General features: G+C 40.4%; 95 protein-coding genes, 2 tRNA genes and 1 CRISPR repeat array. Of the genes, 58 read left to right on the top strand and 39 right to left on the bottom strand.

Annotated features, from left to right (window positions below; all coding sequences use genetic code 11):
* The first annotated feature begins 276 nt into the window (after positions 1-276).
* Positions 277-996, top strand: a complete 720-nt coding sequence (locus AACS98_RS08220; RefSeq protein WP_066378070.1) for a Uma2 family endonuclease — start codon at positions 277-279, stop codon at positions 994-996.
* Between the two features lie 298 nt (positions 997-1,294).
* Here AACS98_RS08220 and AACS98_RS08215 read toward each other — a convergent pair whose 3' ends face one another.
* The gene (locus tag AACS98_RS08215; protein ID WP_066378069.1) at positions 1,295-1,936 is read right to left on the bottom strand and encodes a Uma2 family endonuclease; all 642 of its coding nucleotides are present in this window, start codon (positions 1,934-1,936) and stop codon (positions 1,295-1,297) included.
* 216 nt (positions 1,937-2,152) lie between these two features.
* On the opposite strand from AACS98_RS08215, the gene AACS98_RS08210 reads away from it, so the two are divergent.
* From AACS98_RS08210 to AACS98_RS08200, 3 genes are all read left to right on the top strand, one after another.
* A complete protein-coding gene (locus AACS98_RS08210; protein WP_066378065.1) occupies positions 2,153-2,386 on the top strand; it encodes a DUF433 domain-containing protein in 234 nt (77 codons plus the stop codon).
* 115 nt (positions 2,387-2,501) lie between these two features.
* Complete coding sequence (locus AACS98_RS08205; protein ID WP_231866968.1) at positions 2,502-2,702, top strand: DUF5615 family PIN-like protein; 201 nt, start codon at positions 2,502-2,504, stop codon at positions 2,700-2,702.
* A 341-nt stretch (positions 2,703-3,043) separates the two neighbouring features.
* A complete protein-coding gene (locus AACS98_RS08200) occupies positions 3,044-3,526 on the top strand; it encodes a restriction endonuclease (protein ID WP_066378063.1) in 483 nt (160 codons plus the stop codon).
* On the opposite strand, the gene AACS98_RS08195 is transcribed toward AACS98_RS08200, so the two are convergent.
* The 4 genes from AACS98_RS08195 to AACS98_RS08180 form a co-directional block, all read right to left on the bottom strand.
* Positions 3,513-3,653, bottom strand: a complete 141-nt coding sequence (locus AACS98_RS08195) for a hypothetical protein (protein ID WP_157087502.1) — start codon at positions 3,651-3,653, stop codon at positions 3,513-3,515. The genes AACS98_RS08200 and AACS98_RS08195 overlap by 14 nt on opposite strands.
* A 41-nt stretch (positions 3,654-3,694) precedes the next feature.
* Positions 3,695-3,904: a BrnA antitoxin family protein gene (locus tag AACS98_RS08190; RefSeq protein ID WP_066378061.1), complete on the bottom strand. Its 210-nt coding sequence runs from the start codon at positions 3,902-3,904 to the stop codon at positions 3,695-3,697.
* Positions 3,905-3,906: 2 nt separating this feature from the next.
* A complete protein-coding gene (locus AACS98_RS08185) occupies positions 3,907-4,179 on the bottom strand; it encodes a LapA family protein (protein ID WP_066378058.1) in 273 nt (90 codons plus the stop codon).
* Between the two features lie 80 nt (positions 4,180-4,259).
* The gene (locus AACS98_RS08180; protein WP_066378056.1) at positions 4,260-5,684 is read right to left on the bottom strand and encodes a phosphoglucomutase/phosphomannomutase family protein; all 1,425 of its coding nucleotides are present in this window, start codon (positions 5,682-5,684) and stop codon (positions 4,260-4,262) included.
* Between the two features lie 107 nt (positions 5,685-5,791).
* Between AACS98_RS08180 and AACS98_RS08175 the strand changes: the two genes are divergently transcribed.
* Complete coding sequence (locus AACS98_RS08175) at positions 5,792-6,655, top strand: PD-(D/E)XK nuclease family protein (RefSeq protein ID WP_066378054.1); 864 nt, start codon at positions 5,792-5,794, stop codon at positions 6,653-6,655.
* A 304-nt stretch (positions 6,656-6,959) separates the two neighbouring features.
* Here AACS98_RS08175 and AACS98_RS08170 read toward each other — a convergent pair whose 3' ends face one another.
* Positions 6,960-7,199 carry a hypothetical protein gene (locus AACS98_RS08170; protein ID WP_066378052.1) on the bottom strand — a complete coding sequence of 80 codons (240 nt, stop codon included), beginning with the start codon at positions 7,197-7,199 and terminating at the stop codon, positions 6,960-6,962.
* Positions 7,200-7,318: 119 nt separating this feature from the next.
* The gene (locus tag AACS98_RS08165; RefSeq protein ID WP_084386887.1) at positions 7,319-7,981 is read right to left on the bottom strand and encodes a PAP/fibrillin family protein; all 663 of its coding nucleotides are present in this window, start codon (positions 7,979-7,981) and stop codon (positions 7,319-7,321) included.
* 126 nt (positions 7,982-8,107) lie between these two features.
* On the opposite strand from AACS98_RS08165, the gene AACS98_RS08160 reads away from it, so the two are divergent.
* The 5 genes from AACS98_RS08160 to minE all read left to right on the top strand — a co-directional run bounded on the left by AACS98_RS08160 (position 8,108) and on the right by minE (position 12,627).
* On the top strand, positions 8,108-8,773 hold the full coding sequence (locus AACS98_RS08160; protein ID WP_066378050.1) for a hypothetical protein: 666 nt from the start codon (positions 8,108-8,110) through the stop codon (positions 8,771-8,773).
* A 5-nt stretch (positions 8,774-8,778) separates the two neighbouring features.
* Entirely contained in the window at positions 8,779-10,104 is a 1,326-nt protein-coding gene (locus AACS98_RS08155; protein ID WP_066378047.1) for a four-carbon acid sugar kinase family protein, read from the top strand.
* A gap of 286 nt (positions 10,105-10,390) precedes the next feature.
* On the top strand, positions 10,391-11,443 hold the full coding sequence (minC, locus tag AACS98_RS08150) for a septum site-determining protein MinC (protein ID WP_066378045.1): 1,053 nt from the start codon (positions 10,391-10,393) through the stop codon (positions 11,441-11,443).
* A gap of 46 nt (positions 11,444-11,489) precedes the next feature.
* Positions 11,490-12,296, top strand: coding sequence for a septum site-determining protein MinD (gene minD, locus AACS98_RS08145; protein ID WP_066378042.1), 807 nt, complete (start codon positions 11,490-11,492; stop codon positions 12,294-12,296).
* Between the two features lie 31 nt (positions 12,297-12,327).
* The gene (gene minE / locus AACS98_RS08140) at positions 12,328-12,627 is read left to right on the top strand and encodes a cell division topological specificity factor MinE (protein ID WP_066378040.1); all 300 of its coding nucleotides are present in this window, start codon (positions 12,328-12,330) and stop codon (positions 12,625-12,627) included.
* A 119-nt stretch (positions 12,628-12,746) separates the two neighbouring features.
* Here minE and AACS98_RS08135 read toward each other — a convergent pair whose 3' ends face one another.
* Positions 12,747-14,036, bottom strand: a complete 1,290-nt coding sequence (locus AACS98_RS08135) for a hypothetical protein (protein WP_066378039.1) — start codon at positions 14,034-14,036, stop codon at positions 12,747-12,749.
* A 978-nt stretch (positions 14,037-15,014) separates the two neighbouring features.
* On the opposite strand from AACS98_RS08135, the gene fmt reads away from it, so the two are divergent.
* Positions 15,015-16,019, top strand: coding sequence for a methionyl-tRNA formyltransferase (gene fmt, locus AACS98_RS08130; RefSeq protein ID WP_066378038.1), 1,005 nt, complete (start codon positions 15,015-15,017; stop codon positions 16,017-16,019).
* A gap of 44 nt (positions 16,020-16,063) precedes the next feature.
* On the opposite strand, the gene AACS98_RS08125 is transcribed toward fmt, so the two are convergent.
* Positions 16,064-16,432 carry a DUF6464 family protein gene (locus tag AACS98_RS08125; RefSeq protein WP_066378037.1) on the bottom strand — a complete coding sequence of 123 codons (369 nt, stop codon included), beginning with the start codon at positions 16,430-16,432 and terminating at the stop codon, positions 16,064-16,066.
* A 595-nt stretch (positions 16,433-17,027) separates the two neighbouring features.
* On the opposite strand from AACS98_RS08125, the gene psaC reads away from it, so the two are divergent.
* From psaC to cas5, 10 genes are all read left to right on the top strand, one after another.
* Complete coding sequence (gene psaC, locus AACS98_RS08120; protein ID WP_010997613.1) at positions 17,028-17,273, top strand: photosystem I iron-sulfur center protein PsaC; 246 nt, start codon at positions 17,028-17,030, stop codon at positions 17,271-17,273.
* A 224-nt stretch (positions 17,274-17,497) separates the two neighbouring features.
* A complete protein-coding gene (glmS, locus tag AACS98_RS08115; protein ID WP_066378033.1) occupies positions 17,498-19,372 on the top strand; it encodes a glutamine--fructose-6-phosphate transaminase (isomerizing) in 1,875 nt (624 codons plus the stop codon).
* 132 nt (positions 19,373-19,504) lie between these two features.
* Positions 19,505-20,323: a heteromeric transposase endonuclease subunit TnsA gene (locus AACS98_RS08110; RefSeq protein ID WP_066378219.1), complete on the top strand. Its 819-nt coding sequence runs from the start codon at positions 19,505-19,507 to the stop codon at positions 20,321-20,323.
* Positions 20,324-20,343: 20 nt separating this feature from the next.
* Complete coding sequence (locus tag AACS98_RS08105) at positions 20,344-22,575, top strand: Mu transposase C-terminal domain-containing protein (RefSeq protein ID WP_066378030.1); 2,232 nt, start codon at positions 20,344-20,346, stop codon at positions 22,573-22,575.
* The gene (locus tag AACS98_RS08100) at positions 22,565-24,238 is read left to right on the top strand and encodes an ATP-binding protein (RefSeq protein WP_066378028.1); all 1,674 of its coding nucleotides are present in this window, start codon (positions 22,565-22,567) and stop codon (positions 24,236-24,238) included. The genes AACS98_RS08105 and AACS98_RS08100 overlap by 11 nt, the downstream gene beginning before the upstream one ends.
* Before the next feature lie 7 nt (positions 24,239-24,245).
* Entirely contained in the window at positions 24,246-25,193 is a 948-nt protein-coding gene (locus AACS98_RS08095) for a TnsD family Tn7-like transposition protein (RefSeq protein WP_066378026.1), read from the top strand.
* A gap of 241 nt (positions 25,194-25,434) precedes the next feature.
* Positions 25,435-26,049, top strand: coding sequence for a type I-MYXAN CRISPR-associated protein Cas6/Cmx6 (cas6, locus tag AACS98_RS08090; protein ID WP_157087501.1), 615 nt, complete (start codon positions 25,435-25,437; stop codon positions 26,047-26,049).
* 20 nt (positions 26,050-26,069) lie between these two features.
* Positions 26,070-27,566: a type I-MYXAN CRISPR-associated Cas8a1/Cmx1 gene (gene cas8a1, locus AACS98_RS08085; protein ID WP_066378021.1), complete on the top strand. Its 1,497-nt coding sequence runs from the start codon at positions 26,070-26,072 to the stop codon at positions 27,564-27,566.
* Positions 27,567-27,663: 97 nt separating this feature from the next.
* The gene (locus AACS98_RS08080; RefSeq protein WP_066378014.1) at positions 27,664-28,638 is read left to right on the top strand and encodes a type I-B CRISPR-associated protein Cas7/Cst2/DevR; all 975 of its coding nucleotides are present in this window, start codon (positions 27,664-27,666) and stop codon (positions 28,636-28,638) included.
* A 1-nt stretch (position 28,639) separates the two neighbouring features.
* Positions 28,640-29,272: a type I-MYXAN CRISPR-associated protein Cas5/Cmx5/DevS gene (gene cas5, locus AACS98_RS08075; RefSeq protein WP_066378012.1), complete on the top strand. Its 633-nt coding sequence runs from the start codon at positions 28,640-28,642 to the stop codon at positions 29,270-29,272.
* Between the two features lie 276 nt (positions 29,273-29,548).
* Positions 29,549-29,869: a CRISPR direct-repeat array (repeat unit 36 nt; unit sequence GTGCTTTAACATTAGATGTCGTTAGGCGTTGAGCAG).
* Between the two features lie 198 nt (positions 29,870-30,067).
* Here the strand turns inward: cas5 and AACS98_RS08070 are convergent.
* On the bottom strand, positions 30,068-30,298 hold the full coding sequence (locus AACS98_RS08070; RefSeq protein ID WP_066378009.1) for a hypothetical protein: 231 nt from the start codon (positions 30,296-30,298) through the stop codon (positions 30,068-30,070).
* 293 nt (positions 30,299-30,591) lie between these two features.
* Here AACS98_RS08070 and AACS98_RS08065 point away from each other — a divergent pair, with 293 nt between their 5' ends.
* Positions 30,592-32,502, top strand: a complete 1,911-nt coding sequence (locus tag AACS98_RS08065) for a TnsD family Tn7-like transposition protein (RefSeq protein ID WP_066378006.1) — start codon at positions 30,592-30,594, stop codon at positions 32,500-32,502.
* A 42-nt stretch (positions 32,503-32,544) separates the two neighbouring features.
* On the opposite strand, the gene AACS98_RS08060 is transcribed toward AACS98_RS08065, so the two are convergent.
* The 3 genes from AACS98_RS08060 to AACS98_RS08050 are packed head-to-tail and all read right to left on the bottom strand — an operon-like array spanning position 32,545 to position 33,271.
* Positions 32,545-32,850 (bottom strand): hypothetical protein, encoded by a 306-nt coding sequence (locus AACS98_RS08060; protein ID WP_339373692.1) that lies wholly within the window; start codon positions 32,848-32,850, stop codon positions 32,545-32,547.
* A gap of 11 nt (positions 32,851-32,861) precedes the next feature.
* Positions 32,862-32,990 (bottom strand): hypothetical protein, encoded by a 129-nt coding sequence (locus AACS98_RS08055; RefSeq protein WP_255362875.1) that lies wholly within the window; start codon positions 32,988-32,990, stop codon positions 32,862-32,864.
* 17 nt (positions 32,991-33,007) lie between these two features.
* Positions 33,008-33,271 carry a helix-turn-helix domain-containing protein gene (locus AACS98_RS08050; RefSeq protein ID WP_232317129.1) on the bottom strand — a complete coding sequence of 88 codons (264 nt, stop codon included), beginning with the start codon at positions 33,269-33,271 and terminating at the stop codon, positions 33,008-33,010.
* A 235-nt stretch (positions 33,272-33,506) separates the two neighbouring features.
* On the opposite strand from AACS98_RS08050, the gene AACS98_RS08045 reads away from it, so the two are divergent.
* The 9 genes from AACS98_RS08045 to AACS98_RS08005 all read left to right on the top strand — a co-directional run bounded on the left by AACS98_RS08045 (position 33,507) and on the right by AACS98_RS08005 (position 56,714).
* A complete protein-coding gene (locus AACS98_RS08045; RefSeq protein ID WP_066377999.1) occupies positions 33,507-35,600 on the top strand; it encodes a type I restriction-modification system subunit M in 2,094 nt (697 codons plus the stop codon).
* Positions 35,597-36,787: a restriction endonuclease subunit S gene (locus AACS98_RS08040; RefSeq protein WP_066377996.1), complete on the top strand. Its 1,191-nt coding sequence runs from the start codon at positions 35,597-35,599 to the stop codon at positions 36,785-36,787. Before AACS98_RS08045 ends, AACS98_RS08040 begins: the two co-directional genes overlap by 4 nt.
* Before the next feature lie 133 nt (positions 36,788-36,920).
* Positions 36,921-40,154: a type I restriction endonuclease subunit R gene (locus AACS98_RS08035; protein ID WP_066377992.1), complete on the top strand. Its 3,234-nt coding sequence runs from the start codon at positions 36,921-36,923 to the stop codon at positions 40,152-40,154.
* Between the two features lie 161 nt (positions 40,155-40,315).
* Entirely contained in the window at positions 40,316-44,254 is a 3,939-nt protein-coding gene (locus AACS98_RS08030; RefSeq protein WP_084386886.1) for a caspase family protein, read from the top strand.
* Positions 44,244-45,212 carry an esterase/lipase family protein gene (locus tag AACS98_RS08025; protein WP_066377989.1) on the top strand — a complete coding sequence of 323 codons (969 nt, stop codon included), beginning with the start codon at positions 44,244-44,246 and terminating at the stop codon, positions 45,210-45,212. Before AACS98_RS08030 ends, AACS98_RS08025 begins: the two co-directional genes overlap by 11 nt.
* A gap of 51 nt (positions 45,213-45,263) precedes the next feature.
* Positions 45,264-49,736, top strand: coding sequence for an nSTAND1 domain-containing NTPase (locus tag AACS98_RS08020; RefSeq protein WP_066377988.1), 4,473 nt, complete (start codon positions 45,264-45,266; stop codon positions 49,734-49,736).
* Between the two features lie 29 nt (positions 49,737-49,765).
* Positions 49,766-54,142, top strand: a complete 4,377-nt coding sequence (locus tag AACS98_RS08015; protein WP_066377986.1) for an nSTAND1 domain-containing NTPase — start codon at positions 49,766-49,768, stop codon at positions 54,140-54,142.
* 108 nt (positions 54,143-54,250) lie between these two features.
* Positions 54,251-54,451: a hypothetical protein gene (locus AACS98_RS08010; protein ID WP_157087500.1), complete on the top strand. Its 201-nt coding sequence runs from the start codon at positions 54,251-54,253 to the stop codon at positions 54,449-54,451.
* Between the two features lie 316 nt (positions 54,452-54,767).
* A complete protein-coding gene (locus tag AACS98_RS08005) occupies positions 54,768-56,714 on the top strand; it encodes a DUF262 domain-containing protein (RefSeq protein ID WP_232317128.1) in 1,947 nt (648 codons plus the stop codon).
* Positions 56,715-56,817: 103 nt separating this feature from the next.
* Here AACS98_RS08005 and AACS98_RS08000 read toward each other — a convergent pair whose 3' ends face one another.
* From AACS98_RS08000 to AACS98_RS07985, 4 genes are all read right to left on the bottom strand, one after another.
* On the bottom strand, positions 56,818-57,222 hold the full coding sequence (locus AACS98_RS08000) for a type II toxin-antitoxin system VapC family toxin (RefSeq protein WP_066377984.1): 405 nt from the start codon (positions 57,220-57,222) through the stop codon (positions 56,818-56,820).
* Positions 57,223-57,228: 6 nt separating this feature from the next.
* Entirely contained in the window at positions 57,229-57,444 is a 216-nt protein-coding gene (locus AACS98_RS07995; protein ID WP_066377982.1) for a hypothetical protein, read from the bottom strand.
* Between the two features lie 32 nt (positions 57,445-57,476).
* Positions 57,477-57,626, bottom strand: coding sequence for a hypothetical protein (locus AACS98_RS07990; RefSeq protein WP_198161123.1), 150 nt, complete (start codon positions 57,624-57,626; stop codon positions 57,477-57,479).
* A gap of 109 nt (positions 57,627-57,735) precedes the next feature.
* Positions 57,736-58,602, bottom strand: coding sequence for a polysaccharide deacetylase family protein (locus AACS98_RS07985; RefSeq protein ID WP_066377979.1), 867 nt, complete (start codon positions 58,600-58,602; stop codon positions 57,736-57,738).
* 319 nt (positions 58,603-58,921) lie between these two features.
* On the opposite strand from AACS98_RS07985, the gene AACS98_RS07980 reads away from it, so the two are divergent.
* The 3 genes from AACS98_RS07980 (at position 58,922) to AACS98_RS07970 (ending at position 61,205) form a co-directional block, all read left to right on the top strand.
* Complete coding sequence (locus AACS98_RS07980; RefSeq protein WP_066377975.1) at positions 58,922-59,380, top strand: orange carotenoid protein N-terminal domain-containing protein; 459 nt, start codon at positions 58,922-58,924, stop codon at positions 59,378-59,380.
* A gap of 428 nt (positions 59,381-59,808) precedes the next feature.
* Positions 59,809-60,747, top strand: coding sequence for a phosphoribulokinase (locus AACS98_RS07975; protein WP_066377971.1), 939 nt, complete (start codon positions 59,809-59,811; stop codon positions 60,745-60,747).
* Positions 60,748-60,764: 17 nt separating this feature from the next.
* Entirely contained in the window at positions 60,765-61,205 is a 441-nt protein-coding gene (locus AACS98_RS07970) for an MAPEG family protein (protein WP_066377968.1), read from the top strand.
* A 71-nt stretch (positions 61,206-61,276) separates the two neighbouring features.
* Here the strand turns inward: AACS98_RS07970 and AACS98_RS07965 are convergent, their stop codons facing one another.
* Both AACS98_RS07965 and AACS98_RS23590 read right to left on the bottom strand, forming a co-directional pair.
* Positions 61,277-62,734, bottom strand: a complete 1,458-nt coding sequence (locus AACS98_RS07965) for a glycoside hydrolase family 13 protein (protein WP_066377967.1) — start codon at positions 62,732-62,734, stop codon at positions 61,277-61,279.
* Complete coding sequence (locus AACS98_RS23590; protein WP_156481575.1) at positions 62,707-63,024, bottom strand: hypothetical protein; 318 nt, start codon at positions 63,022-63,024, stop codon at positions 62,707-62,709. The genes AACS98_RS07965 and AACS98_RS23590 overlap by 28 nt, the downstream gene beginning before the upstream one ends.
* Before the next feature lie 117 nt (positions 63,025-63,141).
* On the opposite strand from AACS98_RS23590, the gene AACS98_RS07960 reads away from it, so the two are divergent.
* From AACS98_RS07960 to AACS98_RS07950, 3 genes are all read left to right on the top strand, one after another.
* Positions 63,142-64,431: a glucose-1-phosphate adenylyltransferase gene (locus AACS98_RS07960; protein ID WP_066377964.1), complete on the top strand. Its 1,290-nt coding sequence runs from the start codon at positions 63,142-63,144 to the stop codon at positions 64,429-64,431.
* A 72-nt stretch (positions 64,432-64,503) separates the two neighbouring features.
* Entirely contained in the window at positions 64,504-65,025 is a 522-nt protein-coding gene (locus AACS98_RS07955) for an AAA family ATPase (RefSeq protein WP_066377962.1), read from the top strand.
* A gap of 121 nt (positions 65,026-65,146) precedes the next feature.
* On the top strand, positions 65,147-66,154 hold the full coding sequence (locus tag AACS98_RS07950; RefSeq protein WP_066377961.1) for a DnaJ C-terminal domain-containing protein: 1,008 nt from the start codon (positions 65,147-65,149) through the stop codon (positions 66,152-66,154).
* 109 nt (positions 66,155-66,263) lie between these two features.
* Here the strand turns inward: AACS98_RS07950 and AACS98_RS07945 are convergent, their stop codons facing one another.
* Positions 66,264-66,800, bottom strand: a complete 537-nt coding sequence (locus AACS98_RS07945) for a peroxiredoxin family protein (protein WP_066378217.1) — start codon at positions 66,798-66,800, stop codon at positions 66,264-66,266.
* A 259-nt stretch (positions 66,801-67,059) separates the two neighbouring features.
* Complete coding sequence (locus AACS98_RS07940; protein WP_066377959.1) at positions 67,060-67,671, bottom strand: peroxiredoxin; 612 nt, start codon at positions 67,669-67,671, stop codon at positions 67,060-67,062.
* Positions 67,672-67,811: 140 nt separating this feature from the next.
* On the opposite strand from AACS98_RS07940, the gene AACS98_RS07935 reads away from it, so the two are divergent.
* Positions 67,812-69,941 (top strand): amylo-alpha-1,6-glucosidase, encoded by a 2,130-nt coding sequence (locus tag AACS98_RS07935; protein WP_066377958.1) that lies wholly within the window; start codon positions 67,812-67,814, stop codon positions 69,939-69,941.
* 847 nt (positions 69,942-70,788) lie between these two features.
* Positions 70,789-72,075 (top strand): hypothetical protein, encoded by a 1,287-nt coding sequence (locus AACS98_RS07930; RefSeq protein ID WP_066377956.1) that lies wholly within the window; start codon positions 70,789-70,791, stop codon positions 72,073-72,075.
* Positions 72,076-72,490: 415 nt separating this feature from the next.
* Here the strand turns inward: AACS98_RS07930 and AACS98_RS07925 are convergent, their stop codons facing one another.
* The 4 genes from AACS98_RS07925 to AACS98_RS07910 all read right to left on the bottom strand — a co-directional run bounded on the left by AACS98_RS07925 (position 72,491) and on the right by AACS98_RS07910 (position 74,224).
* Positions 72,491-72,904, bottom strand: a complete 414-nt coding sequence (locus tag AACS98_RS07925; protein ID WP_066377954.1) for a putative toxin-antitoxin system toxin component, PIN family — start codon at positions 72,902-72,904, stop codon at positions 72,491-72,493.
* Entirely contained in the window at positions 72,901-73,140 is a 240-nt protein-coding gene (locus tag AACS98_RS07920; protein ID WP_066377952.1) for a hypothetical protein, read from the bottom strand. Before AACS98_RS07920 ends, AACS98_RS07925 begins: the two co-directional genes overlap by 4 nt.
* 380 nt (positions 73,141-73,520) lie before the next feature.
* Positions 73,521-73,594, bottom strand: a tRNA-Met gene (locus tag AACS98_RS07915).
* A 210-nt stretch (positions 73,595-73,804) separates the two neighbouring features.
* Entirely contained in the window at positions 73,805-74,224 is a 420-nt protein-coding gene (locus AACS98_RS07910) for a fasciclin domain-containing protein (RefSeq protein ID WP_066377951.1), read from the bottom strand.
* Positions 74,225-74,379: 155 nt separating this feature from the next.
* On the opposite strand from AACS98_RS07910, the gene AACS98_RS07905 reads away from it, so the two are divergent.
* From AACS98_RS07905 to mdh, 8 genes are all read left to right on the top strand, one after another.
* Positions 74,380-74,616, top strand: a complete 237-nt coding sequence (locus AACS98_RS07905; RefSeq protein WP_066377950.1) for a DNA-directed RNA polymerase subunit omega — start codon at positions 74,380-74,382, stop codon at positions 74,614-74,616.
* A gap of 21 nt (positions 74,617-74,637) precedes the next feature.
* The gene (locus AACS98_RS07900; RefSeq protein WP_066377948.1) at positions 74,638-75,174 is read left to right on the top strand and encodes a hypothetical protein; all 537 of its coding nucleotides are present in this window, start codon (positions 74,638-74,640) and stop codon (positions 75,172-75,174) included.
* Positions 75,158-75,523 carry a DUF1818 family protein gene (locus tag AACS98_RS07895; protein ID WP_066377947.1) on the top strand — a complete coding sequence of 122 codons (366 nt, stop codon included), beginning with the start codon at positions 75,158-75,160 and terminating at the stop codon, positions 75,521-75,523. Before AACS98_RS07900 ends, AACS98_RS07895 begins: the two co-directional genes overlap by 17 nt.
* A 51-nt stretch (positions 75,524-75,574) precedes the next feature.
* Positions 75,575-75,648, top strand: a tRNA-Pro gene (locus tag AACS98_RS07890).
* A 387-nt stretch (positions 75,649-76,035) separates the two neighbouring features.
* Positions 76,036-76,362: a DUF6883 domain-containing protein gene (locus AACS98_RS07885; RefSeq protein WP_066377945.1), complete on the top strand. Its 327-nt coding sequence runs from the start codon at positions 76,036-76,038 to the stop codon at positions 76,360-76,362.
* A 5-nt stretch (positions 76,363-76,367) separates the two neighbouring features.
* On the top strand, positions 76,368-76,616 hold the full coding sequence (locus AACS98_RS07880) for a DUF4926 domain-containing protein (protein WP_066377944.1): 249 nt from the start codon (positions 76,368-76,370) through the stop codon (positions 76,614-76,616).
* Between the two features lie 216 nt (positions 76,617-76,832).
* Positions 76,833-77,048 carry an NAD(P)H-quinone oxidoreductase subunit O gene (locus AACS98_RS07875; RefSeq protein WP_066377943.1) on the top strand — a complete coding sequence of 72 codons (216 nt, stop codon included), beginning with the start codon at positions 76,833-76,835 and terminating at the stop codon, positions 77,046-77,048.
* A gap of 175 nt (positions 77,049-77,223) precedes the next feature.
* Complete coding sequence (gene mdh, locus AACS98_RS07870; RefSeq protein ID WP_066377941.1) at positions 77,224-78,207, top strand: malate dehydrogenase; 984 nt, start codon at positions 77,224-77,226, stop codon at positions 78,205-78,207.
* A gap of 65 nt (positions 78,208-78,272) precedes the next feature.
* Here the strand turns inward: mdh and AACS98_RS07865 are convergent, their stop codons facing one another.
* Entirely contained in the window at positions 78,273-78,542 is a 270-nt protein-coding gene (locus AACS98_RS07865) for a hypothetical protein (protein ID WP_066377940.1), read from the bottom strand.
* A gap of 489 nt (positions 78,543-79,031) precedes the next feature.
* Here AACS98_RS07865 and AACS98_RS07860 point away from each other — a divergent pair, with 489 nt between their 5' ends.
* Complete coding sequence (locus tag AACS98_RS07860; RefSeq protein ID WP_066377939.1) at positions 79,032-79,691, top strand: Nif11-like leader peptide family natural product precursor; 660 nt, start codon at positions 79,032-79,034, stop codon at positions 79,689-79,691.
* Between the two features lie 206 nt (positions 79,692-79,897).
* Here the strand turns inward: AACS98_RS07860 and AACS98_RS07855 are convergent, their stop codons facing one another.
* From AACS98_RS07855 to AACS98_RS07845, 3 genes are all read right to left on the bottom strand, one after another.
* On the bottom strand, positions 79,898-81,484 hold the full coding sequence (locus AACS98_RS07855) for a glucose-6-phosphate isomerase (protein WP_066377937.1): 1,587 nt from the start codon (positions 81,482-81,484) through the stop codon (positions 79,898-79,900).
* Between the two features lie 104 nt (positions 81,485-81,588).
* Positions 81,589-81,846 carry a cytotoxic translational repressor of toxin-antitoxin stability system gene (locus tag AACS98_RS07850; RefSeq protein ID WP_066378216.1) on the bottom strand — a complete coding sequence of 86 codons (258 nt, stop codon included), beginning with the start codon at positions 81,844-81,846 and terminating at the stop codon, positions 81,589-81,591.
* 151 nt (positions 81,847-81,997) lie between these two features.
* Positions 81,998-82,195 carry a hypothetical protein gene (locus tag AACS98_RS07845; RefSeq protein ID WP_066377936.1) on the bottom strand — a complete coding sequence of 66 codons (198 nt, stop codon included), beginning with the start codon at positions 82,193-82,195 and terminating at the stop codon, positions 81,998-82,000.
* 259 nt (positions 82,196-82,454) lie between these two features.
* Here AACS98_RS07845 and AACS98_RS07840 point away from each other — a divergent pair, with 259 nt between their 5' ends.
* Together AACS98_RS07840 and AACS98_RS07835 are read left to right on the top strand one after the other, a co-directional pair.
* On the top strand, positions 82,455-83,588 hold the full coding sequence (locus AACS98_RS07840; RefSeq protein ID WP_066377933.1) for a branched-chain amino acid ABC transporter permease: 1,134 nt from the start codon (positions 82,455-82,457) through the stop codon (positions 83,586-83,588).
* A complete protein-coding gene (locus AACS98_RS07835) occupies positions 83,578-84,360 on the top strand; it encodes an ABC transporter ATP-binding protein (protein ID WP_066377932.1) in 783 nt (260 codons plus the stop codon). The genes AACS98_RS07840 and AACS98_RS07835 overlap by 11 nt, the downstream gene beginning before the upstream one ends.
* 84 nt (positions 84,361-84,444) lie before the next feature.
* Here AACS98_RS07835 and AACS98_RS07830 read toward each other — a convergent pair whose 3' ends face one another.
* Together AACS98_RS07830 and glpX are read right to left on the bottom strand one after the other, a co-directional pair.
* Positions 84,445-85,731 carry a glutamyl-tRNA reductase gene (locus AACS98_RS07830; protein ID WP_066377931.1) on the bottom strand — a complete coding sequence of 429 codons (1,287 nt, stop codon included), beginning with the start codon at positions 85,729-85,731 and terminating at the stop codon, positions 84,445-84,447.
* Between the two features lie 185 nt (positions 85,732-85,916).
* Entirely contained in the window at positions 85,917-86,954 is a 1,038-nt protein-coding gene (gene glpX, locus AACS98_RS07825) for a class II fructose-bisphosphatase (RefSeq protein WP_066377930.1), read from the bottom strand.
* 263 nt (positions 86,955-87,217) lie between these two features.
* On the opposite strand from glpX, the gene grxC reads away from it, so the two are divergent.
* The 3 genes from grxC to AACS98_RS07810 all read left to right on the top strand — a co-directional run bounded on the left by grxC (position 87,218) and on the right by AACS98_RS07810 (position 89,054).
* A complete protein-coding gene (gene grxC / locus AACS98_RS07820; protein ID WP_066377929.1) occupies positions 87,218-87,529 on the top strand; it encodes a glutaredoxin 3 in 312 nt (103 codons plus the stop codon).
* A 199-nt stretch (positions 87,530-87,728) separates the two neighbouring features.
* Positions 87,729-88,184, top strand: a complete 456-nt coding sequence (tadA, locus tag AACS98_RS07815) for a tRNA adenosine(34) deaminase TadA (RefSeq protein ID WP_066378211.1) — start codon at positions 87,729-87,731, stop codon at positions 88,182-88,184.
* Positions 88,185-88,283: 99 nt separating this feature from the next.
* Positions 88,284-89,054 carry a lysophospholipid acyltransferase family protein gene (locus AACS98_RS07810; RefSeq protein WP_066377927.1) on the top strand — a complete coding sequence of 257 codons (771 nt, stop codon included), beginning with the start codon at positions 88,284-88,286 and terminating at the stop codon, positions 89,052-89,054.
* Between the two features lie 104 nt (positions 89,055-89,158).
* Here AACS98_RS07810 and AACS98_RS07805 read toward each other — a convergent pair whose 3' ends face one another.
* Positions 89,159-91,264, bottom strand: coding sequence for a S8 family serine peptidase (locus AACS98_RS07805; RefSeq protein WP_066377926.1), 2,106 nt, complete (start codon positions 91,262-91,264; stop codon positions 89,159-89,161).
* A 172-nt stretch (positions 91,265-91,436) separates the two neighbouring features.
* On the opposite strand from AACS98_RS07805, the gene AACS98_RS07800 reads away from it, so the two are divergent.
* Complete coding sequence (locus AACS98_RS07800; protein WP_066377924.1) at positions 91,437-92,015, top strand: hypothetical protein; 579 nt, start codon at positions 91,437-91,439, stop codon at positions 92,013-92,015.
* A gap of 134 nt (positions 92,016-92,149) precedes the next feature.
* On the opposite strand, the gene AACS98_RS07795 is transcribed toward AACS98_RS07800, so the two are convergent.
* Complete coding sequence (locus tag AACS98_RS07795; protein WP_232317127.1) at positions 92,150-92,548, bottom strand: transposase; 399 nt, start codon at positions 92,546-92,548, stop codon at positions 92,150-92,152.
* A gap of 124 nt (positions 92,549-92,672) precedes the next feature.
* Between AACS98_RS07795 and AACS98_RS07790 the strand changes: the two genes are divergently transcribed.
* Together AACS98_RS07790 and grxD are read left to right on the top strand one after the other, a co-directional pair.
* On the top strand, positions 92,673-92,930 hold the full coding sequence (locus AACS98_RS07790) for a BolA family protein (RefSeq protein ID WP_066377922.1): 258 nt from the start codon (positions 92,673-92,675) through the stop codon (positions 92,928-92,930).
* 102 nt (positions 92,931-93,032) lie between these two features.
* Positions 93,033-93,356 carry a Grx4 family monothiol glutaredoxin gene (gene grxD / locus AACS98_RS07785; protein ID WP_066377921.1) on the top strand — a complete coding sequence of 108 codons (324 nt, stop codon included), beginning with the start codon at positions 93,033-93,035 and terminating at the stop codon, positions 93,354-93,356.
* A 353-nt stretch (positions 93,357-93,709) separates the two neighbouring features.
* Here grxD and AACS98_RS07780 read toward each other — a convergent pair whose 3' ends face one another.
* Positions 93,710-93,958 carry a DUF6761 family protein gene (locus tag AACS98_RS07780; protein WP_066377919.1) on the bottom strand — a complete coding sequence of 83 codons (249 nt, stop codon included), beginning with the start codon at positions 93,956-93,958 and terminating at the stop codon, positions 93,710-93,712.
* Between the two features lie 536 nt (positions 93,959-94,494).
* Between AACS98_RS07780 and AACS98_RS07775 the strand changes: the two genes are divergently transcribed.
* Positions 94,495-95,265 (top strand): response regulator transcription factor, encoded by a 771-nt coding sequence (locus tag AACS98_RS07775; protein ID WP_066377918.1) that lies wholly within the window; start codon positions 94,495-94,497, stop codon positions 95,263-95,265.
* 166 nt (positions 95,266-95,431) lie between these two features.
* Here the strand turns inward: AACS98_RS07775 and AACS98_RS07770 are convergent, their stop codons facing one another.
* From AACS98_RS07770 to AACS98_RS07750, 5 genes are all read right to left on the bottom strand, one after another.
* Entirely contained in the window at positions 95,432-96,187 is a 756-nt protein-coding gene (locus tag AACS98_RS07770; RefSeq protein WP_066377917.1) for an ABC transporter ATP-binding protein, read from the bottom strand.
* 166 nt (positions 96,188-96,353) lie between these two features.
* On the bottom strand, positions 96,354-99,146 hold the full coding sequence (locus tag AACS98_RS07765; protein WP_066377915.1) for an ATP-binding protein: 2,793 nt from the start codon (positions 99,144-99,146) through the stop codon (positions 96,354-96,356).
* A 216-nt stretch (positions 99,147-99,362) separates the two neighbouring features.
* A complete protein-coding gene (locus AACS98_RS07760) occupies positions 99,363-99,917 on the bottom strand; it encodes a hypothetical protein (RefSeq protein WP_066377913.1) in 555 nt (184 codons plus the stop codon).
* Positions 99,918-100,040: 123 nt separating this feature from the next.
* Positions 100,041-100,541 (bottom strand): DUF4079 domain-containing protein, encoded by a 501-nt coding sequence (locus AACS98_RS07755; protein WP_066377911.1) that lies wholly within the window; start codon positions 100,539-100,541, stop codon positions 100,041-100,043.
* Positions 100,542-100,699: 158 nt separating this feature from the next.
* Positions 100,700-101,092, bottom strand: coding sequence for a DUF1830 domain-containing protein (locus tag AACS98_RS07750; RefSeq protein WP_066377910.1), 393 nt, complete (start codon positions 101,090-101,092; stop codon positions 100,700-100,702).
* Between the two features lie 500 nt (positions 101,093-101,592).
* Between AACS98_RS07750 and AACS98_RS07745 the strand changes: the two genes are divergently transcribed.
* Positions 101,593-103,172 (top strand): photosystem II high light acclimation radical SAM protein (locus AACS98_RS07745; RefSeq protein ID WP_066378205.1); only part of this gene is annotated, 1,580 nt, incomplete at its 3' end.

Raw genomic sequence — 103,172 nt, 5'->3', positions numbered from 1 at the left:
CCAGATAATCTGTAGAGCCATGATAATTCTCTCTAAACCCGCCCGTACATTAGTCATTAGTCATTAGTTATTAGTTTCTCTCCTCCGCTCCCCTGCTCCCCTGCTCCCCTGCCTCCCCTGCTCCTCTGCCTCCCCTGCTCCCTTAGCTACCATACCGCGTTATAGTTTAGATGCAGTGTTGATCAAAGCTATGCGCTAGCGACCAGAATGCACACATTAGATTATTTAATCTGGGCAAATTTCTCTATCTAAGACTAGAACCAGAGAAAACCTCTCATGTTAAACTACAACTCGTTACTCTGTTTACCATCTTCCGAAGAGCTGCCGAACTCTGAGGATACACCCGTGGATAATGAAATACAATATTTAATTCCGAGTTTACTAAAAGCTTCTTTGGCTTTAGTTTGGTTAGAGCGATGGGATTGGTATTTTGGTGTAAATATGGGTATTTATTATGACCCAAAAAAGCCAGCGATCGTCCCTGATGGATTTTTGAGTGTAGGTGTCAAACGTTTTATCGATGGCGATTTGCGTCTCAGTTATGTACTCTGGGAAGAAGAAAATCCGCCAATTCTAGCTCTAGAGGTAACTTCTCACAAACCTCTGGGCGAATACAGTCACAAAAAAGATATCTACGCTGAATTAGGAGTTTTGTATTATGTTGTGTACAATCCTTTCCGGCGCAAAAAGTCGCCTTTGGAAGTCTATCGTCTAGAAGATGGCGAATATTACCTGATGTCAGGAAATCCGATTTGGCTACCAGAACTTGGTTTAGGAATTGGTAGAGAACGAGGACTTTACCAAGGAGTAGCCAGAGAATGGCTTTACTGGTATGACGAGCAAAAACGCCGATTCCTGACACCGGAAGAACGGATAATGGAAGCAGAAGAACAGGCTAATATGGCGCAACAGCGTCGTTTAGAAGCTGAACATAGAGTACAAAGGCTGGAAGACAGGTTAAAGGCGTTAGGTTATGAACCTGAAACTATAGTTTGAGATTAGGCGCAATACGGTGTCAAATCTTCAAGTTTTGACTGATATTTAACCTCACGTTAAGTTTTATTTTTCTTTGCGTGAGGTTTAATTTATATATGTTAATTAGTTTGATAGTTTGGGAATTATATCTATATTTTAATTTTAAGTCGATTGCGATCGCGCTATCATCTGTCTGATACAGAAATGTTAAATTTTATCGATTACCTCAAGCTACAACTCACCCATAGTTATCAAACTTAGCCGTTATCTATCAGCTGCGTAGCTGAGACACTCTAAAATTTCGTATCACGTAGAAGTATCACAAACTAGCATTAAAAATCTGTTGTGCAGTTAAATTTAAATCAGGGAAAGTTGCAGATTGAATACGGCTGTCACCTCTAAATTTACTCACACTATACTCCCCTTCTTCTAAACAGCAAACCAAAATAGTAGGCTGTTTAGGATTACCTATAAACTCCCTAACTCCTAATCCTGCATAATCCACAATCCAGTATTCAGGAATTGCCATCTGTACCCTTCGGGAAGGGCTTCGCCCAACATAATCAGCATATTTTTTCAGATAATCATCACGCCAATTTGTACTTACGACTTCAACAATTAACGGGATTGATATTCCTTGAGTAACAGTAGATTCCTTTTTCCACAAAGGTTCATTTATTAAATTGGGGCGATTCAACAACAGTATATCTGGCGAGTAAGCTGATTCATATTCAGGTGGTTTGACTAATGCTGTTTTGGGTATGAAGTAGGGGAGATTTAAACGGATACACTCTCTAGTAATTTCAAAGGCTAAAAATCCAATTACTTCTTCATGATCTCCTGTTGGTTGTGGCATTTCGACAACTACCCCATCATGGAGTTCATAACGTTTCCCTGTTTCATCTGGATATATGGCAACAAATTCATCAAATTTAATCAGCTTGCGTAGGGCTTGAGTCATGGCTTATAGCAATTTGTAATTCGTAATTAAGAAAGTCAGATTCAATCTAGTTTTTCAGGTTAAAATCTTTGCCAAGCATTTTTACAAGACTGCGCTTTATAATTTTAGCTTTCATGGGAGTGCGATGAGCTTAGTCCGCCCGTAAGCACTCGCGAAACCCATAGTTGATTCTGTATGATCAGGTCATAGAAATTTATATTGTGGTAACAACACTACATGAACTCAAAGACTGATTTATTAACACGTATTACCCAAACTTCTGGTCAATGTGGAGGTCGTCCCTGTATTCGTGGTATGAGAATTCGGGTGAGCGACATTTTAGAAATGTTAGCGGAGAATGTCAGCATTTCTGAGATTTTAGAAGATTTTCCCGACCTCGAACCAGAAGATATTCAAGCCTGTTTATTGTTTGCTGCACGCCGAACTGATTTCCCCCGACTGACAGCATGAACATTTGGATTGATGCTCAGTTACCTCCTACATTAGCAAGCTGGCTCAATGAAACCTTTGAGGTAGAGCTACTGCACTACGAGAGCTTGGATTACGAGATGCTAAAGATGTTGAGATTTTTGATGCAGCACGAGCTAGTGATGCGGTCATTATGACCAAAGATAGCGACTTTGTGGACTTGGTTTGTCGCTTGGGAACACCACCGCAAATTATCTGGCTTACTTGTGGTAATGTAACAAATCGTAACTTGCGGCGAATAATGGCGATCGCTTTTCCTGATTTCTACAACAGCTACGCCAAGGAGAAGCCATTGTAGAAATCAGCAGTCGTTGATGATTGTAGTGCAGGAGTAATGAGTGCGATCGCTCATCTACTGTACTGTATTGAAGATGCGATAGCCGTTCACTTAGCGTCTCGCTCCAGAAGGCTTAAGCGAAGCTTATCGCCTACGGCGGAGCGTAAGCCCATTGCACTAAACATTTTGAGATTGCATCACTCACTAAATACTTAGCTTTATCAAAGTTTTACACATTTCTCCTTAATAAATGTTTATTTACCTGTTTTACGGGGAACAATTACATATAAGGATATCCCTGTTTAGTCAGGACAAGTTGTAATTAGGTATTTATATAAGCAAATCAGATTTGGGAGTATTTCATGATTCCAATCATTTTGGGTGCTGCTGCTTTAGCTAGTGCTGCGATTTATGGTTTTAGTGAATTAATTAAGGATAATGAGAGACAACATCAAGAAGAAGAAAGAACCATCCTTGCTAGTGGTATTCACGAAGTCGATGAGATGAGTGGAAAGGATTTTGAGAAACTTTTATTCCTTTGTTTTACAAAGATTGGTTACAATGTAATCCTGACTCCAGACACCCAAGATTACGGTGCTGACCTAATTCTATACAAGAATAATGTAAAAACTATTATTCAAGCAAAAAGATCGAAAAAGCCTATCGGCATAAAAGCAGTACAAGAAGTAGCAAGTGCAGTCAAACATTACCAAGCAAATAAAGCAATAGTTATTACAAATAACAAATTTACAGAGAATGCTTATAATCTTGCACGTTCTAACGAAGTAGAATTATGGGATAGAGGACAGCTTATTCAACTTATGCTTCGGGCTAAAAATTATTAGAAAAAATTGTATCTGGATGAGGTAATCTTTTTTTTCCAGGTGATTGACAAATTCGCAATTTCGCCATAGCAAAAAATTCATCTTTCAAGGGTGGAATATCCGAGATATCGATGTCTTCATTACTCATGGCATCGATTCTACTCCCTTATGTTTTTGATGTCTCAAATTTCATTGTCTCAATTCATGACGCTGCTGAATATACTCACGCAACGCATCGTTAATCAAAGTTTGGTAATTTCCTCCACCTGCTAGGTGAACTTGCTCACGAAACCATGCCAATATTTCATCATCTAGACGAATTGTAATTCGAGTTTTCCCCGGTGTTGTTGGCTCAATCGCTCCTCGCTTTCCTTGGCTAAAATCATACTCAGTTTCCATAACTAAAAATCTTCATCATCAACGAAAAATTCCGCGTCTTCTTCCAAGCGAGAATTACTAGAATTTCCCAGACCCCAAAGAGGTTGTAAAATAGCGACACCAATCAACCCTACACCAGCACTGAACGCCAGCACTAAACCCACTGGTATTTGAATTGATTGGAATGTTAAGAATTTTAACGATACTGGTGTGGCATTCTGCACGGAAATAACCGCGATCGCCACTACCCAAACCGCTACAATCAAGGATATCAACAAATTAGCCAAGCTTTTCATAAAAAAATCAAACCACAGATAGATGCAGATGTACACAGATAGTCTCAGTATTCATCTGCCTACATCTGCGGTCTAAACTTCTATGCTAACTTAGAAATCGCACTTTCCATTTCTTGGGCAAGTTGGCTAAGTTTCTCAGGTGAATTGGTTTCTAAGTAAACGCGCACCAATGGCTCAGTACCAGATGGACGCAACAATACCCAGCTACCTTCTTCTAAATACAGCTTAATTCCGTCCTTACGTCCAACTTCCTTAACTTTAATCCCTGCTACCTCTGAAGGCGGATTTTTGGTATAGGAATCAATCACAGCATTTTTATGTGATTCTGTCAAGTGTAAGTCCAAACGCTTGTTATAAAGCGGGCCGTCAGCTTCTGCGATCGCTTCTTTGACTAATTGACTCAAAGGTTTGCCTTCGTAGGCGATCGCCTCCGCTATGAGCATATCAGCTAAAACGCCGTCTTTTTCGGGAATATGTCCAATTACACTTAAACCGCCTGATTCTTCACCCCCAATCAGCACGGCAGTTTCCCGCATTTTTTCACCAATGTATTTAAAGCCGACTGGTGTCTCATAAATTGGCAAGCCGTATTTAGCGGCAAAGTTATCCAGTAGGTGAGTTGTCGCCACTGTGCGGACTATCGCGCCGCTTTTACCTTTGTTTTTGATTAAATGTCTAGCTAACACTAACAGCACAGTGTTAGGGGTGAGAACATTGCCTAATTCATCCACGATCCCAAAGCGATCGCTATCGCCATCAGTCGCCAAGCCCAAATCTGCATGATCTCGGCGCACAGCTTCCACTAATTCTACAAGCTGTTCTCCCTTGGGTTCTGGCATTCCACCACCAAACAGCACATCGCGCCAAGTGTGAAATGTTTCTAATTGTGTACCACTTTGTTCCAACACTTCATCTAAATAGCCACGGGATGTAGAATATAACGCATCATACTTGACTTTTAGCTGTGCGCTCTTAATTCGTTCCACATCCAGCAATGTATAGATAAATTGGAGATAGTCTGGTTTGGGATCGAAAATAGAAATTGAACCGGATGGTTTGCCACTGGGCAACTCATCTGATGCAGTTTCTATATTTGCCACAATAGTATCAGTAATTTCTGGAGTGGCAGGCCCGGCATAGTCAGGGATATATTTAATCCCACAGTAAGGTGCTGGATTATGACTAGCAGTAAACATCAAAGCCCCAGCCGAATTCAGGTGACGGGCGTTATAAGCGATTACTGGTGTAGGGCAATCCCGATCAGTAACTTTAACATTCCAACCTAAATCAGCTAACACCTGGGCGGCTGTCTGGGCAAACTGATCAGCTAAAAACCGCGTATCGTAAGCAATCAGAACTGGTCTATCTTTACTGTAGGCTGTTTCCAAGTAACTTGCGATCGCTCTTGTGACTTTCCGCACGTTGGGAAAAGTAAAGTCATCGGCGATAATTCCTCGCCATCCATCAGTCCCAAATTTTATCTTGCTGGAATTGCTACCGCTCATGTTTGCCACTCTCTCCCATATTTTGTGAACTCTATTAGGAAGCTTCCCGCAAAGCGTGCGTAGCTGCAAGCATCCTCCACCGTATTTTTTCTCACTGCTATTGAGCAATGTCAACCCCCGAAAGACTTTTTGTTAGTTATCACCTCTGGTCTTTAGTAGCCCCAGCTAAAGGACAAGAACGCTGGCACTGTCAAATGAGGCGGGGGTTTATCAAAGCACGTCAACACGAACCACAAGTCAAAGCATTATTGAATCAGGCTACCGCACCTCAGCGAATCGGGATACTCGCCCAAAAAGGCATTTATGAATTTCATCATAATGGACATTTGTTAACTAGATCCGACGGAGTAGAACAAGTTGCCAAATTACTCAAATTGAGTCACACGGCTTTACAAGTGCAACAGCGAGTGTTACAAATTTTGAAAAAATATTATGAAGCTCCCTTACTTTTAGGTAAACGGATTCTGCAATTAACTCGTGGTGATGAAGGTTTTCCTAAACCGATTTTGATTGAAAAAGATAATTATCGCTTCCGGTTATATGCCGCAATGGACTGCGTTTTTATAGATTCAGATGCTCAAACTTTACATATTGTAGATTTTAAAACAGGTAAATCTAATTTCGATATCAGACAAGCATTAGTTTATTTATTAGCTGCTAGTTATCTTTACCCTGGTAGGCAAGCTGTCGCCTCATTTTATAATCTAGAATTTTGTCACGAATCAGAATTAATTCGGTTGAAAAATAGCGAATTAGAAGCTTTGAAATTTGAGTTAGTTAATATTGCCAAAAAACACCAACAAGATTTACAAGATTACCAAGAATCAATTAAGAGTTTTCCGGAAATATTTCCGCCTAACCCTGGTTATCACTGTCGTTATTGTCCATTTAAATCTATATGTGAGTTTTCTGCTTATTCATCTCAACCACATCACCATACAGGAGAAATAAAAGCTAAAAACTCTAAGTAAGTTCGTAGTCAGGACTTTAGTCCTTCTTTTAGGACTAAAGTAGGGGCGGGTTCACCGATATCCTTGTTAATAATTGATGATATCTGTCAACCCGCCCCTACTACAAACCTTACCTATTAACTTTTTTCCTAGATGTAGAGACGTTATACATAACATCTCTACATTATTTACAGCAAATCTCCGCTAAATAAACCCCAGTGTAGAGACGTTGCATGCAACGTCTCTACAAGGTTTTGAAATTTACTTTTGTGGTTCATGTACCTGAAAATTGCTGTATTTGATGCAGCCTTACATAAAATTGGGATTACATCTTACCGCGCTGCATCACTTCTTGTAGGTGATGACGAATTTCTTGAGCTTGCTCAATTTCCGACTGGCGTAATTTTTGGAATAACTCTACACAAGGTTGGGAATTAACAGCTTTTGCATCTTCTATGTAAGTCTCATAAGCTCTCACCGCTTCCGCCTTATTCTGTAGCACTGTGAGAAAGTCATATTCTAAGTTGCTGATAGGTTCTTGAGAATGTCCGTTACCTTTAGTCATTATTTTACCCTCCTGTTAGGCTTGTAATTAATTTCTACTCATGTTTACGGAGTTATTCATCCACCTAAAAGGGTAGGAAAAAGTACAAACATTGCTGAGGCGATAAGCGTAGCTTGCTTTTAGCAAGCAGGTATATCAGGAGATTTAGTCAGAATAAATAAACTATCATCTCCACCGCGTCCAATTCTCAAGGTTTCGTCTAAATAAGTAATATCAAGAGTAGCAATTCTCCCTTGAGGATTATTAGCTGGTACAACCTTAAATGGGTTGAGTTTGGGTGTATCAATACCAAGAATCTTTTCTATTGATAGGTAGCGTTTGTCAAAATAGACATTAATTCGTTTATCAGGTACAGGTGATGACTCGTCTGTGGCTGGTTCAAAAGTAGCTGTCACTCTCACGTATCCCGATACTAACCCCAAAGGATGTTTGACAAAAGCTAAATTGAAAAATTTTTTATTAGTGACATCAATCACTTGGTAAACTTTACCTACTTGCAATCCCAAGGGTAAAGAATCTAAAGCTCGAATTTCTCTAGCGGTGGAGTATTGCAGTAACCAAGCTCCATCCAGTAAAGATGTAGCAGATAAAAGAGGATGAGGATTAGGATTGTAGTTTTCTAATTCTGTGGTTAGTTGTTCAATTTCTGCGGCTATAGTTTTATCTAGTTGTAAGTTGGTGACAGGAGAGCCATTTTTATGCTTGAGGATTTTCTCAAGTTGCGTTTGTAATTTTTCTTTTAGTATCAGTCGATTATTCAAGGTTTGAATATCTCCCTTCATATAGCCTATTAATTTTATCTGTTAGGATGATCGCGATCGCCACTCCTTTCTCTCTAGATGTACCACAACCGCAAAACCGCACTAAAATAAAATACGCACCTTGCATTTTCCCAGGAGTATCCAGTTGTGCAAGCGGACTTGATAGGGTTGGAAATTAGCAAGGGTGAACTACGACGCTTAACTGGGGTGTCTCCCGATCAAGTTTTGCGCCCCGCAACGATCGCCAACCGCCAACAGCGATTAAAATTTTGGCAAAGTGAGATTTCGCTATCACTGCTGATTGCTACCGTGATTGTTGGCTTAGTTTATGGCTTAATTATTTTGCCATTCATCGGTTCAGCAATTCCATTGGGAATTCTACTGTTAATCATAGTATTTATTCTAGTCTTATTGGGGCGATCGCTCTGGCGAAGTGTCCACAGTCCCAAATCCCTGAAACAGCTTTTAGATGCACTTGATCAATATCACGCCTTGATTGTAGCTGTCGATGTGAATGACCAGTTAGCCGTGTCTGGCGAACTCGATGATAGTCTCAATAATAGAGATCAAGTCCTGACAGCCTTGCAACTACTACGAGAAGATTTAGTCCGCGCTTTCAAAACAGAGCGACTTTTGCGGGATAATAAAAAACTGCTTACCCATGACCAAGATTTATCTGTCAATAATTTAACCAGTATCCAAACTTTACAAGCCAACTCTCAGGCTAGTGAATATAGTCTACTGTTAAATCAAGTATTGCAGATTGCTTTGGATGTGCAAGCACAAGTCAGAAAACTACAATCTTCCCGTTAACTTCCATGAGCAACAAACCAAAAATAATCGTCTTAGATGATGATCCTACCGGTTCTCAAACAGTCCATAGCTGTTTGCTGCTAATGCGTTGGGATGTGGATACTTTACGCTTGGGGTTACGGGATGATTCGCCGATTTTCTTCGTACTCACAAATACCAGATCCCTACCGCCAGAGTCAGCCGCAGCTGTCACCAAAGAAGTTTGTCAAAATTTAAAGGTAGCTTTAGCGGCTGAAGGTGTGACTGATTTTTTAGTTGTCAGCCGTTCTGATTCTACCTTACGGGGACATTATCCGATTGAAACCGATGCGATCGCTGACGAACTCGGTGCATTCGATGCTCATTTCCTCGTACCAGCTTTTTTTGAAGGCGGACGCATCACCCGCGATAGTGTACATTACCTAATTATTGACGGTGTACCTACCCCAGTTCATGAAACTGAATTTGCGCGTGATTCAGTCTTCGGCTACCATCACAGCTACTTACCCAAGTATGTAGAAGAAAAAACCCAAGCACGCATTCCAGAGTCAGCAGTAGAAAGATTCTTACTGGCTGATATTCGTCAGGGAAGTTTAGCGCGCTTACTGCAACTCACAGGTAATCAGTGTTGTGTTGTCGATGGCGAAACGCAAGCGGATCTCAATCGCTTTGCTGTAGACTTATTAACCGCCGCCAGTCAAGGGAAACGCTTTTTATTTCGCAGTGCAGCCAGTATCTTAACAGCTTTAGCCGCCTTACCTCCCCAACCAATTGCGGCGGAAAATATGGCTGAGTATGTACGTCAAGGTAAACCAGGTGCAGTCATCGTTGGTTCCCATGTGAAAAAGACGACGCAGCAACTTCAAGCTTTGTTACAAGTGGAGGGAACAGAGGGAATTGAAGTGGAGGTAGCCAGATTACTTGACGCACAGCCGGATACACCTGCTAAACTGCTCACCGAGATTGTAGAAAAAGTTCATGCTGTACACAACGCTGGTAAAACTCCAGTAGTATACACTAGCCGTCAAGAACTAACATTTACTGATGTCAAAACTCGTTTACAGTTTGGTATTCAAGTTTCCGCTTTATTAATGGATATTGTGCGCGGTTTACCTGCTGATATCGGATTTCTCATCAGTAAGGGTGGGATTACTTCCAATGATGTGTTAAGCACTGGTTTAACATTAACTTCAGCCCGTTTACTCGGTCAAATTTTAGCCGGTTGTTCGATGGTAATCACACCGTCAGATCATCCCCAATTCCCTGACTTGCCAGTGGTGCTGTTTCCCGGTAACGTGGGTGATGCTAATGCCTTGGCGACAATTTACCAAAGATTAACTAAAAATACTTAGGTGAAAAGGTTGTGGAATTTTGCATCTAGTTTAAGATTGATTAAACCAATTTTCCCCAAAACAGCTACAGATGGTGATACCGTTTCTTGATGAAGTTGCGCTTGAGTCTTAACTGTAGAGATGTTACATATAACTTCTCTTAGGTATAGATTTGACGCAACCTCACATAAAATTGGTATGACCTTGAAAACTCAGGGACAATCTCACAAGTCTGGAGCTTGTTTACCGTCAGGTGGGAAAAGTTGGCAAGTACCAGGTGTATACCTTTGATTTTGGCTAAAGCTGCATGAGTTCTGATTCTGCTATCCCCAATTTAGAGTCAAATGCTGCATTGCCTGATGCAGATGTTGATTTAGATATTAATGATCAAAAGTCAAATTCTGTTCATGAAGAAGAATCTAACTCGATCATTCCCGATACCGAGTTAAATTCTGTGTTGAATTTTCTCAAGTCTAATTCTGACAGCTTAAAAGAACAGTCAGCCGCTACTGATGTAGAACCAGCCGCCACCAGCCAAGATTTCAATACAATTTCTCTGTTGTCAGATATAGATGCTGAATCTGGTTTATTGACTGTTGATGCCAGTGACTCAGCAGCGAAAAATAACGTCCAAGTGCAATTGAAACACCAGGATGGGCGTATACTGATAGTTTTACCTACAGAATTACAATTACCCGCCTCAGAATTTGCTTGGTCTGAGATTTGGCAACAGTTACAATTTCGATTGATGGCGGGCGATCGCCTACGTGTACCAAATACACCAGTGCATCTGATCGCACATGACCGGCTGTTGGATGTCAGACAACTACAAGAACTGGCGGAAAGCTTGAACCAGATGCAACTGCATTTGCAATCTGTGGCCAGCAGTCGCCGACAAACAGCGATCGCGGCTGTCACCTGCGGCTATTCTGTAGAACAACTACAACCAGCAACTACCCTGTCTTCTGAACCCAAAGGAACGCCGACAGCCCAAGCCGATGCTTTATATCTAGAAATGACGGTACGTTCTGGCGTAGAAATTCGTCATCCTGGTACGGTAATTTTATTAGGAGATATCAATCCAGGTGGTATTGTAGTGGCAGATGGCGACATCTTAGTTTGGGGTCGTCTGCGTGGTGTGGCTCATGCAGGTGCGGCGGGTAATCGTGAGTGTTTAATTATGGCACTGCAAATGGAACCCACCCAACTGCGAATCGCTGACGCTGTAGCTAGGTCTCCAGAAACATTACCGACGCAATTTTTACCCGAAGTGGCACATATTACGCCCCAAGGAATTCGCATCGTCAGAACTACTGAAATGTCTAGAAACTTTTTAAGTAGGATCAATCAAGCCCCATAAATACATTTAATATATTTCTTTCACCCTAATCCAGCACACTCTGATCATGACTCGCATTATTGTAATTACCTCCGGTAAAGGAGGTGTGGGTAAAACTACAGTTTCGGCAAATCTGGGCATGGCTATAGCTAAAATGGGTCGTCAAGTTGCCCTAGTAGATGCGGATTTTGGTTTGCGGAATTTGGATTTGCTACTAGGGTTAGAAAACCGCATTGTGTATACGGCGGTGGAAGTGTTAGCTAGAGAATGCCGATTAGAACAAGCTTTAGTTAAAGATAAGCGTCAACCCAACCTAGTATTATTACCAGCCGCTCAAAACCGCACTAAAGATGCTGTCACACCAGAACAGATGAAGTTATTGGTGAATGCACTGGCGCAAAAGTATCAATATGTGATTTTGGATAGCCCGGCGGGGATTGAAAATGGCTTTAAAAATGCGATCGCTCCCGCGAAAGAAGCCCTCATTGTCACCACTCCCGAAATATCCGCCGTGCGCGATGCTGACCGAGTAGTGGGGTTATTAGAAGCACAAGGCATTAAACGGGTACATTTAATCATTAACCGCATCAGACCAGCAATGGTACGGGCTAATGATATGATGTCTGTTCAAGATGTACAGGAACTTTTAGCCATCCCTTTGATTGGGGTAATCCCCGATGATGAGCGTGTCATTGTTTCTACCAATCGCGGCGAACCTTTAGTTTTAGGTGACAATCCCTGTCTAGCTTCCATAGCCTTTGAGAATATTGCTCGGAGACTGGAAGGAGAAAGCGTCGATTTTCTCGATCTGGACGCACCCCATGAAAACATCTTTACTCGCCTGCGCCGATTATTACGCAGTAAAATTGTTTAATTAATTTTCCAGTCTCCGCACCCTACCTGCAATGTTGCTCGAACTCATAGACAAGCTGTTTTCCCGGACTCCTGATAGTAGTCGTTCTCAAGTCAAACGTCGTCTGCAATTGGTAATTGCTCACGATCGCGCTGACTTAGATCCTCAAACTTTAGAAAAAATGCGGCAAGAAATTTTAGAAATAGTCTGCCGCTATGTAGAAGTGGAAACCGACGGACTCGAATTTTCTCTAGAAAGCAATCAACGCACCACAGCTTTAATTGCTAACTTACCCATCCGTCGGGTGAAAGAAGCTATCGCTGAATTAGAAAACAATGAAACCTCTCAGTAGATTTTCGAGTGCAGAATTTTGCTCAACTATTAATGACTGAGTTGGCTAAAAAATCATCTCTAGTAACTGTCAGGGTTTAGCAATGCTAAACCCCTACTACCAACGGCAACGCCCTATAACTAACGATATGCCACTTGTGGGCCTGACCAAATTTCTGTCAACTTGTTACCATAAGTAACAGGCTGATCCGCTTCTGTTGTGGCTCCCGTCTTACCATCCTCAGCTACTTTTACCAAAGGCCAGTCTTCTGCCCCGATTTCCCCGGCACGGAACAGGACATGATCGGGTTCGTTTTTACTCCAACCTAACAAGACGGCAATTTTTTCATGCTCATCTTCGGTTTGTGCCGGTGCAACTGTGCTAGTTTGGTTTTTCTGGCTATCCCAAATCACTGCATGATCTGTAGAATCACCGGTGTTAAATACCCCTTGAAACTTGCGTGCTAGGAAGCGATCGCTCTTTTGAGACCAACTCACAGGTACTAATACCCCAATTTTGCCATCGTTAGGAGATTCTGCGGCTACTGTTTCCTGCTGATGTAATAGCGGATCTTTCACAATAGTTGTGGAAGCCAATATCCGTAATTTCTTGGTTGCCCTCTCTTCTACAAACAGAACACTATTCACTCTGCTATTGTGCATTTCCGGTTTCACTTCCAGTTCTACCCGGCTATAAACCGCATACTTCCCATCAGGAGACACTACTGGTACACTCCGGTAATAACGCACACCCGAAACACCTTTAGAAGTCAGGGTTTCTTGTGTAGATACAATCCATTTCCAAGGAATGGGATGAGGACTACCTATAGGATCTTCTGGTTCTGCTGTGACTGGTAACGATTGTTCAACTCTCGGAACCTCTTGAGTTGCATCCGGTTCTGATAGTTGAAGACTTGGCATAGTTGGGGCTGCTGCCAATAAATTATTATCTGGTTTTCCCCTCTCGTTCTCTTTTAGTGAATCGAGAACAACCGCATCGTTTTTAGCATCAAAACGTAATTGAGTAGGTGGTATCTTTGTCAGTGGTGCTAGTTCCACTGCGGCTAATTGATCAACATTATCCTCACTGCTGGAAAGAGGTGATTTTTTAGCTAACAAAGACTCAAAATTCTCTGTTGGTAATGCCACCTGTGTTTGCGGCAGTACAGTTTCCTGTTCTCTACTGCTGGAATTGTTTTGCTCTGTAATGATGAATTCAAATAAATCTGATTCACTAACAGTAGCTATCTCCTGTGATGCACCATCAGATTCTTCTGTCTCAGTAGTCATCTTGGCTATGACTTTTGATTGCTTGGCTGAACTAGAATTACCTGATGCTGCCACTAACGGAGCAATGAGCATGAAAACAACAAAATAATTGAGAAATGGTTGGACGCGGAACCATCCTGACAGCAAGAGGGGTTTAAGCATGGGCGGACTCTCCAGAGGGGCGGTTGCTGTGTGAGGAGCAATATTTATTTCAGAAGAAAACAGGTGTTGATTACAGGTATAACAACAAACTCAAACTTTTAACGAGATCAAGACGAAAATTTTTTAAAATTTGGGCAATTTTACAGAAATCGAGTATCTCCTTTACATCTTGTTATCAAAGTTAAGGGTTTTTACAGAAAAATCCGCTACCAGAAAAAACAGCATATTCACTATTAAATGACTAGCTGAAATGATATGTTGCTGCTTTTGTCACTTAACCACCAACAAACAGTGGCCTTGCTCAAAGAACACCAAATCTATATAGTTGGCTCAAGAAACAGATAGCCCAAGGTAGAGCATCATTACTGAACTGTTAAGAGTAAGTCAGCTACAAACAATCTCTTGTTGCTACTTATGACAGCAGTGCAGACCCTGATAAGGCTTTCGTGAGGCGTTCGTGGAACAGTTGGAAAAGCTGACGCACAACATATAATACTAGAAAAACGCCTTGAGCATCTACCATAAGGTAGAAATTGCTATGGGAGTTTTTACAATTGCGCCTTCTTACTGTATGGCCTAGCCATTGACGCACCGCTTCGCGAACACGATTCAGGTTTCTGCTTCTGCCTCTTACGAGTATTTTGCAACTGCCCTATGATTAGGTATATGTGGATCTAGTTCCCCTGGCAATGGAAATAATTTGTTCAATATTTTAGCTAGGGACTATGTACAAATTCAATAACCTACAGCTTGACACTCCCCCTACTCCGCTTCTCTACGAGACGCTTGCGCGAACGCTAAAGTAGGGGGATTCTTGGTTCATCCAGTCGGCTTATTTACACTTGTTTCCAAGTCTAAACAGAGGTCGTTCTGTCCCCAATTTTTGGGATTTTCAGGGTGTTACTGGTGGGCTTTCAAACTTCCCACTATTTTATGTAATATTAACTCTTGATGAAATATTTAATTACATAAATATTAATGAAAGTCGTATTTTTTGGCACACCTCAGTTTGCTGCTCCCACTCTAGAGAAATTACTGAATCATCCAGAATTTGAGGTTTTGGCGGTTGTCACTCAACCAGATAAACGTCGAGGACGTGGTAACAAACTGACACCTTCACCCGTGAAAGTTGTCGCCACTAATCACAATATCCCAGTGTGGCAACCCCAGCGAGTGAAAAAAAATGCTCAAACTCTCACACAACTCCAGCAGCTAGATGCGGACGTATTTGTTGTAGTTGCCTATGGGCAAATTTTGTCACAAAAAATTTTGGAGATGCCCAAGTTAGGCTGTGTGAACGTGCATGGCTCGATTTTACCTCAGTATCGGGGGGCTGCGCCGATTCAATGGTGTTTGTATAACGGTGAACAGGAAACCGGGATTACGACAATGCTGATGGATGCGGGGATGGATACAGGAGCGATGTTACTCAAGGCTACTACACCGATTAGCTTATTAGATAATGCTCAGGATGTAGCTGCAAGGTTGTCAGAAATTGGTGGAGATTTATTAATTGAAACATTACTCAAGCTACAACGCCAGGAAATTACACCAATTCCTCAAGATGATGATGCAGCTACTTACGCATCTTTAATTACTAAAGAAGACTATGCTTTAGATTGGTCAAAGAGTGCCATACAATTGCACAATCAAATTAGAGGTTTTTACCCCAATTGCACAGCTACCTTTCGGGAGCAAACTATAAAAATCACTGCTACCCTTCCCCTGGGTGTTGCTGACATTGACAGTCTACCCCCAGAATTACAAGGAATATATCAAAAATTACCTGATTTATCAAATCTATCTGGTAGTCCAGGGGAAGTAGTCAGCATTGCCAAGGGAATAGGCGCGATCGCTCAAACTGGTGCCGGACTGCTGCTATTGCGAGAGGTGCAGCTAGCCGGGAAACGTCCCCAGTCTGGATGGGATTTTGTCAATGGTACACGTCTCACTGTTGGAGAAGTGCTAGGTAATGGTAGTTAGTCTTAGATGCTAGTATTTCTACTTCCCTACTCCCCATTTCTCACTTAAAACTCAGAATGGTCTGAGATTTCATAAAAATGACAAGATTCACAAGGGCCATGGGGGTTGACTGCACAGCGAAGAATTTCCGAATGGGCGTTATATTTACAGCTAGCATCCCCAATTACCCAACGCCCAGCGACTAAAGTTTTTTCTGCTGGTCTTTGAGCAGATTGTACATAAAGGGCGATATTGTGCAACCGATAACGCCCTGATTTAAATTGATATCTGTGGCGACGTTCTAAAACTGCGTAGGTTTTACCTTCAAAATCAAGGTAGTTTCCGGGTTGGGGTGTCCAATCAAGTTGTAGTTTACCAAGGGTACGACGGGGATGGGTCTGAATCACCTCGGTTGGTAAAGAGTCTGGCTCCATAGGTTTGTGTGATGTGGTTTACATTATAAAAATGGTATCGTAGCAGCCTACCCTAGCTAGCTGGAAATCGGGAGGAGAAAATCGGGAGTAGGGAGTCAGGTATATTCGTTTTGCATCGTTGCTTGTGGGTTTTGCCTGTGATGGAGGTGTAACTGTAGTGAATTTTCCTCTCATACCTACTATCTTCATCGAGAGTTAAAAAACTCAAATTTTCTACTGCTACACTATATTGTAAATAATTTGTTAATTGTTAATATAACGTTACAACTTTGGCAAAATTGCTCATCGATAGATGAGTCTCAATCAGTAGCATAGAGAACTACTAAGTTGAGGTTTTGAATTCAAGTAACGCTTCATATATGTTTACAAATCGGCTAAATCTCTGATTGGGTGATGAGGAGAAATACGAGGCGGAAATGTGGCTATTTTATAGGAACAGAGAGAGATTGCCGAAAAGTGAATTTTGAGAAGTGCCTATTAAATTGTTTAAAGTTATGTAGCCTTTTACTTACGCCGTATAAGCCACTGCGGTAAACTATGCGTTGATTATGATTCTTTCACAGATAAAGAACACTGGAAAGGAGCCGTTTTTTCAATGTCTCATACCGTAAAAATCTACGATACCTGCATTGGCTGCACCCAATGTGTCCGCGCTTGCCCGACTGACGTTCTGGAGATGGTTCCTTGGGATGGCTGCAAAGCTGCTCAAGTTGCTTCTTCCCCCCGTACAGAAGACTGTGTAGGCTGCAAACGTTGTGAAACTGCTTGCCCCACCGACTTTTTGAGCATCCGGGTTTACCTGGGCGCAGAAACGACTCGCAGTATGGGTCTAGCTTACTAAGGAATTAACTGCTAATTCCTGATTTAGTTGACCATTCAGTGCCTCGATAGCAAACAACTTTAGCATTGTAGGGTGGGCGGCGATCGCTCATCCTACAATGTCAAACTGGAAAAATATGAATATACTTCTTGACACAGGGGCTAACAGCTCCTTTTTTTGTGGAACTCGATATTTAGATCAGCATCTATACTTGATGTAATTATCCTGAACAGGTGGTGTGAGTAATGTGTGGCATCGTTGGGTATATAGGCACTCAAACAGCGACAGAAATTTTATTAGCAGGGTTAGAAAAACTAGAGTATCGGGGATATGACTCCGCCGGAATTGCCACGGTTTGGGAAGGAGAGGTTAATTGTGTCCGCGCTAAAGGGAAACTCTACAATCTTCGTTCTAAGCTGGAACAGTCAGCAACACCAGCCCAAATAGGCATCGGACACACACGCTGGGCAACTCATGGTAAACCAGAGGAACATAACGCCCATCCGCATTTAGACACAGCTATGCGGGTTGCTGTTGTTCAAAATGGAATTATTGAAAACTACCGCGAGTTACGCGAGGAACTGAAACAGAAGGGGCATCAGTTCCGTTCGCAAACCGATACAGAAGTGATTCCCCATCTAATTGCAGAATATTTACAGCATCTTCCCTCACCTTCTCACCCCCTCACCCCCTCTGACTTTTTAGAGGCAGTGCGCCAAGCTGCCAATCATTTAGAAGGGGCATTTGCGATCGCCGTCATTTCGGCTGACTACCCCGACGAGTTGGTTGTGGTGCGTCAGCAAGCCCCCTTAGTGATAGGATTTGGTCAAGGTGAGTTTTTCTGTGCTTCTGATACCCCGGCAATTGTCGCCTATACCCGCGCCGTACTCCCCCTAGAGAATGGCGAAATAGCCCGCCTCACACCTTTGGGAGTGGAAATTTACAACTTTGCTGGCGACAGGTTGAAAAGACAACCCCGAATGCTCAACTTGAATCCCACGATGGTAGAAAAGCAGGGATTCAAACACTTCATGCTCAAAGAAATTTATGAGCAACCGGGAGTAGTCAGAGCTAGTTTAGAAGCATATTTTGATCATGATACCGTTAACCTAGACTTACCACAGGATTTTTACGCAGATTTAGAGCAAATTCACATCGTCGCCTGTGGTACAAGTTGGCACGCTGCCTTAGTGGGTAAACACTTACTCGAACAACTAGCGGGAATTTCTACCCAGGTACATTACGCTTCTGAGTATCGCTATGCCCCATCACCCCTGACAGCCAATACCTTAATTATTGGTGTCACTCAGTCAGGGGAAACGGCTGATACCCTAGCGGCGTTAGCAATGGAAAAAGAACGCCGCCAAGGAAAAGAAGCGAAATATCAGGCGCGACTTTTGGGGATTACCAACCGCCCAGAAAGTAGCCTCGGTTTGATGGTTCCCCATATTATTAATACCCTAGCCGGAATTGAGATTGGGGTAGCGGCGACAAAAACCTTTATTGCCCAGTTGATGGCGTTTTATGCCTTAGCATTGGATTTAGCGGCTCGTCGCCAGACACTACCACCGGAAAAACTCACAGAAATTATTCAAGGCTTGCGCCAGATTCCCAAGGAAATTGAGGCGACATTAGAACGTCAGGAAGAAATCACCGAACACTTAGCCCATGAATTTGCGGAAACCAAAGATTTTATCTTTTTGGGTAGAGGGATTAACTTCCCGATAGCATTAGAAGGGGCGTTGAAATTAAAAGAAATCAGTTATATTCACGCTGAAGGTTATCCGGCTGGGGAAATGAAACACGGCCCGATAGCTTTGTTAGATGCTAAAGTTCCGGTAGTAGCGATCGCAGTTCCTGGTACTGTGTATGAAAAGGTGATTTCTAACGCTCAAGAAGCCAAAGCCAGAGATTCCCGGTTAATTGGGGTGACTCCTGTGACAGATGGCGAAGCCGCAGAAATCTTTAACGATTTACTCCCAGTGTCATCAGTGGATGAATTATTATCTCCCATCCTGACAGTCGTACCTTTGCAACTTTTGGCTTATCATATTGCAGCAAGAAGGGGTTTAGACGTTGACCAGCCTCGGAATTTGGCGAAGTCGGTAACTGTGGAGTAAAATAATACTTTAAATAAGTATAATTGTACAACAATAAAAAAGTCGTATAACAAATAAAAAAGTTGTACAATATATAAAAAAGTTGTACAATATATCCTGTGGGTGCATATGCAAGCATCTACAGGAGTTTTTATGGCTAGAAGTAAGCAAGATTGGACGCAAGCCAAGTTTGAGCGTTACTGTAAGGAAGGTCGTGGTCAGGGCAGTGGGAAAAACTATCAGCCCTGGATCAAGATTCAGGACTTTCCCTCCAAGGGTCGTGTTTCCAGACCACCAGGTTGGAAAACAAACCGAGAACATCATCTCTTTTCTGATAACGAGAAGCGACTGTTTTACGTATTTGAGTGGTCAGATGCGATCGTTGATATTAGAGAGCAGTTTCCTCTACTTGATCTGGACTTAGCAATTAATATTGCGGATGAAATGGGTATTAACTATCCCAAAGATCCGCAAAGCAATACGCCATATGTTTTAGCCACGGATTTTATGCTTTCTGTCCAGCAAGGTAAGAATATAGTTCAGAAAGCACGAACATTTAAACTAACCAAGGATTTGGGAAGTAAGTCGGTAGCTGAAAAATTTGAGTTAGAAAAACGTTACTTTGCTGCCAAAGGTATTGATTGGGGAATAATCACAGAAAAAGAAGTCCCTAAACAATTAGCTGAGAATGTTGAATGGATTCATACTGCTTATAAATTAGAAGAAAATGCAGATATAAATCTTGAAGAATTACGTAACATCGCAAATATTTTAAAGTTTAGACTTCAGGAAAGTGATGCAAGTATCAATAAAATAACAACGGTTTTAGATAAGGAGATGAACATAGAGTCTGGCACATCTCTCTATCTTTTTAGACACCTTATTGCTCGGAAAGAAATCATTATGGATATGCTGGTAAATAAAATATCTAGTTGTCCATCTTCTAAAGAAATTCAAAAAATAATTTTTTAAGCTAGGACGAGGTACTTTATATGATTAATGATTTGTTTGTAAATGACCTGATTGAATGGATTGATGAATCCGGTAATAACTTTATAGAACGAGTTCTCTGGATTGATGAAGGATATATTATTGCCTTTGTTTATGATATAAATGCTAAAACAGGATTTCCAGAGGCTAAAAAAGTTTCAGAGATTAGAGAAGCTATTTCTGATGGTCGTGCATTGAAGCTTAAATCAGACCCGTGGGCAAGAATCGTAAGAGATGAAGATTTGTCAGAGAAAGAAAAAGAACTTAGAGATAGGGCTTGGCAAATAATTTCATTTATCGTTACTCAAGAACCCTCAATATACTATCGGGATTATAGAGGTACTTTAGTTCAGCAGGTTATTGAAAAATATAATGCAGGTAGAACTGAAGGTGAATTAGTACCAATAACTGTTTATAAATATTTAAGAAGATTTTGGCAGAGGGGTAAAAACAAGAATGCTCTCTTGCCTGATTATGCAAATTCTGGTGGTAAAGGAAAGCCTAAATCTTCTGGAGACAAGAAGAGAGGAAGACCTAGAAAATACGCACAAGTTCCAGAAATTGGTGTTGGAAGAAATGTTACAGAAGAAGATAAAAGAATATTTAGATTTGCAACTGCTAAATTCTATAATAATTCCAAAGAAAATTTCTTAACGACTGCTTATGATTTAATGATTAAAGAATATTACGCTGAAGATTTTTATTACGATGATAATGGAGTTAAGAAAAGTATTTTAATTCCTCCAGATAAACGACCTACATTTACCCAATTTAAATACTGGTACGAAGTAGAACAAACTGATATCAGAAAAACTATGATATCTCGTAAGGGTTCGAGAAAATATGCCTTAGAAAATCGAGCCATTACCGGAACTTCCCAAATGGAAACTATTGGGCCAGGGTCTAGATATCAAATTGATGCTACGATTGCAGATGTATACTTAGTATCCCTTTACAACCGCAACTGGATTATTGGTAGACCTGTTATATATGTGGTGATTGATGTTTTTAGTCGCATGATAACAGGGGTTTACATTGGATTGGAAGGGCCATCTTGGACAGGAGCAATGATGGCTTTAGCCAATGCAGCTACGGAGAAGGTCAAGTTTTGTCGGGAGTATGGTATTGAGATTTCTGAAGATGAGTGGCCATGCAAGCATATTCCTGATACCATTTTAGGCGACAGAGGTGAATTAGCAGGGATGACAGTAGAAACATTAATCCCTAATTTAAATGTTCGTATTGAAAATACTGCTCCTTATCGAGCAGATTGGAAAGGATTAGTGGAAAGACAATTTCGCATTATTCATGGGTATGTCAAACCATTTGTTCCTGGTTATATAGATACTGACTTTAGACAGAGAGGAGGACATGATTATCGCCTTGATGGTAGGCTTAACATAGATGAATTTACTAAAATAGTTATATTTTTGATTCTCCAGCATAACAATCATGATTATCTAATTGATTATGCTAGAGATGAAATGATGATTACCGATGATGTTAATCCTATACCTAGAGAATTATGGCAATGGGGAATTGCCAATCGTTCTGGTAGACTGAGAACTTTTCCAGAAGATATTGTCAAGCTAAATTTAATGCCCACAGAAAAAGCAACAATTACTGCTCGTGGTATCAAATTTAAAGGAATGTACTACACTTGCGAGAAAGCAAGGAAGGAATTTTGGTTTGAAAAATCTAGAAGTAGTTTATTATCTAAGTCAGAGAAATCATTGAATATATCATATGATATTCGACAGCCAAACTTTATTTATTTACGTTCCCCAAACGGTAGAGAATTTGAAAAAGGTTGGCTTTTAGAATCGCAACAAAGATATTTAGATAAAAACTTTTATGACATTGATTATTTATTAGCATATGAAAAATTGCAAAATCAAAAACATCAAGGTACTCGGTTACAGGCAAAAGCTGATCTGATAGCCAATATAGAAAGTATTGTTAGTCAGGCTAAAGAAGAGACTGAGGCAGTTTTAGATGATACTATAAGTAATAGACAAAAAGTTAGTGGCATTCGACAGAATAGAGCAGACGAAAAAAATGCTCGACGTAAAAATGAAGCATTTGAACTAGCAAAAGCAGAAACTCCCAATACTGATAATACTAAGAATCTAATAAACACTCAATCTGAAGATTCCGAGGATTCAAAACTATTACAGCCTGACCATATGGATTTACTCAAACGGAAAAGACAGGAGCGAAAACGTGGAAAGTAATGAGGAAGAAGTTGTTAGTATTCCTAATGGAAAGTCAGCAGTTATTGCCAGATACATAGACCAAAAACTTCCAGAATATAACGCTAATCCATTGATTCAGGCACTACCTCCTATCCTCTCAGCAGAAGAATTTATCGATAAAGTAACGAGAACACCAGATTTTGATGAACAAGAGAGGGAGCTAGAAGCGCACTACAGGTTTCATTGCATTGAGAGGCTATCTAGATATTTTGATCCTCAAAATAAAACTGTTGAACTACAGAAGGTCATTTGTGCGCTAATTATGACGGGCTATTTAGCTCGGAATATTCTGAAACCTGAATATGCAAGTCGCTCTAGGCAAATTTATAATGCAATTAAAGATGGAGGAGGGAAAAACTTAGAAAACTATGTTAATCTTCCTACATCTGCTTCCGGCCTAACCCTAATTGGCCCATCAGGGATGGGAAAGTCTACGAATTTCCAAAATATTCTTAATCTTTATACTCAAGTAATTCTTCATCCTGAGTATAGTGTTTACCAAATAGTTTGGTTGAAGGTTGACTGCCCTCATGCTGGTTCTTTAAAGGGTCTGTGTACGGATATTTTTCTTGCTGTTGACAGGCTATTAGGTACTAACTACTTTAAAAAGTTTGGTTCCTCACGCAACTCTGAAGATTATATGCTGGCTCAAGTTGCCCAAATTGCCCATACTCATCATTTAGGGGTTTTAGTTATAGATGAGATGCAGAATCTGGTTACAGCAAGAAGACGTAGCTCAGATATGTTGAATTTTTTAGTAAAAATGGACAATACTGTAGGAATTCCAGTAATTCGAGTAGGTACTAATGAGGCTTTTCCTATTCTTCAAGGAAATTTTAGAAATGCCAGGAGAGGGACAGGAGAAGGCAGTGTAATTTGGGACAGAATGGTAAATGATGATGAATGGTATTTCTTCATGGAAGGAATGTGGGAATACCAGTGGACAAAAACTCCTGTTCCTTTCTCGGATGAAATAAACGAGGTTTTTTATGACGAAAGCCAGGGAATTATTGATATTGCTGTCAAACTTTACAAAATGGTTCAATGGAGAGCGATTTCAATAGGTGGTAAAGAAATTATTACTATTGAGTTAATTCGTCAAGCTGCTAAAGACGGACTATATTTAGTCAAGCCAATGCTTGATGCAATTAGGTCAGGGGACAAGGAGTGGATGATTAAGTATAAAGATATTGCGCCCCTAGATACTACAGAATATCAAAATAAATGTCTATCTGAGCTTGATTCCAAGGATTTGAAAGAAATTCGCAGATTGGCAAGAAAGCAACAGAATCAGCAGAAAGTATCGCCGAAGCTAAATTATGTAATTCTTGAGCTTTTGAACTTGGAAGTAGAACCTGCTAAAGCAAAGGAATGTGCAGAACAAGTAATTGTTTCTAGTGATGAAGATGCCGAAATTCCATCTTTAGTCAAAAAGGCATATGCTCTTGCTTTGCAAGGAGGGCAAGTAAATGAGAGCCTGACTAAGACAAATACTAAGAAAGCTAAGTTAAAGCCCAATTATCAAGAAAATGATATTCGACGAATTGTTGAAAATGCCAATAAGGAGAAAAAATCTGCATACGAGGATTTGAAATTGGCAGGCATAATCAAAAATCCAGTTGAAGATTTTATAAATATTTAGCTTCTCAATGCTTAGTTTCTTCCCAACTCTGTATCCCGATGAACTGTTATATAGCACTTTAGCTAGATACCACATTCGGAGTGGAAATAAAAGTTTCAAGCAAACTGACTTAGAGCTATTCGGTTACAGTTCTCAACAAGTATGCAAAATTACTTTAACTAATAATTTAAATTATTTAGTGAAAAACTTACCTTTACGCTCCCAGCAAAAAGTTGAGAATTTGCTACAAAATCATACGTTATATCCCTTTTACGCAACTTTTTTAATGCCACAGGAGGCTTGGTTACTAAAAAACTCAATTAGTAAAAAACTCAGTGGCTCCATACTAGATGTTGCTAAGGTGGCTACTAATTCTATTGGTGATTCAAAAAAATTTTTAAAATTTTGTCCTGAATGTTTAGAAAAAGATACCCAAAAATATGGCGAACCTTACTGGCATAGAATACATCAAGTACCTGGCATTTTAGTTTGTCCAACTCATGGTATCGTTTTACAGGATAGTTGTGTAAAAGTTGAATCGAAAGGCGTACATTATCATGCTGCGAGCGTAGATAATTGTTTAGTAGCCTGCAAGGTCAAAAATTTGACAAATAACACAGTAAAAACACTCTTCACACTGGTGAATGATATTAATTGGCTAATTCATAGCAATTTTGCCTTTCAAGGTTTGGCTTGGCTTCGCGCTCAGTACCAGCGTTACTTAGTGGATAAAGGTCTGCTACAAACCTTTCCTGGTGGCAAGTTTAAGTTTGATGAGTATGGTTTTGCCCAGCTTATATTTGAGTTTTATGGTCAAGAATCCTTAGAAGCCATCAATCCCAAGTTGACTCAACATCAAGGTAAATACTTTTCTCACTGCTTGTTTGGATGCGACTTAAGCCCAGCAATTGACCGGATAACTCATATCTTATTGATAAAATTTTTAGCAAATTCTATAGAAGAGTTTTTTCAGTAATAATCTGCATATAAAAACTGTTAAATACATTAATATAAAGTAATAAATAATTAAGAAAATTATCTTTATAGGTTGGTATTTCAAGTATTCTCAGATTCGTGAGTAAGGTAAAGTAAGTAATATCATATTTATTTCACACCACGTTGCATCTACTGAAATTTGGCATCTAAAAATGATTGTTGATGGCAACTTACTTAGGCAGATTCCCTCAGAATCACCACCAAAGCCAAGAGAGCTTTTAATGTCTCAGTTACCATATATGGATTTAACTTTTAACCTTATTGGTGAGACATTACCTTTCGACCACGGCTATGAGCTATTTTCTGCGATCGCCCACTTTGAACCCAAACTTCATACATTAGACACGCTGGGAATTCACACCATTGCAGGTATTCCCAAGGATGGTGTAATTAATCTGACCCAAAATTCTAGGCTTCGTGTTCGGATACCAGTAAATCAGGTACATTTAGTTTACCCATTGGCGGGTAAGTCCTTGAGAATTGGTAAGCATACAATTCGTTTGGGTATTCCCGACATATGTTTGCTTCAACCTGCCGAGCAATTGCGATCGCGCATTGTGGTAATAAGAGGTCATGAAGAACCTGAAACTTTTTTAGTCGTAGCGCAGCGTCAGCTAGAACAGCTGGGTATCCAAGCAACCGCTAGCATTCCCACCAAAGCCAATGGCAAACCAATACGTAAAACTATCAAAATTAAGCGATTTACAGTCGTGGGTTTTGGATTAGAAGTTACAAATTTAAGCAATGAAGACTCACTGACGTTGCAAATACATGGTGTAGGAGGAAAGCAAAAGATGGGTTGTGGACTCTTCATGCCCATTCAAGAAAGGCAATAGCAATTACTCGAAAGCAGATAATGAAGACAGCAGCTAACCCCAAAATTCAGCTTAATCTCGGCGATCCTAGTATGACCTTATTGCATCGTGCTGGGGTGGCAGGACTTTGGATGACGCTCAAAAAACTGGAAAAAATCTATCCAACTGCTGCTCAACGTATTGGTAATTTTACTTGGTTGCTAACCCCTAGTAATATCAGTCTTTATTGGGAAGGACAGGATTTCACAGTTTTAGACTGGTTGCTGAAGCATTCATTTCAGATCAGTGATGAGGGTTTAATTTCCCTAACAGGGTTAGATTCTCAAAACATGGATATTCAAACGCAAATAATTATCCACCAAGGTATCACAGCAACTTTTATACAACATAATAAATTTTTTAAGTCTGCGGGTCAACAATCTAAGCAACTAATTATTGATGGTATTCAACTCAGGGTTGATTATAAGAAAGCTGCTTCCTATGCTCATCAACATTTTGCTAAACATTTATGTGACCAGTACGGACAATTGCTACAAGAGCCAATTGGTATAAGGGGGTGGCTTTATCCAGGAGCAGTAGTTCGCCATTATGCTTTTAAAGAACAAACCGCATTTGAAGAAAAAGCAGAATATGCTCTAGCGTTGTTGTTCGCTCCTGTGGCTTGTCAATATTTTGTGCTGCGATCGCACACCGAACCATCACATACAAACTATGTTCTGGTTGTTCCTGAAGTAATTGATTTAGAACTTTATGCCCAGTATTTGTGGTATTTGAGTAAATTAGATTATAAACATTTTCACGTATCTAGCTTAGGAGATGCTGGATTAAAATTTATTACTTATGAAGCAAAACAACTAGATAATTTCAATTTTATCAAACGATGTCAAGTAATCTCCTTTAGTACAAAAGCTTGGTCAGAGCGGCAAAAAACTCGTGCAGAAATAGCAATCATAGAATTAAATTCTTCAGTTAGTTATCTCTATAAACTTAGTTGTATTTGTTTTCCTAATTGCCAAGTTGTTATATATAAAAATCAACATTTTTTGCTTCCAAGTTTAATGAAAGGAATAATTGCCAATAATCTAGCAATGGGTTGGCCTTGGTGGGCTAATTGGATCTCAGTTATTAAAAATAATAAATCATTTAAACAATTTACTGATGAGTATATAGGAATTAATAAAATGATTCAGGACTCAGAATGGGACATAGAAGCTCAAAAATTATTTATTCAAGCTTGTCATGAAGCATTAAGGAAAATATACGCCAAGATTTATAGCAGAATGAAAGAAGGTGGATATGCTCAAATAGAACGAGAAAATACACGCATTTTATCTCAGCTAAAACGCTGCACCAATGCTGACAATTTCAGAAAATTTATTGCAGAGTTTTGGGGGAGGGCAGGGCAAATGACAATTCTGGAGGAACATTGGGTGGAATTACTACCATTGACTACAGGGATAGGCAATTGGAAAGTAGCCAGGGACTTAACTTTTATTGCAATGGCTAGCTATCCAAAGAATAAAATAACAGAGGTATAGGTAAAATCATCACAACTATTTGAGCTAAATCGTGAGTAAACGTTAGATTTTTTGATTTGATTAAGCACAAAATATTAATTGTTTAGGTAATTGTTGAATGTTTCATCTGTTCGGTAACATTTTGACTACTTATGGAACCGCCGCTAATAATCGTGGTGAAAATGAAGGTAACACAACTACTTTACAAAAATTAATTTGGAAAGGTGAAGTTCACTCTACCGTTTCATCTGAGGCAATTCGTTGGGCATTGCGATATCATTGGCAAAATGCTGGCTATCCTGTGAATAGACGTTGGGATGAGAATGCTCAACCAGTAGCGGATCACATCTGGGAAGATCCTAATTTTGATGATATTCGCTTCATTGATGATGATGTGTTGGGATTTATGCAAGCGGAAGCGGCAAAAGTTGAAGCAGCAGATGAATCCGAAGTTGAAATCCAGAACTCAACTCAAGATGAGAACCAAACAACCTCTCAAGGTGAGGAGAAAAAAACCTCACAACGTAAGCGCAAGCAAAGACCTAAAGGGAGAATAAGTGCTAGACGAGGTGTATTAGAAGTCACTCGTGCAGTATCAACAATTCCTTATGCTGGTGATATTACTTTCAATTCTATGAGTGGAAAGAAAGGACGAACATCTCTTTATGCTACAGAAGTTCACGCTACTCGGTATCAATATGGCTTTGCATTAACACCCAATAGACTCAAAGATAAATCTCGCATTCATGCTGTCTTAGATGGCTTAATTTCGATTGGAGACGTGGCAGGAAATCACGCTCGTTTCTTTTATGATTTTTCTCCCGATAGCATAATATTACGGTGGACACATGATTTCTCACCTCGCTTACTTTACTGCTTTGAAGAAGATGAACTTAGAAATATATCAACACCCGATTTAGTGCGACGGGTAGAAGCTGGAGATATAGACCCTAAAGAATTATGGATAGGAGGGGCAATTGCTAGCACTCTAGAAAATTTAGGGGCCAATCTTTTTCCCGGAGTGAAGGCAACAGTTGAAGCATTAAAACAGGTGATTATTGAAGATTTGCAGTTGTCGTTAAGGAGTTCATGATATGACGACAATTGTTGTAAAAGTAGAAGTTCCCATAGCTTGTTTTCGCCAGTCTCATGCTAGGGAATACGCTGAAACCTACCCTGTACCACCGCCATCGACAGTATATGGAATGTTACTATCTCTGGTTGGAGAAGTTGATAGATACAAACACTGCGGCGTTAAGCTGGCGATCGCACTTCTATCTAAACCAGAAAAGTCAACTGTTATTCGTACCTGCCACCGATTTAAAACGAAGAATATCCATGAATCTAAAAATAATAAACCTGATTACCAGGATTTACTAACTAATATTGAGTTTGTAGTTTGGGTAGATGCTGGGGCAGATAAAGCCAAACCAAATTTAGCGCAACGTTTAGAAGAGGCATTTACTAACCCAGCTTCTATTAATAGGTTTGGTGGATTATGTTTAGGTGAAAGTCGGGATTTAGTGAATGATGTTAGCCTGTTACCTGAAAATTACTATGCAGAATCAATGCGATGGTTAATTCGAGATGATTATGGGTTACTAACCTTACCTTATTGGGTAGATCATGTAGGTTCACGGGGAACGCGATGGCTGTGTTACGAAATTCAGGAATTTCAAGTATTTCAACCACCCGAATTATCTTGGACTTCAATTCAAAGTGATTAGAGGGCATTATTTACTTTTGCAAGCATCTTTGCTTGGGCAATTTAAATACCACAATAAATAATCTTGTCTTCTTGTTTCACAAGCATTTTAGGGATTTCATATACTTTCAATGTGCTTGCAATTTCCTGGAACACCTTCAAAACAAGGGTTAGAGCTTTAGCAACTTTGCTTTTGCTATGAATAGCTATTAATTTTTGCAACTTGACTAATCCTAATTGGAAGGTGCTTGTAAAATTAGTACAGAGCTTTGGCTAGTCAACAGGTTTGATGATCGCCGTGCTTTAACATTAGATGTCGTTAGGCGTTGAGCAGTGATTAACCTGAAGGCTTGCTCCGGGATGTTGTAGGTGCTTTAACATTAGATGTCGTTAGGCGTTGAGCAGCACCGGTACCGCGAGTAGTCGCACCAATATTCATATGTGCTTTAACATTAGATGTCGTTAGGCGTTGAGCAGTTGAATGCGAAGTTATCGGCAGATGTTTTGTTGTTGTGCTTTAACATTAGATGTCGTTAGACGTTGAGCAGTGACCATTGGTGTATCCATCAATCCTGACTGCTGCGTGCTTTAACATTAGATGTCGTTAGGCGTTATCTACTTTTGATACAAATACTTTTGAAATACATACAAAACTAGCTCTGCCAAATATCTCCTTTTCAAGACATTTTTGCGATTATTTTTTCCCACTGCTCAATCTGGTTCTGTAGTTGTAATTGCCGATCGCCCAAATCTTGACTATCATCAACAGACAAATCCTGACCGCTCAATCGCTCACGATAGAGAGCAATCAGTTCGGTTAGGGCTTTTTTATTGCTTGCTGATCCTCCTGGGTCAGAGAACTAACATTGACTGGAATCAACTTTCTGCCAATTCTCTCTACAAACTCAGACCGACTTAAATCCATACTGTCGGCGATCGCATCTAATCCATCAATCCCGGTAGGAGTTAGGGCTAGGTTAACTCGTTTCTTCACCTCATCGTACAGTTCTGGTACGTCTTTTTGACCTTTTTGCCCTTTCTTACCCATTGCCGTCTAGTTTTTGCTTTCCTCCCAATCATAGTAAACACATTTAGCACTTAAGTTAAACATTAAAATTTTTTCCAATACTTTAGGTATTGTGTAATCCCTAATTTAGTTAGATAATACAGGCATTGTGTAATGCCTAAGCAGGCATCTCGTAAGGATATGAGTAACTAATTGCACCGTTTGATTCCTCAACATCTCAACGGCTTAATTTTCATGGGCAAGCATTAATTGCTTCGTGGCCAATTCAGATTAATCAAAATCTGCCAGATGATTTAGGCATTTTTCAAAACTATATGGTTAGTTTCTTCCCTAAACCTTATCCAGATGAAATTTTATATAGCGTCATTGCTCGTTATCACATTAGAAGTGGCAATACGAGTCCCAAAATTACACTTCAAGAGTTATTCAATTCACAAACTACTGTCGCAACAGTAGATTTACCATCGAACCTGAATAATTTAATTCAAAACCTACAATTTATCTCAAATTACCAAGTTGAAGATTTGATATATAAACATACTCTCTATCCTTTATATAGCCCTTTTTTACCTGCAAACAGGTCTAGTCAGGTACTGGAATCTATGAAAGGAGATTATGGGGGAGATATTCATACAAGAGCCGGAATTATGGCAAGCTCAATTACTATGCCAAAATATTTTCGGTTTTGTCCAACTTGCTGGGAAGAAGACTTAAAAAATTATGGCGAACCTTACTGGCATCGCATCCATCAAATACCAGGGGTTTTAGTTTGTCCATTTCATGATGAAGTTTTGCAAGATAGCCTAGCTCCTTTACACGGTTTTAATAAGCATGAATATTATGCAGCTAGTACAGACAAATGTTCTATTACTAAAGAACCAAGTATTTTTAGCCCTGACACGTTGAAAAAATTACTGGTATTAGCTAAAGATTTTTGGTGGTTACTCAATAGTGAAATACCTTGCCAAGAACCACAGTGGTTTCGCAAACAGTACACCAATCTGATGATTGAGCAGGGTCTTGCAACTGCAACTGGACGAATTTACCAGAAAAAACTACTAGATAATTTTTTGTTTTTTTATGGTCGAGAAATGCTCAGTGCCGTTAATTCAATAGTCACTCATAATGATTCAAGCAACTGGGTTACTAGCATTGTCAGGAAACATAGGAAATCTTTCCATCCTCTTAGACATCTGCTGATGATGCGTTTTTTGAAAACATCAGTAGAGGAATTTTTCAAGCAAGATAATAAATACAAGCCTTTTGGTGAACCCCCGTGGTTGTGTCTCAATGCTGCCGCAGAGCATTACCTACAACCAGTCATTACCAATTTAGTCATTACTTTATGCTGCGATACAAAAAAGCCTGTTGGTACTTTTTCTTGTACTTGTGGAATGGTTTATTGCCGGACTGGGCCTGATGAAACGGATGATGACAAACTTCGCATTGGTAAAGTAAAGGCATTCGGTCAACTATGGGAACAAAAGCTGAAAGAATTTGTTGAAGTTGAAAAGTTGGGTTTGCGGGAGACAGCTAGAAGATTAAATGTTGATCCCGGAACTATCAAACGCTATGTATCTCTGCTAAAACTGACCACTTATTGGCAGACTAGAAAGGAAAATGGCTCTGTAGACTTACAGGAAGTAGCAGAAATACACCCCAATTCTGCAACTGAACTCAAATTGAAACACAGGCAAGATTGGATGGCTTTACAAGCACAGAATCCTGACGCTTCAAAGACAACTCTGAGAAAACTAGCACCAGCCACCTATATTTGGCTATACAGAAATGATAGAGAATGGCTCAATCAAAACTCACCTGCATTACAAGTTGCTGTTCCTTCCGTTGTGAGAGTTGATTGGCAGGAACGAGATCGGCAAATTCTCGCCCAGGCTCAAGACGCAGTGCGATCGCTAATTAACGCCGATACGCCAGAAAGAATTTCTATTAGTAGGGTAGGAAAAACTATCGGCTTACTCGCCTTACTCGAAAAACACCTCGACCAAATGCCTTTAACAAAGGCTTACTTAGAATCAGTAGTTGAAACTGTAGAAGATTTTCAGATGCGCCGGATCAAGTGGGCAATCAAGTTGCTTGATGAATGTGGAGAAGAAATTATGCGCTGGAAGGTAGTCAGAGTTGCTGCTTTGCGGGAGGATTGCTCTGAAAGAGTCAACGCATTTCTGGAAAATGAACTTGACAAAGCGTACAAGAAAGAGAGGTGATTCCATTCACCTCTCCAAGTGATGAGATAAATGCTTTGTGTGTTATGCTGCGTCGGCTACCAGTAAGCCATTCACAGCGACGATGATGATTTGCGCTGCCAAAGGAGTGTCACAACGTAGCTTATCGTCACTATTACAGGGTTGTGCTATCCATTGACCCTCCAGATTTTGGTAGAAAGTGCCGAGAAGTTGGGAACCATTCCAAACACGGTAAAGTTCACCAAATACCTCTGATACCGAATCAATCTCAATTTCCGGTGCTATTTCCTCACCTAGCTGCTCAATGTACTCCTCAAACTCTAATTGAGCCAAGGCTTGGTTATCAAATTCATCCTGTACAATCATCATGAGTCACCTCGTTAACGGGGTTGAACAAAAGGCGATGGCGTAAAACGCCCGCCTAAAAGGCGATCGCATTTCTCTTGCCGGAGGGCGATCGCCTTTTTGATTTCAGATTTTATTTTAGCTACTATAGTGGCTATATACAATATATGTATGGAAAACTTTATTCAGTCACTTCCACTGTGCTAAGAAAATCCTTTAAAGAAATGCCTAAAGCCAAGCAAATAGCCTCTAACACCTTGATAGAGACACTTTCAGACTCGCCGTACTCTAGTTTTTTCAGGTTTTGGTGAGAGCATTCCCCACCCTTAGCAGAAATTTCCTCTGCCAATTTCTGCCGGGATTTTTTACCACGCATACGCTTTAAAACTGCTGCTCTATCTTTATTCCAGCTAACGGCCACAACGTCTGAAACATAAATATACATTTTAGTTTCTCTATTCCTCTCATTGTTCATATAATAGCTACAGCAGTAAACAAAAGTTATTAATTTCGGCTACTACAGTTTACAAATTATGGGTTAGAGGTAAGCGATCGCAGTTAATCAAGTTTTCCTGTCAGTCAAAAGAGAGTAACTGTTTTTGCTATGAATACCACTTGTGCATATAATTTCAAAGGTTCTCCCAGAACAAATACATTAGCCATCTACAGCATCTAGAGCCTTGACACCCGAAGAACTAAAACAGCTTGAAGACACCCTATGGCAGAGTGCAGATACCCTGCGGGCTAACTCTGACCTCACATCGAATGAATATTCGACCCCTGTAATGGGTTTAATATTTCTCAAGTTTGCTGATAATAAATATCGTCAGTATGAAGCGGAGATTTTACAGGCTTATGAAGCATTAAAAGGGACTCGTAGAGAGAAGAATATAGAAGAAATAGCTATTGAGAAATGTGGTTTTTATTTACCAAATCACGCGCGTTATGACTATTTATTAAACTTACCAGAAGAGGAAGATATAGCTAAAAAAATTAAAGAGGCGATGGAGTCCATAGAAAATTATAAGCCAGAACTCAAAGACACATTGCCTAAAGATGAATATTTCCGCCTCACTCGTACAGACAAAGGTATTCCTAAACAACTATTAAAAAATTTTTCTAATATTCCTCAAAACGCCACTGGGGATATATTTGGACGAATTTATGAGTATTTTTTAGGTAATTTTGCACTTTCAGAAGGACAAGGTGGAGGTGAGTTTTTTACACCCCGTTCTGTGGTGCGGCTAATGGTAGAAATTATTGAACCATTAAAAGGTAGAGTATTTGATCCTGCTTGTGGTTCTGGGGGAATGTTTGTACAGACAGGACAATTTATTCAAGAACAGCAAGAAAATCAAAATCAGGGTGTAATTAATGATTTATATGTTTGTGGGCAAGAAAAGAGACTGGAAACTGTAAAACTAGCAAAAATGAACATTACAGTTAATGGGTTAAGGGGAGAAATCAAACAAGCAAATACGTATTATGAAGACTTGTTTAATAGTCTTGGCGATTTTGATTATGTTCTGGCTAACCCACCCTTTAATGTGGATGATGTAAATCTGACACAGGTGGAGAAAGACCCGCGATTTAATACCTATGGTATCCCCCGCAATAAAACAAAAGTTAAAAAGCAGGATGAGGGTAAACAAACAGTACCTAATGCTAATTATCTGTGGATTAATTTGTTTGCTACATCCCTAAAACCTAAAGCTAGAGCAGCGTTAGTAATGGCTAACTCGGCTTCTGATGCGCGTCACGCGGAAGCAGATATTCGCCAAAAGCTGATTGAAGAGAATTTAATTTATGGGATGCTTGCTCTGCCCTCAAATATGTTTTACACGGTGACGCTACCTGCGACATTGTGGTTTTTTGATAAGGGCAAGACCGATGATAAGATTTTGTTTATTGATGCCCGAAATATTTTTACCCAGGTTGACAGGTCACATCGAGAATTTTCAGCAGAACAAATCAGTAATCTGGCGGTTATTAGTTATTTGCGTCAGGGTAAGCGACATCGGTTTATTAAGTTGATTAATCGCTATTTTCAGCAAGGAATGGCGAAGTTAAAAGAAAATCAATCACAGGTAAAGCCTGTTTCTCAGCAATTAATGGCTGTGTTGAATGATGGTGCAGATGATGTCAAAGCTAGGGAAGTTGCTGTTAATTTCCTCAATTTGTGGGATGAGGTAACAGATTTAGAAATTCAGTATCAAGGTTATTTAGATAAATATAATTATCCTGGAATAAATATTGATACCCAAAATGAGGCACAGCAAAAACTAAGTGCCGCATTTAAACCGTTTTTTGATAATTTCCATGTTGAGCTAAAACAGCTTGATAAGACTGTGCGCGCTCGTGAAGCAGAGCTAAAGGAGAAAGCAAAGGAAGCAGAGGCGAAGAAACGGGGGCAGATTGATAAACAAATTAAGGAACTGAAAAGCACTTTGGAAACGCTGCATGAGGAGGTAAAATCAGCAGAATTATTTTTTACTCATATTCGCTGGTTACAGGAACGTTTTCCTAATGCAAAATATGAGGATGTGACAGGGTTGTGTAAGTTGGCAACTTTGGAGGAAGTGAAAGAACAGGATTATTCGTTAAATCCTGGGCGGTATGTGGGGGTAGTGATTGAGGAAGATGGGAAAACGGAAGAGGAGTTTATTGAGGAGATTTTAGGTTTAAATGAAGAGTTGGAAAAATTAAATCAAGATGTGCATTTGTTAGAGGGGATTATTGCTCATAATTTACGTGAGATAGCGGGGGATTTATGAGTGATTATTTAAATCAATTTCAGAAATTAGATGAAGTGGGGACTATTGCAAGAGGTAAATCAAAACATCGCCCAAGAAATGAGCCATCGTTATATGGTGGAAAATATCCATTTATTCAAACTGGAGATGTAAAACATAGCAATCTTTACATAACTGAGTATTCCCAAACATATAATGAAAAAGGGCTATCTCAAAGTAAATTATGGCAAGCAGGTACATTATGTATAACAATTGCAGCTAATATAGCTGATACTGCGATATTAAAATTTCCTGCGTGCTTTCCTGATAGTATTATCGGATTTATACCCTACAAAAATAAAGCTGATGTTCGATTTATCAAATATTGTTTAGATACATATAAAATTCAAATTCAGGCAATTTCTCAAGGCACAACACAAGACAATTTGAGCGTAGAAAAACTTTTATCGCTTAAATTTAGAATTCCATTAATTTCCATTCAGAAAAAGATTGGGGCGATACTTTCAGCTTATGATGATTTGATTGAAAAAAATAATCGCCGTATTGCCATATTAGAAAAAATGGCTGAGGAAATCTACCGTGAGTGGTTTGTCCGTCTGCGCTTTCCGGGACATGAACAGGTTAAGTTTAATAAAGGCATCCCGGAGGGGTGGGAGAGAAAAAGATTCGATGAATTTTGTCTACTCCAGCGTGGGTATGATCTACCAGATGCTAAAGTAATTCCTGGCCAATATCCTGTTATCGCTTCAACTTCAATTAAAACGTACCATAATCAATTTAAAGTTAACCCTCCAGTAATTACAACTGGTCGCTCAGGCTCTCTTGGCACAGTTTTATTCATCAATAGTCAAGCCTGGCCTTTAAACACGACATTATTTTTAAAAAACTTTTATGGTAATTCACCATACTTAATTTACTACACACTAAAATTCTTAAAACTGGAAAATTTTAATTCTGGTGCTGGTGTACCCACACTAAACAGAAATCATTTGGGTGGATTGTATATGTCTGTTCCTCCTAAAAACTTGCAAAATAATTTTACTGACAAAATAGCAATTATTTTTAAACAGAAAGAGCTTTTAGTTAGGTTAAATAATAAACTTGTTGAAACACGCGATCGCCTTCTCCCCCGCCTCATCTCAGGTAAACTTTCCGTCGAAAACTTAGACATCCAATTCCCACCGAGTATGGCTGACACACCACCATAAAAGTAATACTCAGTGTTTATCCTATAAAGTCAGGGCAGATATTGACAAATTTAAGCAGCAATGGGCTAAAATTTGTACATTGATGGACTAATAATATCAAAAACAGCCTATAGCCGTGTAGTTTGCCTAAACTATGCCTAACTTTATCTCTGAAGATGACATCGAACAAGCGGTACTCCGCAAATTAGAGCAGCAGCACGGTTTTAAATTACTCAACTGCTACACCCCAAACCCTGACGACCTCAACGACAGTTCAAACCGCACAGATAAACGAGATGTCATTTTTAGCGATCGCCTGAAAGCTGCGGCTATACGCCTCAACCCCACCTTACCAGAAACAGCCATAGATGAAGCTTTAAAAATCCTCACCAGTCAACGTCAGTCTATGTCTCCCATCGCTGCAAATCGGGAAATAGACGGGCTGATTCGTGACGGTATCCCCATACAATATGAAAATGCCCAAGGTAGAACCGAACCCATCAAAGTACGAGTAATAGATTTTAACGATTTCAGGACAGATTTCAATAATGAATATTTAGCCGTTTCCCAACTGTGGATTAAAGGAGAAAGAAATTATCGCCGTCCTGACATCATCCTCTACATCAACGGTTTACCCCTGGTTTTCATTGAACTGAAAAATTCCAACGTCAAATTACAAACAGCCTTTGACGATAACCTCACCAACTACAAAAAAGATATTCCTCAACTCTTCCTTGCCAATGCTTTCTGCATTCTTTCCAATGCACTAGAAACCAAAATTGGCAGTTTTACCGCAGACTGGGAAAACTTCTTTAACTGGTTACGGGTAGAAGATGAAAAGGAAAAAATAAATCGTCAGCAGATTCAGGAATCTGGTACTAGCCTAGAACGAGCCATAGATGGTCTTTGTCACCCTGCCAAACTCCTAGACTACATCGAGAATTTTATTATTTACAGAAGTGGAACTCAGAAAATTGTCGCCCAAAATCACCAATTCATTGGTGTGAATCGCGCAATTGATGCCTTTATCCATCGGGAAGAAAAACAGGGGAAATTAGGCGTTTTCTGGCACACTCAAGGCTCAGGAAAGAGCTTTTCTATGATTTTTTATGTCCGAAAGATTTCGCGCAAGCTCAAAGGCGATTTTACCTTTGTGGTGGTAACAGACCGGGACGATTTAGACGGGCAGATTTACCGCAATTTCTTAAACACCGAAACCGTCCAAGAGAAAGAAGCTGCTCAACCCAAAAACAGTAAACAACTGCGGGATTTTCTTTCTTTCAACAAGCGGATAGTTTTTACCTTGATTCAAAAATTCCGCTACAAAAAGGGCAAGAAGTATCCAATATTGAGTGAACGTAACGATATCATCGTCATTGTTGATGAAGCACACCGCACACAGTATAAATCCTTAGCGGAAAATATGCGGGCAGGTTTACCCAATGCCAACTACCTCGCGTTTACAGGTACACCTCTGTTAGGTAAAGAACGCAAAACTAATGAATGGTTTGGGGATTATGTCAGCGAATACAACTTTTCTCAGTCAATAGATGATGGTGCTACTGTCCCCCTGTTTTACCAGAAGCGAGTACCAGAGGTACTGATTCAAAACGAGAATTTAAGCGAGGAATTTTACCAAATACTCGAAGATGAAAACCTTGATGATACGCAACAAGCCAAGCTAGAAAGGAAATTTGCCCGTGAAATTGAGGTCATTAAACGTGACGATCGCTTAGAAACAGTAGCCAAAGATATAGTTTACCACTTTCCCCGTCGTGGTTATCTAGGTAAAGGTTTGGTAGTTTCCGTAGATAAATTCACTGCTGTGAAGATGTACGACAAAGTACAGTATCACTGGAAAGCAGAAATTAAAAATTTAGTGGGACGAATTAGGAAATCTAATAATGAAATCGAGAAAGTGCGCCTCAAAAAGATTCTCGATTTTATGCGCGAAACAGAAATGGCTGTAGTGATTAGTTTAGAAGGAAGCGAGAGCGAAGAGAAAAAATTTGCTCAACAAGGACTCGATATCAAACCCCACCGAAAAAGAATGAATACCCTTGATGCTCAAGGTCATGATATCGAGTATCAATTCAAAGATTCAGAAAATCCCCTGCGCTTGGTGTTTGTCTGTGCCATGTGGTTGACAGGTTTTGACCTACCTACCTTGTCTACTCTCTACCTAGACAAGCCCATGAAAGACCACACGCTGATGCAAACTATAGCCCGTGCAAATCGCGTTAGTAGTTATCAGATTAATAATGTCACTAAAACCAACGGCGAGATTATTGATTACTACAATGTCTTCCGTGATATGAAAAAAGCCCTAGCAGCTTACGCTTTGGGCAATGATGAAAACTCCCTAGTTCCAGAAAAATCTGACCTGTTTAAATTACTTGATGATGCGATCGCGCAAGGACTAAACTTTTGTCATGAACGAGGCATTAATCTAGAAACTATCCTTGCCAGTCAAGATACCTTCAAGAACTTAGAGCAGTTTAACCAGTTTGCCGACACCCTACTGCAAAAAGATGAATGGCGTAAAGCCTTTGTGGTTTATGACAATACCATTACCTCACTCTACGAAGCCTGTAAGCCAGAGATATTAAACCAACCACGCCCCCTGGTGTCAGTTTTTCAATACTTACGAGGAGTCATTGATAGTATTATCGAGCGCAAAGATATTGGTAACGTCAGTTTAAAAATTGCCGAGTTATTAGATGAAAGTATAGTCACAGATGATCAAGGAGTGACCACACAAGAGTATAGTGCGAAATACCAAATTATCCAGAAAGGTGAAGTTTGGGATTTAAGTAAAATCAACTGTGAGCAGCTAAAAGCCGAATTTAAACACAAACCCTATAAAAATATTGCAATTACCGATTTAAGGAGCTTCATCGAAGACAAGCTCAACCGCATGATTCAGCAAAATACTACTCGTACAGACTTTGCCCAAAGACTACAAGCAATCATTGACAAATATAACGCTGGTGGTTCATCAACTGAGAACTACTACGAAGCCCTGGTAAACTTTGCCGAAAACCTGAAACAAGAAGCAGAACGGCATATTCGGGAAGGCTTGACAGAAGACGAACTGGAACTATTTGATTTACTCAAGAAAGACAAAATGACTGCGGATGAAACCCAGAAAGTCAAATTAGCTGCCAAGTCCCTTTTACAGCGACTCACAGCAGAGCAGCCAAAAGTTTTAGTGCAAGATTGGTATAAAGATATGCAGAGTCAACGCAGGGTGAAATCCGTAGTGGAAGCAGTCTTAGATCAAAATCTGCCTGAAAGCTATGATCGAGCGTTATTTAAGTTTAAATGCGACACAGTATTTGATTTGATCTATGACCAGGCCAGTAAAGGTGCAAAGTGGGCAGTCTGAGTAATGGAAACTATGTCTATCTATGAACGCGATCGCATGAAGACGAAAATCAGATTTATGAGATTTGTACGGCTGGCATAATTTATCACTGCTTTCGACTTTTCAAGTAGCTCTACTTAAGCGATAATTAGAACTTGAAGACACATGATGACTATAACAAAATGGGCCAGCATTTATACGCTTTACTTGTTGGTATCGACAACTATCCTGACCCCAATCATCGCCTTCAAGGGTGTGTGAACGACATAACAGTAATACAAGAGTATCTTAACGAACGGGTCGATCAGCAGCAGTATGAACTGCATTCATTGATACTTAAAAATAGTGAAGCCACTCGTCAGGCGGTTATTAATGGCTTCCGCAACCATCTTTGTCAAGCTCAACAAAATGATATAGTTCTGTTTTACTACAGCGGTCATGGTTCTCAGGAGTTAGCACCGAAAGAATTTTGGTATTTAGAACCAGACCATCTGGATGAAACTTTAGTATGTTATGACAGTCGTACTGAGAACGGCTGGGATTTGGCTGATAAAGAATTGGCACTACTGATTGGGGAAGTCGCAGAAAACAACCCCCATATCACAATTATTTTAGATTGCTGTCACTCTGGTTCTGGTACTAAAGATCCCATGCAGACAGCTAAGGAACGTCGCTTCCCCACAGACAAGCGATCACGTCCATTAGATAGCTTTATCTTTTCCCTCGACGATTTAGAGAGACTTTCAGATACCCACAACCCCGAAAAACACCCGACTGGGTGGAAAATCCCCAGAGGTCGTCATGTACTTTTAGCAGCTTGTCGAGACCACGAAACGGCAAAGGAATACTATGGTGGTGGCCAACACCGGGGTAGTTTCTCCTATTTCTTACTGGATACCCTTTCTAAAACTAACGGAAAACTAACTTATCGAGATTTATTTGCACGCACCAACGCTATTGTCCGCAGTGAAATTACAGACCAGTCTCCTCAGTTGGAAGTAAATGATCCTGAAGATGACAATAAATTTTTTCTCGATCGCGTGATCGCTGAACATGACCCCTATTTTATCGTTCAGAATCACAGAACCTACGGATGGGTAATTGATGGTGGTGCAGTTCACGGAGTTCAAGCACCTGAACATGGAGAAACTACTTTACTAGCATTGTTTCCCTTTGATGCCAATATTGATGATCTACGTGACCCATCGAAATCTGTGGGTATAGCAAAAGTTACTCAGGTACTACCAGGTAAGAGCAAAATAGATATTGAAGGTATACAAAACTTAGCTGCTGATAACACTTTTAAAGCAGTTGTGACGAGTCTACCTCTACCACCTTTAGGAGTGTACTTTGAGGGAGATGAGGATGGTGTCACCATAGCAAGGGAAAAGCTGAGAACAGTGGGTAATGGTAAGTCTCCATCACCATATCTCCGCGAAGAGAAAGAAGCTAGTCAAGCTGAGTTTCGTCTGTTGTGTCACAACAACCAATATGTAATAGCCAAACCAACAGATAGCCGACCTCTTGTAGAACAGATTGATGGTTACACACCAAAAAATGCAGAAATAGCAATTAAACGCCTAGAACATATTGCCCGTTGGACAACAATTGCTAAACTTTCAAATACTGCGGCAACTCGGATTAAAGCTGGTGATGTGAAGATGGAACTTATCTTTGCTGATGAGGATTTACCACAATCAAACCAGATGCGTTTGCCATACAAATATAATAATGGAACATGGCAACGACCAGAATTTAGACTTAAACTCACCAATACGACGAAAAAGCCACTTTTCTGTGCTTTAGTTAACCTGTCAGATAGTTTCTCCATTAGTACCCCGTTTTTTGAAGCAGGTAGCATTAGACTGGAAGCAGAACAGGAAGCTTATGCTTTAGATGGAGAAGAATTGCAACTAGAAGTCCCAGACGAGTATTGGGAACAGGGTATCACGGAGTACAAAGACATTATTAAATTGATTGTTAGTAATGATGAGTTTGATCCAAGATTGTTAAATCAAAGCAAACTTGATGCTCCTCGGCTTAAAGCAATAGATAGGAATTATGCAAATCAAAGTAGTCTTGATCGGTTGATGGATCGTACTCAAAATCGAGAAATTAGAGCGAAAAGTGACGCTGTTAGATTTGATGATTGGTACGCTGAAGAAATCACAATTACTACAGTCCGTCCCCTGCAATCTACACCAGTTTCTCAGCAACAAGAACAACAATTAGGCGCAGGGGTAAGATTACAACCACATCCTAATTTAGTGGCAAATGTTAGCCTCACAACTATACCAGAAGTGAGCCGAGATTTGGGTAACAACATTGTACCTCCTATCTTGAGAGAAAATTCCGAAGTTATTCAACCGTTCCAATTTACTGCCAGTCGTGCTACTGACCCTGGATTAAGTGTATTGGAATTAAACGATATTCAAGATTACAAAGTTGTTACTCCTAATGCACCTCTAAAATTATTTGTTGATGCACCACTAGCAGATAATGAGTATATTCTTCCTATCGGCTATGACGGAGAATTTTTCTTGCCGTTAGGTCGTGGTCATAAAACTTTACATGGTCAAACAGAAATTGAGATAGAACAATTACCAGCCCCAGTTAGTCAAGGAGAGAAAAGCCTACAAGGTTCTATTCGCATCTTTTTTCAAAAAATTATCAACCAAAAATTAGGAAAAAAATATAACTATCCTCTACTCAGAGTAGTAGAAGTTAATGATAATCAACAAGTTAATTATCTACCAGATGAGGTAACTATTAACCGAGTTAAGGAAGCAAAAAGAATTGCTGTTTATATTCATGGAATTATTGGCGATACTGAAAGTTTAGTGGCAACCATCAAACAGCCTATATTACAACCAGACAGACAAACAGTTTCTATCAGCGAACTTTATGATCTAATTCTTACCTTTGACTATGAAAATCTCAACACTTCCATTGAAAATAATGCTCAATATTTAAAAAAGCGATTGAGAGATGTAGGTCTGGGAGAAAATCACGGCAAAGAATTACATATTATTGCTCATTCAATGGGGGGATTGGTATCTCGTTGGTTCATTGAAAGAGAAGGAGGAAATAAAGTTGTCCAACACTTGATTATGTTGGGTACACCGAATGCAGGTTCTCCTTGGCCAGTTGTAGAAGATTGGGTAAAACTCACTTTAGGTATTGCACTTAATGGTCTTGCTATCATTGCTTGGACTGCAACTGTGGTAGCTGGACTAATGGGTGCTTTAGAAAGAAATATTCGGGTAGCATTAGCCCAAATGAACCCAGCTTCTGATTTTCTCAATTCTCTAGCAGCCAGTGATGACCCTGGTATTCCTTACTCAATTATTGCTGGTAATACTTCTATGATTACATCTGTTGTTCCAGCAGCATTAGAGCAACAACCAGAGAAAAATTCTAGTGTGCTAGAACGACTCAAGCAAAGTTTATTTAATAGAGTTGTAGCTTTACCTTTTGGTGGTGAACCGAATGATATTGCTGTGACGGTGGAAAGTATTAATAGCATTCCTCAAGGGCGATCGCATCCTCCCCATATTCAAGAAGTACCTTGCGATCACTTGAGTTACTTCCTGAATCAACCTGATGAAGTTGGGTTACAAGCTTTGATTGCAGCTATTACGAATCAAGAATATTCTTATGGAGAGTTACAAAAACCTTATAAAGATCAAGAATTACAGGGACTTTATGAAGGATTACAAGATTTATGGGAAAAACAAGAAATTCATACTTGTTCTATTTGCTCGAATTTTATCACAGTTAATCAAAAATTTGAAGGTGCTAGTAATGTTGAGTCTTTCATTGCGAAAAACAGAAAAAAAGTGGAAAATATAATTGTTGAAATTAATAGCACATATTCGGCAAAAGAAATAAAAGATAACTTACATCAAATTGCAATTATAGGGTTCTACAGAAGTAACAGTTTCCGTTCGTTACCTGCAATTATTTCCCAAAAAGATAATTTTTTACAAATCGAGCTTGAAGACATTTTTAGCTTTTTAGATCCTAAAGAAAATCAACAAACTGAAAATATTCCATCTTTTTCAACAGAGATAATTTTGTTTGCCGTTTACTATCAGAAGGAGAATAAACATGGATACTAAGAAAGTAGAAGAGGTAAGGAAGACAGGATGTACTCTTATTGCTTTTAAAGATGGTAAGTATGAAAGAGCAGCATCTGAAGATTTTAAAACAGAAGCTGACATAGTTATTTTAATTCATGGCTTTACGAGTCATGGAGAATACATGGGTCAGGAATTAGTACCTTATCTTTATAGTGAAAATTATCAAATCTTCTTGTTTAATTATGATTCTTACAAAGGAATATTATCTGCTGTAAGGAGTTTACAAGAATTACTGGAAACGTATGATAATCTAACTAATCAAAAAATACGCTCCAAGAAAATATTCCTTATTGGGCATAGTATGGGTGGTCTTGTAGCTCGTCAATTTACTATAGATGATGCAAAGAAGGACAATTCAGATAGGTTTATAAAAGGAGTGATCATGTTGGCTACTCCTAATAATGGTGTATTACAAAATAAATTAAGTAACGAAAATTGGAGAAATTTTGTTAAGTATTTAATATCTGTTTCAGAAGAAATAGGCGGAGTATTCCCACAAGCCAGAACATTGGAGTGCGTCGCGGTAAAAGAACTTGCTAAAATTGATGAGTATAATATTATTGATAAATTGAATTACGAATGGGAAAAGATGAGTTGCAATTTGCCACCAAGTTTATCTATATCTGGTGGACAAAATTATCTTGAATTCACTAATAAATTAATTGAAGGAATAATTAATCGTGGAATTCAGCAATTAATATCTGATTCTAATACCCGCTGCCCTAATGATGGAATTGTGCTTGAATGCAGTGTTGATATGAACTCATGTATTAGCTATCCCCAACAAAATCAACAATATATACACCTGAATAATTATCATGAATATTCAAATACCAATCACAATACAATTCATATCCAACAAATAGTATCAATTAAAATTGTAGAATGGTTACAAACAATCAGCAAAAAAAATACGAGTTTACTAAATAACGCATAATAATAAAATTGATTGTAGTGCTTTTGAATTTTTAGAGTTAACATAACAATTATGTCTAAACATAAATTTAACCTTAATTTTGCTATTATTATCGGTATTAATAATTATCAAAGCGGGATCAAAGAGCTAGAAACGGCAGTTCCAGATGCTATTAAACTTGCTGAAATTCTACAAAAGCAGCATGATGCTCTAAAACCACAATATCAAGCACAAAATAAATATGAAGTGCAATTATTTTTAAATCAACGCGCTGGTCTTAAACAACTGAATCAATTAATTGCAGATTTTAAACAAGGTCAAATACCATTAGACAGAGGTAAAGTTACAGTTACAGAAAATGATCGCCTCCTTTTTTACTTTGCTGGGCATGGAATTGCTTTAGATGCTCTAGAAAATCAAGAAGGCCCAGTGGGTTACTTAATTCCTCAAGATGCTATATCAGGGGATAGCAGTACCTACTTGCCAATGCAGGAATTGCATGATGCTTTAAACTCACTTCCTTGTAGGCATATGTTAGCAATTCTTGATTGCTGCTTTGCAGGAGTATTTCGTTGGGCAAGTCTAAAAAGAGAAATTGTGCCTAAAGTAAAAGTATATAAGGAACGCTACGACCGATTCATTAGCGATCGCGCTTGGCAAGTAATTACTTCTGCTGCTGATGACCAAACAGCTTTAGATTCTTTAGGTTCACGGGGTATGGTCACAGAGGGGAACGAAGTTCATTCTCCCTTTGCCAAAGCTTTGTTTGATGGTTTATTTGGGAAGGGTGCAGACCTAAATAAAGATGGTATCATCACCGCAACTGAGCTTTACTTGTATTTAAGAGATCAAGTCGAAATCCTTACAGAAAATAACTACAAGCGGCAAACCCCTGGTTTGTGTCCACTGAAAAAACACGATAAAGGGGAATTTATCTTTTTGTCGTCTGAATTTGACCGAAATAATTTGGAGGATGCACCGCCACTAAATTTAGAAAATAATCCCTATCGAGGATTAGAATCCTATGATGAAAAACACAGTCATTTGTTCTTTGGTAGAGAAGAACAGATTAAAAAGCTTTACCAGAAAGTAGTTGCTAACAACCAGAAGTTAACATTAGTTTTGGGTGCTTCAGGTACTGGCAAATCCAGTTTGGTGAAAGCCGGACTTATTCCTAAACTCAGGAAAGATAAAACTTGGTTTATCCTACCCCCTTTTCGACCAGGGGAGTCTCCTTTCAAATCATTGAATAACGCACTAGAATCGGTTAAGCAGCCTTTGATTGCTGCTTCCTCAACGACGACACCTTCTCGTTTGCTTACCCCAGCCGAAGAAAGCCTTGCAAATTGGTTTAATAATCATCCTCAAGCAAAGCTACTGGTGGTTATTGATCAGTTTGAAGAACTGATAACTCTGTGTAAAAGTGACAAAGAGCGAGAGCAATTTGAGCAACTGATTAAAAATGCAATTACCAAATATGCCGACAAAATCCATGTAGTTATCACCTTGCGGCTTGACTTTGAAGCACAGCTTCAAAACTCTGTACTTGAAAAGTTCTGGAATGATGAGACTCGGTTTGTTGTCCCACCAATGAGCCAGAATGAATTTCGGGAAGTGATTGAGAAACCTGCACTAGAAAAAGTTATATATTTTGACCCTCCCAGCTTGGTAGATGACTTGATTAACGAAGTTGTACAAATGCCGGGTGCTTTACCTTTGCTTTCTTTCACCCTCAGTGAATTGTACTTGAAATATTTGCAGGAGCGGAGAGATAACCGGGCTTTAACGAAAGAAGATTACGAACAGTTAGGAAGAGTAGTTGGTTCTTTAACCAAACGAGCTAATCAGGAATATGATCATTTAATTCAAGAAAACCCCGCTTATGAAAACACTGTACAACAGGTAATGTTACGAATGATTTCATTGCAGGGTAGGGAGTCAGCACGACGGCAAGTTCCTAAATCGGAACTGGTGTATGCCAATGAGGAAGAAAATAAACGGGTTCAAAGAATTATTAAATGCTTTTCTGAAGCTCGCTTAATCGTTGAGGGTTCTAATTCTCAAGGTGAACCTTATGTGGAACCAGCACATGATGCTTTAGTACAGGGGTGGGTTAAGTTACAGGAGTGGATTAAACAAGAGCAACAGAATTTACCTTTACAACGACGATTGACATTAGCTGTCCTTGAGTGGAAAACTAAGAAACAAAGCCAAGATAGGCAAGAAGCAAAGTTCCTTTGGAATGCCGATCCTTACTTAGATGTTTTAAACAAAATACTCAATTCCAGTGACAATTGGCTTAACCAAGTAGAAACTGAGTTTGTTAAGTGTAGCACCAACCTCAGAGAAAAGAATCGTCGCATTAGAATGGGCTTGGTTGCTACCGCATTCTCTTTTATCTCCATATTTTCTTTTATACAATGGAAACAAAATCAAGAAGCTCAGAGTATCAACTTGAGTGTATCTTCAAAAACTTTATTTGCTGCTGATCAACAAATAGAAGCGTTAGTAGAAGCCATAAAATCTGGGAAAAAGCTCAAATCTGTGGTTATACCAGAAGCAAGTACCACTCACCAGGTTGTAACAACTCTATATCAATTAGTTTACAGTTCGATAGAGTATAATCGTTTGCAAGAAGAAAAAGGATTTTATCGTGCTAGTTTTAGCCCTGATGGCAAGATGCTGGTTTCAGTAAGTCAGGACAATATTATCCAATTGTGGAGCTTAGATGGTAAGAAACTTAAGAAAAATTTTACCAGTAATCTTTCAAGTGTAGATAGCATCAACTTTAGTCCCAACGGCAAAATGCTGGCTCTGGCAGGTAATAATGATAATTTTATCGAATTTTGGAATCTGGATGGAGAAGATAAACCCAGGACGCTTAAAGGAAAACTTTCAAAAACAAATAGTGTTAGCTTTAGCCCCGATGGTACAATGCTGGCTTTAGGAAGTAACGACGGCATCATCCAATTATGGAATTTAGATAGTAATGAAGTTAAAACTTTTACTACTAATCTTAAAATAAATAGTGTTAGCTTTAGCCCCGATGGTACAATGCTGGCTTTAGGAAGTAACGACGGCATCATTCAATTGTGGGATTTTCGTAGCAATGAAATCAAAAATTTTAATAGTAAGTATAAAATAAAAAATGTTAGCTTTAGCCCCGATGGTACAATGCTGGCTTCAGTAAGTACAGGAATCATTCAATTGTGGAGCATTCAAACAGGCGAAAAAATCGGTGCGGGAAGGGAACTCGTAGGGGATGTGGATTGGGTTAGTCGTGTTAGCTTCAGTCAAGATGGCAAAATGCTGGCTTCAGGTGGCTATAACGGCATTATTAAAATCTGGGACACTGAAACAGGTAAAGAACTCTTAAGCATCCAAGGGAGTCGAGGTAGGACTGGTGCGTCAATTATGGATATCACTTTTAGTCCTAACGGCAAGATGTTAGCTTCAGTAGATGATGACAAGTTTATCAAGCTCTGGAATCTGAATGGTGAGAATAAATCCAAGATGCTCAAGGGTCAGCTTTCAAAGATAAGGAATATTAGCTTTAGCCCCAACGGCAAGATGTTGGCTTTGGCTGGTGATGATAAGTTTATCGAACTCTGGAATCTAGATGGACAGGATAAACCCAGAAAACTTCAACTACAAGTTTCAAAGATAAGGAGTATTGGCTTTAGCCCTAACGGCAAGATGCTGGCTTTAGCTGGCGATGATAAGTTTATCGAACTCCGGAATTTAGATGAACAGTATGAACAGTATCAACCTGGAAAACTTCTAGGACATAAGTCACGTGTTAATAGTATTAGTTTTAGCCCTGATGGCAAGATGCTAGCTTCAGCGAGCGATGACCAGACAATAAAACTATGGAGTCTAGATAGAAACAAAGAACCCACAACTTTAAAAGGTCATAGTAATTTGGTCAATTTTGTTAGTTTTAGTCCTGATGGCAACTTCCTAGCTTCATCAAGTAAAGACCACACTATCAAACTCTGGAGATTGAAAGACAATAAGGAAGTCTGGAGTAAGAAAATTGGGTCTGGTTCTGGTGGCCAAACCTGGTGGGTTGGTTTTAGCCCTGATAGCACAATATTGGCTTCGGTGGGTTCTTACAATTTTATCCAGCTCTGGAATCTAGACGGTAACGAATTCAGAAGGCTTAGAGGTAATCTTTCAAATATCAATAGTGTAGCCTTCAGTCCCGACAGCAAGATGCTAGCCTCAGTAGAAACGACAGAAGATTCAGTAGGTAAAGCAGAGGAAAGCGTCATCAAATTCTTAAACTTAGAGGGGCTTGAATTCAATAGGCTCAAAAGCCAATTTGTAGATATTAATACCATCAGTTTCAGTCCTGACGGCAAACTTTTAGCTGTAGGAGTTGAAGATGGCACTGTTATATTACACAACTTAGATTTAGATAATTTATTAAGACGCGGATGTCATTGGATACGTGATTATTTGCGAAATAACCCTAATGTTAGTGAGGTCGATCGCCATCTCTGTGACGATGTACCACCAATTACTACAAATCCTGAGAATTAGGTGAGTTAAAAGCGAACTGCAACCACCATATGTCCAAATCCAAGTACGAATTTTACCGCGACCTTGCAGTAATCATTGGGATTAATAACTACTCAAATGGTATTCCAGAGTTAGAAACGCCTGTCGCTGACGCTGAAAAATTCGCCAAAATTCTCCAAGATAATTATCAATATGAGGCGCAGATATTACTAAACGAAAAAGCGACATTGAAAGAGTTAAATTCTCTACTGGAGGACTTCAAGCAAAAAAAATTACGCCTACCAGATAAAACTGTACAGATAGAAGAAAATGACCGCTTAATACTTTACTTTGCTGGACACGGAATCGTCCTCAGAGATGGGCTAGAAAATACGGATAATCTGGAAGGATATCTTGTTCCCCAAGATGCTAGAGGAGATATCTTGTTGCAAAACAATATTCTTCTACCTATGCAAGACTTGCATGATGCACTAGCACAATTACCTTGCCGTCATTTGCTAATTATACTTGACTGCTGTTTTGCTGGGGCATTTCGGTCGAGTTTGTATAGAGAAATTGTACCTGCACGAAAAGTTTATAAACAACGGTACGATCGCTTTATTAGAGATCCAGCATGGCAAGCGATCGCATCTGCGGCTCATGACCAAAAAGCTATTGACCATCTAGGTTGTTTTGGACAGAGAGGAAGCAAAGGCAAACACTCTCCTTTTGCAAAAGCTTTGTTTGACGGTTTGCTGGGTGCTGCTGACACAACTCTAAGAGAAGGTGATGGTATTATCACAGCAACAGAACTTTACTGTTATTTACGCGATCGCGTTGAGGAACTAACTGATAAATATGACAAACGCCAAACTCCAGGTTTATTTCCTCTGAAAAAGCATGATAAAGGCGAGTATATCTTCTTGCTTCCCAACTTCGACCAAAACAATTTAGAAGATGCACCAGCACTCAAGCAAGAAAACAATCCTTATCGGGGTTTAAAGAGCTATGAAGAAGAACATTCTCTCCTGTTTTTTGGTAGAGATGAACTTGTCAAAGAACTATCTACCCATGTTTCTCAAACCAATAACCCACTCACCGTAGTTTTGGGTATTTCTGGTTCTGGAAAGTCGAGCTTAGTGAAAGCAGGACTCATTCCTTATTTACGAAAACATCATAACCAAGAATGGTACATCATACCAACTATTCGCCCAGGAGATAATTCTTTCACTTCTCTGGCAGAGGCACTTGTAGAAAAGTCTGAAACAGATGGAAATTACTTAAACAAAATTAAATCTCTAAATCAGACATTAAAACAAATACCACAGGATTTTATTAAGATAATACAAGAATTACTACTAATACCTGAAAAAGTAAAAATTTTATTAGTTATAGACCAATTTGAAGAACTAATCACAGTTTGTAATCCACAAGAAAAAGAACAATTTTTAAATTTCCTTAGCAGTATTTTAGAAGCTCATCCTCAGCAAATTTCCATTGTATTGACTCTGCGTTCTGACTTTGAACCTCGGTTTTTAGATTCTGCTCTGAAAGCATATTGGACACAATCTCGTTTTCCTATACGAGCTATGAGATCCGATGAATTACGGCAGGCAATTGAACGACCTGCTAACGAAAAAATGCTCGATTTTGACCCACCAAATTTAGTTGATCAGTTGATTGACGAAGTGGGGCAAATGCCAGGAGCATTGTCGCTATTATCTTTTACATTGAGTGAACTATATATTAAAGCCATAAATCGAGAAAGCAGAACTTTAAGTAAGACTGATTACGATACATTAGGCGGAGTTGCAGGTTCATTAACACAAAGAGCAACTCAGGAATACCAAACATTAGTGAAACTTGATCCAGCTTATGAACATACCGTCCGCCAACTCATGCTGAGAATGGTAGCTATTGAAGGTAATGAATTAGCACGACGACGAGTACCAATGTCAGAACTGGAGTATGAGAGTGTAGAAAAAAATCAAAGGGTGTCGCGGGCGATTGCTCAGTTTTCGGCGGCACGTCTAATTGTTGAAGGTAAAGAAACTGGTGACGAACCTTATGTTGAACCAGCACACGATGCCTTAGTAAGCGGGTGGAACAAACTACAGGAATGGAAAAATGATGAGCAAGGAAGTTTAGTTTTGCGTCAACGCTTAACACCATCTGCTAACGATTGGCTAAAAGATGGGCGCAAATCTGATTATCTATGGATTCGTGATCCTCGCCTCGCTATCCTGGAAAAAGTCCTGGAATTGCCATCTGAAGAAAACTGGCTCAATCAGCTAGAAACAGAATTTGTGAACACCAGTATTCAGAAAAGAAAGGATGAACTTGAAGAAACTAAAGAACAACTCCGCATTTCTGAAGAGCGTCGTATCGAAGCAGAAAAGCAAACTGCGATCGCGCTTGCTAGAAATTCTGAAGCCTTACTATCTTCTAATCAACAATTAGAAGCACTGATTGCAGCAGTAAAGGCAGGAAGAAAATTACAAAATCTACTAGCAGAAGAAGCTATTTCTTCACAAAGTTTGTTATTCAAGCAAACTGTGTTATTCAAGCAAACTGTGATTGCCCTAGAACGAGCAGTTTATGGAGTGAGAGAGCGTAACCGTTTGGAAGGACATAGCGGGCCAGTTCAAAGCGTCTGTTTTAGTCCTGATGGCAAGATGATTGCCACTGCTAGTTGGGATAATACAGTTAAGCTATGGAGTAGGGAAGGTAAAGAACTAAAAACTCTGAAAGGACATTATGATGGTGTTTTAAGTGTCTGTTTCAGTCCTGATGGTCAAACTGTTGCCTCAACTGGTTGGGATAACACGATCAGAATATGGAATCTGGAGGGACAGGAGCTTACACAGCACCCTCTCGGATTTGGCCATACAGATCAGGTATGGTGTGTTTGTTTTAGTCCTGACGGAGAAATGATCGCCTCTGCCAGTCATGACAGGAGAGTTAAACTGTGGAATAAAGATGGACAGTTTCTCAGAAACCTTTGTGAATCAAGTACCACCGAGCATGAACTAACCGTCAGTAGTGTTTGCTTTAGTCCTGATGGAAAAATAATTGCTACTGCAAGTTATGATAACACAGTTAAACTTTGGAATCTTGACGGTACTTTAATTAAAAGTTTTACACATAGCGGGGCAGTTTATGATATCAGTTTCAGCCCCGATGGTAACACTATTGTTTCTGCTAGTGCAGACAAGACAGTAAAAATTTGGAGTTTAAACGGCAAAAAACAAACTCTTAAAGGACATGAAGGTGAATTTACGAGTGTTAGGTTTAGCCCTGATGGAAAAATAATTGCCTCTGGTAGTAAAGATAATTCTATCAAGCTTTGGAGTAAAGACGGTCAGGAACTTACAACTCTCAGAGGGCATACTGCGGAAATTACTAGCATTAATTTTAGCCCTGATGGTAATATCATTGCTTCTGCTAGTGAAGATTCAACTGTCAAGATTTGGAACAAAGACGGTCAACAAATCACTATCCTTCCAGAATATGGTGAAGGGGTTACTCAAGTCTGTTTTAGTCCAGACGGCAAAACAATTGTTGGTAATGCGAAAAATACACTCAAACTCTGGAATCTTGATACTCAAGAGAGCAAAATGTTTTCTGATATTACTGGTGCAAACAATGGTATCAGTTTCAGTTTTAGCCCAGATGGTAACGCGATCGCGGTCTGTGGAGGTTTTGACAAAATGGTTAAACTTTGCAATCTTGAAGGCCAAGAAATTAAGAACTCTAACGATTATTATCACGCAATAAGGGCTATCCGGTTCAGCCCTGATGGTAAAACTATTGCTTTTAATAATAATAAAAAGATTGACCTTTGGAATTGGGAGAATCAAGAGATAAAAACCCTGTCAGGGCATACAGGCAAGGTTTGTAGTCTATGTTTCAGCCCAGACAGTAAGATAATTGTTTCTGGTAGTGATGGTTCTGATAAGACAATTAAACTGTGGAACCTAAGCAGTGGTGAAGTTATCATCCTTGAAGGTCATAGTAATAGTGTAAATCAAGTCTGTTTCAGTCCAGATGGCGAAATAATTGCTTCTGCCAGTTCTGATAACACAGTAAAACTTTGGAATCTTAATGGACAAGAACTAAAAACTCTCCGAGGTCATAGCTATCAGGTATTTGATGTAACTTTTAGCCTTGATGGGAAAATGATTGCTTCTGCTGATTGGGATGGCACAATCAAACTTTGGAATCGTGATGGTCAACTGCTCACAACTTTAGAAAAACGAAGTGAAAAACTATCCAGTATTAGCTTCAGCCCGGATGTTCAAATCCTGGCTGCTGCCAGTAATAAAGGAGTAATTTTATGGAACTTCAATTTAGATGACTTAGTAGCACGTGGTTGTAATTTGTTACATGAATACTTAATGAATAACACTAATGTTCAAGAAGAGCAAAATCTCTGCAATGACAGATGAATAAGCAGTAAGCAATATACGCAAAATAGTTCACAGAAAATAACTGACATTCTCAAAACTAAATTAGTTATTAACCCAAGTTGCTAGTTATGCCGAAGAGCGATCGCAGTGGGTTCCATTGCCGCTTCAGAATGGATAGTTAACATATACTCTCAAGGCGACTGTATTTACTGCTTCCCTGCGTGGCGTAGCCATTCCTGTTACTTAATGTTTCCGGTTTTAGTCGATACTATTACCATAGCAGCAATAGAGGGATTACTGATTAAGCTTGCTCTGGAGAGCGATCGCAAGTTATTTTGGAACAAATAGATGCCAAATCCTTACAGGGCTTGCTTTCGGCAAATTATATGACTTTTTTATTTATCAATATGAGGCATTTCTGAAAAATTGTACAACTTTATTTTTTGATATCAAATAAAATTGAACGTAAATACAAGGCTTATAAACTTTCAAATTATATAAGTTTTTTATGTTTTTACAATAATTTGGTAGAATAACCAGATAATTTCTGAATGTGATGATAATATTATCACAATCAGGAATATTTTTTTGGGCGATCGCCTACGGTGCTGATGCGTCCACCTCATCACTTGTCTATAAATAAAAAACAAGCAGGACATATACTATGAGCCAAAAAACCATTGATTCCAAAAATCTGACCATAGAAAAAATTTTTGAAGATTTTTATATTATTCCTAGTTATCAAAGAGAATATATTTGGAAAGAAAAACAAGTATTAGAGTTATTAAATGATGTATATAGTGAATTTCCTGGCTCTTTAAATATAGAATCTGATGAATATTTTCTAGGCAGTATTGTAATTTGTCCTAGTTCTGAAGATACAGACAATGTGTATCAGGTAATTGATGGGCAACAAAGATTAACAACTTCTTATATCTTCTTTTGTGCTGTCAAAAATTATATAAATAAGTTGCCAGAACATCAAAAGTTTGATGCGATTAAGAAATTAATTTATTCAGAGTATACAAATGCACAAGGTCAAGACCAATCACAATACAGGATAAATCCTCAATATCCAGACAGTAAAAATATTTTGGAAGAATTTGCTAAAGATGAAATCAATATAGAAGAGATAGAAAATAAAAAAAATAATAAAACTGAATCTACAATTAATTTGATTTCAGCTTACCAAACAATAGAAGATTTTATTAAGGATAAGTTCAAAGATGATGAAAACCAGATCAAAAGGTTTTATGCACATTTCATCAAAAAAGTAAAGTTAGTTAGAGTTGAAACTACAGATATTAACCACGCCTTAAGAGTTTTTGAAACCATCAATAATAGAGGCGTTGGCTTGGATTCTATGGATTTACTTAAAAATCTTTTGTTTAAACAAGTTGAAAAAGAAGATTTTTCAAAAATTAGTAATTCTTGGAAAGAAATAAAAAATGAATTAGATTCAGTAAAGGAAAAGCCTATGGATTTTCTACGATACTTTATTCTAACTCAATATGATGTTGAAAGAGATAATGTCCAAACTAAAGAATACCAATGGTTACTGGAAAATAATACTACTTGTAAATATGAAGAAAAACCATTTGAGTTTGTCGAGGACTTACTGAAGGCTGCAAAGGCTTATAAATCATTACTAGAAAGAAAAAATCCTTCTGATAATTCAGATAACCCGCATTTAGCTAATATTAAGTATTTAAGCCCCAATCTTAAACAACATCTATATATACTGTTAGCAGCAAGGGATATGTCAATGGAAATATTTTCTCAATTGTGTCTACATATTGAAAACTTTATTTTTGTTTATAGTTTTCCTAATAATTCAATCAGTGAATTAGAAAAAATATTTATTAATTGGGGTCAAGAGATTCGTAAAATAGTACAAAATACAGACAAAGAAGAGCAATTATCTAAATTAAAAGAATTTTTATATAACAATCTAGGTGTACGTAAAGAAAATCTCAAGAAATCTTTTGAGAAAAAGTTTAAGGAAGCAAGTCAATTAGACTTTAATTCAAGAGGAACAAATAAAAAGCCAACATCAAATGCTAATAAAAAAACAAAGTATATATTAGCAAAAATTTCTCAGTATGTACAACTTATAGCTTATAGCGACAATGATGAGTGTAAAAATTTTACAACTTTTACTCAGAGTTCAATAGAAATTGAGCATATTTTACCACAAGATTTAAATTCTGAACCTGTTAAAGCTTTTGATAAACCAGATGAAGTTGAATCATATATATACAAATTAGGCAATTTAGCTTTGCTAGAACAAACTCTCAATGCTTCTATTCAAAATAGTCCATTTGAAGTTAAGAAAGAAGCTTATCAACAATCGAATTTTCTTTTAACACAATGTATATCTGAAAAGCCCACTATTGGAACTAATACTGCAATTAATAGGGCTGTGGAGAAATTAATAAGTTTTAATGAATGGAATTCACAATCAATTGATAAAAGACAAGAAATGCTCACAGAATTAGCATTGAAAATATGGTACGAGGAAGTATCTTTCGAAGAAGTACCTTTTGAGGAAAGTCTGGATGCTAGGGAAATACAGGAACTATTGCGGTTTGGTGGTGAAAGAGCTATTTAATTTGATAGCATCTGATATCCTTTCTACACCTAAAGTGCCAGTTGCGTAAGTCCTGAACATATATAGATAGAAAGTGAGATAAGAACAGGTAAGAGTAAGCTATTCAAACACAACGCCAATTTTCGATTTGTAAGTTAGGTATTCTTTGAAATTCTCGAACATTAGATGTCACCACAATATGATTATTGATGACTGCGGTAGCTGCGATGAGTACATCATACGCACCAATAGGTGAACCAGCTAGTTTGAGAAAGCTTCTGATTTCGGCTGCTTGTTCTGCTGCTTTCGAGTCAAAAGGTAAAATTGTGATTGAGTTTAATAATGTTTCAAAAATTGATTGGATTTTAACAGCGCGTTGTGGGTTAATAGCTAATCCATATTTCACCTCCATAACTGTTAGAGATGACACAAAAATCTCCGCAGGGGAAATTAATTTTATTCGCTTGAGGGTGTTTTCTTCTCCTTTGACAAAATCACTAATGACGCAAGTATCCAATAGATAACCCATACATAATTAAAGTTCTATTTCGTTAGGAGGTATCAGTTCATCTCGATATGATTCAAAGATAATACTTTCGTTTACACCTTGATATTGTATTAGGGTTTCTGGCCATTGGCTGGGTTTAGTTTCTAGGAATGTCACGAAAACAATGCTTTCAGTAATACCTTGCGGTGTTTCAGCTAGTTCAATTTTGCCGTTTTTATAAATTCCTTGAATGGTTTTTAACATAGAGCTTACCTCCTACATTAAGTTTAACCTATTTATTCTCCTTCTTCAGTCATGCTGGGTGGGAATCGAATGTCTGAGTCTTCAATATAAATTTTACCTGAGATGAGACGATTTATCAGGCGATCGCGTGTTTGTTTAAGGTGTAATTTTACTAATTGGATATAATCAATTTGATTGTTCAATTTACTTGCAAATTTACAAAAGTTTACTGTGTAAACATTGGGCTGCTTAGTCGGTACAATTTTGTAGTGCGATCGCTGACATCAGGTAACTTTTATTTTTAAGCAATTACTAGCATTTTTGATCTTGCTTATTCTTCATAGAATAACTTTTTTCCAGAACTTGCTTAAGTGCCGTTGCGGATATTTGCCGATTAACCACAAGGCGAGGAATTTGATAGGGATTTTTTAAACAATTGTAATTTAAAGTTTCATTATTATATAAATACCCAGATAAATAATATTTTTCCACAGATGATTCTACCTGTTTATTAGTAGCTCCAAAGGGATAAGCAAAATGAGATGCTACTTGTTGATTTGGGTCTAAGTCTTGTGTGCATTTTCTTAAAATTATTCTTGCTCTTAACAATTCATTGATTAATTCTCGTCGTGATAATTTGGTTACATCTTTATGATTTAATCCATGAGATTGAATGTCATAAAATCCTGCTTTTAAACCTTCCCTTAAGTCTTGACATCCTAGCTTAGTCGCATTACTATCTCGCTGATTAGACAAATGACCAGGATTGATAAATAAAACAACTTTTACCTTGGTTTTATATTTATTTTCTAGCTTGTATAGAATAGGCAGTAATTTAGTATGTACTGATTTATAACCATCATCAAAAGAAAGCATGATAGGCTTTTGTTTTTTACGGTTTCCCGGAATTGGCTGAGATTTGGTTAAGAAAAAATCATATAATTCTTGAGTTGTGAGAAACCAGTAGTCATGAATAATTAAATATTCTAAAAATTTTTCTAACTCTTGTTTGGAGTAGTGCATTTCTGCTGTTTTAATATTCATATTAGTATCTACAATGCCATGAAATCCCAAAATAGGAACTACAGGCTCGGTGTATTCAAAATTGAGCAGTGCAAAAGAAATAATAGAAATTAGAGCTAAACTAAAAGGTAAATTTTGAGTTTTTGTAGTTGTCACTGAGGTCTACTGGTTGTTATTAATTATTTTGCTATTGGTATTATCTCAGAGGATGTTTAACAAGTATTGTGATTAACACTAACATTAAGGTTTTCGCCGCCCAGGAGGCAGGCTACCGGGTGGGTTAAGCCTGAGTAACTTGTAAATACCCGGTGGGAGACTTTCCAAGACTGACGATATTTTTACATCTGTCTTCAGTGGAGGTTTATATTTATGTCTTTTGCCAGGTTAATCTCTCAAGCGAATTTATTAAATTTTGTAAAGCAGGTGTTAGTGATAACTCTGGCAACTGCTTGTTCCAAAAGTAATCGGAGACGTTATGACTTACACTACCAACGAACAAGCAAGAAAGTCTGTAGAACAATTCCGCCGCTTTGATGCTGATACACAGTTAGGCTTGCTGTGGTATGGCTATTTAGACATCAAAGATTCCTTAAGCCCAACCACCAATCAGCCTTCTGTAACTACTCCGGCTAACGCTTTCTTTGATCAAGTGCGAGCATTACCCCAAAAACAACAACTGCAAGTACAACGTGATATTGTCGCTTGTGCAGATACAGAGATTAGCCATGCCTATAAAGCTTTAAGTTCTAGTGCCAAGTTAGAGTTATGGCTGAAGCTGGCACAAGGGATGGAAAATGGCACTATCATAGGAGTCCCTGCTGATTATGAATTGCCATCTCAAACAGATAACTTTGTGAATACAGTCAAGGGATGGGATTTTGAGCAAAGGGTTGACTTTTTACGTAGCGCAGTCGATGAGATGGGTGCTAGATAAATGTTTGGCAATTAATCAGCCAATTGTGGTGTGAGACAATCCGGTATTGGTGGTTTCTCTCAGGGACTTCCAGATAAAAAAATATCCAAAATGTAGGGTGCGTCAGTACGAGAAACCCTAGTTATACCAAGAAAAGATTCATACTGACGCACTCTACTAACTAACAGTCGATGGGGATAATTTATTTTTTGGTGTTCCCTAAACAGGAACGGCCAAAAATACCGGCGGCGTGAACATTGTTTTTCAGAAAAGGTGTTCTTTGAGGGTAGCGATCGCATATGGTTTGTGATTGCTGCTCTTTTTGATTGCAGATGTATAGAGATGTTGCACAAATGTCTGAGCTTGATCCACTGAGTCAAAACACCTTTAAAATAAGAAGACATTCTTGGCAAATTAATTACTAAACTTGCTTGTATCTGGGGGTATGAATGAGCCGTCCAATCATTCTTGGTATTGTTGGTGATAGTGCTGCTGGCAAAACCACACTGACTAAAGGAATTGCTCAGGTTCTTGGCCCGGAAAATGTCACGCTGATCTGTACTGATGACTATCATCGCTACGACCGCCAGCAACGAGCAGAAATTGGAATTACTGCTCTCCATCCCGACTGCAACTATTTAGATATCATGCAGCAGCACCTATCGCTGCTACGTACAGGTCAGCCAATTCTCAAACCCGTTTATAGCCATAAAACAGGTACTTTTGAGGCACCCCTGTACATTAAACCGAAGAAATTTGTTATAATAGAGGGTTTGCTAGGTTATTCTACTCGTGCTGCTCGTGAATGCTACGATGTCAGAGTTTATCTTGCGCCGCCAGAAGACTTACGTGCTAAGTGGAAAGTTAAACGAGATACTCAAAAACGTGGCTATTCTCCAGAAGAAGTATTAGCAGAATTAGTAAAACGAGAACCAGATTCAGAGCAATTTATTCGTCCCCAACGGCAATGGTCTGATATAGTAGTTAGTTTCTATCCACCGCATGGTGCAGAAGATGAAACCAACGGACACCTCAACGTGCGTTTGGTATTGCGTCCTACTATTCCCCACCCGGATTTTACACCAATTATCAATTTGACTAATAATGATTCTGGGTCAGCGATTCGCCTAGGATTAGATCGAGATATGGGTAAACCCGTCGATGTGTTGGAAGTGGACGGTCATGCTACTTTAGAACAGGTGAATAAGTTAGAACATATTCTCTGTAATGATATACCTAACTTAAAAAATCTATGCGATCGCGACAGCAACCCAGAAATCGGTAAAGTCGCCGGCACAACTGGGGAAACCCTGCAAAGTTACCCCTTGGCGTTGACACAGTTAATTATCACTTACCACATGCTCAAAGCAACGCAGATGTATCAGTAACTCGATAAAAATCAAACATGGATAGTTGGAAAGCCTATGGTTTAACAGTTATTGCGCTATTTCTCAAAATGTTTGCCACTGTTCTCATTCAGGCTTATGGCAGGTTCAAGTCTAACAGTTTTTCTAATCCTGAAGATTTGGCTATTGTCAGCAATATTTTGGGAAGAAAAGATGCTGCATCAAGTGACGATGAACTCGTACGTCGCGCTCAAAATGTTCTTCGCAATGATGGGGAGAACATTCCTATTTTTCTCTTTTTGGCGATGACTTATGTTCAGCTAAATTGTTGGCAAACAGGTGTATTAATCTACTTTCCGCTATTTGTGGCATCTCGGATACTTCATACAGTAGCCTACATTCGTGCAATTCAGCCTTTACGGAATATAGTGTATCAAGTGGGAATTTTGGTGATGTTTGCTCTATGTAGTCATATTGGTGGGAAGATTTGGGTGAGTTAGGAGGGTGCGTCAGTACGAATAATTTCTGATTGTGTTGGGATATGACTGTCGCACCGTTAGCGATCGCTAGATTAACCCAAAATACAACCGCTACGAGGGGGCAGCGTTAACGTCAACTGCTGGGTTTTTCCTTCACCTTGCCATTGAAATTCTGCATTGCCGTATAAAAGTTGGTTGGGTTGAGTCTTTAAACTGGTAACATTAAAGTTAACCTGGGCTGATGCTGTCCCTGCGTTCACTGCAATCATCAATTCTTCATTCCCTAAAGTGCGGGCAAAAATGTACAATTCTCCCCGCGCCCAAAGAACTGTGTAGTCACCTGTACGTAAAGCTGGATAAGCATGACGCAAAGCAATTAACTGGCGGTGAATATCATAAATTTCTCGATTCCAGTTAGCTTCTAGGGGAAAACCACGACGGGAATCAGGATCTATTGCACCGGGTAAACCCACTTCATCGCCATAGTAAACACTAGGCGCACCAGGAAAAGTCAACAATAATAGAGTAGCTAATTCTACACTGGCTTGATCATCCCCAGCAATAGTAATTAACCGTGCCGTATCATGACTGGCGAGTAAGTTGAGTTGAGTTAGCTGAATTTCCCAAGGGTATAGTTGCAGTAATTCCTGCATTTTACTGGCGTATTCAGCCGCAAATAGGGGCGGGTAGGGGTGATAGTCGCGACTCTGCACTTGTTCTAAGACTACGCGATCGCCCGCCGCAAAGGCAATAGTCGGCCCAGCAAATAAATAATTCATCACACCGTCAAATTGTGTACCATCCAACCACTCACGGGAATCTCCCCACACTTCCCCGACAATATAAGCATCAGGATTAATAGCTTTGACTCGTTCGCGAAACTCTTGCCAAAAACCAGGAGTTTTAATTTCAAACGGCACATCTAACCGCCAACCGTCAATACCAAATTTAAGCCAATATTCGGCGATTTCCATGATATATTCCCGCACTTCTGGGTTATCATGATTAAATACAGGCAAAGCGCGATTATCAGCCCAACCTACATAGTTAGCGGGTAACTCGCCAGTGTACGGCGCAAGCGGCCAGCCTGCAATTTTGAACCAATCCACCCAAGGGGAATAAGGGCCATTTTCTAAAATGTCATGGAAAAAGAAAAACCCCCGACTGGCATGATTAAATACGCCATCGAGAACAACTTTCATATTTCTGCGGTGGGCAGCGTCTAGTAACTCTTTAAAAGCTGGATTACCCCCTAACATCGGGTCTACTTGATAATAATCATGGGTATGATAACGGTGATTGCTGGCAGATTGAAATATCGGTGTGAAGTAAATAGCATTAACGCCTAAGTCTTGGATGTAGTCTAATTGCTCCATAATGCCCCATAAATCACCGCCTTTGTAACCTTGCAGTGTGGGCATTGCTTCCCAGTCTTCCCAACTGGCATTACGCAACAAGCGTTTACGGGGCTGTTGACTTCTGGCGAAGCGGTCGGGAAAAATTTGGTAGAATACAGCGTGTTTCACCCAGTCTGGTGTGTGTATTTGCATGATTTTTTCTTGATTGCTTTGATAATTATTGTGGCAAATTCTGAAATATTCGAGGTGTTAAGCAAAAAGGGAATAGGGAACAGGGAACGGTGAGGAACCAACCGTTTCCCGTTTCTGTGAAGCACTTGCTCAAGCCTTTGCAAGCCCCCACTTTTAAGCGGATTTAAATCACCTGCAAAACCTACACTGTTCCCGGTTGCCCGTTCCCTGTTCCCTTTTAAATGGTTTTGACCGAGCGATCGCCTACAATCAGACATAGGCGATCGCTGACTAATTATCGACATGGGCATACATCACAAGTAGGGTTTGTAAAATTCCTTAGACATAATCGTTGATCCCCCCTTACCAGCTGCTACATACAGTCCTAAACTGTAGGTGGGATTTGAACGGCAGTTGGGAGAAATCTTGTGAAAAAAGTCTTAGCAATTATCCTTGGAGGTGGTGCAGGTACTCGCCTGTACCCATTAACCAAACTACGTGCTAAACCGGCAGTACCAGTGGCAGGGAAGTACCGCCTAATAGATATCCCTGTCAGTAACTGCATCAATTCTGAGATTTATAAAATCTACGTCCTCACACAATTTAACTCGGCTTCCCTCAACCGTCATATTGCCCGTACCTATAACTTCACTGGCTTCAGTGAGGGGTTTGTAGAAGTGCTAGCCGCACAACAAACACCAGAAAACCCCAATTGGTTCCAAGGTACGGCTGATGCGGTGCGTCAGTATATCTGGCTGTTGGAAGAATGGAATGTGGACGAATACCTGATTTTATCAGGAGATCACCTCTACCGCATGGACTATCGTCTATTTGTAGAACGCCATCGCGAAACAGGTGCGGATATCACACTCTCAGTTATCCCCATAGACGAACGCCGGGCTTCCGATTTTGGCTTAATGAAAATTGATAATTCCGGTAGGGTAATCGACTTTAGCGAAAAACCGAAAGGCGAAGCTTTAGCTAATATGCGCGTCGATACCACCATTTTGGGATTGTCAGCCGAACAAGCCAAATTGCAGCCCTACATCGCCTCGATGGGGATTTATGTTTTTAAAAGAGACGTTTTGATCAAACTTTTGAAAGAATCTTTAGAACGCACCGATTTCGGTAAGGAAATTATTCCTGATGCGGCAAAAGATTACAATGTTCAAGCTTATTTATTTGACGACTACTGGGAAGATATCGGGACAATTGAAGCATTCTATAATGCCAATTTAGCCCTGACTCGGCAACCATTACCGCCTTTTAGCTTCTACGATGAAGAAGCACCCATTTATACCCGCCCTCGTTATTTGCCACCAACCAAATTATTAGACTGTCATGTGACAGAATCGATAATTGGGGAAGGTTGCATTTTGAAAAACTGCCGCATTCAACACTCAGTGTTGGGTGTGCGATCGCGAGTTGAATCTGGCTCTATCATCGAAGAATCTTTAGTGATGGGTTCTGACTTTTATCAACCTTACGTAGAACGCCAAAGCAGTTTAGAAAAAGGTGAAATTCCCATAGGTATCGGTGGAGATACAATCATTCGCCGTGCCATCATTGACAAAAATGCCCGCATCGGTCACGATGTCAAAATTATCAATAAAGACAACGTACAGGAAGCTAACCGCGAAAATCAAGGCTTCTACATCCGCAGTGGCATTGTAGTTGTTCTCAAAAATGCTGTAATTCCCGATGGCACTATTATTTAGTCATTAGTCATTAGTCATTAGTCATTAGTCATTAGTTAAGATATTTAACTAGGGACTGTTGACTATGGACTCATGACTAAACTACTGTTGCTGATTGGTCTTCCTGGTAGCGGTAAGTCAACTTTAGCAAAACAAATACTCTCACAATGCCCCCAGATGCACCTAATTTCTACAGATGCTATCCGGGGGCAATTATTCGGCTCAGAAGCTATTCAAGGGCCGTGGCTGCTGATTTGGCGGGAAATTCAACGACAATTGCAACAGGCTATTGTTACAAATAAACCCGTAATTTTTGATGCTACTAACGCCCAACGCCGCCATCGTCGGGAAATTATCACCCTAGCCCGTGAAATAGGTTTTACTCACATTACAGGGTTATGGGTGAGAACTCCAGTATGGCTATGTTTAGCAAGGAATAAACGACGCGATCGCCAAGTCCCCGAAGACATTATCTTACGAATGCACCGCCAACTCCGCGACGCACCCCCCAGCCTCGAAGAAGGACTAGATAACTTAATTTCCTACCCCATCCCCAGTCAAGAGTCCCCAAAGTACGGTAATCGCCCTCATGCCATCAGCAACAACCACACTTGATTTTATTGATAATTTGTTAATTTAAAATCAGAATTATTTGTGCTTGGCATTATACCTAGCAAACACAGAATCTCACATCTTAGAAAAAAACTTAAAGAAAATCGCTACAGGAGGCTGGTAGATGGCTGCAACCGACTTCAAGGACTATTACACGATTTTAGGAGTTAGTAAAACTGCCAGTCCAGAAGAAATTAAGCAAGCTTTTCGGAAATTAGCCCGCAAGTATCACCCTGATGTGAACCCAGGTAACAAGCAAGCGGAAGCACGCTTCAAAGAAATTAACGAAGCTTACGAAGTTTTATCAGATCCAGACAAACGCAAAAAATATGACCAATTTGGTCAATATTGGCGACAAGTAGGTGAAGGCGGCTTCCCTGGCGGTGCTGGTGTCGATATGAACGGTTTCGACTTCAGTCAATACGGCACTTTTGATGAGTTTATCAATGAATTACTAGGACGCTTTGGTGGTGGTGCGCCTCGCGGTGGCAGACAAAGCTATTCTTATCGTACCTCTACAGGTAGACCAGGGGGCGGTTATAGTGGGTTTGGTGACTTCGGTTTTCAAGATGTTGGTGCAGCTGGTGCAGGTGGCGCAGCAGATACAGAAGCTTCTATTAGTTTGACATTTGGAGAAGCTTTTGCAGGTTGTCAAAAGCGGTTTAGCTTAGGTAACGAAACCATAGATGTTCGTATCCCAGCCGGCGCGAAATCCGGTACTCGTCTGCGGGTGCGTGGTAAAGGACAATTCAACCCCATGACTCAACAACGTGGCGACTTATATCTTAAGGTAGAATTACAGCCACATTCATTCTTCCAGATTGATGGTGATAATCTTGTCTGTGAAGTACCGATAACACCCGATGAAGCTGCCCTTGGTGCGTCAATTGATGTTCCCACACCCGATGGTAGTGTAAATGTGAAGTTACCAGCCGGAGTGCGTTCTGGCCAATCTTTGCGTTTACGGGGTAAAGGCTGGCCTCTTTCTAGAGGTGGGCGTGGTGATCAGTTGGTGAAGGTGGCGATCGTTCCACCCAAAGAAATGAGCCAGCAAGAACGGGAATACTATGAAAAAATCCGCGCTATTCGTAGTTACAATCCCCGGAGTCATTTACAGCAAGTTAAATTGTAAAGTCATTAGTCATTAGTCATTAGTCATTAGTCATTAATGGTAGGGCGATGCACTGGCAACAATCCAAAATTCAGGGTTGGAGCGAAATATCAGCATTGCCCACCTGACTTTAATTGAACATATTGAGTAAAGTTTCAATACTGGCATTGTGATCTAAAAACGAAAATAAATGCTTGTAGCGGAGTTTTCCTTCTTTATCTAATACAAACTGAGCAGGTAAAGGCGCACCTAGGGCTTGTCCTACTTGATAAGTGCGAAATACTCTGCAACTAGGGTCACTCAGCAAAGGCATTTTTAAGCCTAAGTCTCTCACAACTATTTGGCTTTGCTTTTCGTCTGTACTGGTAATCAGTAAAACCTCTATATCACGCTGTTTAAATTCCTCGTAGTTCTCATTTAAAGCTTTGATATGAGGAAAGCAAAAAGGGCAATATTGCTTTTCGGTAAAAATTCGCGTAAATGCTAGTAAAACAGGCTGCTTGCCGGAAAAATTCGCTAATTTTACTGTGCTGTTGTTGGTGATATCCGGTAATTGAAAATCTGGTGTTTTTACATCCAGCCTTAATTCATTACTAGCTGGAATCGGCAGAAAATTACGAAAGAAACGCTCGTTAAGTAAGCCACTGAAATCTGTTGAGGTTAACATAAATAATTCAAAATTAAAAATTATAAAACCACAGGTAAACACTGCCAATAACACTGATTTTATCTCTGTGTTCAGCTATGTTCATCTGTGGTATGGTTGATTTTCTGTCTGAAAATCTTACCAGCACAAAGGCAGATATCAAACAAAGGTTAGAAAGTTTTTAGCATAAACTTTGTTCCCTTTTGCCTTCTGCCCTACGGGTTCGCCACTTGCTTATGCCGGGAAACCCGTCCACCGCAGTGGCTCACTTCCTGCTTTTTTACACAGCAGCGAAGTAAACTTTAGACTTCACTGGGTCAGGTGTCATGGTTTTGTCGCCGGGTTGCCAACCAGCAGGACAAACTTCATCGGGGTGAGACTGCACATACTGAATTGCTTGCAGTGTCCGCAGGGTTTCATCAACGCTGCGACCAAATGCTAGGTTGTTGATGGTAGCGTGTTGGATAACACCATCTTTGTCGATGATGAATAGACCACGTAAAGCAATACCTGCGGCTGGGTCTAGTACGTTGTAAGCGGCACTAATCTCTTTTTTAATGTCGGAAACTAAGGGATAATTGAGGTCGCCAACACCACCAGACTTACGATCTGTTTGAATCCAAGCTAGGTGTGAGAATTCGCTATCAACGGAAACACCAAGCACTTCAGTGTTAATTTTCTTAAATTCTTCGTAGCGATCGCTAAATGCTGTGATCTCAGTGGGGCAAACAAAGGTAAAGTCTAGGGGGTAGAAGAACAATACAACATACTTACCACGATAGTCGGAAAGTTTGATTGTCTTGAATTCCTGATCCGCCACAGCTGTTGCTGTAAAATCGGGAGCTTGTTGACCAACGCGCAGGCTTCCTTCTGTTCCGTAAGTGATGGACATTTACTATGTTCTCCTTCAACTTATATCCGTTTTCTAGCGTTGGAGTCGGGGTCAGGTAAATCTTACCCCTCCACGCTCTCTCACAGTTTGATTACGATCTGTTACAAATATATCATACTCATAACGATTGTGAGTAGCAAATGGCAGATTTAGATACAAGAGAATGGTTGCTGACTAATGGCTTGGGTAGCTTTGCCAGTGGTACGGTGTCGGATGTGCGGACACGGACTTATCATGGTTGGCTATTTGTCGCCACAAATCCACCGGCTGGGCGTACCCTGTTGTTATCACACTTAGAAGCTAGCTTGGAAGTTGGCGGGAAAGTGGTTTCACTGGGGACGAATATCTGGGGGACAGGTAACATTGAGCCGAGAGGCTACAAACTGCTGCACAGTTTCGAGATTAACCCTGTTCCCCAATGGATTTGGGGTGAGAATGACTGGCAACTGAGCAGACAATTGCTGATGCCGCATGGGATGGGAGGGAGTAGGGAAGAAAATCAGGCGGGCGACTCCCGAATGAGTGATGGGCTACACCCGACCGGAGGTCATCGCCTATTAATTCAATATCGTTATGAAGGTAGACAAACGGCAACCTTAAGACTGCGCTTGCTGATAGGCGATCGCGACTTTCACAGTCAACAAACCGCGACTTCAGACTTACAATTTTCCCAACTGCTGGGACATCAACAAGTGTGTTTGCAAGCCATTAAATCGGGGCATTTTGGTACACCTTGGCAATTGCGTTGGACACAAGGAGAATATCGAGCAGATTCGGTGTGGTATTGGAATTACGAATTTCCCCAAGAAACAAAACGGGGATTAGGCGATCGCGAAGACCTCTACAGCCCTGGTTATTTGACCGTCACACTCAAACCAGGAGATGCAGTCACTCTAGAAGCACGCATCGGTTTTCCTGAGCAAACACCAGATATTCTTACCACCGATACCTTTGCCGCATCTGTCGCCGCAGAACAACAACGACTATCTGAGATTTTTGGTTGGGGAGTAGGGGGAGATGAGGGAGTAGGGGAAGATGAGGAAGTAGGGGAAGATAAGGAAGAATTTCTATCCCCCTCATCCCCCTCATCCACCTCATCCCCCTCATCCACCTCATCCCCCATTTGGCGACAATTATTAAAAGCTGGTGATCAGTTCGTAGTCTATCGCGCCTCTATTGCTGGGCCTACGGTAATTGCTGGTTATCACTGGTTTAATGACTGGGGACGGGATACCTTAATCGCCTTACCGGGTTTAACCTTAGTACCTCAACGCTTTGACCTAGCAAAAGGACTGTTACGCACCTTTGGGCGTTACTGTCGTTACGGTTTGATACCGAATGCTTTCCCTGATGTGGACAGTGAACCGTTTTACAACAGCATTGATGCGGCTTTGTGGTGGATTGAAACTTTAGGGCTTTACTTAGAAGCAACCCAAGACTGGCAATTTTTGTCTGAACAGTTCCCTGTAGTCCAACAAATCCATAAAGCTTTTTTAGCTGGTACACGCTACAACATCCAAATTGATGCTACCGATGGATTGGTGGGATGGGATGCCAGAGGTGTGGCTTTAACTTGGATGGATGCAATAGTAGAAGGAGAACCTGTCACGCCTCGACCTGGCAAAGCTGTAGAAATTAATGCACTGTGGTATTCTGCATTATGTTGGATGAGTAACTGGGCAGAATGCTTGAGCCAGTTACAAGTAGGTGATACGGCACGTTTAGCAAAGCAAGCAGGGCGTTATGCTGAACAAGCCCAACAGGTAAAAGCTTCTCTGCAAAAATTTTGGAATCCACAGTTAGGCTATTTGTACGACACCATTGATTTTGACGATCGCCGCCATGCTCAAATTCGCCCCAATGCTGTGATTGCATTGTCACTTTCCCATTGTGGGTTTACTCAACAACAAGGTCGTCAAGTCATAGATTTAGCAACTTATCGCTTGCTGACTCCCTATGGACTACGCAGCCTTGACCCAGCCGATCCACAATATATAGGTAAATATGAAGGTAACTCACAAACACGCGATCGCTCTTACCATCAGGGTACAGTGTGGACTTGGCTAATTGGCCCCTTTATCCGGGCTTGGCAGCGTTTTTTTCCCGAACAACCCTTACCTTTTAATTGGCAACCCCTTTTACATCATTTCCTGAATGATGGTTGCATTGGTTCTATTTCCGAAATTTTTGATGGCGACGCACCACACCAACCCAGAGGCGCAGTAGCCCAAGCTTGGTCAATCGCTGAAGTGATTCGTCATTTCAAATAGTGATTTGAGTGAGCAAAGGTTAATCCTAATTGCTCAACTCACAACTTTTAGCTGATTAATTTATAATATGGCTCAGGTCGGATTTGAACCAACGACCCCAGGCTTATGAGTCCCTAAATAAAGCCAAGTACATTAGGAGCCTCTGCTTCTGACATCTTATTTCATAGTCAACTAATAGTCAACACCCTTACTCCAAAGGACTTATACCACCCCCTTGAGGTAAACTTGACATTCTAGAATTCCAAGCTTAGGATTGAAGCAGGCTATAGCTTATTAAAGCAAGTTGAAAATAATAGTTAGTAAAATTTGACTTAACCCGCATCTAGGGAAGAAAGCTTTATGTTAGTACACCTAGATGAACTGAATACTCAACCTACCTGGAGAGAATTGTACAGGTGAACTCTCCTATGGTTTTGTGCTGTCAATTTGGTTATCTTAGGGCTTTGTAATTTTCTTAAATATATTCAAATATATCTTCTCACAAAGAGTTACGTATATTTATTGACTTGCTATTATGTGCTTGGTATAGTAAGTACAGGTTGCTAGCGCAGCTAGAACTCCCTTTAGGGAGCAATCATTACATAACCCAAGGGTTGACTGTGATTAAGTTCATGTCCCTTGTGCCAACAGTGTAAAGGTTGATGTGATTAAGTTTGCGCCCATTACATTGTTACCAATAAAATTGATGTGTTGTGGTATCTAAGGAAACTACAGCCACAGATTGACTTGGGTAGATATGCTAAATTTAAGCATTCTCAGGCTTTTATCTCTCTAAGAATCTTGCTGGTTGGGCTGCACTGGTGAGAGCAGATTAAATTTTTATATCATAATCACAGGGTTTAAATAAATGGTGTCTCTAAGAAATACCAGTGATTTTTTAACAATAGTTGATTTATATATACAAGTTAAAATTACAAAATCTGAAGAAGCTGCATTACAGTTTACTTCGGAAAATGATGTTTCTATTGCCCTAAAAGAGAGTTACACATTATATATAATTCCTTGTCTCATAGGGATAAGAAAAAGCATTGAGGAAGTTTTAAAAGAATCAAGAGCCAATAAATATAATGCTAAAGAAGCATTTAATCGGTTAATATCTATTATTAAACAAGAAATTAATCAAATAGAAAATTTAAAACAAAAATGTGCAGATCCAATAATGTTAGCTGGGTTAAGTTTACGTCAAGGAATTTGTGCTGATGTAATAGAGGAAATAGAACCTATGTTATATCAAACTATAATTTCTGATAATAAAACCCAAGAAAACCCTGTACAAGAAGTTGGCCAAAAACGTTTAAGTAATCCCATTAACGAAACTCCAGTATCAACTTATGACTCATCAGCAGTATCCAAGCAATATAATCAGGATATAGTTAGAAATCCTATTCCTGAAACTGGTACTAATAATCAAACAGCCCTTCCATCACATAATATTTCTCAATTGTCTAAGAGAGTAATACCTGTATTAGAGATAATAATACTGCCTATAATAGGTATATTACTTAAAACAGATAACAACCCTTTTATATCTGGTATAGGTCAAGGTATATTGATTGCTCCAGTGATGAGTTTGATAAATTTACTCAACAGTAATAAAGTTGAAGCAAAAGAAATTACAGAGTTAAATTCTTCTACAAGTTTCACTATTACAGACAGACCAGATTTATTAAATAATCTAATACTTCAATCTCCTGCTAGATACATTTTTCTTTGCATCATTACAGGTGGTGTATACATTTTTTATTGGTTCTATAAGCACTGGATTTTTATTAAAAAGTTACAAAATCTAAATATTATTCCTGTATTATGTGGAGCTTTTCCAGGCATAACTATATATTCATTAACAAAACGTATTTTTGCAATAGCAAAAGAAAAAGGATATTCAACCAACAGTAAGCCAGTTGGTATTTTCTTTATGCAAATATTTATAACTATGGCAACAGGAAGAATATCTGGAATACTTGGTTTAGTACCATTACTCTTTACTTTTTACCCAACCATATACATTTACGATGCTCTTACTTATTTTGCAAAAAAAACTCATCCCAATTATCAAGATATAGGTTTCTTTTCAGGAGGAATGATTGGTTGGATAATCTTTGGGATAATTTTTTGGACTTGGATGCTTTCATAGGTTCTTACAATTAACTGATACATAGCTAGAAAAGGAGTATATATGACCTCATATTATGCGTGGTTTGTGCAAAGTTATTTACAAACTGTAGATAAAAAGAATTTCCATACCATAATTATTACTCTTTCCTCTTATTTTCCAAGAATAAGCAGCTAAAGCTAGTACCATAAAACAATTACTAGCTGATTTACCAAAAAATCAGGTTTATCCTATTCACCTAAAGTAAACAATAAAAAAGACCCCTCCAGAATGTTCTCCAAAGGGGGTTTACTATTGCTTATTGTCAAATAATATCTTTAATAAATTTTAAGAGCCTGCGCTTCTCTTCAAAACTTCCTATTCCTCATTTAATTATTTAAAATTCCTCAGCGAAATCAGAATATTATACTGATTAATAATATTTATAACTTTTACATTATTTGCTTGTATCACAAACTAATTTCTTAAATAAGGATACAGAAATAATCGTTGAACTGATTAAACTTTGTGCTTCCTGAAAATCAGCATCACCAGTAATAAAAAAATCTACATCTGCTGCAATAGCACAAGCTAAAAACTTTGCATCTTTCCTATCTCTAGGAAAATCAACTTCCACTTCCACATCAACTAGCGTTGTCACAGAATCAATTAAATTAACCCATCTTTGATATTGTGTCTCAGTTAGCTTTAAACGATGACGCTGTAAAACTTCCTTATACTCTGCTAAAATTTCTGCTGATACAATCCACTCATAATCATAATTACTGACCACAAATAAAATTACTGCCTCTGGATTTTTATTAGCCACAGCAGCAGAAACAACAATATTAGTATCAATAATAACTTTCATTCACCCCGTCTATAAGCATCAATTTCTGCTGCTATCTCTTCATCAGTTAATGGATTATCTGCGTGTGTTGCTTGTATTTCCTTAAATAACTTTTTGATTTCTGTGGCTAAAGTTTCCCTTTGATTATCCTCTGCTAACATAATTACTTCAACTCTTTGTCCTGGTTGAAATGGTAAATCAGATAATATTACCTGCTTTGGGTCTTCAATTGTGATATAGGTTTTATAAGAGTCCATAATCTATGCTCATACTTAAGGGTTTATCTAACTCTGTTCTAACAGTAAATTAAGCAGAGTAGAGAACCTAGCAGCATCAGGTAATTACATTACACCCTTAGAGGATGTTTGAAAAGTATTGTTATTAACTTCAAAGTCTCTCTGACCTATCCCCCCAGCCCCCCTTCCCTACAAGGGAATGGGGGTTTCAAAGCCTCTCTCCTTTTAGGGGAGAGGTTTGGAGAGGGGTTTTTAGTATACTTTGCGACTTTCCAAACATCCTCTTAGCTTGATAGTCTGCTTTAGCAAAAGTATCCAACCGACACTTGCATGAAAACCTGAGAAAGTAAAATATGTCTAGCTAACTCAGAAATTAGCTTTTTTCACTATTATTTATTAAATGGCTCAGGTCGGATTTGAACCAACGACCCCAGGCTTATGAGTCCCGTGCTCTAACCAACTGAGCTACTGAGCCTTGTTTTTCACACAATTCTTAATATAGCAGACAAATTTAGATTTGGCTAGTGTTTTGCTAAAAAAAATTTTGGGTTATCGATAGCCCAATTACATCATAACCTTTCAGCCTTGCTCAAAAAAACGCAGAGGGCGACCCCTCGGACGTTAGTCCGCAATTTTCGATTCAGTCGCTTATCCTGAAATTGGGGTCTTTAGCTTCCTTGCGGTTTCATTTCCCTGCTACCATTGCTGGTATCAACACATGATCAATAACGTGGATGACACCATTATCAGCCACGATATCTGTTTGGGTGATGTTGGTATCGTTTACCTTAATCACACCGTTAGTAGAATCAATCGCCAACACAGAACCTTCTAATGTTTCTGCTTCTTCTATCTGCACCAAGTCCTCAGCCCGGACATCTCCGAAGGCTACATGATACGTCAAAACTTTTTTCAAAGTAGGGATATCTTTCTGTAGTGCATCTAAAGTTCCATCTGGTAACTTAGCAAAAGCTTCATCAGTAGGTGCAAATAAAGTGAAAATATCAGCACTTTTGAGGGTGTCTACGATTTGGGCAGTTTCAGCCAGTTGTAACAGCTTATTGAACTTGCCAACTTTGGCAGCAGTTTCCACAAGATTAGCCATAAGATGGGGTTAATTAATTAACTTCCTTACCCACTAAGTTATAAATAGTTAAAAGTAATCAACCTCTATCAACAGAAAGGTTGCCAGCAATATCACCAAGTAGAACATTGATTGAGTGCTGCTAAACTAGGGTATGTCCCCAAGAACCAGTTACTATGCTCAAGCGTTCTAAGTTCGAGACAACCCAATCTCAGATTATGCACCGTGCTGAGGATTTAATTAGTGCAGCGTCTAATCGCTACCGCATTACGGTTCAGGTGGCAAATCGTGCTAAACGCCGACGTTATGAAGACTTTGATAGTGCGGAAGATGCAATGATGAAGCCAGTGCTGAGGGCAATTATTGAAATGTCCGACGAACTGACACAACCAGAAATCATTGGTGAATTATAAGCGGGTGTGAGAGAAGGTAGGATGAGCAAACATTTATCGTTAATTCATCCCCGACTCCATCCTTGGCAGACACTCACTGCTTTGATAGTGGTGAGTGTAATTGTTTTAGGTGCGGGCGTGGATAGATTTACACCAACTACACCCACTAATTTACTCAGTATTCAACCAGCACAAGCCCAAAGGATTAGTCCTAGCGATGTGTGGCAGTTGGTATATCAGCAATTACCGGACTTGCCCAAGGAAAACCAATACATCAGCAGAGAGTCTGGGAAGGTGGCTGAGAATAACACCTTGGCTAGTCGCTTGATTCGGTATCACATTTATATTAAAGAACGCGCCCCCAATTATCGCCTAGATTGGAAGCTGACTTTAGCTGATTATTTGGATGCTAACGAAGTGATGTATGAAAACACCTACCCAGGTAATGATACATTACGACAGAATCCCTTAGCAGGCGATCGCGCCACCATTAAACGCCTCACCCGCCAACAAAGAAATGCGCTAGCACAAGTCCTCACCAATATCTTTAACCCAAACCCTGATGGAACGAGTAATTAAAAGCGGTGATGGTTGGCGCATCGGTTGGAACCCCAATGCAGTTGAGTATCAAGGTTTAGTAGGTACTGATGACTGGGCGATAGAGTTAACCGCCGCCGAGTTAGATGTTTTTTGTCGGTTGTTGGCACAGCTAGCCGACACGATGAAACAACTCACAGCCGAATTAATGGACGAAGAAAAAATTGCCTGTGAAGCCGAAAGTGATTTATTATGGATGGAGGTGGAAGGCTATCCCCATGAATACAGTCTGCGCTTTATCCTAAATTCTGGACGCTGTGCAGAAGGTAAATGGCAAGCCTCTGCTGTACCTGGTCTGTTGCAAGCTGCTGGGATGCTAAAAGTTTTTTGAACTTACCCCTTGATTATCCTTCAGCTTTGCGTTATTATAGTAAATCGTGACCGGGGCGTAGCGCAGCTTGGTAGCGCGCCACTTTGGGGTAGTGGAGGTCGTGGGTTCAAATCCCGCCGCTCCGATTGATAAAATCCCTAACCTGCTAATCTTCATGAAAGATTGGTAGGTTTTTTCATGGCTTTGACTCTATGTTTACTTATTGTTGATTTTATGATGGGTAACATGAGTAATCAACCAGAATACAACATATAAGTAAAAGCTTTGTGTAGACTAAATTTCCCTATTATACACTTCCATTTTAGTCTGTTCTAGAATAGATAGTTATTAGGGCGCGTCAGAAGAGATGATTTGGCAAAAACTACCATATTTCCGGTATCTGATGCACCCTACTAATTTACTGATGAGTTACGCGCTAACTCTCAGATGAAGCCAAGGGAGTATTCTGTTCCTGTATTGGGTTTAAACCCAATTTTGTTGTTAATTAAAAAGAACTATAGCAAAACTGAATTGTGAAAATACCAGAAAATATCATAATTCCAGAAGAAAAGATTACCCGCTATCTTTTAGTTCCCCGGATAAAAGATGATAAATCAAAATTTTTAGCCCAAGCGGGATTTACACAAACTAACCCAGAAGAATTATTAACAGCTATTTGGCAACTCGCAACCACCCATGAAGTAGTAGAAGATATTACTAATGAATATGGAACGTTTTACACTATCGAAGGAAACCTACAAGGAGTAAATGGTCAAAATTTAGCAGTAATCACAGTTTGGCTACAATCAAAACATGGCGGCAACTTTCGCTTTATTACCCTAAAACCAAAAAAGGACTAAATTGGATGAAATTAGAACTATATCAGTATGTTGCTCTCAATTGTGATTTACCAGAATATAATCTCAAACGGGGCGATGTTGCTATGTTAATTGATTATGTGACTCATCCTCATGGTGGTGAAGATGGTTATGTATTAGAAGTCTTTAATGCAATAGGTGACTCTATCGCTGTTTTTACTGTTCCTATGTCAGCAGTACAAAAAATGCCTAGCGATGCAGTATTGGCTATTCGTCCATTAGCAGAGTTGAAATAGTTTCTTTAACAATCTATTAGAGTTTTTTATAAATTAATAAAAAAATATAATAGTGGCGTGGCAAGGCTAAGATAGTGAATTAGAAGTAGGTTGGGTTAAGCGCAGCACTTAACCCAACCTACTTCTATCTGTCGCCTATCAACTGTCGCCCATACTCTATTGACCTGTCTGCAAGTTAAAATCCTGTATGAAACTAAAAACTTGCGAGAAGAACTTATGCCACTAAAAAAAGGTAATATGGTGCGGGCTGTCCGTGAGAAACTAGAAAATAGTGTGGAAGCAAAAGCTAGTGATACTCGCTTTCCGGCTTATTTGTTTGACTCTAACGGTGAAGTGGTAGATATTAAAGGTGATTATGCCTTGGTGAAGTTCGGAAAAGTACCCACCCCTAATATTTGGTTACGTTTAGATCAACTGGAAGTGTCTGAATAAGCCTTTAGGCTGGGGATAAGTGCTGTTTATCCTTTGGTAGAATTTGCTTGCACTACAAAATTGTAGGGTGGATATCTTCCATCCTACATAGTGAATTTTCTAACTCTAGTGACAGGCGATCGCAATCCTAGCTGTTAACCTGAGTGGTGTAAAGATTGCATTGTCTAGCAGAATTATGTCTTCTTCTGTTGTCTCCCCTATTCTGTCTCGTTTACCGCGTGTCTCTATCATCGGTGCTGGTAGAGTTGGTAGCACCTTAGCGCAACGCATCGCTGAGAAAAATCTCGCTGATGTCGTATTATTAGATATTGTTCAAGGAATGCCTCAAGGTTTAGCTTTGGATTTGTTGGAAGCTAGAGGCATTGAGTTACATAATCGTGAAATTATAGGCACAAATGATTATACTGACACGGCTGGTTCACAAATCGTCATAATTACCGCCGGACTTCCCCGCAAACCAGGTATGAGTCGGGATGATTTGCTCAAAACTAACGCGAAGATTGTTGTAGAAGCAGCCAAGCAAGCGATCGCCTACTCTCCCGATGCTATTTTAATTATTGTCACCAATCCCTTAGATGTAATGACATATCTAGCTTGGGAAGCCACGGGTTTACCTCGTCATCGTATTATGGGTATGGCTGGGGTTTTAGACTCAGCCAGATTTGAGACTTTTATCGCCTTGGAGTTGGGTGTATTACCTGCTGATGTCAAGGCGATGGTGTTAGGTAGTCACGGTGATTTGATGGTTCCCTTGTCGCGTTATGCTACTGTTAACGGTATTCCCATCACAGAATTATTAGATGCAGATACAATTGAACGTTTGGTAGAAAGAACCCGCAACGGTGGCGCGGAAATTGTTGAATTAATCCAGACTGGTGGAGCATTTTTTGCGCCAGCTTCCGCTACGAGTGTGATGGTAGAATCGATTGTATTAAATCAGTCCAGGTTGTTACCTGTGGCGACATATTTGCAAGGTGAATATGGTTTAAAAGATGTGGTGATTGGTGTTCCTTGTCGCTTGGGTGCGGCTGGAATTGAGAGTATTTTAGAGTTAAATTTGAGTGAAAGTGAAAGAGAAGCTTTGCATATTTCAGCTCAATCTGTGCGGAAAAATATTGCGCGATCGCAAGAAATTTTAGGGGCAATAAGTTCTATATAGTAATAATTGATAAGCGTGATTGGTAGACGCGATTTATCGCGTCTTTACAAGGGGTTTATTGATGGTTATTCGTCGTCCTCATCATCGTAGCGGCTTCTGCGGGAACGGCGCATACTACCATAATCTTCTTCTTCATCTTCATCATCATAGCGGTCTTCACGGGAGGGTGGAAAGTTGCGATTATACTCCTCGTTTTCTTCGTCTTCTTCCCATTCTTCCCGATCTTGGCTTCCCCTACGTCCCCGATACTCCCGATAATCAGTGTCTTCCTCTCTTTCTTTGCGTCTTGAACCACCGATAAAATCCTTTGCTTTTCGCAAAAAATCATCTACCATAATCTCTTTCCTCCCTGAAACACAGGAGTAGGATACAAGTTAATTTTGAGAAAGGTTGTATTCACCCTCTGCTATGATGAGGCGATTTTTTTAGTCTTCCGTCCTACTTTTGAAAGAGTTTGCATTACTCCCCAGAAATAGATTTTTAGTTAGGTGATTTTGGCAGAAAAATAGTGAGCGATCGCTTATCGCTTGCAATTTCACAGATTGCATTAATTCTTACCCTTCTCTGTATCTGTATGCTTAACTCCCAAAACTTTCGCTAAGAAAAGTAACAATAACTCAAGCGCGATCGCCTGTTATTTGCTTCACTATTTGAGTTTTTTTTAAGAAAAATTACGTAATATTACTATTTTTTTATGCTGAAATTTTGGGTAATGATATTTACAAAAAAATTAAATTTAATACTGTAGATTACCAAGTCTATAGTGATTATACTGAAAATTATAAATAATCTTACTCATTCCTAATTTTCAGGAAAAATGAATCATGTATTACCAGCTTTGGAATTTCTTTCTCAAGGAGCAAGAATATTTAACTTGGAAAGAAAAGATAAAAAACCATAGCCAATTCAATAAGTTTACATGGCAGAAAATCAAAGACTTTTTAGTATTTGTCGAGCAAAATGTCTGCATCAAACACCAACTAGGTGAAGCTTATAACCTTGAGGATTTTATTAACATTGCCAAACAAAACGGTTATATTTTAACTCCTGAAGAACTAGCTTGGTTTGTAGTGACAAGAAAGCAGATTTGGGAATTCCTTGATTTAGCACAAAAAACACCAGCACTCAAAGATAAATTGCTAGCAGCGAAAAACCCGAAGCAGTTCATCAATATAGCCGCTAATTATGGTTATTCCTTTACTGTAGATGAATTAGCTTGGCTCTTAACTGACATCAAAGCATCACCTGAATTAGTCCCCATCAATAACAGTGTTGGGGAAATAGACACCGTATCAAACTACGGAAAAATAGAAATCGGATATTGGATTTGGTTAGCGGAAGAATGGGGACTTGTACGACCATTTTGCCACAAAGATCAACCCTTAGTTTTCCTATCCCAATATACTGATGATCCTTTCTTACTTGATCGATGCTTTCTACCCAAAAGCTACTTTATGCAACACTTCGTCAGTCAAAACCTATAGATAGGGAATAGGGAATAGGAAAAAGTTGATTAAGTAGGTCAACATAATTAAACATAAAATGATGATGGCATATATCCCCGACTTCTCAAAGAAGTCGGGGATATGGGTATTACATTTTTTAAAGATAAAATAAAGCATCCTAAAAATTAGGATGCTGGTAAAAATAAATCTTTGTTGAACAATACCGTGATAATTCAGTGAGAGTTTCAGCCCAGAGAAACTTTTAAACTGCTGGGTTGTGCAAGATTTCCCTGGAAGACTACACCGCGTTGATTAGCTTGCAAATGACGCAGAATTTTGTAGATAGCTTCAACTTGATCTGCCGCACCCACTTTGTTGGCGATTTCTGCCAAAGATAGGGCGGTTTTTTCGGTTTGCAGTAATTTTACTACTTTGGTTTGCAGATCAAGAATTGCCGCCGCCGCTTTTTTACCAGCTTCTACCCCTGGTTGATGGTAGGCGTTGATGTTGACTAGGCTAGCATATAAACCCACAGCACGGTCATACAAAGCAATTAACGCGCCGACAGTGCGGGCGTTAACTTGGGGAATCGTGACTGTAATCGAATCGCGCTGATTTTCATAAAGGGCTTGACGAGTTCCTTGCAGAAAACCAGAGAGATAATCACCAGATGTTACACCTGGTTCTACTTCTGGAGATACACCTTGACGGTCTTCTAAAACTTCGATTAGAGTAGCAAAGAAATTGGGTACACCTTCACGCAACTGCTGTACATAAGCGTGTTGGTCGGTTGAACCTTTGTTACCATAAACAGCAATACCTTGATAAACAGTATTACCATCTAAGTCTTTCTCTTTACCCAAGGATTCCATCACTAACTGTTGCAAGTAACGGCTGAACAACAGCAAGCTGTCTTTGTAGGGTAAAACAACCATGTCTTTTTCACCCTTACCGTTACCAGCAAAATACCATGATAAAGCCAGCAACGCCGCCGGGTTGTTTTTCACATCAGCGACACGGGTAGCGTCATCCATTTCTTTGGCACCGTCTAGCATGGCGCGGATATCAATCCCTTGCAATGCGGCGGGAACTAAGCCCACAGTGGACATTTCGGAAGTACGTCCACCCACCCAATCATACATGGGAAATCTTGCTAGCCAACCTTCAGATGTTGCTAATTTATCCAGGTTACTATCAGCACTGGTGATAGCTACTGCATATTGAGCAAAATCTAAATTTTGTCCAGCATAGGCTTTTTTGACTTCAATCATGCCGTTGCGGGGTTCTGGTGTGCCGCCAGATTTAGAGATAACTAACACCAAAGTGCTAGAGAGATGATTTCTTAGTTGAGTAAGAACTCGATCTATACCCGCAGGATCGGTATTATCGATAAAGTGAATTTTCAGGGGTGGAAATTCTGAGGCGAGGGCTTCAGCGACAAATTGAGGGCCGAGGGCAGAACCACCAATGCCAATAGATATAATATCGGTGAAGCGGCTGGCTTTGGGGGGATGAATCGCACCTGTGTGGATTTTTTCCGCAAAGGCTTCGATTTGTTCTAAGGTTTGGACAATTTCTTGTGTAATTTCTGGAGTGGGTGCTAAGTCTGGGTTTCTTAGCCAGTAGTGTCCAACCATGCGGTTTTCATCAGGATTAGCGATCGCACCCTTTTCCAATTGAGCCATATCCGCAAACGCCTTGTCAAACTTCGGCATTAACGAATTCACGAAGGCATCATCAAAACGCATCCGACTGACATCTAGATACAGTCCTAATCCCTCGTGGAAATATAACCAATCTTGGTATCTTTGCCAAAGTGCCTTCGCATCCATAGGGAAATCTCTTGTAAAGTGTCCTTCAAACACCAGTTTAATTTAACGGTAGACCCATCCCTGCTTTGTCTTATACAGTTTTAAGTCTGGAGAAACTCCTCACCCTAAACATCTGGCATAGGTATAACGCGAAGAAATTTGACAATCTCACCCCTAATTTCTATGCCAATCAGATAATTATCAATAGTAAACCGATGAAATATTCCTTCCTCATCCAGTTGTCGCAGTTCTGGTAGGGAATGCAAAGGCCACTTTTCAGCAAACTCATTAAACACAAACTCATATACTCGCTGATACGCAGCAGGTTCTAAATTTTTCAAGTCTACTAAAAAAGACATAGCATAGCGCATTTCTAGATTCACTAAACTCACCTTAGAAAGTCAGAGGGATGAGAGGGATAAGGGGGATGAGGGGGATGAGGAGGATGAGGAGGATGAGGAGGATGAGGAAGCAGGGGAAAAATAACTTTTACCCAGTACCCAGTACCCAGTCCCCAATCCCCAGTCCCTATTCCTAAACAAACATCAACATCCTAACGGCTTCATCATAAGTTAATATATCCCACGGTTGCAGCGATCGCTGGGCTTGTTGTATAGCTTTACGCATATAAAAGTCACAATGCAACGCGTGGATATCATGCCAAACGCTTTCCAGTTCTTCATCCCCTAATTGTTCAATTAAGTGATGGATTCTAATTCTTAGCAAGTTCATCTACTCTTTACATTACCCACAACACAAAAGTATTGTTCCCAAAAATTGGCAACTGTTAACGGCGATAAATGAGTCTCATCAAGCTAATGTATTGGAAAGAGTAAGGAGTAGGGAGTGGATAGTGCAGAAGCAGAGGAAGCGGAAGAGGCAGGGGGGCAGGGGGCAGGGAGAAAAGGAAATTCTTCTCCCCCTTGCACCCTGCACCCTGTTCCAATTCCTCTTGTATGCCCAATGACTAATGACTAATGACTAATGACTAATGATTGAATATCTAATTTTCTTGGCAATTTCTACAGCCACCTTTGCCCTGTTTAGTTTAGGACTGAATTTACAATGGGGTTTTACAGGGTTAATTAACTTTGGTCATATCGCTTTTATGACCTTGGGGGCTTACACTACTGTATTGTTGAGTTTACAGGGTGTTCCGTTATTGATATCCGCGATTGCTGGGGCAGTAGTTGCTTCTTTGCTGGGCTTGGTTATCGGTTTGGTAACGTTGCGTCTACGGGAAGATTACCTAGCGATTGTCACCATCGGCACAGGTGAATTGATTCGTTTGGTGGTGAATAACCAAGAATTACCTGTAGGTAATACCTGGGTATCTGGGGCGTTTGGTGTCCAAAGTTACCCTATTCCCCTATTGACACCGCCTAATTTGTGGTTTCGGTTGGTGATGATTGGTTTGCTAACGCTGTTGTTGGCGATTACTGTGTTTTCTTTGTGGCGGTGGATTCGTACCGCCCAAAAATTACGGTTTGCTGATCAGACTGCTAGAGTCGGTACTAAGGGAGAATTTACCACTCGTTTAGTCGTAGGCGGTGTTTTAGGTTTATTGGCAACGGCAATTTATATTTCTGGAGTAATCACACTGTATAACTACATTCCCAAAGCGGGTTTAATGTTGTTATCGCTGTTGGTGTTAGCGTTTGTGTTTTGGCGGTTAGAGTATTTAGTGCGATCGCCTTGGGGTAGAGTTCTCAAAGCTATCCGTGAGGATGAAGAAGTCCCCAAGGCTGTGGGTAAAAATGTCTTTTGGTACAAGTTACAATCTTTGATGTTAGGGGGTGCGATCGCCGGTGTCGCTGGTGCTTTCTTCGCTTGGCAAATCAGCGCGATTTACCCGGATAATTTCCAGCCCCAGCTAACTTTTGACGCTTGGATTATGGTCATTTTAGGCGGTTCTGGTAATAATGTCGGCACTATTTTAGGTGCTGTCATTTACTTTGCCTACGATGCCATTACTCGTGAAGTTTTACCAATAATTATTCCTCTGGATCAAGCGCGTTTAGGTGCATTCCGCATCATGGTTATTGGTTTAATTTTGATGGTGCTGATGATTTGGCGGCCTCAAGGTATCTTAGGGAAAAAGGAGGAACTCACCCTTGGTAAATAACCAATCATCCCCACTTCCCCTGTTAGCAGCTAGTGGACTTTGTAAAAACTTTGGTGGTATCAAAGCTGTGCAAGAAGCACACATTGAAGTCGCTAAAAGTAGCATCACAGGCTTGATTGGCCCCAATGGTGCTGGTAAAACTACTTTATTTAATTTACTCTCAAACTTTATTCGTCCCGACAAAGGACGGGTAATATTTGACGGTGAACCGATCCAAAATCTGCAACCCCACCAAATCGCCCAGCAGGGTTTAGTCCGCACTTTTCAGGTAGCCCGCACACTCTCCCGCTTATCGGTGTTAGAAAATATGCTGTTAGCAGGGCAGAAACAAACAGGAGAGAATTTTTGGCAGGTACAGTTTCAACCGCAGGTAGTAGGGAAAGAAGAAAAGCAATTAAAAGAAAGAGCAATGTTTTTGCTGGAATCTGTGGGATTAGCCCATAAAGCTTACGAATATGCTGGTGGTTTGTCTGGTGGACAACGTAAGCTGTTAGAAATGGGTAGGGCTTTGATGACTAACCCGAAGTTGATTTTGTTGGATGAACCAGCCGCCGGGGTGAACCCTAGGTTAATCGATGATATATGCGATCGCATTCTCCAATGGAACCGTGACGACGGCATGACCTTTCTGATTATTGAACATAATATGGATGTGATCATGTCCTTGTGCGATCGCGTTTGGGTATTAGCTGAAGGTCAAAATTTAGCCGACGGTACTCCCGCAGAAATTCAAACTAATCCCCAAGTTTTACAAGCTTACTTGGGACAATAATTACATAAATCTAATTAGACATACTGCTAATTAGATTTATGATCAATCCAGAAACACTATTAGAGTTTTTAAATCTCTATCCCCTTAACTAAACTGCTCACCTACATCTAAATTGAATAACATTTGTAGGGTTTGCATACAGCGTCTTCTAGCTTCAACATCTTGTTGCGCTCGCAACTGCACCATCGGGTCATGTAAAATTTTATTAACAATACCTCTTGTTAAGGCTTCTATTACCTCTTGATGTTTGTCGCCAAATTCTGAACCTAATCTGGACAAAGCTTTTTCTAATTCTTGTTCCCGTATAGTTTCGATTTTATTCCGCAGACTGCTAATTGTAGAAACTGTTTCTAGACTGCGCCACCAAATATCAAAAGCCTCTATTTCTTCTTCTAACAGCCGTTCAGCTTCTTGAGCCATTTTTCTGCGGCTTTCGTAGTTTTGGGCGACTACCGCCTTTAAATCATCCACGTTGAACGCATGGACATTAGGCAAATCATTCACGTCTGAGTGGACATTTCGCGGTACGGAAATATCAAATAACATCAGAGCTTGGTTAGGTGCTAAAACCATCTCTAATTTAGCCCGATCTAGTATTGGCTCAGTCGCGGATGTGCTAGTAAATACCATATCACTATCGGAAATTACTTCCATCATTTCCGATAGTAAATGTGTGCGGATGGGTTGTTCAGAAAACTGCTTTGCTAATTCTTGGGCGCGATCGCGGGAACGATTGACAATACTAATTTGTGTAGCACCTTTAGAAATTAGGTGTTGTACCAACAGCCGGGACATCTTACCAGCACCGAGAATAGCCACTCGACAGGCAGCTAAATTTTCTACCTTTATTTGTGCTAGTTCCACAGCCGCCGAACTAATAGAAACAGCACCAGTACCAATGCTAGTTTCTGTACGGACACGCTTACCAGCTGTAATTGCTTGTTTAAATAATCGATTCAAAATTGTTTTTATACCGTTATATTGCTGCCCCAGTTTGTGAGTATTTTTCACCTGAGCCAGAATCTGTCCTTCTCCCAGGACTAAGCTATCTAAACCAGCAGCAACCCGCATCACGTGCATGACTGCATCTTCATGCAGCAGTACAAATAAATGTTGTCGCAGAGAATTTACAGGTAATTTGCTGTATTCAGATAGAAACTGAGTGACTTCCCGGATGCCATGATCAGTTTCAGCAGCAACAATGTAAATTTCTAAGCGGTTACAAGTGCTGAGAATTGCAACTTCATCAATGTGGGGATAGCTGGTTAGGTGAGCGATCGCGCTTTCTGTTTGTGGTTCTGGAATACTCAGCTTTTCCCGAATTTCAACTGGGGCTGTTTTATGGCTTAACCCCACCACTGCAATATTCATTTCTTATCGGTAATTAGTAATGGGTGATTAATGATTGGGGATTGGGGATTGGGGATTGGGGATTGGGTACTGGGGATTGGGGATTGGGCGAATGGCATGGGATTTTTCTTCCCCTGCCTCCCCTGCCTCCCTTGCTTCCCTTGCTTTCCATGCTTTCCCAGTCCCCAGTCCCTAGTCCCTAGTCCCTAGTGCAGTTGGACAACTTTGGGTTGCTCGAACATGTGAATGGTGTCTACAAAGCGAGCAGTTTTAGACTGACTGGAAATAACCAGACTTTGAGTTCTTGCGCCGCCGTGGAAGAAGCGCACACCTTGCATCAGGTTTCCAGAGGTGATACCGCAAGCTGCGAACAGAACAGTTTCGCCAGATGCTAGTTCATGAGCATCATAGACCTTATCGGGGTCAGTAATACCCATAGACTTCAGACGCTCAATGTTGGCTTCTTTGCTTTCGCCAATCAAGCCAGTTTTGACTACTTCTGGATCGTAGATCAGTTGACCTTGGAAGTGTCCACCTAAAGCACGCATTGCGGCGGCGGAAATCACACCTTCAGGAGCAGCACCAATACCCATGAGCGCATGAATATTAGTACCAGCAAAGCCGCAAGAAATAGCAGCACCTACGTCACCGTCGGAAATCAACTGTACTCTTGCACCTGCTTCACGGATTTCTTTGATTAAATCGTTATGGCGATCGCGCTTCATCACAACTACTACCAGTTCTTCAATAGCGCGGTCTAGACACTCAGATAGAATCTTGAGGTTTTCCGTGGCTGACTTGTTGATGTCTACTTTACCCTTAGCTGCTGGTGGTGCGGCTAATTTCTTCATGTAGAAGTCAGGAGCCGCGAATAATCCACCTTTTTCAGAAATAGCCAGCACAGCCATTGAACCAGGCTGTCCATAAGCTACCAAGTTTGTACCTTCGCAGGGGTCAACCGCAATATCAATTTCGATTAATTCATCGGGGTTACATAAATCTTTAGCATCTGGACGGGCGCAGATACCAACTTCTTCACCGATGTACAGCATGGGCGCATCATCACGTTCGCCTTCACCGATGACAATGCGACCACGCATCTGAATTTTATTCATCCGCTCCCGCATTGCTTCCACTGCTACCTGGTCAGCAGTGTTTTTCTCGCCTTTACCCATCCACTTCGCAGATGCGATCGCGGCTTGTTCTACTACCTCAATAATCTCTAATCCAAGTGTATTTTCCACAGAGTCGCCCTCTCAACTGCTTGACTTTTGTGTCTTTTCATCTGGCCATTTCAGTTCTTAAGTCTACCAAAGGGCGGATACCTGTGGAAAATAGTATTCACTCACATAAGTGTTAAGTTTTGCTGCTAATTTAGATTAGGGAGGCTTGAGCAGAGGATTTGCCCAAATGCGATCGCTCTTAAATTAATAAAATTAACCTTGAGTGGTAAAACAAAAATTACTGACTCATTTACAATCTTCAAAAAACCATAAAATAAAAACCTATGTTTGACTTCCTCAATCCTATACTTGGTCGCCATCCCGAACGAATCAAAGCCAATGTAGAAATCTATACTTGGCAAACTTGCCCTTACTGCATTAGAGCCAAAATGTTGTTGTGGTGGAAAGGTGTAAATTTCACCGAATACAAAATCGATGGAGACGAAGCCGCAAGAGCCAAAATGGCCGAACGTGCCAACGGTCGCCGCACAGTACCCCAAATTTTCATCAATAACCAACACATTGGCGGTTGTGATGACCTTTATCAACTAGACACCAAAGCTCAACTAGACCCGATGTTAATACAGTCAGCTTGAGTGAGTGCTGAGTGTTGACTACAGTGGTCTAAGTCAGGTGGGCATTGCCAACAACTTAAAACTTAAGGTCTTAGCAACTGGCAAGCAATGCCCACCCTACAAATATCTAGTTTTGAATTTTGAATTTTGAATTTTGAATTTTGAATTGATTAGTCCCCAGTCCCCCGACTACTCCGAATATTTAATTTACCGCCACTGGATGAACCGAGCCTTAGAGTTGGCAAAAATCGCTGGGGATGCGGGGGAAGTTCCTGTAGGTGCGGTAATTACTGATGCTGATGGTAATTTAATTGCTGAAGGGGAAAACAGAAAAGAGCGTGACCATGACCCAACAGCCCATGCAGAAATTATCGCCATTAGAGCCGCCACCCAAGCCTTACAAACTTGGCGGCTTCATAATTGTACTTTGTACGTCACCTTAGAACCTTGTCCTATGTGTGCAGGGGCGATAGTACAAGCACGTTTAGGCAAGCTAGTCTATGGAGTGGACGATACTAAAACTGGCGCAGTTCGTACTGTTATCAACATCCCCGATAGTGCTGCATCTAATCATCGTCTGCAAGTTGTCGGAGGGATTTTAGAATCAGCTTGTCGCCAACATTTACAAAGTTGGTTTGCCACTAGGCGACAGGATAAAACTAACGGACAGAGGTAGAACTGTCCAGTGTAATCACACAAATTCACAAAGAAACTCTACGGTGTGATTATACCAATCATTTATCGCCTTATTCTACCGCTTAAAGCAGCTACCGTCATGATCGATATTTACTCTGTGTCTCATCCCTGCACAATCAAACCCACAGAAAAACCTATAAATTCCCAGGTGGCTGTTAGTAGTGGGCGAATTTCACCTTGGTTAACTCCTCTAGCCTATTTTTTGGGATATCACATCGTTTTACCCGGCTATTTTGGGCAAATTCAAGTTACGGGACAAGAAAATCTCCCCCTGTCTGGGCCTGTAATTTTAGCTCCCACCCATCGCTCACGTTGGGATTCAATACTTTTACCCTATGCCACAGGTCGTTATGTTACGGGTAGAGACTTACAATTTATGGTAACTCTGACTGAATGCCAAGGGTTACAAGGTTGGTTGGTACGTCGCATGGGCGGATTTCCTGTGGATACCAAACACCCGGCGATCGCAACTCTCCGTCATGCGGTAGAAGTCCTACATCAAGGACAAATGTTAGTCATTTATCCCGAAGGTAATATCTTTAGAGATGGCAAAATCCACCCCTTAAAGCCCGGTATAGCTCGTTTAGCTTTAAGTGCAGAATCCCATCATCCCGGACTGGGGGTAAAAATTCTACCAGTTGGCATCAATTACAGTCAGCCTTATCCCAGTTGGGGTACAGATGTCAGCATCAACATTGGTTCCGCCATTGATGTGCAAGATTATATCAATGGTCAAGTCAAACAAAACGCCAAACGGTTAACAGAGGATTTAACCAGGTCGCTACAACAATTAAGCACTCAACAACTAGCTGTGAGTCATCATGCTTTGGCAGAACTTCCCAATTCTTGATGGTATTAGGGACTAGGGAAGCGGAGGAGAAAAACTAATGACTAATGACTAATAACTAATGACTAATAACTAATGACTAATGACTAATGACTAATGACTAATAACTAAACCCCTAAACTCAATTCCCAACTGTTGAGTTTACCGACATCTTGGGGTGCGTAGTCAATTAGCCATAACTGCCAAAGTCCTTTAGCAGACTGGGATAGTAACTGTTTGAGAATGGGGTGCGATCGCAGTGTAAATCTAGTATTTAACTGAGTCCGACATCCCAAAGTGCGATTTTGCAGCAACACCTGTTGATGATTCGGAGCAATTAAATAAATTTCTAAATCACCTAAAAAATCGTGCTGGATATTAACTGTAACTTGAATATCTTTAACTGCACTCGTTTGAGAAATAGCGATCGCACTCTTAATACCCTGTCTATTATTATCTGGTATCTCTATGGGGCGAGTATTACTCACCTTAATTTGTTGACTAGCAACTGATTTATTCGGCTGCATTTGCAAAGCAGCTTGTACAGCCCTAGCCGCATTCACCTTACCGTAACCGAACCACTGAGAATGTCCATTTTGGTTGTAAGTTCCTTCACGTAAACCCAACTGCGGGTCAGGGTCAAGGTCTATAATTTTATCTGCCGTTGTTTCTAAAATGCGTTTGACTTGTCCGGCTGTTAAGTCAGGATTTGCTGATAAAACTAACGCCGCTACTCCTGCTACTACTGGCGTAGCACTAGAAGTACCACCAAAGTTTTCTGTAAAGTTCCCTGGATCATAACCTGCCGCGCCGATTTGATCAGTTGTCAACATTCCCCTTCCCATTAGGGAACTTTGGATCATGGGTTGCGTATACAAAAAACCCTTCTCTGGAAATGACATACCCGGAGGAGCATTGTTACTAGGCGCACATACAGAAATATTAGCTCCCCAATTACTGTAGGCGGCTTTTTTGTTCATGCTAGTGGATGCCGCGACTGTCATCACATCAGGATGCACCGCAAAACCACTGAGCCAATCTGTTAAACCTCGTAAAACATTATCCGGCCAATTCTGCTCATACACAGTACCGCTAATTGGGCGGTTGGCGTTACCTGCCGCAAATAAAACTACACAACCTTTACCATTGCGTCCTTGTGTAGCGGCTCTGGTAATTGCCGCCCGTTGACGCAACGATAAGGGAAAGTAAACAGCAGCTGCCCCCCAACTACAAGAAATCACACTCGCACCTTTTTCAATTGCCCAGTTGAATATCTGCTCAATTGACTCATCATCTAAAAATCCTGTAGTACGGATGGGCATCAATGCACAACCAGGCGCAACGCCCACAATTCCCGCACTGTTTTCTTCAGCTACCGCTATCCCTGCACAGGCTGTACCGTGACTATTCGCCTTACTACCATCAGGCAAAGGTAAAAAGTCGTTTTCTCTTAAGTCTCTGGGCGCGACAATTTTACCACTACCTTGAAAGTCTGGGTGGTTTAAATCAAAAGAATCATCCACCACAGCCACAACCACAGAACGGACACCGCGCGTCATATCCCAAGCCTGTTCTACCGCGATATGAGAACCCGCGCTTAACTCATAACCACCGTTATGATTGAGATACCATTGCTGAGTGTAAAGGGTGTCACGGGGTTGGTAATGGGGTTCTGTTTGTATAAGTATATTCGGTTCTGCTACTAATACTTCTGGGATACCTTGCAATTGATTAGCGATTTTAACGGGGTTTGCTGTGGCGTGTTTACTCACCACAAAGACAAAAGCATTGGGTAAACCCTGGATGGGTTGATGTTGGATGAGGTGGAATGTAGCAGCAATCAGATTAATCTTGACAGTATCTACTCCATCGGCAAATTGAATTGTAATTTGGTCGCTTAAATAAACGTAAGTTCCTGGGTTATGCTGGAGAGTGTAAGCATGACTGGCAAAAGCTACATTCTCATCAGCACGAGCTTGGGCGATCGCCTCCTCGATGTGGTCAGGCGTTACCTGATATAGTTCTAGTCGAGCTTGGGTAATACTGCGCTGCCAAATACCCCAACTAACCTGCGATAATTGTTGCACAGGAAAATCGGGGACAAAACGGACGGTGAAGCAGAAGACAGCTTTCTCTAAGATTAATTCTTCCCCACCCCGTTGGAGAACTAATCCCAAGCTACTTGCTGGTACACCTGTGGTTGAAGAATCAGAGGAGTGATTGCGAGGGTTCATGACGATTCTAGTAGTTGCAGAAGCTATGGGAACTCTATAAAACCGATTTTCAGTCTAAATCACAGAAACTCAGTACGTAGCTTCGTTTTGTGAAAAACCAAAACAGAGTTAAGATACCCGAAGTTTCTCTACCTTGTTCTATTTTTTAATAGTTGTTGCACAAATTCACCCCATGAAAGTCGCTGCTCCTGCTTCTTTAGTTCGTTTAACTTCTCTATCGGTGATAGCAGTTCTTAGTCTGCTAACTCCTGTCCATGCTCAGAACCAAGTACAGCCTATCGATCCTAATAGTCCGAATAACCTACGTCCTACTGCTCAAAATGACAGCCTGTTGAGCATTGCTGGTGGAGAACGTTTGATGAAAGAGGCGGAGCAAGCTGTGGCTGCTCAAAATTACACCTTAGCTGCTAAAAAACTGCAAGAAGCACGTCAGGTTTATAATCAACTATCCAATTTCTACCAAGATTTAAACTCTAGCTTCTCTGGGATTGATATTCGCGTTTCTGATTCCCAACGTCAAAAAGCTCTCATGACTGCCCAAAAGCGGGATGAGGCAACCTATCAGTTAGCATTGGTACATCGCGCGCAAAATCAGCCAGAATTAGCTGTACCTTTGTTGATTCAAATTATTAAAAGTCAAAACCCTACACGAGAATTAGGTAAAAAAGCCTATCAGCAATTGTTTGAATTGGGTTTTGTTGATGCTCCCTATCCCAGACAAGGCGGTAGTAGTTCCTCATCCCAAAGGTAAGTAAGTCAGTTCTGTATCATTTTCTGGCTGACTGTACAAGTGGGGATTTTCTCAACTGGAAATCCTTTCCCCAGCAATTTCGCATCAGCATCTGTTCTATGATTTGCTAATATTGACACTCTCACCGCTAATTGCTAAAGCAATGTAGCGGGAGATTCTTGTTTTTCAGAAACACGCTTTTTGGCACAAGTACCAACGAGTCTTACTGTTTCTCCACAAGCTTGAAATTCTGTGTGTCCCACAGTATTTGTTGTTAGTATTCTTATCCCTTCTGCTCTCAAGTTCCGTGAAGCATTTTCATCTCTGTCATGGGTTGTTTGGCAACTTGGACAAATCCACTCACGGATACTTAAGTTCAGCAAATCATTCTTATATCCGCAACAGAAACAAAGCTTTGTACTGGGAAAGAATCTGTCAACTTGGATAAATTTACTCCCCTCTCTCTCTAGTTTGTAGCTAATGAAATTAAGCAGTATACCAAAACCAGCATCATGTACAGTTAAAAAATTACGTTGAGAAACAAGAACAACCAAAATAATGATTCGCTGCGCTCAATTTTTATGTTGGTCGCAATTCATCATCCCGTTAAGTCTAGCGACTGTAACGGGAGTCCTCTTGCTCCATTAAGATAGAAAAGTAAGTTTTTCAGGAATTGCGATGATTACTCCGCAGCAGGTTGAGACAATGATCAAAGCGGAACTGCCAGATGCTCAGGTTCAAGTGCAAGACTTGACTGGTGGTGGTGATCACTATCAGGTGACAGTCGTCTCATCGCAGTTTGCAAGTAAGGGACTGGTGCAACAGCATCAGTTAGTCTATGGTGCGTTGCGTCAAGCTATGTCTACTGAAGCTATCCACGCCTTGGCATTAAAAACCTATACTCCCGAAGCTTGGCAAGCAACAGCCGCTTCCTAGAATCAATAGTCCAATATTCCAGTTTGATCGCTGAAATCTCGACTATTGACTATTTATGCTCTTGACTCTTGACTATTAACAAAACTAGGAAACACAAAAGCCATGACACCAGAAACCAAAGCGAAAATTGATAACTTAATCGCACAAAATAAAATTATGGTTTTCATGAAGGGAACCAAGTTGATGCCTCAATGCGGTTTCTCTAACAACGTTGTGCAGATTCTCAATACTCTGGGAGTTCCCTTTGAAACCTTTGATGTCCTTAGCGACTACGACGTTCGTCAGAGTATTAAAGAATATTCCAACTGGCCGACTATTCCCCAAGTATATATTGATGGTCAGTTCATCGGCGGTTCTGACATCATGATTGAACTCTACCAAAATGGTGAGTTGCAACAAATGGTAGAAGTCGCACTAGCTTCATAATATTTTTTATGGACGGGGAACTCTTAACAGGACATAGGGAACAGGAGATATCTGTGTAGACACGCATAGCGGGGCTTCTCTTAGAGATGGGGGTTTAAATCCCCCATCTAGACTTGCCGCCTGTGGGTGGTGACTCTAACCCTAGCCTGGGGAGAGTTAACTTCCCTTGCCACAAGTTTTTCCTTCCAACCCTATTTCTTCTCTGTTCCCTGTTCCCTGTTAAGAGTTCCCTCTCGCGCAGGGAGATAACTTTTTGATTCCCAAAATTCACACTAGCGTAGTGCTTGACCTGTGCAGATAATATGTTATAATCATCTGCGGCTAGAGAGGTGATTTACACCTTTGAGTAGCTGTTAATAATAATCAGGCTGTGGTTGTGGTTGTACCATGACGAAATTTGAAGCATCGTACAGGTAGCGGCTAGCTTCTTCCTCCAAACGGTGAATCAGATAAGGTTCAATCACGTTACTGTGTCGCAGCGCGGCTAGATATCCATCCAAATACATCCTCATGTCATCCGTGCGATAACCGCGATTCCATAACTCGACGAAGGCATCGGTAATGCGTTGGTAGTAGCGGATGGTTTGTGTGTCTTGGAGCATAACTGCTTTTTGATCTCTTTGGAATGAGAATTGTAATTGATTCAGACTAAAAAGTGAAGTGTTATTTATTCTTGGAAATCGATAACAATTGTTTGGATCTGCTTGTGGCAATCTCTCCAGCAGCTACAGTATAGTTAAATCCTATTCCATAAAAATCGCAACCAGATGTTGTCATAAGGTATTTTTATAGTTAGTTTTGGTACAGTAGCCAGAGTGAATGAGACTGTGTAAGTATTAATTCATTCAGAGCGCAGTTAGCTCTAGAATGGCAAAGATTGGCTGGGCTTATAGTAAAGTTTTGGCAAATTGTCCTCATTCAAAAGTAGGATGTTTACCGGAAACAACCTTTGATTTAGTCTAACAAAAATTGCCGAATATGACTAACTCAGTCTTGGGTAAGAGATGAATTCACCGAATCACCAACACTTCTGATCAGGAAATGTCAAGGGAATTGCACTTGGAGTAACAAAGACTACAAAACCTTGAGCATGGGCTTGTTACTTTGAAATTCATCGACGCTAAGGGATTTTGCAGCCGTGGGTTCGGTTTGTATTGAAATCGTAGAGGGGAATCCCCATCTAAGGTCGTTGCTGGGCTGGCACTTGCAACAGTTGGAGTATAGGGTACATCAAGCAGCTAGCATATATCAAGCAAGAGAACTGTTTTTAAGCCATCAACCGACTTTAGTTATTTTAGATGCTGATTTGCCAGATGGCGACGGCATGGAGTTTTGTCGTTGGTTACATCGCCAACAACAGCCTTTAATCTTAATGCTATCTGCTCGGAGCAACGAAGCGGATATTGTGGCAGGTTTAAAAGCTGGAGCCGATGACTATTTGAGTAAGCCGTTTGGAATGCAGGAGTTTTTGGCGCGGGTAGAGGCTTTAATTCGCCGTAAGCGCACACCAACAGCACCTGCTTATTTGGATTATGGGAGTTTGCAAATTGATTTAGTGCAGCGACGGGTTCGTTTCCAAGGGGAGTTTATTGATTTAACGCCCCAGGAGTTTAGTTTACTGTACGTTTTGGCGCAAGCTGGAGGAGTGCCGTTAAGTCGCTCGGAACTATTGCGCCGTGCTTGGCCGGATGCTATTGATAATCCACGTACCATTGACACTCATGTTTTATCGCTACGCAAAAAAGTAGAACTTGATCCCCGTCAACCTAGCCTGATTCAGACTATCCGTAACGTGGGATACCGATTTAACATGGAAATTTTGAATGCTAATCTTCCCCAAACACAAACTAAGTTAGCTAAGGAGAGGTTTAGTAATCCACGCTCGACTTTGAGTGGACAAATATCATAGAAAAAAACCGTCAATTGCTGCGCCCAGGTTAATTTAAAATTTCAAGGTCAGGAGGCAAGAGATTTTTGCATTTTTAAGTTATCTGCACATTCGAGATTACCAGACTAGAAAATTGCCAAAAAAATCAGCCTCACTGCTTGTGAGTTTTAAATGTTGAGTGTTGGGACTAACTCCATTCTGCATCTGCTTGCGCTGTGGCGTGCATCAACCTTTGTCGCAAGTCAACCCAGTCAATGTTAGCGGCTGTTTGATTTACTAATACACGTCCTTGCTGTAGGTATAACAGCCGATGACAAAACATCTGGGTGAAGTCGAGTTGGTTATTCACCATCAAAATTGTTGTTTGATGGGTGTGTGTGAGTTGGGTTAAGACTTGCATCAGATGGGAGGCGGTATTGATATCTAAAGCAGAGGTTGGCTCATCTAACAGGAGAATTTTCGGTTGAATGACTAAAGCACGGGCGATCGCTACTAGCTGTCTTTGTCCAACCGAAAGTTGTAATTCAGTGCGTCCTAACCAATCATGGGGAATTTGCAGTTGTTCTGTCCAGTGATTGACTCTTTGCTGAATTGTCTGTTTAGGTAAACCACGCAAAACTAAAGGATAAGCCAAGGCTTGCTGAACTGTCATCCCCAGTAGCCTTGGCTCTTGTAATACCAACATCACCATCTGGCGCAGTTGAACCGCCGGGATTTGGCGATATTCTTGATTTTCTAGATAAATTTTGCCGCTATTGGGTTCACTGAGGCGGTTAATTAATCTTAATAAAGAAGTTTTACCGGCACCAGTAGGGCCGACAATGGCTAAACGTTCTCCAGATGATACCTCAAAGGAAATATCTTGCAATATGGGGTATCCCTGGAGTTGAGTTTTGAGCTTGGCAAATAAATTAACTTGCTCTAGCTGTATTTGGGCTGTCACGTCGCTTCGCTCCGAATTCAAAATTCTCTCATTCAAAATTCAAAATGAAAGTCTGGTGTAGGGTGCGTCAGCAGCGAGAATTGGCGAAACAATCACAGATTTTCTACATCTGACGCACCCTACTAATGTGCCAGTGGCGTAAGTCCTGGTTTAGCTGAAACTATTCCTAACTGGAGCGAACCAAGCTAGAGATTGCTTGCACTAAATTGTTTGGCTCTATTGGCTTAGAGATATGCTTTTGGAAACCAGCTTTTAATGCTTGTTGCTGATTCATTTCCCCGGCGTAAGCAGTCAGAGCGATCGCTTTTATCTGCCCACCTTGCTCTGATGACAATTTTCTCACTTGCTGGATGAACATATAACCATCCATATCAGGCATTCCGATGTCACTCAGTAACACATCAGGTTGAGACTGTGGCAAAACCAGGAGTGCTTCAGATGCGGAAGACACAGATGTGACACTCGCGCCATAATTCTCCAACAGGATAGCAATGAACAGTCGTGTGTCGGTATCGTCATCCACTACTAAAACTTTTACACCACTCAAATCTAGAGATGGATCAAGTAGTTTACCATCCTGGTTGATTGTCGATTGAGTAGGCATTAGGGGTATGCGGATTGTAAAGGTTGCGCCTTGCTCAATACCGGGACTTTCTGCCTGAATTGTTCCACCATGCAATTCTACCAAGTGACGGGCGATCGCTAACCCTAATCCCAGCCCTCCAAACTTTCTGGTAGTAGTAGAATCTGCTTGGCGGAAGTAGTCAAACACGTAGGGCAGAAATTCAGCATCAATACCCTTGCCTGTATCGCTGACGGTAATTTGAGCATAGGAGGATGTAGAAACAGGGAGGCGTGTTGAGGCGGAAAGTTTTTCTAGATTCGCGTCTTTAATTTGTTCCAAGCGGATGCTGACTTCTCCCCCTTCAGGCGTGAACTTCACAGCGTTTGAAAGCAGATTCCAGATTACTTGTTGTAGCCGAGTCGAATCACCCGCCACCTTACCCACATAGGGTTGAATCTCTGCTTGCACCTTGATTGATTTAGCTTGGGCTGCCACTTGTACAGTTTCTACAGCCGCAGCGATCGCAGTTGCTAAATCCACCGGAGCCACATTCAAGCTGAGTCTGCCCTGTAAAATTCGGGAAACATCGAGAAGATCCTCAATCAGTTCCGATTGTAACTTGGCATTGCGTTCAATGGTTTCCAAACCTTGCGCTATCTTTGCTTCATTCAACTTTTGTCGGCGAAGTAAATTAGACCAACCCAGAATAGAATTAAGGGGGGTGCGTAACTCGTGGGAAAGTACCGCCAAAAATTCATCTTTGACACGGTTTGCCGCTTGGGCTTGTTCCCGTAGTGCTTCTGCTGCTGACCTTGCTTGCTGCTGTGCTTCGTATAACCGGGCATTCTCAACGGCGATTGATGCCATCTGTGCCAACTGCACAAGAATAGCTTCATCGGTGGCGTTAAACTCACCTTTACATTTATCTGAAAGCTGAATCAAGCCGATATTATGCCCGTCTCGTCCCATCAGGGGTGCTGCCAGCAAGCCCCGCAGAGGCGGATGATGTTTGGTTTCCTGGCCGAAGTCTTCCCACAGGGGATGAGCGTTCAGTTCGGCTTGTGTCATCCGCATCGGGCGATTGGAGTGACAAACACAGCCGTAGATTCCCGACCCGTTTGGCTTTTCGTGGTAGTCTCGCCAATGTGCATACTTATCAGACAGGTAAACAGCGTTAATTGCCTGCGCCCAATTTTCGTCAATAGTCATGCTAGTGACAGCTTGGTGAGTGCCAATAATTGATGCTGCCTGATCGGTGATTACTTGCAAAACTTCTTGAATAGAAAGAGCCGAATTGATTGCCAGCGATGCTTTTGTCAATCCCTGCAATTGGTTGGCATAATTTCGTTCACGGGCAAAGAGTTTTTCGCGCTCGGCTTCTGCGTGTTTGTGGTTGGTAATGTCAATAAATAACCCATCCCATACGTCTCCTTCTGGTGTTGGCACAGCACGGGAATTGCCCTGAATCCATTTGGATTTACCTGATGGCGTGATGATCCGCCCTTCCCACCGCCAGGGTAGGAAGTGCTGGACAGCATAATCCACAGAGGTTTCAAATGATGGTAAATCCTCTGGATGAATTAAGCTCACAAAGGAATCGGCATCTTGTAAAATGGTTTCTGGCTCTAGTTCCAAGAGTTCACGGGAGCAAGAACTCACAAAACTAAACCGATGCGGAGTATTCGCATCAACTTTAGGCGAGTAGCGATATACCATACCTGGCACGTTTGCCACCAGTGCCTCAAACCGAGTTTGACTGTGTTGCAGTGCTTCACGGATGGCTTTCTCTTGAGAGACAGCTTTCATAGCCGTTTGGCGTAGATGCTGCATACTTTGTAAGGCGGAGGCGGTAAATCTCGCCAAACTGTTCATCAGCCGATGATCCTCAGCATCAAACCGTCGTGCCTCATGATGGGAACAAATCCACAGCACACCCAATGGTTGCTCCTTGACAAATAGCGGAATTAGCAAACCTTCAACAATGGGAAACTGCGGATGGTGCAGATAGGTAAAATAGCGTTCAGGATAGGTGTAAAGTTGGGTCTGTTTAGATTGAATTGTGCTACTACAAGGACTAAAGTTACCTGGTATGATAGTTTGTTCTAGAAACTCTAATGAGCCAGCGATCGCTACCCAGCAAAATCTAGATTCACCATTGGGTACTGTTTCCAGTAAGCTGACTCCGGCACTATCAGCTTGACATAGCTCTACTGCAATCTCCACAAGACTTTTAAGTATAGATTGCGGCTCATCCATCAGTTGTTGAGCAAGCCTATGCAGGGCTTGATTTTCAACCGCTAAATCTGCCTGTCTCGCTGGACGACTAGCTAGTGCTGCTGTAATCAAAACGTCAGCTTCCGTAATTCCCGAAATATAGTTTTGGGATAAACGCATTAATATATACGCAACCCGACTGCGTTTAACTGAAATAAAAACTTATAAGTAATTATTATGATAGCAAGTTAATTCCTACATATTCGGATATTATGGAATTATCTTTGGTTAAAAAAAATTAATTTAGTTAGTTTGTTAAATTATTTAATATTAAGTTTTTTCAGTTTCAGAGTATCGTAGACTCCGCGCTCAACAGGAGTAGCGCGGAGTAGTTGACTAGATAGCTAAAGCTGTGGTGATAGTCCAAGCATCAACCAACAACAACAGTAATGTAAATCCTAGTAAAATTAGATACATCCAAGGTTGCGCCAACGGGCGAACATCTGTAGTATCTATACCTGTTTTAGCTTGGACTATATTTACTAACCGGGCAAATCCCGCTACTCGCATCGGTAGTAAATAAGCCTTGCCATCTTGACTGAGAAAATAATAAACTAATCCTCCTTGACCAGTAGAACGAGGTTTGATTTGTTTTATCTCTGACCAAGGTAAAAACCAACCCTTGCGGAAGAAAGAAGGAACCCAAACAGGGTAAGCAACCTGTATTCCTTGTTCATCTAAAACTACTCGTTCCGTCAACACTGCATATAAACCCACAAAACCAATGCAAATTCCCACCCATAACAAAGCGGGGGGTGTGGGTGCGGCTGTGGCTTCGGCTAGAAAAGGTAATGGTACTGTGAGTGCTACATAAAGACTCAACAGTGTAATCCGAATTAAGGGAGATAAACGAAAAATAGACGCTGAAGCATTAGCTGAGTTTACTGTCACGGCTCAATCATCAATTATAAGCTTTTAACTTCAGTCTAACTAGGAAGTGGGCAGTTATTAGTCATTAGTCCCCCCACTCCCTCATCCCCCTCATCCCTCTGCTCCCCTGCTCCCTCATTTCTCTCAAGGTAAATACTTTTGTACTACACTCCAGCCAGTGAGTGACACCCAAGCAAAGCCCAAACATAGAATAATATTCACACTGACGTGTAAACGTCTAGCCCAAGGGCGACTAGGACTAATTTGTGTTGCACTCACAGCCGACACCAGAACTAATACGACGACGGTTAAACCAGCCGCCAAGTGTGGCGAGTGTCCTAATGAACCAAAGTGACCTAAAGTACCAACAATACCAATAGCTAGGAGTAACAGCACTAAACTAACCATGCTGATACCGATGATATAGTGGAGCGATCGCCATTCGCGTAGCGTCCCGCAGGGAAGGCGGGGCGCAGCCCATCGCACTCCGGTTCTATTAACCTGCCAAAAATTACTGACATTGTGATCATTTCTCACCAGCCACATCCAAACGCCTGTAACTGCTAACAGCAAATAAGCCAGTATCGACAATCCCATCGACCAAGCAGCTATTTTCCACAACCAGAGAAATGAAGGTAGGTGCATAAAGTTTTATTTTACAGGAAACTGGGGACTGGGGACTGGGGACTGGGGATTGGGGATTGGGGGGACTAATGACTAATGACTAATGACTAATGACTAATGACTAACCAATAAAAAAGGCTGCTGAATTCAGCAACCCTTGAATGAGCAAAACTATTTTGTTAATCAATTGATGATAAACCAGCTGTTGTTAAGGGTTTCGTTGTATCACCGAGTTTTGTATTTTTTGACGGCACAATCGATTGTGTACTAATCGGGTCTGCACCTATTGTATCTGTATTAAACTCACTACTGCTCGGCTCGTCAATGATCAGGCGATCGCACGGGATGGTATCTGATAAAATCGCACTTGCCATCATTCCCGTATGAATCTCCATCTGAGCATCTAGAGGAGCTTCAAACACGAGGCGTTGTCCAGGAAAAACCACCCTTTCAAAATACCAGTTTGGAATATTGGAGATGCGAGCCACCTGAATTTTGCTCGTGGCATTAACGTAGCAGCAGAGAATTTTCCCCGATTGCTCAGGTGGTAGAGGGTCTAATATTTGAGCCATAACTGCTGAGGAGCTTTACGCCACAATTTTACATTACACCAGCAAAGTTAACACTTGCTGATCCCCATCTGCTGTAACTCCGACTACCAACTGAAAATTTCTACGTTATTTCTATCTAAAGATATGTTCAAGTTATGAAATTTTTATACAAAAAAATTTATTCCCAATAATTATACACTATAACTGAAATTTTGTTGAATTTTCTGACTGAATTAAGCAACAGTTCATTCCCACTCGCCACTATTGAGAGTCGATATCGTGATGATTTGTTTTTATCTATCCCACAACAGAGGAGCAGGGATCATCGCTTAACAAATGAACTCAATGTTATGGTAAAGATATATGAAAATTTTCCTCATCAGACCTCATCTATATTAATGATGTCAAGCAAATCGCATTATCAGGAATCTGCCAAAAAGTCAAGCATGACTGAAGCAACTGGCACAACCAACCCATACTCAAGGAACTAATTCTTGAGACTTTCCCCGACAACTGGCAAGATGGAAGTTAAAACACCGATGATGGAAAATAGAATTCTCTATGTTCGCCTTCCTTGTAACCCCATCTTTCCCATTGGGGTTGTATATTTGAGCGATCATGTCCACAAAGTTTTTCCCAATATCGAACAACGGATTTTTGATTTGGGAACTGTACCACCTTTAGACTACGGCTCGGCACTAGATCGTTGTATTGATGAATTTCAACCAACTTTATTAGTATTCTCTTGGCGGGATATACAAATTTATGCCCCAGTGGGTGGGCGTGGTGGCAATCCTCTACAAAATGCGTTTGAATTTTACTATGCCAAGAATCCCCTGATTAAATTACGGGGAGCATTGGGTGGTTTACGTATCTTTATCGCCTATTATGTAGAGTTATGGCGCAACCTAGGATTAATTAAACGCGGCTTAAAACGCGCCCGCCAATATCATCAGGATGCCCGTGCTGTTGTCGGTGGTGGTGCAGTCAGCGTATTTTACGAACAGTTAGGTAAAAGCTTACCCGCAGGAACAATCATTTCTGTAGGTGAAGGTGAAACCTTGCTGGAAAAATTCCTCAGTGGCAGAGAGTTTCGTGACGAACGTTGTTATGTAGTGGGAGAAGATAAACCACGCCCTAGACTTATTCACGAACAACCCACCCCACTAGAAAAAACTGCCTGTAACTACGATTACATAGAAAGCATCTGGCCAGAGTTCAACTATTACCTGCAAGAAAAAGACTTTTACATTGGTGTACAAACTAAACGCGGTTGTCCCCACAATTGCTGTTACTGTGTTTACACCGTTGTCGAAGGTAAACAAGTACGCATTAATCCAGCCGACGAAGTGGTGGCGGAAATACGTCAACTCTATAATCGCGGGATTCGCAACTTCTGGTTTACTGATGCCCAATTTATCCCGGCGCGGAGATTCATCGACGATGCTGTAGAACTATTACAGAAAATTGTCGATTCCGGCATGACAGATATTCATTGGGCAGCATACATCAGAGCCGACAACTTAACACCAGAGTTGTGTGATTTGATGGCAAAAACCGGGATGAATTACTTTGAAATCGGTATTACTAGCGGTTCTCAGGAACTCGTGCGAAAAATGCGGATGGGGTATAACCTGCGTACCGTCTTGCAAAATTGCCGAGACTTGAAAGCAGCTGGTTTTAATGATTTAGTTTCCGTCAATTACTCCTTTAACGTGATTGATGAACGTCCCGAAACTATCCGCCAAACCATCGCCTACCACCGGGAACTAGAAAAGATTTTCGGCGCGGATAAAGTCGAACCAGCGATTTTCTTCATCGGATTACAACCCCACACCCATCTAGAAGAATATGCCTTCAAAGAAGGGATACTCAAACCAGGGTATAATCCCATGAGTTTGATGCCGTGGACAGCTAAAAAACTGCTGTGGAATCCTGAACCCCTGGGTTCATTCTTTGGTGAAGTTTGCTTACAAGCTTGGCGACAAAACCCCAATGACTTCGGCAGGGAAGTCATGAAAATCTTAGAAGAAAGATTGGGATGTGCCGATTTAGAAGAGGCTTTGTCAGCACCCATTCAACCGAAAGAAAAACAGTTAGC

The sequence above is a fragment of the Anabaena sp. CA = ATCC 33047 genome, assembly GCF_963870205.1.
Classification (GTDB): domain Bacteria; phylum Cyanobacteriota; class Cyanobacteriia; order Cyanobacteriales; family Nostocaceae; genus Trichormus.
This window is presented reverse-complemented; position numbering and strand designations above follow the sequence as displayed.

Excerpts from the sequence above, each read along its gene's own strand:
- tadA (WP_066378211.1), top strand. The coding sequence starts at position 87,729 with ATGAACCGAGCCTTAGAGTTGGCAAAAATCGCTGGGGATGCGGGGGAA.
- AACS98_RS07865 (WP_066377940.1), bottom strand. The coding sequence starts at position 78,542 with ATGGTAGATGATTTTTTGCGAAAAGCAAAGGATTTTATCGGTGGTTCA.
- AACS98_RS08095 (WP_066378026.1), top strand. The coding sequence starts at position 24,246 with ATGCTTAGTTTCTTCCCAACTCTGTATCCCGATGAACTGTTATATAGC.
- AACS98_RS07935 (WP_066377958.1), top strand. The coding sequence starts at position 67,812 with ATGGCAGATTTAGATACAAGAGAATGGTTGCTGACTAATGGCTTGGGT.
- fmt (WP_066378038.1), top strand. The coding sequence starts at position 15,015 with ATGAAAGTCGTATTTTTTGGCACACCTCAGTTTGCTGCTCCCACTCTA.
- AACS98_RS08020 (WP_066377988.1), top strand. The coding sequence starts at position 45,264 with ATGTCTAAACATAAATTTAACCTTAATTTTGCTATTATTATCGGTATT.
- AACS98_RS07965 (WP_066377967.1), bottom strand. The coding sequence starts at position 62,734 with ATGCAAATACACACACCAGACTGGGTGAAACACGCTGTATTCTACCAA.
- AACS98_RS07925 (WP_066377954.1), bottom strand. The coding sequence starts at position 72,904 with ATGAAAGTTATTATTGATACTAATATTGTTGTTTCTGCTGCTGTGGCT.
- AACS98_RS08210 (WP_066378065.1), top strand. The coding sequence starts at position 2,153 with ATGAACTCAAAGACTGATTTATTAACACGTATTACCCAAACTTCTGGT.
- AACS98_RS23590 (WP_156481575.1), bottom strand. The coding sequence starts at position 63,024 with ATGCCCATGTCGATAATTAGTCAGCGATCGCCTATGTCTGATTGTAGG.
- AACS98_RS07750 (WP_066377910.1), bottom strand. The coding sequence starts at position 101,092 with ATGGCTCAAATATTAGACCCTCTACCACCTGAGCAATCGGGGAAAATT.
- AACS98_RS08190 (WP_066378061.1), bottom strand. The coding sequence starts at position 3,904 with ATGGAAACTGAGTATGATTTTAGCCAAGGAAAGCGAGGAGCGATTGAG.
- AACS98_RS07800 (WP_066377924.1), top strand. The coding sequence starts at position 91,437 with ATGAAAGTCGCTGCTCCTGCTTCTTTAGTTCGTTTAACTTCTCTATCG.
- AACS98_RS07860 (WP_066377939.1), top strand. The coding sequence starts at position 79,032 with ATGTATTACCAGCTTTGGAATTTCTTTCTCAAGGAGCAAGAATATTTA.
- AACS98_RS07975 (WP_066377971.1), top strand. The coding sequence starts at position 59,809 with ATGAGCCGTCCAATCATTCTTGGTATTGTTGGTGATAGTGCTGCTGGC.
- AACS98_RS08065 (WP_066378006.1), top strand. The coding sequence starts at position 30,592 with ATGGTTAGTTTCTTCCCTAAACCTTATCCAGATGAAATTTTATATAGC.
- AACS98_RS07830 (WP_066377931.1), bottom strand. The coding sequence starts at position 85,731 with ATGAATATTGCAGTGGTGGGGTTAAGCCATAAAACAGCCCCAGTTGAA.
- AACS98_RS07900 (WP_066377948.1), top strand. The coding sequence starts at position 74,638 with ATGAGCAAACATTTATCGTTAATTCATCCCCGACTCCATCCTTGGCAG.
- AACS98_RS08175 (WP_066378054.1), top strand. The coding sequence starts at position 5,792 with ATGTCAACCCCCGAAAGACTTTTTGTTAGTTATCACCTCTGGTCTTTA.
- AACS98_RS07780 (WP_066377919.1), bottom strand. The coding sequence starts at position 93,958 with ATGCTCCAAGACACACAAACCATCCGCTACTACCAACGCATTACCGAT.
- AACS98_RS08165 (WP_084386887.1), bottom strand. The coding sequence starts at position 7,981 with ATGAAGGGAGATATTCAAACCTTGAATAATCGACTGATACTAAAAGAA.
- AACS98_RS07910 (WP_066377951.1), bottom strand. The coding sequence starts at position 74,224 with ATGGCTAATCTTGTGGAAACTGCTGCCAAAGTTGGCAAGTTCAATAAG.
- cas8a1 (WP_066378021.1), top strand. The coding sequence starts at position 26,070 with ATGAAGACAGCAGCTAACCCCAAAATTCAGCTTAATCTCGGCGATCCT.
- AACS98_RS08125 (WP_066378037.1), bottom strand. The coding sequence starts at position 16,432 with ATGGAGCCAGACTCTTTACCAACCGAGGTGATTCAGACCCATCCCCGT.
- AACS98_RS08180 (WP_066378056.1), bottom strand. The coding sequence starts at position 5,684 with ATGAGCGGTAGCAATTCCAGCAAGATAAAATTTGGGACTGATGGATGG.
- AACS98_RS08105 (WP_066378030.1), top strand. The coding sequence starts at position 20,344 with ATGATTAATGATTTGTTTGTAAATGACCTGATTGAATGGATTGATGAA.
- AACS98_RS07980 (WP_066377975.1), top strand. The coding sequence starts at position 58,922 with ATGACTTACACTACCAACGAACAAGCAAGAAAGTCTGTAGAACAATTC.
- AACS98_RS08005 (WP_232317128.1), top strand. The coding sequence starts at position 54,768 with ATGAGCCAAAAAACCATTGATTCCAAAAATCTGACCATAGAAAAAATT.
- mdh (WP_066377941.1), top strand. The coding sequence starts at position 77,224 with ATGTCTTCTTCTGTTGTCTCCCCTATTCTGTCTCGTTTACCGCGTGTC.
- grxD (WP_066377921.1), top strand. The coding sequence starts at position 93,033 with ATGACACCAGAAACCAAAGCGAAAATTGATAACTTAATCGCACAAAAT.
- AACS98_RS08200 (WP_066378063.1), top strand. The coding sequence starts at position 3,044 with ATGATTCCAATCATTTTGGGTGCTGCTGCTTTAGCTAGTGCTGCGATT.
- AACS98_RS07940 (WP_066377959.1), bottom strand. The coding sequence starts at position 67,671 with ATGTCCATCACTTACGGAACAGAAGGAAGCCTGCGCGTTGGTCAACAA.
- AACS98_RS07875 (WP_066377943.1), top strand. The coding sequence starts at position 76,833 with ATGCCACTAAAAAAAGGTAATATGGTGCGGGCTGTCCGTGAGAAACTA.
- AACS98_RS08030 (WP_084386886.1), top strand. The coding sequence starts at position 40,316 with ATGGGCCAGCATTTATACGCTTTACTTGTTGGTATCGACAACTATCCT.
- AACS98_RS07945 (WP_066378217.1), bottom strand. The coding sequence starts at position 66,800 with ATGTTAACCTCAACAGATTTCAGTGGCTTACTTAACGAGCGTTTCTTT.
- AACS98_RS07855 (WP_066377937.1), bottom strand. The coding sequence starts at position 81,484 with ATGGATGCGAAGGCACTTTGGCAAAGATACCAAGATTGGTTATATTTC.
- AACS98_RS07905 (WP_066377950.1), top strand. The coding sequence starts at position 74,380 with ATGCTCAAGCGTTCTAAGTTCGAGACAACCCAATCTCAGATTATGCAC.
- AACS98_RS07995 (WP_066377982.1), bottom strand. The coding sequence starts at position 57,444 with ATGTTAAAAACCATTCAAGGAATTTATAAAAACGGCAAAATTGAACTA.
- AACS98_RS08170 (WP_066378052.1), bottom strand. The coding sequence starts at position 7,199 with ATGACTAAAGGTAACGGACATTCTCAAGAACCTATCAGCAACTTAGAA.
- AACS98_RS08215 (WP_066378069.1), bottom strand. The coding sequence starts at position 1,936 with ATGACTCAAGCCCTACGCAAGCTGATTAAATTTGATGAATTTGTTGCC.
- AACS98_RS08195 (WP_157087502.1), bottom strand. The coding sequence starts at position 3,653 with ATGAGTAATGAAGACATCGATATCTCGGATATTCCACCCTTGAAAGAT.
- AACS98_RS08155 (WP_066378047.1), top strand. The coding sequence starts at position 8,779 with ATGAGCAACAAACCAAAAATAATCGTCTTAGATGATGATCCTACCGGT.
- AACS98_RS08035 (WP_066377992.1), top strand. The coding sequence starts at position 36,921 with ATGCCTAACTTTATCTCTGAAGATGACATCGAACAAGCGGTACTCCGC.
- cas6 (WP_157087501.1), top strand. The coding sequence starts at position 25,435 with ATGTCTCAGTTACCATATATGGATTTAACTTTTAACCTTATTGGTGAG.
- AACS98_RS08070 (WP_066378009.1), bottom strand. The coding sequence starts at position 30,298 with ATGGGTAAGAAAGGGCAAAAAGGTCAAAAAGACGTACCAGAACTGTAC.
- AACS98_RS08015 (WP_066377986.1), top strand. The coding sequence starts at position 49,766 with ATGTCCAAATCCAAGTACGAATTTTACCGCGACCTTGCAGTAATCATT.
- psaC (WP_010997613.1), top strand. The coding sequence starts at position 17,028 with ATGTCTCATACCGTAAAAATCTACGATACCTGCATTGGCTGCACCCAA.
- AACS98_RS07805 (WP_066377926.1), bottom strand. The coding sequence starts at position 91,264 with ATGAACCCTCGCAATCACTCCTCTGATTCTTCAACCACAGGTGTACCA.
- minE (WP_066378040.1), top strand. The coding sequence starts at position 12,328 with ATGTTGCTCGAACTCATAGACAAGCTGTTTTCCCGGACTCCTGATAGT.
- glmS (WP_066378033.1), top strand. The coding sequence starts at position 17,498 with ATGTGTGGCATCGTTGGGTATATAGGCACTCAAACAGCGACAGAAATT.
- AACS98_RS07840 (WP_066377933.1), top strand. The coding sequence starts at position 82,455 with ATGATTGAATATCTAATTTTCTTGGCAATTTCTACAGCCACCTTTGCC.
- AACS98_RS08050 (WP_232317129.1), bottom strand. The coding sequence starts at position 33,271 with ATGTATATTTATGTTTCAGACGTTGTGGCCGTTAGCTGGAATAAAGAT.
- AACS98_RS07845 (WP_066377936.1), bottom strand. The coding sequence starts at position 82,195 with ATGAACTTGCTAAGAATTAGAATCCATCACTTAATTGAACAATTAGGG.
- grxC (WP_066377929.1), top strand. The coding sequence starts at position 87,218 with ATGTTTGACTTCCTCAATCCTATACTTGGTCGCCATCCCGAACGAATC.
- cas5 (WP_066378012.1), top strand. The coding sequence starts at position 28,640 with ATGACGACAATTGTTGTAAAAGTAGAAGTTCCCATAGCTTGTTTTCGC.
- AACS98_RS07950 (WP_066377961.1), top strand. The coding sequence starts at position 65,147 with ATGGCTGCAACCGACTTCAAGGACTATTACACGATTTTAGGAGTTAGT.
- AACS98_RS07790 (WP_066377922.1), top strand. The coding sequence starts at position 92,673 with ATGATTACTCCGCAGCAGGTTGAGACAATGATCAAAGCGGAACTGCCA.
- AACS98_RS08080 (WP_066378014.1), top strand. The coding sequence starts at position 27,664 with ATGTTTCATCTGTTCGGTAACATTTTGACTACTTATGGAACCGCCGCT.
- AACS98_RS07880 (WP_066377944.1), top strand. The coding sequence starts at position 76,368 with ATGAAATTAGAACTATATCAGTATGTTGCTCTCAATTGTGATTTACCA.
- AACS98_RS08135 (WP_066378039.1), bottom strand. The coding sequence starts at position 14,036 with ATGCTTAAACCCCTCTTGCTGTCAGGATGGTTCCGCGTCCAACCATTT.
- AACS98_RS07955 (WP_066377962.1), top strand. The coding sequence starts at position 64,504 with ATGACTAAACTACTGTTGCTGATTGGTCTTCCTGGTAGCGGTAAGTCA.
- AACS98_RS08040 (WP_066377996.1), top strand. The coding sequence starts at position 35,597 with ATGAGTGATTATTTAAATCAATTTCAGAAATTAGATGAAGTGGGGACT.
- AACS98_RS08110 (WP_066378219.1), top strand. The coding sequence starts at position 19,505 with ATGGCTAGAAGTAAGCAAGATTGGACGCAAGCCAAGTTTGAGCGTTAC.
- AACS98_RS07895 (WP_066377947.1), top strand. The coding sequence starts at position 75,158 with ATGGAACGAGTAATTAAAAGCGGTGATGGTTGGCGCATCGGTTGGAAC.
- AACS98_RS08185 (WP_066378058.1), bottom strand. The coding sequence starts at position 4,179 with ATGAAAAGCTTGGCTAATTTGTTGATATCCTTGATTGTAGCGGTTTGG.
- minD (WP_066378042.1), top strand. The coding sequence starts at position 11,490 with ATGACTCGCATTATTGTAATTACCTCCGGTAAAGGAGGTGTGGGTAAA.
- AACS98_RS07755 (WP_066377911.1), bottom strand. The coding sequence starts at position 100,541 with ATGCACCTACCTTCATTTCTCTGGTTGTGGAAAATAGCTGCTTGGTCG.
- AACS98_RS08220 (WP_066378070.1), top strand. The coding sequence starts at position 277 with ATGTTAAACTACAACTCGTTACTCTGTTTACCATCTTCCGAAGAGCTG.
- AACS98_RS07765 (WP_066377915.1), bottom strand. The coding sequence starts at position 99,146 with ATGCGTTTATCCCAAAACTATATTTCGGGAATTACGGAAGCTGACGTT.
- AACS98_RS07920 (WP_066377952.1), bottom strand. The coding sequence starts at position 73,140 with ATGGACTCTTATAAAACCTATATCACAATTGAAGACCCAAAGCAGGTA.
- AACS98_RS08000 (WP_066377984.1), bottom strand. The coding sequence starts at position 57,222 with ATGGGTTATCTATTGGATACTTGCGTCATTAGTGATTTTGTCAAAGGA.
- minC (WP_066378045.1), top strand. The coding sequence starts at position 10,391 with ATGAGTTCTGATTCTGCTATCCCCAATTTAGAGTCAAATGCTGCATTG.
- AACS98_RS07810 (WP_066377927.1), top strand. The coding sequence starts at position 88,284 with ATGATCGATATTTACTCTGTGTCTCATCCCTGCACAATCAAACCCACA.
- AACS98_RS08060 (WP_339373692.1), bottom strand. The coding sequence starts at position 32,850 with ATGATGATTGTACAGGATGAATTTGATAACCAAGCCTTGGCTCAATTA.
- AACS98_RS07970 (WP_066377968.1), top strand. The coding sequence starts at position 60,765 with ATGGATAGTTGGAAAGCCTATGGTTTAACAGTTATTGCGCTATTTCTC.
- AACS98_RS08025 (WP_066377989.1), top strand. The coding sequence starts at position 44,244 with ATGGATACTAAGAAAGTAGAAGAGGTAAGGAAGACAGGATGTACTCTT.
- AACS98_RS07930 (WP_066377956.1), top strand. The coding sequence starts at position 70,789 with ATGGTGTCTCTAAGAAATACCAGTGATTTTTTAACAATAGTTGATTTA.